A 111908-nucleotide genomic window follows, 5' to 3' on the forward strand; every position below is an offset into this window, starting at 1 on the left:
GAACGGAGACCATGAGCGACCCAGTCGTCGGCACGGCGCGCCTCAAGCGCCAGAACACCGCCAACGTGCTCGGCGAACTGCGCGCCCGGCCGGAACCGGTGCGCATCGTCGAGATCGCCGAGCGCACCGGGCTCACGCGGTCGACCGTCGCGACCATCATCGACGAGCTCGACGCCGACGGGTGGGTGCGACGTCACGACCCGGCAGAATCGCTCGGCCGCCCCGCCGCCCGCTTCACGATCGCGCCGTCGCGGTTCCACGTCGTCGGCGTCGACATCGGCCTGCATCGCGTCGTCAGCGAGGTCGCGGATGCCTCTGGCGACGTCATCGCCGCCGCGACCGTGCAGCACGAGCTGCACGACGGTCGCGAGTTGTTGCGGCTCGCCGCCACGACGATCGATCGCGCACTCGGCGACGCGGCGCTCACGCGGAAGGATGCGGCGGCCGTGTCGGTCGCGAGCGTCGGCATGGTCGACCATGCCTCCGGCCGAGTCCGCGTCATCCGCGGCCTCGACGCGTGGACCGAACTCGATCTGGCCGACGAACTCGGGCGAGGTTTCACGGGCGCGGTCGAACTCGACAACGACGCGAACCTCGCCGCACTCGCGGTGTCGCAGCTCGACGACTGCCCGCCCTCCTTCCTCACCGTGCAGTGGGGCGCACGTCTCGGTGCCGGGCTCGTGCTGGAGCGACGCGTCTACCGCGGACCGCTCGGCGCCGCCGGGGAGATCGGGGCCCTGAAGGTCGTCGACCCGTGGAGCGGCGATGCCGCCACCCTCGAGGCCGTCGTCGGCGCCGAGCGCATCGACGAGGTCGCCCGGCTCATGGCCGCCCGCGACCCGTACACGCGGCTCGCATCGGCGCTCGGCCCCGAAGCAGCCACTGCACAGGTCTTCGAGCGAGCCAATGACGGCGAGCGCGCCGCGACCGAGATCGTCGACCTGCTCGCCGAGGTCGCGGCGAACGCCCTCGCGCCGATCCTGCTCGTGCTCGACCTGCACCGCGTCTACATCACCGGCGGCATCGCCCGCGGCGGCGACGTGCTCACCGCTGCGCTCGAGCGACGGCTTGCAGCAGGCGGAGCGTCACCGGTGGAGGTGCGGGTCTCTCCGTTCGCCGAGAACACCGTGGTCCGCGGCGCGGTCGCTGCCGCGCTGCGCACGGCGTGGGGCACCGCACTCGACGGCGGTCTCGGCAGTGGCGACCGGATCAGGATGGAACCGGGCGCACGTCCCGGAAACTGACGTACCGGTCGCTATCCTCGGGGCATGGGCAGGATTGCTCGCAGCCTCGCCGTGATCGTCGGGGCGGTGATCGCGCTCAGCGGATGCGGGCTTGCCATACCCGCAGACCCTCACGGCACGCTCGATCAGGTGCGCGACGGAAGTCTGCGTGTCGGCGTCTCCGCCAACCCGCCCTGGACCGACACGCACGACGACCGAGAGCCCTCGGGCATCGAGCCCCGCCTCGTGCAACGGTTCGCCGACGAGCTGAACGCAGAAGTCGAATGGACCGAGGGCGGCGAGTCGACGCTCGTGTCCGCGCTTGAGCGCGGTGAACTCGACATCGTGATCGGCGGCATCCTCGACGACACCCCGTGGGTCGATCAGGCCGCCATGACCCTGCCGTACACCGATTCGACCAGCGAACACGGCGACCGAGAGCGCCACGTCATGCTGACCAGAATGGGAGAGAACGCCTTCCTCGTCGAACTCGAGCGGTTCCTGCTCGGAAACGGCGGCGTGACGTGACCGCGCGATTCGGCCGAACCGAGCTTCCCGATCGACAGGCACGCAGCCTGAAGCGAGCCGAGCGCTTCGAATGGCTCACGCTCGGATACCTGGCGATCAGCATCGTGCTCGTGTATTTCGTGATCGGCAGCTCTCAGGCCATGAAGGCGGCCTGGATCGAGGATCTCCTCTCGCTCGCCCCGCCGATCGCGTTCCTGGTGGCGATCCGGATCGTCAATCGGCGACCGACCGACAGGTATCCCTACGGTTTCCATCGCTCGATCGGTGTCGCACACCTCGTCGCCGGCGTCGCGCTCTTCGCCATGGGCACGTTCCTGATCGTCGACTCCGCCATCGGCCTGTTCAGGCTGGAGCATCCGCCTATCGGTTCGGTCCAGATCTTCGGTCAGACGATCTGGCTGGGCTGGCTCATGATGGCGGTCATGGCCCTGACGATCCCGCTGCCCATCTACTTCGGCCGGGTGAAGATGTCGCTTGCGAAGGAGCTGCACGACAAGGTGCTCTACGCCGACGCCGACATGAACAAGGCCGACTGGACGACCGCGGTCGGCACGATCGTCGGCGTCGCGGGCATCGGCATCGGCTGGTGGTGGGCGGATGCCGCGGCCGCGCTCTTCATCGCCGCCGGCATCCTCCGCGACGGCGTGAGGAACATGCGCTCCGCGATCACCGACCTGATGGACACCAGGGCGACGACCTTCGACGGCGACCGGCCCCACCCGGTGACGGCCGAGATCGATACCTACCTGCGTGCGCTGCCATGGGCGGCCGAGGTGGGGTCGCGGGTTCGAGACGAAGGCCATGTCTTCCACGTCGAGTCGTTCATCGTGCCGCGGCACGGTCGCACGCCGTCGTTGCGGAAGCTGCGGGAGGCACGCGACGGATGCATCGAGCTCGACTGGAAGGTGCAGGACATCGTGCTCGTGCTCGTCGATGAGCTCCCAGAGGAAGTGGGCGGGCCAGTCGGCGACCGGCAATCGGAACGGAACCGCTGAGACGTCAAGCGCGCTCCGGCCGTGCCGATCGCGCGCGCCACGCACTGAGCCCGGCGAGGGCGAGCAGGGCGAGCGATCACTCGGGCTCGCCGCTCAGGAGGCCCCGCAACCAGTCGCGGGCCTCGATGAAGATGCCGTCGTCGTACTTCGAGTGGTAGTCGACCGCCTGCTCGTCGGCCCGCGGGTACGACCCGAGGAAGATGACCTTCGGGCTCGTGCGACGCAGGCCGAGCAGCGCGTCGGCGACCCGCTCGTCGGAGATGTGACCGTCGACGTCGACGACGAAACGGTAGCGGCCGAGGGCGTCGCCGATCGGACGCGACTGGATGAGCGAGAGATTCACCCCTCGGGTCGAGAACTGCTCGAGCATCGCGAGCAGCGCACCCGGCTCGTCGTCGGGCAACTCGACGATGAGGCTCGTCTTGTCGGCGCCCGTGGGCGCCGACAGTGCCCGCGATCGGCTGACGAGCACGAAACGGGTGACGGCGTTGGCGTTGTCGCCGATGTCGCGCGCGAGCACGTCGACGTCGAGGTGGTCGGTGATGCCGGGAGGCGCAACGGCCGCATCGGCCTGACTGCCTTCGAAGAGGGATGCCGCGGCCGACACGTTGCTCGTCGCGGGAATGTGCCCGTGCTCGGGGAGCTCCCGCTCGAGCCAGCCGCGCGACTGCGCGTAGGCGACGGGGTGGGCGTTGACCACCCGCACGTCGGCGAGCGCCGTGCCGGGCCGGGCCACGAGCACGAAGTTCACCGGCACGAGGTACTCGCCGAGGATGCGGAGGCCCGGCACGGTGGCGAGCGCGTCTTGCGTGGCCGAGACGCCGCCGTCGATCGAGTTCTCGATCGCGATCATCGCGGCGATCGAGCGGCCGTTCGTGACATCCGCCAGCGCTTCGCCGACGTTGTTGACTGCGCGCCAGTGCGCTCCGGATGCCGCGGCGACCTGCTTGAGCGCCGCCTCGGTGAAGGTGCCCGCCGGCCCCAGGTAGGAGTAGGTCTCCTCGGGCGGTGTGGGCGCGGCATCCGTCATGCATGCCAGCCTATCCACCGCCCCGCCTCCCCTTCTCACCCAACTTTTCTCAGGAGTTTTCTGGCCGAACATCACGTTCTGCGGCGTGTTCTCCTGAGAAAGGGGCGGATATCGGGTGAACCTCCTGAAAACGGGATATGGGGATGGGACGGGGCGCGAGATGAGTGCGGTCGACACGGCTGATCGGCCGGCGCGCAGTGTGCCCACCGACGCCGAGCGGCTCGCGGCGCTGCGCCGCATGAAGCGCGTCGCGACGGGACTGCTCGTCGCAGCGGCGGTCGTCTTCGCCGTGTCGTTCGCCCTGCAGGACGAGGTGCCGTGGCTCGGCTACGTGCGCGCGGCCGCCGAGGGCGCGATGGTCGGCGCGATCGCGGACTGGTTCGCGGTGACGGCGCTGTTCCGGCATCCGCTCGGCATCCCCATTCCGCATACGGCGATCATCCCGAGGCGCAAGAACGAGATCGGCGCGACGCTCGGCGCCTTCGTCGAGCACGAGTTCCTCTCCGACGACGTCGTGCTCGGCAAGCTCCGCTCGATCGGCATCGCCCGCCGGCTCGGTGGCTGGCTCAGGGCGCCGGCCAATGCCGAGCGGGTGACGGCCGAGGCATCCGTCGCCGTTCGCGGCGTGCTGACGCTGCTCGGCGACGACGATGTCGAAGACGTGATCGAACGGCTCGCCCGCCGGCACCTGTTCGAGCCGGAGTGGGGCCCCGCGATCGGCCGCGTCGGCGCCCGACTCGTCGCCGCCGACCAGCAGCGCGCCGCCGTCGATGTCGTGCTCGAGAAGGCCGAGGCGTGGCTCGAGGCGCATCCCGAGGCCTTCGGCAGCATGGTCTCCGACCGCCTCCCCCGCTGGCTGCCCGGTTTCGTCGACCGGCTCGTCGACGATCGTGCGGCCCGCGAGGTGCTCGCGTTCATCCGGGCCGTGCGCGCCGATCAGGGGCATCCGCTACGCCTCGCGATCGATCGGTACCTCGCCGAGCTCGCCTGCGCCCTGCAGCACGACCCGGCGATGATCGCGAGGGTCGAGAAGCTCAAGGACGAGCTGCTCGAGAGCCCGCGCGTGCGCGAGTTCGCGGGCGAGGCGTGGGCCTCGGTGAAGACGACGCTCGAGGAGTCGCTCGCCGACCCGTCGAGCGAACTGCGGGCCGGGCTGACGTCTGCGGTCATCGAGGTGGGGGCGCGGCTCGTCGCCGACGAGGGGCTCGCCGCGAAGGTCGACGCCTGGCTGACGGATGCCGCTGCCTACGTCGTGCGCAACTACCGGCACGAGATCGCGGGGGTGATCACCGAGACGGTCGAGCGCTGGGATCCGCGGGAGACGACCGAGAAGCTCGAACTGCAGGTGGGGCGCGACTTGCAGTTCATCCGCATCAACGGCACGGTCGTCGGCGCGCTCGCGGGTCTCGCGATCTTCGGGGTCGCGACCGCCGTGCACGCCCTCGTCTGACCCGCAGCCCTCGGCTCCGCAACCCGCAGCCCGCAGCCCGCGCCGCGATTCCTGTTCTCAGGAACTTTTCCCGCCCGCACGTCTCCTGCACCGATTTTCTCCTGAGAAGGGCATCAGATCGGGAGTCACATCCTGAGAAAAGTCTTGAGAGACTGGGTGCATGCACGAGCGCGCAGGAACCCCGGCGACCGAATCCGACCTCATCGACGTGGAGGCCCTCGTCAGGGCGTACTACGAGCAGCATCCGGATGCCGCGGTGCCCGAGCAGCGCGTCGCGTTCGGCACCTCGGGCCACCGGGGGTCGTCGCTCACCTCGAGCTTCAACGAGGACCACATCCTCGCCATCACGCAGGCGATCGTCGAGTACCGCACGGCGCAGGGCGTCACGGGGCCGCTCTTCATCGGCGCCGACACGCACGCGCTCTCGGCCCCGGCGCAGACGACGGCACTCGACGTGCTCGTCGGCAACCAGGTGCGCGTGCTCGTCGACGAGTTCGACGACTACGTGCCGACGCCGGCGCTCAGCCACGCCATCCTGAAATGGAACAACGACCCCGCCACCCGCGCCGAAGGCGAGGCCGACGGCATCGTGATCACGCCATCGCACAACCCGCCGCACGACGGAGGGTTCAAGTACAACCCGCCGCACGGCGGCCCCGCCGACTCCGACGCGACGAGCTGGATCGCGAATCGCGCCAACGAACTCATCGAGGGCGGCCTGCGGGGCGTCCGGCAGGCCGAGCCGAGCGCCGTCGAGACCTACGACTTCCTCGGCAACTACGTCGACGACCTCGCGAACATCATCGACTTCGACGCCATCCGCCGCTCCGGCATCCGTATCGGCGCCGACCCGCTGGGCGGCGCATCCGTTCACTACTGGGCTGCGATCCGCGACCGCTACGAGCTCGACCTGACCGTCGTGAACGAACGCGTCGACCCCGCCTGGTCGTTCATGACGCTCGACTGGGACGGCAAGATCCGCATGGATCCGTCGTCGCCGAGCGCGATGGCGTCGGTGCTCGAGCACGGCACCAGTTACGACATCCTCACCGGCAACGACGCCGACGCCGACCGCCACGGCATCGTAACCCCCGACGGGGGTCTCATGAACCCCAACCACTACCTCGCGGTCGCGATCGAGTACCTGTTCGCGCACCGCCCGGAATGGCGAGCGGATGCCGCGATCGGCAAGACCCTCGTCTCGAGCTCGATGATCGACCGGGTCGCCGACGCGCTCGGCAGGCGACTCTGGGAGGTGCCGGTCGGGTTCAAGTGGTTCGTGCCCGGTCTCATCGACGGCTCGGTCGCCTTCGGCGGCGAAGAGAGCGCCGGCGCCTCATTCCTGCGCTTCGACGGCACCGTGTGGACGACCGACAAGGACGGCATCCTGCTGTGCCTGCTCGCGTCCGAGATCCGCGCGGTCACCGGGCGATCGCCCTCGGAACTCTATGCCGACCTCGTCGCTCGGTTCGGCGATCCGGCCTATGAGCGAACGGATGCCGCGGCATCCGCTGCCCAGAAGGCCGCTCTCGGCAAGCTCGACGGCGACGCCATCTCGGCGACCGAACTCGCCGGCCAGCCGATCACGGCGAAGCTCTCGCACGCGCCTGGCAACGGCGCGGCGATCGGCGGCGTGAAGGTCGAGACGGCGGGCGCCTGGTTCGCGGCGCGGCCGAGCGGCACCGAAGACGTCTACAAGATCTACGCCGAGTCGTTCACGGGGCCGGAACACCTGCGGCTCGTGCAGGCCGAGGCGAAGGCGATCGTCGACTCGGCACTCGCGCAGCCCGCGGGCTGACGCCGACTCGGGGTCGGCCCCGACCCCTACTTCAGGGAGAAGCATTACTTCAGGGAGAAGTAGGTGACGCTGCCGCCGCCGGTGGCGACGGCCTCGTCGACGTTCCAGTAGTCGGCGTCTTTCGTGTGGCCGCCGACCCAGACGCTCGTTCCGGTCGCCGAATGCTCGACCCGTGTGACGATCGCGGTGTGGTCGCGGTCGCCCGAGCCGTCCCAGTCGAACTGCGCGATGTCGCCGACCTTCACGAGCCCGCGCTGCGAGTCGTCGAGCGGGGTCGCGAGGTCGGGGCGGCTCGACAGCCAGTCCCGCATCGCGGTCGAGCTCGCCCAGCTCGACGACATCGCACCGGTCGCGTGGTCGTAGTTCCAACCGGCGTCCATCGTCCAGCCGCGGGCGATGAGCGACTGGCTCGCGAAGTTCGCGCAGTCGACACCGCTCAAGACGGTGTACTCGGCCGTGTTGTAACTGCTCCAGTGGGTGAGCACGTAGCCGAGCTGTGCGTCGATCGCGGGGTTCGAGGTGTACGTCAGCGTGAGTGACTTGGCTGCGGCCTGCGCGCCCTCGCCGCCCCTGCGCGGCGACGGAGGCCGTGGTGGCCGAATCGCCGTCAGCGGCGTCGACGTCGACGGGCGCGCCCGATGCATCCGTGAACGCCACCGCTACCTCGCCGAGCGCGGTGTCGGCGACGGCCGGCACCTGGAACGTCAGCTGCTCGGGGGTGGCGGCGACGATGGGGGCGGCGACGCCGCCGACCGCGACTGCGGCCACCTGGTCGAGCTGCTCGCCGGTCACGCTCACCTGGGTGCCGCCGGTGAAGGGAGCCGCAGCGGTCGAGAGCTCGCTCGTGACCGCCGGGCGCTTCGCGGCCGAGGCGGGCGCGATGATCACGTCGCGGGCGGCCGCCGCGATCGCCGAGGTACCGCCGGCAGCGCTGGCGGGAGCCTCGTTCTCGGCGGATGCCGCGGCCACGGCGCCGAACGCGCTGACACTCAGGATCGCGCCGGCGCAGCCGAGGGCCACGAACCGCCGGGGGGAACTGCTCGATTGCCGTCCCTTGCGCACCCGCTCGGCGCGGTGCCGCGCACGGCGCCGGGTCCGGCCCACGATCGCATCTGCGGGGGCCGCGGACGGGTCGACATGCGGGTCGATGCTCGATTCGGCGGGCGGTTCGATGTTCGATTCGGTGGACGGTTCGGCGGGCGTGGAGGCAGACGAGAAGAACGTGAGGGGCACAGGTGATTTCCGGGTGAATGAAGCGGTGGGGGGACATCACACCCCATCACGCGAGTTTGTGAGGAACCCTCGCAAACTCTGGGAGCGCCATGAGAGCGCCCATTCCGAGGCCACCGTGGCACCGCTCCGGGAGCTCGGCGCCTACTGCTCTGCGGCAGCGCGCTGCCACATCATCGCGCGCACCCCGGCGACGACGAGCGGCACGAGCACGAGCAGCGCGACGACGTTCACGCCCGCGAAGCCCGCGGCACCCAGCACGACGCCCGACAGCGCAGCGGATGCCGCGGCAGCGAGATTCATCGCAGCATCCGTCGCGCCCTGCAGCGGCACCCTGACCGACGGCTCGACCGCGGTCGTGAGCAGTGTCGATCCGCCGATGAGCCCGCACGACCAGCCGAGGCCGAGGAGGCCGAGCGCGAGCGGCACGAGCAGCATGTCGTCGGCGGGCGCCAGAATGCCGATGAGCGCCGAGACCGTGAGGATGCCGGCGCCGATCGCGATCACGCGCGGCGGGCCGATCTTGTCGACGAGCCAGCCGACGAGCGGGCTGGCGCCGTACATGCCGATGATGTGGATGCTGATCACGACGCCGACGAGCGAGAGCGACAGGCCGTGCGCGGTCATGTGCACCGGGGTCATCACCATCACGCCGACCATGACCGTGTGCGAACACACGATGGCGAGGATCGCGAAGAGGGCGCGCGGATCGCGGACGGCCGTGCGGAATGCCGCCCACGCCCCGATCGAACGTTCCTCGCCCGGCGACGGGGAGCCCGACTGCACAGGTGGCGCCGCTTCGGCCGGCTCGGCGAGCACCGCCGGCTCGGCGAGCACCGCCGGCTCGGCGAGCACCGCCGGCTCGGCGAGCACCGCCGGCTCAGCGGCATCCGTCGCCATCGTGCCGGGCTTCGGGAGCCGCAGGAGCGATGCCACGAGCAGCGTCGAGAGACCGAACGCCACCCCTGAGAAGAGGAATGGCCCGACGAGCGGCGGGAGGCCGAGCGCGACGCCCACTTCGTCACCCGTGGCCGCCAGCAGCGGGCCCGCCACCGACCCGATCGTCGTTGCCCACAGCACGATCGACATCGAACGCGCCTCGAATCCGGCAGCGGCCACCTCGGTCGCGGCGAACCTCGCCTGCAACCCCGCCGCGGCGCCCGCTCCGAACGCGGCGAGCCCGAGGAAGACGAGCGGCACCCAGCCCGTCGCGCTCGCCGCGATCACGAGCACCGCGCCGGTCATCGCGAGCGCGTAGCCCGTCGCGAGCGCGACGTGGCGCCCCGAACGGATCGCGAGCCGTGCGAGCGGGATCGCGACGATCGCGGCGCCGAGCACGCTCGCCGATTGCGCGAGGCCGGCGAGCGCCACGGCGCCGGTCAACTCCTCGACGAGGAGTGCCGCGACCGCGATGCCCGAGGCGACGCCGACACCGGCGAGCAATTGGTTGACGACGAGCACGGTGAGCGAGAGACCGCGCCGCGGGGTTCGCGTCTGTGCCGCGGGGGTCGGCATCGACGAACCCCGAAGGCGACGCTCGTTCATGGGGCCATCCTCTGCTACTCGTTCAGCGGCACGTGCGGCAGCCCGAAGAACTCCTCGAGCGTCGTGAACCCGGTCTCGTGCATCTCGGTCGCGAGCGGGGCCCCGATGTACCGGAAGTGCCACGCCTCGTGCGGGTATCCGGTCACGTCGACCTTGTCGGCGGGGTAGCGCAGCAGGAATCCGAATCGGTAGGCGTTCGCCCGCAGCCACTCCCCCTCGGGGCTCGTCTCGAGGCACTCGAAGGTGCAGCCGTTCTCGGCCCCGATGTCGATCGCGAGGCCGGTCTGGTGCTCGCTGGCCCCCGGCGGCGCGGTCGTCGGATCGCCCCCATCGCCGTAGAGGTCGACCTGGGTTGAGTAACTCCGGAACGCGCTGTTGGACGCGAGGGACAATCCGGCCTCGTCGGCCGCGGCCTCGAACATCGCGACGACGGCATCGGCGGCCTCGGGTCGCAGAAGCGGCTCCCACGTGTGCGCGACCGGCACCCCGACGAGGTCGGGCTCGTAGTCCTGCGGGTCCAGCGGGCGGAGCTTGTTCACGACGACCCAGATGCTGTTCGGGTCATCGATCGAGTGCGCGGTGCGATCGAAGGTGTCGACGACCGCCGGCGCAGGTACGACCCCTGGAGCCGGACGCGCGGTCGCCGTTTCGGTCGAGGCATCGGTCGAAGCGGATGCCCCTGCCCCCGTCGATCCGGCCGGCGAACCACCCGCGGCGGAACCCCCCGACACCGCGCCGATCACCACGACGGCGACCGCGACGAGGGCGAGGCTCAGCGCTCCGGCGATCACGAGTCGCCGACGCTGCCGAACCTCGGCGGAGGGCTCGTGGCGCTGACTCGATGACACCGTGAGAGTCTACGCCTGGCCGCATGAGGGCCGGCCGGGCATCGCGATCCGAGCCGTGAGAGCGCTCTCTTGACAGCGCGTTCTCCAGTGGATAACATCATGCCTGCAGCGTGAGAGCGCTCTCACGAACTCGGCCCGCGCTTCTCACCGCACGTTCCGATTCGCACACGCACGCACGCACATGCACGCACGCACACCCACGCACGCACGCACACCCACGCACACACGCACACAAAGGAGTGACCGTGAAGCTCTCACGCACCAAGGCGATCGCCGCAGTAACAGGCGCCGCATCCATCGCCCTCATCGCCACCGGTTGTTCACCGTCGACCGGCTCCGAAGGCGGAGGCGACGGCGGCGCGATCGAACTGACCGTCGCCACGTTCAACGACTTCGGCTACACCGACGAACTCCTGCAGGAGTACATGGACGACAACCCCGACATCACGGTCGTGCACAACAAGGCGGCGACGACGAATGAGGCCCGCGCCAACTACTTCCAGAAGCTCGGAAAGGGAGGGCTCGCCGACATCGAGGCGATCGAGGTCGATTGGCTGCCCGAGGTCATGCAGTACTCCGATCTGCTGGCCGAGGTCCCCGCCGACCTGAGCGACCGGTGGCTCGATTGGAAGGCCGGGGCCGCGACCGACACCGACGACCGGCTGATCGGGTACGGCACCGACATCGGCCCCGAGGCCGTGTGCTACCGCTCCGACCTCTTCGCCGCAGCCGGCCTGCCCACCGACCGCGAGTCGGTCGCGACATTGCTCGAGGGCGACTGGAACACGTACTTCGACGTCGGTGCGCAGTACTCCGCCGCGACCGGCAAGGCCTGGTTCGACTCGGCCGCCAGCAGCTACCAGGGCATGATCAACCAGGTCGAAGCGGCCTACGAAGACCCCGACTCCGGCGAGATCATCGCGACCGACAACGCTGAGGTCGAAGACATCTACAACCAGGTGCTCGAGGCGAGCGCCACGCAATCCGCCCATCTCGGGCAGTGGAGCGACGACTGGTTCGCCGGCCTCTCGAACGGCGCCTTCGCGACCATGCTCTGCCCCGGCTGGATGCTCGGCGTCATCTCGGGCAATGCCGAGGGCGTCACCGGATGGGACGTCGCGAACGTCTTCCCGAACGGCGGCGGCAACTGGGGCGGCTCCTACCTGACCGTGCCGGCCGACGGCGAACACGTCGAGGAGGCGCAGAAGCTCGCCGACTGGCTCACCGCGCCAGAGCAGCAGATCAAGGCGTTCGTGAACGCGGGCACCTTCCCGAGCCAGGTCGACGCGTACGAGGACGAGGCGCTGACCGGGTTCGTGAACGAGTACTTCAACGATGCACCGGTCGGTGAGCTCTTCATCGAGCGTGCGAACGCCGTCGAGGTCTCCCCGTTCAAGGGCGAGTTCTATTTCCAGATCAACGACGCGATGCAGAAGGCCCTGACCCGTGTCGAAGACGGCACGCAAGACCAGCAGGCCTCATGGGACCAGTGGGTCTCCGAAGTCGACGCCATCGGCTGATCTCAGGAGCCTCTCGGGCGTGTCGCGTCGCCAGCGGCGCGACACGCCGAGCGGAGAGACGTCCGTTCCTGAATACCGCACGCGTACGGAGGACCCCATGACCGCCACCGAGACGGATGCCCCGATCCGCACCGGCACGCCCGGCCCGGGCCGGGCCGGCCCCCCGCCCCGAGGCATCCGGCGCATCGCCTTCTCGCACCGCCTCAGCCGGTGGGATCTGAAGCTGTCGCCCTACCTCTACATCTCGCCGTTCTTCATCCTCTTCATCGTGACCGGGCTCTTCCCGATCGCGTACACCGCCGTGATCTCCTTCATGGACTGGGATCTCGTGCGCGGCACCGGCACCTTCATCGGGTTCGACCAGTACGCCTACGTGCTCGGGCAACCGAAGTTCTGGGTCGCCCTGCGCAACACCTTCAGCATCTTCCTGCTCTCGAGCGTGCCGCAGCTCGTGCTCGCGATCTTCATCGCCGCGATGCTCGACCAGAACATCCGCGCGAAGACGTTCTGGCGCATGGGCGTGCTCGTGCCCTACGTCATGGCGCCGGTCGCCGTGGCCCTCATCTTCAGCAACATGTTCGGCGACCAGTACGGTCTCGTGAACTCCGTGCTGAACGATCTCGGCTTCGCCTCCGTGCCGTGGCACAGCGACGCCTTCGCGAGCCACATCGCGATCGCGACGATGGTGAACTTCCGCTGGACCGGGTACAACACGCTGATCCTCCTCGCCGCGATGCAGGCGATCCCGCGCGACTACTACGAGGCCGCCGCCATCGACGGAGCCGGCCGGCTTCGCCAGTTCTTCGCCATCACGGTGCCGAGCCTCCGGCCGACCCTCATCTTCGTGATCATCACCTCGACGATCGGCGGCCTCCAGATCTTCGACGAGCCGCGCATGTACGACCAGTTCGGCACCGGCGGCGCCGATTCGCAGTGGCTGACGATCACCCTGTACCTCTACGACATCGGCTGGGGGCAGTGGAACTTCGGCCGCGCAGCTGCGCTCGCCTGGATCCTCTTCCTGATCATCCTCGCGATCGGCGTCATCAACTTGCTCGTCACCCGAAGACTCGTGCGCAACGAAGGGAGCAACAGATGAAGCGCCCCGGATGGTTCGTGTACGCGAGCCTCGCGGTCGTGCTCGGCGCCGCGCTGTTCCCCTTCTACTGGTCGATGCTCATCGGCTCCGGAGACGCGTCGACCATCCGCGACCCGAACATGTCGTGGTGGCCCGGCGGCAACTTCCTGGCGAACGCGGCATCCGTCATCAATGACCCGGCCGTGAACTTCTGGCGCGCGCTCTGGAATTCCGTCTACAGCTCGGCGCTCATCGCGGCATCCGTCGTCTTCTTCTCGACGCTCGCCGGCTGGGCGTTCGCGAAGCTGCGGTTCCGCGGCTCGAAGTGGCTGCTCGTGTTCGTGGTCGCGACCATGGCGGTGCCCACGCAGCTCGGCGTCGTGCCGCTCTACATCCTCTTCGCCGAACTCGGCTGGACGGGCAACATCGGTGCGATCATCATTCCCGCGCTCACGAGCGCATTCGGGGTGTTCTGGATGACCCAGTACCTGCAGCAGGCCGTTCCCGACGAGCTCATCGAGGCCGCGCGCGTCGACGGTGCGTCCTCGTTCCGCACGTTCCTCACGGTCGCGCTCCCGGCCGCGCGGCCCGCCGCCGCGATGCTCGGGCTCTTCACCTTCGTGTCGGCGTGGAACAACTTCTTCTGGCCGTTCATCGTGCTGGACCGGGGTGACCCGACCCTGCCCGTCGCGCTCTCGCTCCTGCAGTCGAACTACTTCGTCGATTACTCGATCGTGCTCGCCGGCGTGCTGCTGTCGACGATCCCCCTGCTCATCCTGTTCGCCTTCGCGGGCAAGCAGCTCGTGAGCGGCATCATGGCGGGAGCCGTGAAGGGATGACCATCGACCTGCGAAAGGACCTCACCACCGTGGCCGATGTCACTCCCCGACCGTTCCCGACCGACTTCCTGTTCGGCGCCGCGACCGCCGCCTTCCAGATCGAGGGCGCCGCCTTCGACGACGGCCGCACCGCCTCGATCTGGGACGCGTTCTGCCGCGTTCCCGGTGCGGTCGTCAACGGCGACGATGGGGATGTCGCGTGCGACCACTACCACCGCATGCCCCAGGATGTCGCGCTCATGCGTGAGCTGGGCCTGTCGAGCTACCGCTTCTCGAGTTCGTGGTCGCGGGTGCAACCCGACGGCGGCCCGGTGAATGCGAAGGGGCTCGACTTCTACTCCCGCCTCGTCGAGGAGTTGCTCGGCGCCGGCATCAAGCCCTGGCTCACGCTGTACCACTGGGATCTGCCGCAGACCCTCGAAGAAGCGGGCGGATGGGCGAACCGCGACACGGCGTTCCGCTTCCGCGACTATGCGCTCGCGATGCACGACGCGCTCGGCGACCGGCTCGACGTCTGGACGACGCTCAACGAGCCGTGGTGCTCGTCGTTCCTGAGCTACACCGCCGGGGCGCACGCGCCCGGGCGCCAGGACGTCGCGGCGGGACTCGCCGCGGGCCACCACCTGCTGCTCGCGCACGGGCTCGCGGTGCAGGCGTTGCGGGAGCGCGACGACGACCTCGAACTCGGCATCACGCTGAACCTCACCGTCGCCGAGCCGGTCGACCCGACGAACCCGGGCGATGTCGACGCTGCGCGTCGCATCGACGGCCAGTTCAACCGCTTCTTCCTCGATCCGATCTTCCGCGGCGAGTACGCCGACGACCTGCTCGCCGACGTCGGCCACCTCGGTCTCGACGCGGTCGTGCAGCCCGGCGACCTCGACGTGATCTCGGCCCCGATCGACACGCTCGGCGTGAACTACTACCACGGCGAGTACGTGAGTGAGCGGCCGGCGGAGCACCCCCTGCTCGTGCAGGCGCCGACCGATCGAGCCATCCGCTCGCCGTTCCCCGCCGCCGACGGCGTTTTCAACCACCCGCGCGGCCTTCCGCTCACCGCGATGGAATGGGAGGTGCAGCCCGATGGACTGCGCGATCTCCTCGTTCGGGTGCACGAGGACTACGCGGCATCCGCCGGTGTGCGCCTCTTCGTCACCGAGAACGGCGCCGCCTACGACGATGCACCGACGACCGACGCGTCGGGCGAGATGCGCGTGCACGATGCCGAGCGCACGGAGTTCCTCGAGGCCCACCTCGGCGCGATCCTCGACGCGATCGACGAAGGCGTGCCCGTGCACGGCTACTTCTACTGGTCGCTCATGGACAACTTCGAGTGGGCGTGGGGGTACGACAAGCGCTTCGGCCTGGTGCGCGTCGACTACGACACGCAGGTGCGAACCGTGAAGGACAGCGGGCTCGCCTACGCCGCGATCATTCGCGATCGGGCATTGGCCGGCCCCGGAACCGTGCGCTGAACCGTGCGCTGAACCGTGCCTGCTGTGGCGGCTCCGGCGGCACGAGTGCGGGCTGCACGGAAATAGAATGACGTCAGACAAGGGGGTGATCGAATGCGGTCTGCGGCACCGACGCTCGAAGCGGTCGCCCGAGAGGCGGATGTCTCGCGCGCGACCGTGAGCCGGGTCGTCAACGGATCCCTGAAGGTGAGCCCCGAGGTGGTCACTGCCGTGAACGCGGCGATCGCCAAGCTCAACTACGTGCCCAACCGCGCCGCTCGGTCGCTGGCGAGCCGCACGGCGGGGGCGATCGCGCTGATCGTGCCCGAAGACGTGACCCGCTTCTTCGGCGATCCCTACTTCGCCGCGATCGTGCAGGGCATCACGCGGCGTCTCGACGAGAGCGACTATCTGCTGAACCTCCTCGTCGCCTCGACCGACCCGGGCCACAAGACCATGCGATACCTCCGGTCGGGCATCGTCGACGGCGCGCTCGTCGTCTCGCACCACGAGGGCGACGAACTGCAGCACGACGCTGGGAAGACCGTGCCCCTCGTCTTCGGCGGTCGCCCGTCGTCGGAGTTCGATGAGCACCCCTTCGTCGACGTCGACAACGTCGAGGGCGGCAGGCTCGGCACAGCCCATCTCGTCGAGATCGGTCGCCGCCGCATCGGCACGATCACCGGCTCGCTCGACATGCCCGCCGGCATCGACCGGCTCACCGGGTTCCGGCTCGCGATGGAGGCCGCCGAGCTGCCTGCGGACGCGGAGGAGTCCGCCGACTTCACGGTCGCCGGGGCGATCGCGGCGACTCGGCGCCTGCTCGACCGGGTGCCCGATCTCGACGGCCTCTTCGTGGCGAGCGACCTCATGGCGACCGGCGCCCTCGCCGTGCTGCGCGAGCGCGGCCGCGCGGTGCCGGGCGATGTCGCCGTCGTCGGCTTCGACGACAGCCCTGCGGCGACCTCAGCGGCGATCCCGCTGACGACCGTGCATCAGCCGTCGGAGCAGATGGGCTTCGAGATGGCCGACCTGCTGCTGCGCCACCTGGCCGGCGACACCGACGTGCCACGCCGCAACATCATGCCGACCCGGCTCGTGCGGCGCGCCTCGGCGTAGGCGCGCGCCGCGCCGCGGCGCGCGCCGCCGCCGCTCCGCGTCGGAGGACGTTTGTCGCGTCGGAGGACGCCGAGCCGTTGCCTCCGACGAGTTCCACGTCCTCCGAGGCGTTTCGCGCGCGGGCGACTCGATGACCGGCGCCGAGGACGGGATGATTCACCGCCCTCGGCGCCGACTTTCCCAGAAGATGCGCGCTACCCCCCGGCCGGCATCTTCGGGTCTGCACCGGGGTGCCGCAGCATCCCGGAATCCTGGTCGGTATCGGCCGGCGCCAGTGCCTGTTCTGAGGCCAGGTGTGCCAGACGCCGGTGCGGTTCAGGGCCGTTGGCGCGTCGATGCACCAGCCAACTCATGGTGTCGGGTTCATCGAGCAGGCCGTACGGCACGTCCGTGCGCGGGGGCGCGGTCGCTTCCTGAACGGGGCCGGCAACCCGCCGCCGGAACGTGGTCGCGCGTTCGCCCGCACGTGAGGAGGCGCGGGCTCGTGCTGGTTTCGGCGGCGAAAGCGTCGTGCTCTTCATGTCGCCCCTCCCACATCACGTGGAACTCGACTGAGTTCCATCGATGCGCACTCCGAGGGCTAGAGAGAACGATCACCTGTGTTTCGAGCGTATGCGCGCACCCCCTGTCTCAGCAAGGGGTACCTGCCCGCGTCGGAGGACGATTGTCACGTCGGAGGACGCGGAGCCGTTGCCTCCGACGGGATGCGCGTCCTCCGACCTGTTCGGTGGATGCGCGTTCGGTGCCAGCGCGCGCGGGGTGGGTTTCGCGGGCGCGGTCGAAAGTTTCGCCGACTGGCTTTCAACTTCTGCCCGACGTATGCTGTGCTTCAGTAATCCACTGAGCGGTTTTGCCACTTTCGTCGACACATCACGACGAGACGACGCGAACCTCGCCCGCGAGGAGCACGCCACCGCCCTGTCACCGTCGACGGAGGAGCAGCAATGAAGCCGACCCCGGCGACCGCGCACGCGCTCACCTCCGCCCGCGAGACGAGCGAGCCGTCACTGGCCCCGCTCGTGGATGAGTTCGCTCGCCGGGCTCCTGCAGTCACCGCGGCCCAGTGGGACCGGGTGCACGCGCGGTGCGCCGCACTCGATCCGGCGGTCGCCGAACTCATCGCCGGCGCACGCGCGGCCGACGGCGGCAAGCACATGCGACCCAGGCTCGTGGCTGCGGCATTCCTCGGTCTGGGCGGCACCCACGATGCACTGCTCAGCGAGGTCGCCGGCGCCCAGCAGCTCCTGCACCTCGGCCTCTGCATGCACGACGACATCATCGACGGCGACCGGGTGCGCCACGGCGAGCCCAACCTCATCGCGCAGTACGCCGACGCCGGCCGGCGCGCGGGCCTCTCCGAACGCTCGGCCGAGCGTCAGGCGCTCACGGCAGGGGTGCTCGCCGGTGATCTCGCGATCAACGCCGCGATGCTCGCGCTGCTCGGAGCCCCGGCACCCGCGGCGGTGCAGCAGAGCCTCGCCGCCGAGGCATCCGCAGCACTCGAACTCACCATCGCGGGCGAGCTGCTCGACGTCAGGTCCGAGTTGCTGGCACCCGATGAGTCCGATCCGCTGCGCGTCGCCGAGCTCAAGACCGCCGCATACAGCGTCGCGCTGCCGCTCCGCCTCGGCGCGATCGCGAGCGGTGCGGCGACGACGACCCGGCTCGACTGCCTCGGGCAGATCGGCATCGCGTTCGGCATCGGCTACCAACTCGCCGACGACGAGCTCGGACTCTTCGGTTCGGCTGATGCGACCGGCAAGTCGGTGCTCTCCGACGTACGTCAGGGCAAGCGCACCGAGCACGTGCGCATCGCCTACCGTCAGGCCGACGCCGCCGACCGGGCGGTGCTCGATGCGACCCTCGGCGACCCCGCCGCGACCGAAGCAGACGCCGCCGCCGTGCGCGACATCGTGACCCGTACCGGCGCACGGGCCGAGGTCTCCCGCACGATCGACGAGCACGTCTCACGCGGCATCCGTCTCGCCGAGGCCGGACTGCCCGATGGACTCGCCGCCTACCTGACTGCTCTCGCCCGATCCCTGCGCGGGCGCACGAGTTGAACGACACGACACCGACCCGACACGACACGACCCGACACGACACCGACCCGACACGACACGACCCGACACGACACGGAGGAACGACATGACCAGCCCTGAAACTCCCTCGACGCCGACCACATCGACGACGACGACCTCGACGACGAACGACGACGACGCATGGCAGGGCGGCCGCGTCGGCATCTGGCTGATCGGGGCTCGCGGCTCGATCGGCACGGTCGTCGCCGTCGGCCTGCACGCGATGCTCGCCGAGCTCGCCCCGCCGACCGGTTGCACGACCGCCGGTGAGGCCTTCGCCGACGTTCCGCTGCCCGCCTTCGGCGACCTCGTCATCGGCGGACACGACGTCACCACGACCCCGCTGCGCGAGCGCGCGCAGTTGATGGTCGACTCCGGAATGCTCGCCCACCGCTACCTCGCCGGCACCGAGGAGGCGCTGGCACGGACCGACGCCGAGATCCGCCCCGGGTACGACCGCGCGCAGCACACGGGCACGCAGGCCGAGGCCGTGCGGCGCATGGCCGCCGACATCACGGAGTTCCGTGACCGGCACGACCTCAGCCGCGTCGTGGTCATCGACGTCTCCTCGACCGAGCCGATTCCCGAAGACCATGTCGAGTACCACGACACCGCCCTGCTCGCCGCCGCCCTCGACGACCCTGCGCGGCCGCTGCTTCCCTCCAGTTCGATCGCCGCTCTCGCCGCGATCGAGTCGGGCAGCGCCTACGCCTGCTTCACCCCATCGGCCGGAATGAGCGTGCCGGCGCTTCGCGCCCTGGCCGCCGAGCGCGGCATCGCCTTCGCCGGGCAGGACGGCAAGACCGGCGAGACGCTCCTGCGCACTGCACTGGCCCCGATGTTCGTCGCGCGCGGCATGCGCGTGCTCTCGTGGACAGGCTCCAACATCCTCGGCGGCGGCGACGGCGCGACCCTCGCCGACCCCGAGGCCGTGCGCAGCAAGCTCGCGACGAAGACCCGCGGTCTCGTGAGCCTCGTCGGCGACCACGTCGTGGCCCCACTGCACATCGACAACGTGCCCGACCTCGGCGATCTGAAGACGGCATGGGATCACATCCACGCCGAGGGCTTCCTCTCGTCGCGCATCACGATGCAGACGATCTGGTCGGCCTATGACTCGATGCTCGCCGCACCGCTCGTGCTCGACATCGCCCGGCTCCTGTCGCTCGCAGCTGCCGACGGCCACCGCGGGGTCGTGCCCGAGCTCGGCTTCTTCTTCAAGGACCCGTGGGGCAGCGACGTGCACGACCTGTCGCAACAGGCCGCCGCGCTCGACGACTGGGCGCACGCCGCCGGCGCACGCGTGCGCGCCGGGGCGCAGAGCCAGGTGACGCCGGTATGACCTCGCCCGCCGACATCCTCGATCTCGTGCGCGCGCCGGCCGCGCTGACGGTGATCGGCGACACGTTGGCGGGCGGACACGCCGGTGGCGCACGCTTCACCGGCCGCAGCTGGCTGCTGCCCGCGGCATCCGTGCTGCTCTACAGCGGCGGCATGGCGCTGAACGACTACGCCGATCGAGACCTCGACGCCGAGGAGCGGCCCGAGCGGCCGATTCCGTCGGGCCGGGTCTCGGCGCGAGGCGCGCTCGCGGTCGTGAGCGGATGCTTCGCGGCAGGTGTCGCGCTCGCGGCCGCGGGCGGCGGGCGACGGGGGCTCGGCGTCGCGGTTCCGCTCGTCGGGGCGATCGTGCTCTACAACACGGTGGCGAAGTCGACGCCGTTCGGGCCGCTGTCGATGGCCGCGTGCCGCGGACTCGACGTGATGCTGGGTGCCGGCGGGGCGAGCAGGGCGGTTCCCGCCGCCGCGACGCTCGCGCTGCACACGGCCGGCGTCACGCTGCAGTCGCGCGGCGAGGTGCACGGCGGATCGGTCGGCGTCGCGGGCGCGAGCCTCGCCGTCACCGCGCGAGCGCGCAGCGCTGCGCAGCCACCGGCGACCGCGGCGCCATCGATGCACGCCCGGCGGAGCGATCGACGGCGTGGCGGGTCGGCTCGACGCTCGCCACCATCGCGGCGAGCGCCGCCTACGTCGCCGCGACCGTGCCGACGCAGTTGCGCACGCTCGACGACCCGTCGGCGGGCAACGTGCGCACCGCGACGCGCGCGGGGCATCGGCGGGATGATCCCGCTCCAGGCCGCCCTCGTCGCCCGCACCGGAGCGCTCGGCTCGGCCGCGCTCCTCGCGGGCGCCGACCTCGCGCGACGGGCGCTCGGCTCGCGCCGCAAGCGGGGCGACGTCACATGACCGGCTTCAGCATCGGCTACGGCACCAATGGATTCGCCGACCACACCCTCGACGACACCCTCACCGTGCTCGAGGCCAACGGGTACGGCGCGCTGGCGTTGACACTCGGCCATCCGCATCTCGACCCATTCGCCCGCGATGCGTTCGAACGCGCCGCACACCTTCGCGAGCGCCTCGACGAACTCGGCTGGCCGGTCGTCGTCGAGACCGGCAGCCGCTACCTGCTCGACCCCTTCGTGAAGCATCGTCCGACGCTCGTCGATCGCGAAGCCGAGCCGCGGCTGCGATTCCTCGGCCGGGCCGTCGAGCTCGCGGCGGTGCTCCGCGCCGACTGCGTCTCGCTCTGGTCGGGGGTCGTGCCCGGCGACGTCGCGCCCGACGATGCCTGGTCGATGCTGACGGGGCGCATGCGCGAGGTGGTCGCCCTCGCCGACGGGGCAGGCGTGCGCCTCGGCTTCGAGCCCGAGCCCGGGATGCTCGTCGAGACGGTCGCCGACGCACTGCGGCTGCGCGACGAGCTCGGCCGGCCCGAGGCATTCGGGATCACCGTCGACCTCGGCCACTGCGTCGCGGTCGAGCCCGAAGGGGTCGTCGGCGCGCTCCGGGCCGCGGGCGCGCTGCTCGTGAACGTGCAGGTCGACGACATGATGCCCGGGGTGCACGAGCATCTCGAACTCGGCGAGGGGCGGCTCGACCTCACCGCGGCCCTCTCCACCCTGAACGAGATCGGATACCGGGGCGTGGCGGCCATCGAGCTGCCGCGCCACTCGCACGATGCGCCGGGCGCCGCAGCCCGAGGCATCCGTGCCATTCGCGACGCACTGGAGGAACGATGACCCACCCATGGACGATCAGCGCGGTCGGCACCGTGGCCGCCGAGCCGCAGCGCATCTCGGTGCTGTTCCCCGCTGCAGGGCGCTCGGTCGGGCGCGATCCGATCGAGCCCGAGCACGATCCGCTCGGCCTCGTGCACGGCACCGACGATGACCTGGCCCGCGCGGCACTCGTGCGGGCGCTCATCGACGCCGTCGACGCCGAGACCGCGGCCGGCACCGTCACCGAGCTCTACCGCCACGGCGACGACGCCGAGCGGCGCGGCGTGCTGTGCGGGCTGAATGCCGCGGTGCTGAATGCCGCAGCACTGAACACCGAGCCCGTGCCCGCGCTCGCAGCGCCGATCGTCGCAGCCGGCCGCGACCTCGTCGCCGATGCCCTCCGCACGAACGACCCGCGCCTCGTCGCCGCGGCGCTCGGCGACTTCGCGGCCCGGGAGCTCGACCAGCACGGCTGGCGTCACGGCGTGCTGAAGGCGCTCTTCATGGGAATCCCGCTCGAGGCCGTCTCGGGCATCGACGATCGAGCCGACGCCGAGCTCGCGCGCATGGCCGCTGCGCTCATCGCCGAGCGGCGCGCAGCCGGCCGCGACATCAGCGCCGACATGACCCGTCTCGCCACGATCCACACCACGCCGGGAGGCTGACCATGCGAATCTTCGACCCGCACATCCACATGAGCGCCCGCACCACGAACGACTACGCGGCGATGTACCAGGCGGGCGTGCGCGCCGTCGTCGAACCGGCCTTCTGGCTCGGGCAGCCCCGCACGAACGTCGGCAGCTTCACCGACTACTTCGACGGGTTGATCGGCTGGGAACGGTTCCGCGCGGCGCAGTACGGCATTCGTCATCACTGCACGATCGGCCTGAATCCGAAGGAGGCGAACGACCCGCGCTGCCGCGAGGTGCTGGGCGTGCTGCCGCGCTACCTCGCAAAAGACGGCGTCGTCGCGGTCGGCGAGCTCGGCTACGACTCGATGACTCCCGAAGAGGACGAGGTCTTCGTGGCCCAGCTCGCGCTCGCCCGCGAGTTCGAGCTGCCCGCGATGGTGCACACGCCGCACCGCGACAAGGCGGCGGGCACCCTGCGCACGCTCGACGTGATCCGCGACGCCGGCATCGCCCCTGAGCTGGTCGTCGTCGACCACCTCAACGAGACGACGGTGGCGGCGGTCGCCGACAGCGGCTGCTGGATGGGCTTCTCGATCTACCCCGACACGAAGATGGACGAGGCGCGCATGGTCGCGATCCTGCGCGAGCACGGCACCGAGCGGATGCTGGTGAACTCGGCCGCCGACTGGGGCAACTCCGACCCGCTCAAGACCCGCAAGACCGGGCAGGCCATGCTCGATGCCGGCTTCACCGACGACGAGGTCGACGTGGTGCTCTGGCAGAACCCGGTCGCCTTCTACGGGCAGAGCGGGCGGCTGCACCTCGACCCGGTGCCCGGCTTCGATGATGCGACGACGGATGTCTCGGGCGCGACCTTCGAGGGCAACTCCGTGCTGCGCGGGGCGAAGGCCTGATGGAACTGTCGTACTGCACCAACGTGCACCCGGCCGAAGACCTCGACGGCGTGCTCGAACAGCTCGACGCCTTCGCCGGGCCGGTGCGCGTGCAGGCCGGTCTCGACCGGCTCGGCGTCGGGCTGTGGCTGCCGGCCGAACTCGCCCGCCGGCTCGCATCGAGCGCAGCCGATCGGGCGCGGGTGCGCGAGCGGCTGGGCGCCAACGGGCTCGTGCTGCTCACCGTCAACGCCTTCCCCTACAGCGGGTTCCACGCCGACGTCGTGAAGCTCGACGTGTACCGACCCGACTGGACCGACCCGCGCCGCACGGCCTACACGCTCGACTGCGCGCGTGTGCTCGCCGAACTGCTGCCCGCCGGGGCATCCGGAAGCATCTCGACGCTGCCGCTCGGCTGGCGCGATCCGTGGACGCCCGACGACGACGCTCGCGCGACCGAAGCGCTCGTGCACGTCTCCCGCGAGCTCAGAGCGCTGCGCGAGGAGACCGGTCGCACCGTACGCCTCGCGATCGAACCCGAGCCCGGCTGCACGCTCGACACCGTCGACGACGTCGTGCGCTGGCTCGAACCGCGCCTGGCCGAGGGCATCGACCCCGAGTTCGTCGGCATCTGCCTCGACACCTGCCACCTGGCCGTCTCGTTCGCCGACCCTGCCGCCGCCGTGCGGCAGATCGCCGGCGCGGGCCTGCGCGTCGTGAAGGTGCAGGCCTCGGCCGCGCTGCATGTCGAGCGCCCCGGCGACCCTGCCGGCCGCGACGCCGTCGCCGCCTTCGTCGAGCAGCGCTACCTGCACCAGACCCGTGAGCTCACCGCCGACGGTTCGGTGCTCGCCGCCGACGACCTGTCTGAAGCACTCACCGATCTGCCGGCCGACGGGCCCTGGCGGGTGCACTTCCACGTGCCGCTGCATCTCGCGCCGAGCGCACCGATCTCCGCGACGACCGAGGTGCTGCGCGCCGCCGTCGAGGCCGTGCATGGCATCCCGCACGGCGCCGAGGCGCACCTCGACATCGAGACCTACACCTGGAGCGTGCTGCCGGGCGCCCCCCGCGACCTCGTCGCCGGCATCGCCGCCGAACTGCGCTGGGCGGCCGACGAGCTGCTCGCCGACCCGCCCCGTTCCGCTCCCGCTCGCTCGTTCTCGGAGGTTCGCTCGTGACATCCGTTCTGCTGCTCGACGTCGTCGGGCTGACGCCCCGCGCGCTCTCGCACATGCCCCGGCTCCGCGCCATGGCGGGCGCGGGCGCGCAGACCGGACTCGGCACCGTGCTGCCCGCCGTGACCTGCAGCGTGCAGTCGACGATGCTCACCGGGCTCGCCCCTGCGCAGCACGGCATCGTCGGCAACGGGTGGTACTTCCGCGACCAGGGCGAGGTGCACCTGTGGCGCCAGCACAACCGGCTCGTGCAGGGCGAGAAGGTCTGGGAGACGGCCCGGCGCACGCAGCCCGGGTTCACCGCCGCGAACATCGGCTGGTGGTACGCGATGGGGGCGACCACCGACATCACCGTCACCCCGCGCCCGATCTACCACGCCGACGGCCGCAAGTCGCCCGACGCCTACGTGCGGCCGCCGGCGCTGCACGACGAGCTCGTCGGCGCCCTCGGCGAGTTCCCGCTCTTCCAGTACTGGGGGCCGACCGCATCCATCGTGTCGACCCGGTGGATCGTCGAGGCCACGCGCAAGGTCATGCGCGAGCAGCGCTCCGACCTCGTGATGGCCTACCTGCCGCACCTCGACTACGACCTGCAGCGCTTCGGGCCCGACGCCCCCGAGGCCGACCGCGCCGCCGCGGAGCTCGACGCGGCGCTCGCCCCGCTGCTCGACGATGCGGCCGCGGCGGGCGTCACCGTGATCGCGGTCGCCGAGTACGGTATCGCCGGCGCGCGGCATCCGGTCGACATCAACCGGGCGCTGCGGCGCGAGGGGTTGCTGGAGGTCTACACGCAGGACGGCCGCGAACAGCTCGACCCGTGGACGTCGCGGGCCTTCGCCGTGGCCGACCATCAGGTCGCGCACGTCTACGTGCCCGATGACGCCGATCTCACCCGGGTCCGCGAGATCCTCCGCGCGCTTCCCGGCGTCGACGAAGTGCTCGACCGCGCCGAGCAGGCGCGCTACGGCATCGACCACGAGCGGTCGGGCGAACTCGTCGTCATCGCCGAACCGGGCGCCTGGTTCACGTACTACTACTGGCTCGACGACGACCGTGCACCCGAGTTCGCACGCGGCGTCGACATCCACCGCAAGCCGGGCTACGACCCGGCCGAGCTCTTCCTCGACCCCGCCGACCGGTTCGCGAAGGCGAAGGCGGGCCTCGGCCTCGTGCGCAAGAAGATCGGCCTGCGGTACGCGATGAACGTCGTGCCGCTCGACCCCTCGTGCGTGCGCGGCACGCACGGCCGGATTCCCGACGGCGTCGCCGAAACTCCGCTGCTGTTGTGCTCCGACGCGAACCTGCCGTTCTGGACGTCTGCGGGCGAGATCGTGCCGGCGGCGAACGTGCGCGACCTCGTGCTGCAGGCGTCGGGCGTCTCGACGGCATCGGGGGTGGCGCCGTGACCGCGGGTGACGCCGCGCGCGGCGGCGCGCTGAGCGGCGCGGCCGGTGGCTTGAGCGGCGCGCTGAGCGGCGTTGGCGGTGGCGCCGTGACCGCGGCATCCGAGCAGGTGGTGCTGCTCGACCCCGCGGGCGCACCGATCGGCGCGATGGATAAGGCCGCCGTGCACACCGCCGACACCCCGCTGCACCTCGCCTTCTCGTGCTACGGCTTCGACTCGGGCGGGCGGATGCTGCTGACCCGGCGTTCGCTGCACAAGCGCACCTGGCCCGGCGTCTGGACCAACACCGCCTGCGGGCACCCGGCGCCCGGCGAGCCCGGCGACGACGCGGTTCGCCGCCGGCTGCGCACCGAGCTCGGCGTGGAGCCCGTGTCGCTGCGGCTCGCTCTTCCGGGCTTCCGCTACCGCGCGATCGCGGCCGACGGGATCGTCGAGAACGAGGTCTGCCCGGTCTACGTGGCGGAGCTGACGGGCGATCCCTCACCGGCATCCGATGAGGTCATGGACTGGCACTGGGTCGATCCGTCGGCCTTCGCGCGCTCGATCGAGGAGGCCCCCTACCTGGTCAGCCCGTGGAGCGTGCTGCAGATGCGCGAGCTCGCGGCCGGGGGCTTCCTGCCCGGCGTCACGCCCCCGGCGCGGCAGCGCTGACCTCGCGTCGGAGGTCTCGAGTGCCGTCGGAGGCACTGGATCGGCGGCGCTGACTTCGCGTCGGAGGTCTCGAGTGCCGTCGGAGGCACTGGATCGGCGACCTCCGACGAGATTCAGTTCCTCCGACGAGATTCACGTCCCGGCGGCGACTCCGCCGGGGGTCGCGACGCCCTGCTCGAACTCGACGCCCGCGACATCCGTGAACCGGCCCTTCATGACGGCGATCGCCTCGGGATTCTCGTCGACGAGCACGAAGCGGCGGCCGAGCGTCGCGGCGACCGCGCCGGTGGTGCCGCTGCCCGCGAAGAAGTCGAGCACCCAGTCGCCCTCGCGCGTCGACGCCTGCACGATGCGGCGGAGGATGCCCTCGGGCTTCTGCGTCGGGTACCCCGTCTTCTCACGCCCGCCGGGCGAGACGATCGTGTGCCACCAGACGTCGGTCGGCAGCTTGCCCAGGGCCGCCTTCTCGGGCGTCACGAGCCCCGGCGCCATGTACGGCTCACGGTCGACGGCGGTCGAGTCGAACCAGTACTTCTTCGGGTTCTTCACGTACACGAGGATCGTGTCGTGCTTCGTCGGCCACTTGCGTTTCGTCTTCGCGCCGTAGTCGTAGGCCCAGATCAGCTCGTTGAGGAAGCACTCGCGCCCGAACAGCGCGTCGAGCAGCACCTTCGCGTAGTGCGCCTCGCGGTAGTCGAGGTGCAGGTAGAGCGTGCCGTCGTCGGCGAGCAGGCGCCAGGCCTCGACCAGGCGCGGCTCGAGGAACGCCCAGTAGTCGTCGAAGCGGTCGTCGTAGCGCAGCAGGTCGCCGCGGATGCGCTCGTAGCGCTTGCCTGCGAAACCGGTGATGGTGCCGGATGCGGCCGGCCCCGCGACATCCGCTGCGATCTCGTCGCCCGCCGCCCCGTCGGGAAGCCGCACGTGACGGGTCGACTGTCGCGCCTGCGCTCGGCCGGTGTTGAACGGCGGATCGAGGTAGACGAGCGTGAAGCGCCCGTCGGGGAGGGTCGGCAGCACGGCGAGGTTGTCCGCGTGGATGATGCGGTTCGGCTCGTCGGGGCTCACGCGCTCCAGTCTGTCAGCTGGCGCGCGTGTCGGCCTCGTGGACCGCGGCGCGCGCGGTCAGACGGACCGCGGCGCGAGCGGTCAGACGGACCCCGGCGCGCGCGGTCAGACGGACCGCGGCGCGCGCGGTCAGACGTCGAGGCGGATCGAGCCGCGGAAACGGTCTTCGGGCGCGGGCTCAGCGGCATCCGCGCCGTCGTCGGCGAAGGCGATGCCCTTATCGCCGTCGCCCGGCACCGGCGCTGGAACCGGGAGCCGGCTCTCCCGCTCGAGTTCGATCTGCGCCTCGTGCTTGCGCGGCGCGAAGACCTCGTCGCCGATCATCAGCACGCCGCCACCGCCGCCACCGCGCTTGGTCTTGTCGGAGAGGTCGATCCAGCCCCGCCGCACCGCGAATGCCACGAAGGCGAGCACGACGGCGGCGATCAGGAGCCACATCCACCAGTCCACCCGGCGAGTCTAACCGGGATCCCTGAGCCTTCCCCCGCCCCACCCCCACAGCTCTTCTCAGGAGATTTTCGTCGGGTTCGGCTGTCACAACCCGATTTCTCCTGAGAAGCGACCTGTTCAGGAGGGTGGTTCTTGAAAAAGGTGGAAGGGGCGGGCGAGGTCAGGGCACGCGGTAGAGCCACTCGCTCGTCGAGAACTTCGACTCGACGAGCGCCTCGGCCTCGGCGAGTTCGTCGGCGGTCACCGTGCCGGGCGTCGCCCCGTACAACGTCGCGAACGTCTGCTTCAGGCTCTCGATGATCGCCGCCCGTGACAGCCCCGTCTGCGAACGCAACGGGTCGACGCGCTTCGCCGCGCTGGCGATGCCCTTGTCGCTGATCTTCTCGCGCCCGATGCGCAGCACCTCGAGCATCTTCTCGTTGTCGAGGTCGTAGGCCATCGTCACGTGGTGCAGCACGCTGCCCGCGCCGAGCCGCTTCTGCGCGGCGCCGCCGATCTTGCCGGCGGGGCTCGCGATGTCGTTCAGCGGCTGGTAGGTCGCCTCGATGCCGAGCTCACGCAGCCCCTGGAGCACCCAGTCGTCGAGGAACGCGTAGGAGTCGGCGAAGCTCATGCCCTGCACGAGTTCGGCCGGCACGTAGAGCGAGTAGGTGACGACGTTGCCCTTCTCCATCATCATCGCGCCGCCCCCCGAGACGCGGCGCACGACCTCGAACCCGTGCTTCTCGGCGCCCTCGGGGTCGACCTCGTTCTTCACCGACTGGAAACTGCCGATGACGACGGCCGACTCGTCCCATTCCCAGAAGCGCAGCGTGGGCCTCCGGCGGCCCTCGCCGACCCTGGTCGCGAGCACCTCGTCGAGGGCGAGATGCGTGCGCGGCGGCACAGCCGCACCGTGCACGATCTCCCAGTCGTACGCGGCCCAGCTCGTGGCATCCGTCATCGCCCGGCGCACCGCAACCGCGACCGCCTCGGCAGAGAAGCCGAGCATGACCGCGTCGCCCCGAAGTCCGGTCGTGATCGCCGCGGTGATCTGCTTGGCATCGGATGCCGCGGGCAGCCCCTCGAGCGCCCGGTCGATGTCGCCCAGCGCCTCGTCGGGCTCGAGGAAGAAGTCGCCCGCGACACGCGGATTCGCGATCACGCCATCGACCACGTCGAAGTCGACGACGACGAGCTTGCCACCGGGCACCTTGTATTCACCGTGCATGCGGTACAGCCTACGGATGTCGGCACCGACCCGCCCGGAGAACGAGGCGGGCGCGTAGCATCGGTCGTAGGGGGCAGAGATGACGACGTTCTACCTGGCACGCCACGGTGAGACGATTTGGCACGCCGACCACAGGTACGCGGGCAACTCGGATGTCCCGCTGACGCGCCACGGTCTCGGCCAAGCTGCCGCACTCGGTGCGTGGGCGGTCGACGCCCGGCTCGACGCGATCGTGGCCTCACCGCTCAGCCGCGCACGGCGTTCGGCCGCGCCATCCGTCGAGACGACCGGGCTCTCCCTGCGCATCGACGACCGGCTCGTCGAGATCGACTTCGGCGACGGCGAAGGGCTCACCCCGGCGGAACTCGCCCGAGCGGTTCCCCGACGAGTGGGCCGCCTTCGGCGAGGCGCCGGCGTCGAACCCGCTGCCCGGCGGCGAGAGCGGCCGTGCCGGCATCGCCCGCGCGCTCCCGGTGTTCGATGAGCTCGTCGAGGAGTTCCCCGAGGGCCGCGTGCTCATCGTCGGGCACGCGACGCTCATCAGGCTGCTGTTCTGCGAGCTCGCCGGCATGGACCCCGACGGCTATCGCGACCTGCTGCCGGTGCTCGGCAACTGCTCGGTGACCACGATCGTCTACCCGTGGGCGACCGAGTCGCGGGCCGCCCACCACCCGCGCATCAGGCTGCTCGGTTTCGACGTGCCGCCGAGCCCGCGCAGCGATCTGACGTGTGGGTTCTCGCGTACCCTGTCGTCTTCTCGATGAGTTGTCGCGTACTTGGCGAATCGACGACGGGAGTCGGACGTTCTCAAGATCAGCTGGAATGCAGTCGGGGCAGACCCTCGCAGTAGTCGCCTCGTCATCGCGCCTCCTCGGAAACCAACGACATCAGATTGGACGCAGACCTCATGGACGACGAGGTTGGCAGCTGGCCGGGGGCGAGTTCGCGATTGCTTCGGCTTCACAATAAGTCGTCCGCCGGTTCCAGCCCACCTTCGTACTGTGATCAGAGAAGCGACAGGCTTGGGGCGAACGTGCGGTGAGGATCGTGCCGAGGCGATGGTCCTGAGGCCTGCTTGCCAGCGGATACCAATTCTTGGTACTGTTGCGGTATGGCTCATAATACCTCGATCAGCCTGGACGACCACTTCTCGGACTTCCTCTCGCGAGAGGTCTCGTCGGGGCGTTTCCGATCCAGCAGCGAGGTCGTCCGCGCCGGCCTCCGGCTGCTCGAGGATCAGGAGACGCAACTTGCCGCTCTGCGTGCTGCCCTCGTCGCCGGCGAGAATAGCGGCGAGCCAGAGGCGTTCGACTTCGACGCCTTCATCGCAGCGAAGAAGTCGTGAAGGGCTACCGGCTTACACCGGCGGCGCAACGAGACCTCTCCTCGATCTGGAACTTCACCCAGGAGCGCTGGGACGCCAATCAGGCGGAGACCTACGTGACTGAGATCAGAGCAGCGATCGAGCGCATCGCCGACGACCCCAGGCGCGGACGCAACTGCGATGAGATCCGCGAGGGATACCGTCGGTACAGCATCGGCAGCCACCTGCTGTTCTACGTCGAGAGCGCCGACGGCGTGGATGTAATCCGGATCCTGCATCAGCGCATGGATCCGACACGACACCTGTGAGACACCGCTGACGGATCCGTTTGCGGGCGGCGGTTGCGATCGCTGGATCTGATGGAGGCCGCTACGTTGCGGGGAGCCAGAGGGTCATCCGAAGGGTTTCATCGGGCAGGTGCAGCACCTCGTACTGGCGGGCGACCACTCCAGTGTCGGTGCGGATGTGTGTGACGGAGCCGCGTCGTCGTTCGACGACGTGTTCGCCCCACCATTCGGCGAACTGGGGGCTCCGGTCGCGGAGTTCGTGAACGATCGCTTGCAGATCAGGGTTGCGGAGGTCGTCGGAGTTCGCGGCTCGGAGCTGTGCGACGGCGCCACGCGCGATTGGTTCCCACTCGACGAAGACCTGGCGGGCTCGTGGATCCGTCAACAGGTACCGGCACGTGTTGCGGTCCTCGGGTGCGAGCTCGGCGAACCCGTCGTAGAGGGCAAGGCCCTCGGCGTTCACGGCGACCATGTTGCTCAGCCGATCGAGAACGTACGCAGGGTTCGGCGAGAGGGCGTCGACCATGGCGGACATCCGCGCGCCGAGCGGTGCGCTTTCGGCCCGTGCCGCGCGGCTCGACGGGCCGGCCCGGCGGAGGTGGAGTAGGTGCTCTCGTGCGTCGGGTGAGAGGTGGAGTGCTCGGGCGAGTGCGTTCACAACGGACTCGCTCGGGTTGCTCTCGCGACCCTGCTCGAGGCGCGTGTAGTAGTCGACGCTGATTCCTGCGGCGGTGGCTACCTCTTCGCGCCGCAGCCCCGGGAGGCGGCGCCGACCGGAGTCGTTCGCGTGCGCCGGCGCGAGACTCGCATCCGCCCGCCTCGCACGGAGGAAGTCCCCGAGTTCACTGGGCACGCGGCCTCCTTCGGCTCCGGGATGGGTAGGTGTGGCGCTCCTATGAACAGTACGGTCTTCCCAGTCGGCAGGATGCCGCGGAGGCTGGAGGCAACCGCACTCCAGTCCTGAGGAACCGCATGTCGACCTACACCCACGGCCACCACGAATCGGTGTTGCGCTCGCACCGCTCACGCACCGCGTTGAACTCGGCGGCGTATCTTCTCCCGCTGCTCAAGCCGACCGACCGGCTTCTGGATGTCGGCGCAGGCCCGGGCACGATCACCGTGGATCTCGCCGAGGTCGTCGATGCCGTGACCGCGACCGAGGTCGGGCTTGAGGAACTCCGACTCACCCGCGCGACCGTCGCAGAGCGGGGCGCTACGAATATCCACTTGCAGGTCGCCGACGTGCACGCTCTCGAGTTCCCGGATGCCTCGTTCGAGGTCACTCACGTGCACCAGGTGCTCCAGCACGTGGCCGACCCGGTACAGGCGCTCCGAGAACTGGCGCGCGTGACGGCACCCGGCGGCATCGTCGCAGCACGCGACAGCGACTACAGCGGCTTCTGCTGGTGGCCCCGCCTCCCCCTCCTCGACAAGTGGCTCGACCTGTACCGCACCGCCGCGCGCGCGAACGGCGGCGAGCCCGACGCCGGGCGCCGCCTTCTCTCCTGGGCACACGCAGCAGGACTCACCAACGTCACAGCGACCTCAAGCACCTGGTGCTACGCAACAGAGAAGGAACGAGCCTGGTGGGGCGGAATGTGGGCCGACCGTATCCTCGACTCAGCCATCGCGCGTCAGATCACCAGCACCGGGCTCGCGACTGCCGCTGAACTCCAGGAGATCAGCGAGGCATGGAAAGAGTGGGCCGACGACGAGGACGGTTGGTTCTCCATCCTCCACGGCGAGATCATCTGCCACGTGCCCTGACCCGCGCGCGGACCCCGCACCACCGACGTCGCAAATGCGATCAACCTGCGGACCTCGCTTGACGGTTACCGGGTGCCCGCCCGTTGGGCAATGATCGCTGCCTGCGGCCGCTGGCCCGTCGTCGTCCTGACGTGAGATTCGACCACATCGAAGCCGGCGGCGAGTAGTTCGTCGCTGAGATCTCCAACTGGCCAGCGGTATGCCGGGGTGACTGCGTGATCGAACCGCTCAACCACGGCACCCTCGAAGAACCCGATGAGCAGCGTGCCTCTCGGGCTGAGTGCGCGACGGAACTCCCTCAAAGGCTGGCGTATCGTGCCGGGGTCATGATGGATGAGGGAGTACCAAGAGAGGACGCCGCCAACCGTTTCCGTTTCGCAGTCGAGATTGTCGAGGTCGCCGACCTCGAATGGAACGCCTGGGTATTCGCGCCGGGCACGTTCGATGAATTCGCGCACCAAATCCACGCCGCTGGCAGTCAGCCCGAGTTCAGTGAGGAAGTTGGTCCATTGGCCAGGGCCGCAGCCGGCATCGATCACGCGACCTTCGATCCCTTGCGCCCAAGTCGATACAAGTTGACAATCTGAGGGATGAACGGGGCTCATCGAGCCGAAGAGAGCGGTGTACTCCACTGCCCGCCGGGAGTACGCGCAGCTGACCTTGCTGATCACACGCTCGCGTCTATGGAAACCGCCGACGCCGCCCGAAAGCCGATGGGTATCCGGGCATGTCTGGACGTTCAAATCCCCTGACATGATCGTCCAATGGACATCGCGAGAATGGGCCAAGAGGTCGAGGAAGTCTCGGCGTTCTATGCCGAGCGGCACAACATCGACCGAACAGACGACTGGCTGATGTTAAAGCTGAACGAGGAGGTCGGAGAGCTCACGCAGGCCTACCTCGCACGAGCAGGTCAGGCGCGTGACAAAGGACGAAGCGATCACGAACTCGATGCGGACTTCAGCGAAGAGTTGGCTGACGTACTCGCTCAGGTGCTCCTCATCGCGAATCGCTTCGGCGTTGACCTTGCCAGCCAGGTCGACCGAAAGTGGCTCGTCTGGAAGCCATCCCGATAGCCGATCGCTGAGCGCACATGGTGGTGCGCTGCAGTGGTTCCGGTGCCAGCGGCGAACTGCCGCTGCAGGCGCCGATCACGGTGTCCGGCGGCGGCGCCGGATGATCGCGATCCCGATCAGCACCAGCCCGTGAGGCGCTACGGACTCCGCTGCCCCCGCGCCCGACTTCTCTCAACGTTGTCGCGTGCGGGCGATGGCTTCCGCAGTATCGTCGCCCGTTTCGCCCGCGAACAGCTGGGTGGCGAGAGTCTCAGCGAGCCAGGTCTCGAAGCGGTCGACCGGCCAGCCTGAGCCCACCACCAGCTCCCCGTAGACTCCCGGCGCCGCGAACGCACGATAGACGGCCTGGGCGTCGTCGAGCGGCATTGAAAGGTGCACCTCGATCGACGCGATGAGCCGATCCATCACGCGGTTGCGGCCGCGCAGCTTCGCGCGAAGCAGATCGCGGGTCTCGGCATCCTCATCCATCGCCGCATCGAGGATGCGCACGACGTCGAAGTCAGTGGAGTACAGCTTCGTGAGCCACATCGCCGCCCCGCGGAGACGAAGAAGCGGGTCCGGCTCGTCGAGCACGGTTTGCGCCAGCGGCCGCGCGCTGGCCCGCTCGAGCCAGCGGTCGCAGATCACGTTGAGGATCTCGCGCTTGGTGCCGAATACCGCATAGACGGTGCGGTTTCCGACGCCGGCCTCCCGGGCGATCGCATCCATGCTCGTGGCGGAGTACCCGTGGGTCGCGAAGAGGTGCTGCGCGGCATCCGCGATGCGCAGCTTCGTCGCCTCGGCCTGTTCTTGCCGATACGCCGAGGTCGACCTCTTGACACGCGGCTCCATGGAGTTCAGAATATCCACTGTACTCAATGCATGCCTACTGCATCGGATACAGCATTACTGCAAGGAGGGCGAAATGAACACCAATCGCACGCCCGAGGTCCAGATGCTCGAGCGCATGCTCACGGAGGGCTTCGCCACCGGCGACACCGCGATCGTCGACGAACTCTGCGCGCCCGACTTGATCGAGCACCAGTTCGGGATGACGGGGGTCGGCGAAGACGCGATCCAGAAGGTGAAGCGCGGAATCGAGCAGGTGCACCAGGGTATGCCCGACATCAGCTTCACCGTCGAGGACTGGGCCCAGGTCGGAGACATCGTCTGGATGCGCGCGGAGGCCACCGGCACCAACACGGGTCCGTTCTTCGGTCCTCCCACCGGCCGCACGGTGCGACTCACCGTCATCGATATCGCGCGCGTGGTCGATGGCCGGATCGTCGAACATTGGGGTGTTCCCGACAGATTCGCCATCCTGGTCCAGAGCGGCCGCCTCGACGAGCTGTTGCCTCCGCGCAAGGAGCACGGGGCGACGACGGATGCCGCCGAGCAGCCAGTTCCCTTGGCGCCCGTCGTCGCCTGAACGGATCGGGATCCCAATCGGCGACCCGATGGATGCTTTGGACGACGACAACGATCCAGACGTGTGCGAGTCACGATCCGCTTGCGGTCGTTCAGGGCTTGCGGCCTCCGGTGCGCACGGGACTCCATGCCCTTCGGCGTGGAACCCACATGACTGCGCAGCCGCGACTCCCGCCGGCACGCAGCGTGCTCAGTCGACGGCGAAGCGCTCGTCGAGCCAGCTGATGAGGTCGGCGCGCACCTCGACGCGATTGGTCTCCTTGAAGACCTCGTGCCGGGCGCCCTCGTAGACGATGAGGTGCGCGTCGACGAGACCGCAGCGGCGCACGTAGTCACGCAGCAACGCGAGGGAGCTCCGTTCGCCCGCGACCGGGTCGTCGCCACCGACCATGATGAGCAGCGGCAGCTCGCTCGGGATGCGCTTCGACGGTCGGGTCATGAGCGTGAACGACTGCGGCCATCCGAACAGCTGTTGCAGTGTGCGATCCGTCGTGTACGGGTCGGCCATGAAGTCGCGAGCGACCTGCGGGTCGCGGCTCAGCCACTCGACCGGCGTGCCGTCGGGCCGAGCGAACCCCTTGTTGAGGTTGCCGAGGTTCGTGTAGCCGAGTTGCAACCACGCGGATCCGGTGAGCACGACGGCGTCGTATCGGTCGGGATGCCGGTTGACGACGTGCTGCGTCATGAACGAGCCCCACGAGTGCCCGAGGATCACGAGCGGCACGTCGTCGCCCTCTGCCTCGCGGATGACCTCGCCGAATCGCTCGACGCCGGCGATCGCCGCGCGCATGCCGCCCGGCCCGGGCCGGCCCATACGGGTGAGGTCGCCTCCGTGCTGCTCGAAGCCCGTCTGCCCGTGACCGCGATGGTCATCGGCCCAGACCGTGTAGCCCGCCGCGTTCAGCGCCGCGATGAGCTCCTGGTACCGGCCGATGTGCTCGCCGATGCCGTGCGCGAGCTGCACGACGGCATGCGGCTCGTCGACGCGCCACGACTCGTAGTGGATCCGGACCCCGTGCGCATCGGTGAAGGTCGCCATGCCGCCATTGAATCACGACTCATGTTCCGAAACCCCTTGACCGCGGCGACTCTGAAGTGATCAGATATGAGCGTTTCTCCCTGATTAACGTCATATGCAGTCAATGGTGAAAGTGAGCAATGATGGTCATCCACCGTACGACCCGAACACGCCGGGGCTCTCGAGCCCCGGCGATCGTCATGGGAACCGCCTTCGCAGTCCTGGCAACCGTCGGCATCAGCCCGGCCATGGCGGCCCCCGGGGCGCCGGCCGCTGAGCCCCCGGCCGCGCCGACCCAGGCCACGGCGACCCCGGCCGCGGCGCCCCAGGCCGCCACGGCCTCCGCGGCGACGACGCCGATCACCCCGAAGCCCGTGACCCCAGAGGTCGCCGTCGACCCAGCCGGCACCCCGGTGGGCGCGATCGGCGACGTGCAGCAGGATGGCGCGAGCGTCACGCTCACCGCTGCCGGCGGCGCGATGCGGGTGACCTTCCTCGACGAGGCGACCTTCCGTTTCGAGGCCGACCCGAGCGGCAGCTTCACCGACCCGGCGAACACGCCGCAGGGCGACCCGGAGCGCACGGCCGACATCGTCGTCGGCACCGACAGCTTCGAGGCCGCCGACGTCACCGTCACCGACGGCGACACGATCACCATCGCCACCGAGGCCGTCTCGGTGGTCGTCGACCGCGCCACCGGCCGATCGAGCGCGACTCGTGCCGACGGCTCCGTCATCTGGTCGGAGACCGCGCCCATCACCTTCGGCGCCTCGTCGGCGACCCAGCACCTGGCCGCAGTCGACGGCGAGCAGTTCCTCGGCGGCGGCATGCAGAACGGCCGCTCCATCCACACCGGCGCCACCATCAACATCGCCGCCAACTTCGACTGGGACGATGACGGCTACCCGAACGCCGTGCCGTACTACATGTCGTCCAACGGCTACGGCGCACTGCGCAACACCTTCGCGCGCGGCAGCTACGACTTCGCCGCACACACCACGACGCACCAGGAGCGGCGTTTCGACGCCTACTACTTCGTGGGCGACTACAAGCAGTCGCTCGACTCGTACACCCAGCTCACCGGGCGCCCGATGATGCCGCCCGTCTACGGGCTCGAGTACGGCGACGCCGACTGCTACAACCGCGGCAACCCGACGTACACGGCCTACAAGGATCCGGCGAAGCTGCGCACGCCGCAGGCGCTCGACTTCGCCAAGGGCTTCGTCGACAACGACATGCCCGCCGGCTGGATGCTCGTCAACGACGGGTACGGATGCGAGTACGAGGAGTTGCCCGCCACGGTCGACGCGATCGAAGCAGAAACGGGGCTGAAGACCGGCCTCTGGACCCAGCGCTCGCTCACGAACCAGGAGTTCGAGGTCGGCGAAGCCGGCGTGCGCCTGCGCAAGCTCGACGTAGCGTGGGTGGGCCAGGGCTACCGCCAGGCGCTCACCGGCTGCGAGTCCGCCCATGACGGCATCGAGCAGTACTCCGATGCGCGCGGCCAGGTGCTCATGGTCGAAGGCTGGGCAGGGTCGCAGCGCTGCGGCATGCAGTGGACCGGCGACCACTCGGGCAACCTCGACGCCGTGCGCTGGCAGGTCTCGGCGCTCACCGGCGCCGGCAACTCGGGCCTCGCGTTCACGACGGGCGACGTCGACGGCATCTTCGGCGGCTCGGCCGAGAGCTACGTGCGCGACCTGCAGTGGAAGGCCTTCGCTCCCGCGCTCTACTCCATGAGCGGCTGGGCGGCGACCGACAAGCGGCCGTGGCTCTACGGCGACGAGGCCACCGAGATCAACCGCGACTACCTGCAGCTCCGCCAGCGCCTGATGCCCTACATCTACACGCTCGCCGAGGAGTCGCACCGCACGGGCCTGTCGATGATGCGGTCGATCGCGATCGAGTACCCGAACGACCCCGGTGCCTACAGCGTCGAGGCGAACAACGAGTTCCTGCTCGGCGAGGACTTCCTCGTCGCGCCGGTGTTCACCGACTCCGACATCCGCAACGGCATCTACCTGCCCGCGGGCGATCGCTGGGTCGACTACTGGACCGGCACAGTTCACGAGGGCGGCAAGGTCATCAACGGCCACCCCGCTCCGCTCGACCGACTGCCGATCTTCGTGCGTGCCGGAGCACTGGTGCCGCAGGGCATCACCGCCCGCAACGCCTCCCTCGTGCCCGAGGACTCGCCCATCACGGTGACGGCGTACCCGCAGGGCGACTCCTCGTTCACGCTGTACGAAGACGACAAGGTCACGCAGGCTCACGCCGCCGGCGAGGCGAGCACGCAGCTCTTCGAGGTCAGCGCTCCGGCGGCCGCCGAAGAGGGCGACGTGACGATCGCGCTCGGCGAGCGCACGGGCGAGTACGACGGCAAGGCCGCCGAACGCGCCTACCGCCTCGAAGTGCACACCGGCTCCGAGCCGGCCGCGGCCTCGCTCGACGGCACCGCGCTCGAGCAGGTCGCCGACGCGGCGGAGCTCGACGGCCGCACCGGTTGGGCCTACGAGGGCGACCGCACGGGCGGCGTCGTGGTGGTCTCGACCGGCCGGCTCGCATCGGATGCCTCGGCGCAGGTCGTGCTCTCGGGCACGAGCGCCGTGGGCGGCCGCGATCAAGACGCCTCCGCGGCATCCGTCGATGTCACGCTCGAGGACCGCGTGTTCCAGGGCACGCAGACGACGGCGACCGCGACCTTCACGAACACCGGCTCGGCCGCGAAAGACGACGTGGTGCTCACTCCCGAGCTGCCCGAGGGCTGGAACCTCGTGTCGGCCACGGGCGAGTCGGCCGACCGGGTGGAGCCCGGCGCGTCGATGACCGCCGAGTTCGTGCTCGAGGTGACCGCCGAATCGGGCGCCGATCTGCAGACGGTCACCGTGACGGCGGCGTACACCTCGGCATCCGGTCAGCAGGTCGAGGTGTCGGGGGCGAACCAGCTCTACGTCGCCTACGGCTCGCTGCAGGGCGCGTTCAACGCGGTGTCGATCACCGATCTCGAGACGGCGACCGCCGGCAACTTCGACGGTGGCGGGGCATCCTTCTCGAAGGCGGCGCTCGAAGCGGCCGGCGTGACTCCCGGCGGCACCGTCACGGTGGGCACGGGCGATGCGGCGATCGAGTACACCTGGCCGACCCCGGTCGGCACGCCGAACTCGGTGACACCCACGGGGCAGACCATCGCCCTCTCGGGCCAGGGCACGCACCTCGCGATCCTCGCTTCGGCGGCCACCGGCGCCGGGGTGAACCCCGAGCTGACGATCAACTACACCGACGGCACGGTCGGGAAGCAGAACGTGTACATCCCGAACTGGTTGCTGCAGGCGTCTGGCCTGCAGGGCTCGACCGTCGCGATCACGTCGATGGGCCGCAACAGCGCCACGAACCCCGACGTGTACGAGTACCCGAACGGCAAGTACCAGGTGTACTCGAACCTCCTCCGCCTGAACCCGGGCAAGGAGGTCGCCTCGATCGTGCTGCCGAACGAGAGCCGCATGAAGATGTTCGACTGGCAGATCGTCGACCAGCCGCTGCCGGCGGTGCCGGCGGGCTCGGCCTGGGCCTCGGATCTCGACTGGCTGAGCGCCACCAACGGCTGGGGCGTCATCGGCAAGGATGTCGCGAACAAGGACGCGGCCTCGTCACCCGACCTGCCCCTGAAGATCAACTACACGGACCCCGACACCGGCACGTCGCCCGAGTACGAGAAGGGGCTCGGCGTTCACGCCCAGTCGAAGATCACCTACTACGTGGGCGGGTCGTGCTCGGCCTTCACCGCAGAGGTGGGACTCGAATCGGGCTTCGCCGGAAACGTGATCTTCAAGGTCGACACCGACGGCGTCAACCGGTATCAGTCGCGCACGTTCACGCCGGGCTTCGCCCCGGAGTCGGTGAACGTCGACCTGACCGGCGCGCAGTACGTCGACCTGATCGTCGAGGCGCCCGGCAGCATCAACGGCGCCCACGGCATCTGGGGCGACGCCCGGTTCACCTGCGACTCCGCGGGCCCCGAGGTGACGGTGACCGCCGACACCCGGTGCATCGCATCGAAGGCGTACTTGAGCGTCAAGGCGACCAACGAGGAGGACGCAGCCCTGGCCGTGAAGATGCAGTCGGAGTTCGGCGAGAAGTCGTTCGCGTCGGTCGCGGCCGGCAAGAACGCCGTACATGCGTTCTCGACCCGCACGGCGAACCTAGCGGCAGGTGAGGTCACCGTGACGGCGACCGCCTCCGATGGGGCGGTCACCACACGCACGGTGCCGTACGACGCGCGCAGCTGCGGCTAGCGGCCGACCTCTCCAGATGACGGATGCCCCGGGTCTCGGCCCGGGGCATCCGTCACTCTGCTCGGCCCGCGTCCGGCCTCCTGCCTCAGCGCGCCACGGTGCTCAGAGCGCCACGGTGCCGACGAGGTTGACCTGCACGCCGATGCGGTCGAGCATTGCGACCTTCGCCGTGAGGGCCCGGTCGGCGGTCTCGGCGTCGGGAGCGTAGACGAGCTGCACGTGGTTGGCCTTGTGACGGGCCATGAACTGGTCGCGGGTCACGTCGTGCAGCACGATGTGGGCGATCGGCCACTCGGGGTTGGTCGCCTGCTTTCGGCGCTCGGTCTCCGCTGCCGGAAGCTCGGCAACGGTACCGCGGAAGACGTCGGCCTGCAGGATGCCGTCGGCGATGAACACGCGCGAGAGCACGACCTCGCCGGGCTTCGACACCCCGTTGATCGTCGCGCCGCCCGCAGGGAAGAACACGGGGTCCTGGCGCCAGCCCTCCGCGTGCTGCCAGCCATCGAGGTGGGAGGCCGGCACCGAGCCCGAGATCTCGTACACCCAGACGAACTCGCCGTCGTACTCCTCGCCCCAGCGCACGTCGTGCAGGGTGTTGTCGGGCACGAGCCCCATCGCGCTCCAGACGCGATCGGTGATGAGCGCGTCGACGGCGACCCCTTCATCGGCCTCGTTGAAGTGGGGGAACGCGCGGCCGGCGTGGAGCTCGCGCGAACCGTCGCGCGAGAACACGGGGGGCCGCTCGGTGGAGTTCAGCACGCCCTCGGCGAGGTCTGATGCCGGCACGAGGTTCTTCAGCCCCTGCTGGTACTGGATGCCGACGGCGTCGAGGCCGAAGTCGTCGGCGATGCGTAGGGCCGCGATGTACATCTTCATCTGCCAGCGCACCTGCTCTGCCGTGAGCTCGGTCGCATCGTCGGTGCCGAAGCGGAAGGACATGCCGCGCCCGACGAGCCAGTCGCGAGCGGCATCGGCGTCGGCATCCGGCACGGTCAGCATCTCGGCGTAGAGCGCCGACTGCGAGAGCCGTTCCTTGTAGATGCCGAGCTGGTTCAGCAACTCGTCGTCGAACACCGCGTTGTACATGCCCATGCAGCCCTCGTCGAAGACGCCGATGATCGCCTTGTCGGCCAGCAGCTGGTCGCCGAGGGCACGGCCGAGGCGCACCTCGGGGGTGTCGGGCAGTTCGGGCAGCGCCCGCACGTGCGAGGCGTCGTGGGTGATGCGCCCGGTCTCGACCCATTCGCGGAGCCCGTCTCTGAACCACTCGTCGGTGAAGTCGACCGACCAGATCGTCGAGTACGGCGTGCCCATCTTCGTCAGCCCGGCGTTCAGGCCGAGGAGGCCGACGAGACCCGGCCAGTCGCCCACGAAGTTCGCGACGGTGAGGATGGGGCCGCGATGGGTGCGCAGACCCGCCAGCACATGGTGCGAGTACTGCCACACCGCCTCGGCGACGATGAGCGGGGGCATCGACCGGAATCGCCGTGAACACCTCGAGCCCCATGCGCTGGCTCGAGATGAACCCGTGCCCGGTGGCCGGATCGACGCCGTTCGCACGAACGACGCGCCAGCCGAGCTCTTCCATTGCGGCGGTCACATCGGCTTCCATCGCGGACTGGATCGCGCCCAGCCCGCGATGTTGGCGGGCTCGCGCAGATCGCCGCTCGCGATGAGGTAGGCGGTCTTGGGTGCCGCGACCGGCCGTTCGACCGGCGCGGGCAGGGTGTAGCTGGTCATCGTGTCTCCTGGTGTTCGTGGTCTGTCTCGGCGCGCACGGCGCGTTGGTCGCCGGCGGTCAGATGCATGGGGCCGGATGCCTCGCGCCCGCGCAGCACGACGCGGTCGACGTCGAGCACGCCGCCGTCGAGCTGCAGCGTGAGCTCGTCGCCGTCGATCTCGACGCGGCCCCACGCCGCACCGGTCGTGAAGAGGTATCGGCCATCGGCGGCCGGATCGAACGAGAGGGTGCGCGCCGGGGCATCCCACTGCGCGCCGCTGAACGCGAGCAGCAGCGCCCATGAGGCGAGCGAGCGAGCGTAGTGATTGCCGCACTCGATCTCGTTCCACGGGTTTCGCATGCTGCCGTCGTAGCGGGCTCGCAGCGTCCGCTCGACGAGCAGTGCGTCGTCGACGAGTCCCGCGTACACGAGGCTCGCCGCGACCTGGTGCTCGATGCCGGTCCAGATCTCGTCGGAGTAGACGAAGGGAATCGCGGGCCGACCGCCTCGCGGCCAGGAGGCGAGCAGCAGTCCGCCCTCGTCGTTCAGGGCGTAGACCCGCTGCGTGCTCTCGTGTTCGGTGAGGTCGCTGCGGTGGTTGTGACGCACGATCGCGCGGAGCGCGCTGCGCACGTGGTCGGGCGGAAGGATCTCGCCCAGTCCGTTGACCGAGGCGTGGAACTGGCCGAGCAGTTGGTCGGAGAGCACGCCGTCGCCGTACTGGTAGCGGTGCCCGTCGACGTCGTCGATGAGTTGCCGGTAGTACTCGCCGTTCCAGAGCGCCGCCTCCATGCCCGCGGCGCATCGCTCGGCGCGTTCCCGCCAGTCGGCCGCGAGACCCGTTTCGCCGAGATGGGCCGCCATGCGCGCGCCGGCGTGCAGCGCGGCCAGGAACATGCCGTTGGCGAGCGGTTCGACGCCGTGGAACTCGATGTCGTAGGTGTTGTGCAGTTCGCCGTCGAGCAGGCCGTCGCCGTCGCGGTCCCACTCGCGGATCGCGTAGTCGAGGGTGCGCACCGCCGCAGGCCACAGCTCGCGAAGGAAGTCGTCGTCGCCCGAGAACCGCCACTCGCGGTGCAGGCGCAGGAAGGTGCCGAGCTGCCCGTCGACGGCCGGGCCCATGAACCAGGAGGGGCCGCCGAAGACGCGGTTCGACCGGAACTTCTGGGCGCCCGCGTCATCCGTCTCGAGCAGGAACTCGACCCGGCGCGCACTGCGCTCGAGCGACGGGAACAGCCATGCGGCCGTCTGCGCGTACGACCAGACGTGCGTGCAGGTGCCCTCGCACGAGCCGCCGTGGTCGAACGACCCCTCCCATGCGGCGAACACCGGCGCGTCGCCGAGCTCGGGGTTCGGGTGTTCGACCACGAAACAGGTCGTCGAACGGAGGGTCGCGATGTTCGCCCCGACGGCGTCGGCGATCACGGGGTCGAGCGTGCCGCCGTAGAGCGCATCGACGAATGCGCGCGTCGAGGCCTCGAGGGTCGGCAGTTCGCGGTGCAGATGGGATGCCGCGGCCCACGCGTCGGGCCAGAGCGACGCGTAACGGTTGCGCACCACGGCGGCGGGGTCGGCATCGCCGAAGACGATGTGCCCGTACCACCCGCGCCGACGGTTCGGGAAACTCCACGCGAGCACGAACTCGAAGTCGCGGGACTGCCCTGGCGCCAGCTCGTGCACGATGCCGAGCGTGCCGGTGCGGAGCCTCGGGAGCTTCTCGAAGAGCGCCTCCTCGGTCATCGGTGCGCCGTCGTCGGAGTCGGCGAAGAGGCCGCGCGGGCGATCCTCGAGCGTCAGCCGCGCCTCGGGTTCGAGCAGTCCGTCGGCGGTGAGATCGCTCCAGAAGAGCCGCGGGCCGTCGGGCCAGAACCCGGTCACCCATTGGGGCTTCGCGGTCGTCGAGGCATCCGTCGTCGTGAGGCTCATCGTGCCGTACCCGAAGTCGTCGTCGGGCAGCCCGATGCCGAAATCGAGCCCGCGCACGGCGCCGTCATCGCGCCAGCGCACCGTCTGCGCGGCACGCATGCCGAACGGCCCGTCACCGCGCCCCGCGGTGTGGGTGAGCGAGCCGGCGACCGTGACCCTGACGGGCACCTCTGCAGGGTTCGTGACGCGGTAGCGCAGCACGGCGGCGGGAATGCCCGAGGCGTCGGCGTCGAGCGGCACGAGCGGCGTGAAGGCCGTGAGCGACACCTCGACCGGCAGCACCTCGTCGTCGAAGTCGATGTCGACGACGGGGTACTCGCCGTGCATCGTTGCGCCGGCCAGACGCGGCAGCCCGGCGAGCCGGTCGAAGCCGTACCCGGCATCCCAGTCGTGGCGCCCGGTGAGCCGCCCCTCGAGCACCCGGGTCACCGCCGTGCCGCCCAGGGGTGCCGCGTGGATGGCGAAGAAGGTGTTGGGGTTCAGGCGCCCCTTGTCGGGCAGGTTCTCGAGCTCCCAATCGCGCAGCTCGCCGCGGGCACCGAGCGAGACGTTGCCGGTGCCGATGCCTCCGAGCGGGAACGCCGCGCGCTCCGCGGTGTGCGGGATTCCTCGTGCTCGGCGGGTCATCGCGCGTCCTCCTGGCGGTCGTTGTCGTGGTCGTCGGCACTGTCGTGGTCGTGGGCGCTCTCGCCCGCCTCGCGCTGCACCTGGGCGAGTTCGTGCACGAGCCCCGCGGTCGCTGCGTACAGTCGCAGGTAGCGCTCGAAGAGCACGTCGTAATCGGCGGCGACCTCCGGCCGCGGCCGGATCGTCGAGGCGACGGGGTTCCAGTCGGCGATGCTCGGCGGTGCGACATCGGCGGTCGCGGTCGCCGCGAGGAATGCCGCCCCGTAGCTCGCCCCGATCGTCGTCTGCGGCACCTCCTGCTCGAGCCCCGTGACATCCGAGACGATCTGCAGCCACAGCACCCCCTGCGTGCCGCCGCCGACGGCGACGATCCGACGGATGTCGGCGCCTGCGGCGCGCATGGTCTCGACGTTGTGCCGCACGCCGAGGGCGGTCGCCTCGAGGGCGGCGCGATAGAGGTCGCCGCGGGTGTGGCTGAGGGTGAGCCCGGCGACCACGCCGCGGGCGTCGGGGTCGAGGATCGGGGTTCGTTCCCCGGCGAAGTACGGCAGCATCACGAGGCCGCGGGCGCCGACGCCGGACTCGGCGGCCTCGGCGAGCAGGGTCGGGTAGTCGGCGGCGGTGAGTCCTTTCAGCCACGCCGTGAGTGCGCCCGAGGTCGCGAGCCCGCCGGCGAGGTTGCGGGTGCCCTCGAACGCCCCGACCGTGGTCCACATCGACGGGGTGCGCAGCGTCTCGTCGCCCGTTGCGATGAGGAACATCGTCGTGCCGTACATGAGCATGAGGTCGCCCGAGCCGTGGGCGCCCACGCTGACGGCTTCGCTCCACGCGTCGATCGTGCCGGCGATGACGGGAGTGCCGGCCGGGATGCCGCACACGGCCGAAGCTTCATCGGTGACGGCGCCGACGATGTCGCCCGCCCACACGAGTCGCGGCGCCTCGATGCCGCCGGCGAATCGCCCCCACCACGGCTCGTGCCACGCCTCGGCCTCGATGTCGTAGAGCGGCGAGACCTGGCTGGCCGACTGATGGTCGAGCACGTAGGCGCCGGTCAGCTTGCGTGCCAGCCACGACGCCGGCATGAAGAGGCGGCGGGCCCGGGCGAACGCCTCGGGCTCCTCGTCGGCGACCCAGCGGATCTTCGGCCCGCCCGCCTGCGAGGTGAGCGTCGAGCCGCCGACCCTCGTGATCTCGTCGATGCCGAGTTGCTGCGACATCCACTCGATCTGCGCTGCCGCCCTCGTGTCGACCCCGTACAGGATCGCCGGGCGCACCGGTTCATCGTCGTCGTCGGCGAGGAGCACGCAGGGCCCCATGCCGCTGACGCCGACGCCCGCCAGCTCGACCTCGACGCCGAGAGCGGATGCCTCGGCGAGCAGCCGCCGCGAGAGCTCGGCGAACTCGTGCCACCAGATGCGGCCGTCCATCTCGACCATGCCGGCCTGCGGGCGCTGCACCTCATGCGCCACCGACGCGGTCGCGAGGATGGCTCCGTCTGCCGCGACGAGCACGCCCTTGCTGCTCGAGGTGCCGATATCGACACCGAGCGTGCACCGCTTCGGCATGGCGTTCCTCCTCGATCGCAGCCAAGTCCCCTCGTGCCGAAACTCTAGGCGAAATCGATTTCATGATCAACCGCGCCTCGCACGACGTGCGAGAGCAGGGCCCCCAGGGTCAGGCGCCCGGGCGCCCTCGGGCCGGCTGCACCTCGCCGCGCAGCACGACCGTGCGAGCCTGCTGGTCGTCGCCCGAGAGACGCTCGAGCAGCATCTTCGCCGCGGTCACGCCCATGTGGCGCGCCGGCAGCTTCACGACCGTGACGGCGCTCGGCGACAGCGTGGTGAACGGCAGCGAGCCGACGACCGCGACCCCGAACGCCGGCGGGGTGAGTCCGCGTTCGGTCAGCACCTGGATCGCGCCGACCCCGAGCAGGTTGTTGGCCGCGACGACCGCATCGGGCGGTTCGGGAAGCGCGAGAAGCTCCTCCACCGACTCACGGCCGCCGTCGACGCGGAAGGTCGAGTACCGCAGCAGTTCATCGGCGTCCACGCCGGGGCACTCGCGCGCCATGACCGCACGCCAGCCCGATGCGCGCTCGGCGGCCGTCTCGATGTGCTGCGGGCCCGTGATGCAGGCGATGCGACGGTACCCGGCCTGCACGAGATGCTCGGTCGCGGCCTGCCCGGCCGTGCGGTTGGCCATGACCACGCCGTCGATGTCGTAACCCGTGCTCCGGTCGACCGCGACGACCGGCCGCCCCGCAGCTCGGATGTCGTCGAGATTGGTCTGATCGGATGCCGCGGCGAGGATCACTCCCGCCATGTGCTCGGAGATCGCGATCTGGAGGTAGGTCGCCTCCTTGTCGACCTGGGCGTCGGTGTTGCAGAGCACGACCGAGAAGCCGGCCTTCTGCGCGACGTCTTCGACGCCACGGGCGAGTTCGGTGAAGTACGGGTTCTCGATGTCGGGGATGACGAGTGCGATGACCTCGGACTCCTGCTTTCGCAGGGTGCGGGCGGTGCGATTGGGGGTGAACCTGAGCTGCTTCGCGGCATCGCGCACCGCGGCCGACTTCTCGTCGGAGACCGTCACCCCGTTGAAGACACGCGAGACCGTCGCCGGGGAGACCCCGGCGAGTTTCGCCACCTCGTAGATCGTCGCCATGCGCCCTGCCCCTGCGCCGGCCCGCGTTGACATGCCGGTGAGGCAACCTTACAGTGTTGAAATCGATTCCAGCAGCGCGACGTCCGCCGTGCCGACACGAGGAAGTGGCCGATCGTGAACGCCCCTCACCCCCAGAACCCCGACCTCTCGTCGATCTCGGCGCTGCGGCGCCTGCAGACGCGCTCGATCTCGCCCGAGAACTTCGACGGCGCGGTCGGCGGCGGCGGTCGCGCGACCGAGGGCACCGGGGCATCCAATGCCCGCGATCTCGGCCCGGGATGGAAGATCTCGCCGAGCGTCGACATCAAGGCCGGTGACACCCTCGACCTCGCGACGATCGACGGCCCGGGCAAGATCACCCACATCTGGATCACGACCCACACCGACCACTGGCGCACCCTCGTGCTGCGCGCCTACTGGGACAGCGCGGAGGAGCCCGCGGTCGAGGTGCCCTACGGCGACTTCTTCTGCAACGGCTGGGGCGTGTTCGCACAGGTGAACTCGCAGGCGATCGCCGCCAACCCGCACGGCGGATTCAACTCGTACTGGCCGATGCCGTTCACGACCGGCGCCAGGCTCACCATCGAGAACACCTCGGTCGTCGACGTGCGCGTCTACTACCAGGTGACGTACGAGACCGGCGGCGACTACTCTGGCGACGGCTACTTCCACGCGCAATGGCGTCGCTCGAACCCGCTCGAAGAGCTCGTGCCCCACACGATCCTCGAGGGCATCGAGGGCCAGGGGCACTACGTCGGCACCTACCTCGCGTGGGGCGTGAACTCCAATGGCTGGTGGGGCGAGGGCGAGATCAAGTTCTACCTCGACGACGACACCGACTACCCGACGATCTGCGGCACCGGCACCGAGGACTACTTCGGCGGCGCCTGGAACTTCGACATTCCCGGCCAGGGCTACACCGAGTTCTCGACCCCGTATCTCGGCATGCCGCAGGTGATCCGCCCCGACGGCCTCTACGTCAGCCAGCAGCGCTTCGGCATGTACCGCTGGCACCTGCTCGACCCGATCTTCTTCGCGACCGGCATTCCGAAGGTCGACATCCAGGCGCTCGGCTGGCGCAGCGGATGGCGCTACCTCCCGCTGCGCGACGACATCGCCTCGACCGCGCTGTTCTACCTCGACCGGCCGACGGCCAGGCGCCCGAAGCCACCGGCGGCCGACGACTTGGAGGTGCACCTGGGGTCGGCACCGGTGCCCGACATCGGCGCCACGCCTCCGCGCGCGCCGGCGGAGTGACGCGGGACGTCTGCTACGAGTTCCCGCCGTCGGCGCTCCACGCCCGCCAGAGGTCGGCGTAGCTGCCACCGCGAGCGAGCAACTCATCGTGGGTGCCGAGTTCGGCCAGCTCCCCGGCATCGATCACCGCGATCCGGTCCGCGTCGTATGCGGTGGCCAACCGGTGCGCGATGGCGATCACCGTGCGCCCGTCCATGACGGCCGCGAATGCGGCCTCGAGATCGCGGGCGGCCGTCGGATCGATGGCCGACGTCGCCTCATCGAGGATCACGGTGTGCGGATCGGCCAGCACGACGCGGGCGAGGGCGAGCTGCTGCTCCTGGGCGCCGGTCAACGGGTGTCCAGCCGATCCGACCGTCGTGCCCCACCCATCGGGCAGTCGATCCACCCAGTCGGCTGCGCCAGTGGCCTGCAGGGCCCGCAGCACCTCATCGTCGCTCGCGCTCGACCGAGCGAGCCGCACGTTGTCGAAGACGCTTGCCGCGAAGATGTGGCTCTCCTGCGTCACGAGCAGCACTTCGCGGCGGCGGCGTTCGAGCGGAACCTCGCGCACGTCGACCCCGCCGATCGTCGCGCGACCCGCGGTCGGATCGTCGATTCCGGCGAGGAGCCGTGCGAGGGTCGACTTGCCGGCACCGGATGCGCCGACGATGGCGAGCCGCTCGCCGGGCACGATGCGCAGGGAGACGCCATGCAGCACCTCGTGACCGGTGCGGTAGGCGAAGCGCACGTCGCGTAGCTCGACATCGGTCGACGATGGCACCGCCTCGCCGCCCGGCCGCTCGCGTACCTCACCGACGCCGAGAATGCGAGCGAACGAGACGAGGCCCTTCTGCAGCTCGTCGGTCCACCCGATCAAGGCTTCGAGCGGGGCGACCAGCGCCGACGCGTAGAGCGTGACGGTGACCACGGTGCCGATGGAGACGTGACCTTGGATCGCGAGCCAGCCACCCCACGCGAGCGAGCTGAACACCGGTATCGCGAACGCGAGGTTCGACCACGGCAGCACCACCATGCGCAACTGGATCCGCCCGACTGCCGTAAGCCAATGGCGAGCGAGCACGTCGTCGATCGACCGGTTGCGAACCTCGGCGAGGCTCAGTGCCTCAACCGTGCGGGCGCCGTTCGCCGTCTCGGTGAGCGACGCGAAGAGCGGTCCGTAGCTGGCACCGAGACGCTCGTAGACGCCGACCGCGCGCTTCATGTACCACCGCATGACCACGATGAGCACGGGCACCGCCAGGAGGTAGGCCGGGGCGATGAGCGGCGACGTCAGCACAGCGGCCACGAGCGTGAGGATCACCGTCACCCCGGCGATGAGCGACTCGGGCAATGCCCGTCGCACCGTCTCGGAGACGGAGCTGATGTCCTGGGTCGTGCGCGTGACGAGTTCCCCGGTGCCCACCGATTCGACGAGCCCCATCGGCACGCGGAGCACATCGGACATGAACTGATCGCGCAGATGGGTGAACACGTCTTCGCCGAGCACCAGAGCCGCACGAATGGCCGTCATGACGAGCACGGCCTGCACCAGTACGCACGCCAGCATCGCCGCTCCGTACGCGGACGCCTCGGCCGGTCCGGCCCCCGCAGTGAGCCGGTCGATGAGCGCACCGACGAGACGTGGCGGGGCAAGTCCGGCGAGCGCGGATGCGCCGAACAGTGCGATGACGACGACGAATCCGACCCGATGCGTGCGCCAGATCGACCGGAGTTCGTTGCGAACCCGGTCGCGCCCGGCGCCCGGAAGTACCGTCTCGGTCATGACGTCTCCTCCGCCCGCAGCACGATGCCGCGGTAGTCGGCCTCGAGCTGCAGCAGCTCCTCGTGCGCCCCGTCGGCGACGAGCCTTCCGGCCCCGTCGATCAACGCCACTCGATCGCTCACGCCGAGCACGAGCGGGCTGGTACTGACGATCATCGTCGTGCGCCCGCGCCGATAGTCCCGCAAGCCCGCCGCGATGCGCTCCTCGGTCGACGCGTCGACCGAGGACGTCGGCTCGTGCAGCACGAGCAACTGCGGTTCGCAGAGCAGGCTCCGCGCGGCTCCCAGACGTTGCCGCTGCCCACCGGAGAACTCGACTCCGCGCTCGCCGACCACCGCGTCGAGCCGGCCGTCGACCGACTCGACGATGTCGATCGCGTCCACAGCGGCGACGGCACGCAGGATGATCTCGTCGTCGCGACGGCCCCGGGGATCGAGCAGTTCCCGCAGCGTGCCGCTGAACAGGAACGGCACCGGGTCCGAGACCACGATCCGGTCGCGAACCACATCGATGGGGATCTCTGCGATGTTCACCCCCTGCAGGCGCACGACGGCTTCGGGGTCGTCGGGCGCCAGGCGCCCGATCCGATCGACGAGCGCGCGCGCCTGAACGGAGTCTCCGACGGCGACGCCGAGCAACTCCCCCGCCCGTACGCGCAGACGGCTGCGCTCGTCGAACAGTTGTTCCCAGTCGAGTGCCGGATCCGCCCCGCCACCGTGGTGCTCTGCCGTCTGGGCGGCCTTCAGCGCTTCCGCGACGCCGGGCGCCCGGCCGTCGACCTCCCGTGGCCACAGCGGAGCCACCTCGAGCAGCCTCGTGATCTGCCGTGCCGCGATGAGCGCCCGCACCGCGACGGTCACCGCCTGGTTGAGCAGTGTGACGGGCAGCACCATGAAGCCGGCATAGCCGTAGAAGGACACCAGCTCACCGACGGTCAGTTCGCCCTGGGTGACGAGGAGGGCGCCGATCCAGGTCAGCCCGACCACGAGCGTGCCGGCGATCAGCACCTTGAGCGACTCAGCGATCGACATCGGCCTCGCGACCTTCTTGCCGGCATCGCGCGCCGCCGCCGACCGCTCCCGGAACCGGGCGAGGAACCATTCCTCGCCGCCGATGCCGCGAAGCACCCGCAGCCCGCGCGCGCTGTCCGTGGCGACGGTGTTCATTTCCGACGTCGCATCGCGCGCTTGCGTCTGGCGAGTGCGCAATGATCGCACGAGCAGGAACAGGAGCGCCGAGAAGGCCGGCACCCCCACGATGACGAGCCCGCCCAGCAGCAGTGAGTCACGCAGGAGAATCACGGCGACGGTTGCAAAGGAGATCAGCGCCGACACCAGCGATCCCACGTTGATCGCAACGAAGCTCAGCGCCCAGACATCGGAGGACGCCATGGTGACGACCGCACCGGGGTGCAGATCTCGCTCAGCGGCGACCGTGACGCGAGACGAGGCGCGAGCGATGATCTGGTCGACTCGCGACCATGATCGCTCGAAGTTGACCGATCCGGCGCGATCTCGCAAGCCCTGGATCAGGGAGTGTTGCAACTGCAGCAGCACCACGATGCCGAGCCACCGAAGGAACGCCCCGTAGTCGCCCGCCACCAGGCCCTCGTCGACCGCGCGACCGATCGCCCACGGCGTGAGTGCGAGACCCAGCAACCAGATGACATCGCAGACGGTGCCCTGTACGACCGTGGTCCACTGCCGGGCGACGAGCCACCGAAGCAATCCCCACGGGGTCACGCCGCGAGGGGGCGCGGCGAACGGCTCGGGGATGGCGCGCATCGGCAGGATCCCTCGAACCGCGCTACTTCAGGCCGGCCAGCTTGATGTTGCCGATGATCTGCCGCTGGAAGATCAGGAACAGGATGATCACCGGCGCAGCGGCGAGCACCGAGCCCGCCATCAGCAGGCCGAGTTCGGTCGAGCGTTCCGAGCGGAAGGTGGCGAGGTACTGCTGCACGACGTACTTGTCGGGGCTCGTGATCGTGAGGATCGGCCACACGTAGGAGTTCCAGTACAAGAGGAACGCGGTGATGCCCATCACGACGAACGGCGGCTTCGAGAGCGGGAGGAAGAGTCGGATGAAGATGGTGAATCGGTTGCAGCCGTCGAGCATCGCAGCCTCTTCGAGACTCGACGGGATGCTCAGGTAGAACTGGCGGATGAAGAACACCATGGCTGCACTCGCGGCACCCGGGAGAACCAGCACCGCGAGTGTGTCGAGCATCTGCAGGTTCGACACGACGATGAAACTCGTCAGCAGAATCGTCATGGCGGGGATGAACAGCGTGGTGATCACGATGACCCAGAGTGTCCGCTTGAACCGGAAGTCGAGGCGGGCGAATGCGTACGCGGCGAGCGAGTTCACGGTGAGGCTCAGCAGCGTGAACAGCACTGCGCCGAAGAAGGTCCACGCCATCGTGCGAAGGAAGCTGGGGTCGGCGAGGATCTGGACGTAGTTCTCCCATTTCCACACTTCGGGAAAGAACTGGAAGGGTGTCTTGATCACCTCGGTCTTCGACTTGAAACCGGCGATGAGCATCCAGGCCAGAGGAAAGAGCGCCGCGAGAATGTAGATCGTTCCGGCCACGCCCTTTCCGGTGGCGAAGAACCACCATCGGGCATCGCGCGTGGTGCGTCGGTGGGTGTCGAGTTCTGTGGTTCGGGCCACGTCAGTCCACGAGCCTTTCGGAATTGACGAAACGGAAGATGATCGCTGAGACGCTGCCGAGGACCGCGAACAGGAGCAGTGCGGCGGCGATCGAGTAGCCGACGTTGATGTCGTTGCGGAAGTGGGTGAAGATGAACAGGTTCGGCAGCATCGTGGCGTTGACCGGGCCACCGTTGGTCATGATGAGCGGCAGGTCGAGCTGCTGGATCGCAACGACGAATCCGGTGACCAGAAGGTAGAGCAGCACGTTCTTCATCTGCGGCAACGTGATGTACACCGTCTTCTGCCGCCAGTTCGCGCCTTCCATCGATGCTGCCTCGTAGTACTCGATCGGCACATCGATCATCGCCGCGACCATGATGAGCGACGTCAGTCCCATGCCGAGCCAGATCGCCGGCACCGCGATCGCGACGAGGGCCCAGGCCGGGTCGCCGATCCAGGCGGTCGGGGCGACGCCGAACTGGGCGAGGAACCAGTTGAGCAGCCCGCCCGAGTAGTCGTAGATCAGCACGAAGATGATCGAGGTGATCACCGTCGAGACGATGGTCGGCACATAGATGCTGACCTTCAGTACGCCGGCGAACCGGCGCGCGACGCTCACGACGAGGGACGCGAAGAAGAAGGCGAGCACGAGCATCGGCGGCACCGTGAGCAGCACGAAGATGAAGCCCCGAACGATCGCGTCGAGGAAGAGCGGGTCGGCCAGTACGTCGGCGTAGTTCTTCAGCCCGACGAACACAGGGGGCTTGTAGAAGCTCCAGTCCTGGAATGAGAGGAACGTGGCATAGATCGCCGGCCAGATGACGAAGATGCCGAGCAGCACCATCGCGGGCAGGATCAGCACGTACGCCAGCTTGCTGTCCCGGTAGCGATGGCGATCGTGCCGCCGACGTTGCTCCCGCTTGTCATCGGCATTGCTCGCGCCGCGTGCGTCGATGACGACGCTGTCGTGCACCGCCTGATGGACCATGATTCGTCCTGTCATTCCATTCGGGCTCGATCGGTCGGAGGCCGATGCGACAGGCCTCCGACCGATCGAATGCGTGTCAGTTCTTCGGCGCCTTGCTGGGCAGGTCGTTCTTCTCGATGACCTGCTGGATGGCGTCGGATGCGGTCTTCAACGCGTCGTCGACGGATGCCGCACCCTTCATGCCCGCCTCGATCGCGGTGCCGACCGCGAGTGAGACATCCCACGGGTAGGTCGGCTCGGAGATCGCGTCGGGTGCGATCTCGTCGACGATGATGCTCGACCAGGGGGCATCCGCCGCACCCTCGCTGCCGGCCACGGCCTCCTGCACCGAATCACGCACGGGCACCTTGGTGAACTGCGTGTCGACGAAGAACGGAACGAGGAGCTCGGGGTCGCCTGCAAGAGCCCACTCGAGGAACGCGCCGGCTGCTTCGGCGTTCTTCGTCTTCGCATCGATGACCCACTTGAAGTTGCCGAGGGTCGTGGTGGTGCGGTCGTCGGACCCGGCAGCAGACGGGAATGCGCCGATGCCGGTCTTCGGCAGCAGGTCGGGGTAATCGGAGCCGATCTCCGACATCATCCACGAGCCCGACACCTTGAACGCGGCCTTCTGCTCGCCGAAGTCCTTGCCTTCGACGTAGGCGGCGAGCGGCTGCTTGGGCATGTACCCGTTGTCCCAGAGCTGCTTGTAGTTGTCGATCAGAGACCGGTAGCCGTCGTCGTCGATGTTCGGTTCGGTCCAGTCATCGGTGAGCGCTGTGTGCCCGGCGAAGTTGTACTGCTGGCCGACCGACGACCACGCGAAGGTGATCGCGTCCTGCGCGGGCGAAATGCAGTACTGGCCGCTCTGCAGCGTCGGCTGGATCTTGGCGCACGCGGCGAGCAGGTCGTCCCAGGTCGCCGGCGCCTGTTCCGCGTCGACCCCGGCTGCCGCCAGCATGTCCTTGTTCCAGAACAGCACGGTCTGCGGCTCGAGCAGCAGCGGGTAGGCGTAGTACTTGCCGCCGAGTTCGGAGACGGGCTTGGCCGCATCGATGATCTCGTCGAGTTTGCTCTCGTCGACCACCTTGTTGAGCTCGTAGAGCTGGCCGGCGTTGACCGCTTCCTGGATGCTTCCGGGATGGGTGTAGATGTCGGGCGCCTTGCCGGCGGCCTGCGCTGACTTCATCTTCTGGTCCCACGCGTCGGCCGGTACTTCGGTGTCGACGACCTTGACCTCGTCTTGCGCGGCGTTGAACTGCTTCACGATGTCGGCGTACCACTCGTTCTCGACCGGCGTGAAGGTACGGTGCCAGAACTGGATCGTGGTCGTGCCGCCGGCATCATCCCCGCCACTTGCCGGTGTACACCCGGCCAACATGGCTGCGACAGCTGCGGCCGCGATACCGGCGGTGGCGAGCCTGGAGATTCTCTTGTGCATTCGTCCCTCCTCAAGGAACCCGACTCTTCGGTGAGTCGTTGCTGTGGCCGGTCAGGAAGCCCGGTCCGTTCGATCAGACCTGCGTGCCGCTCCTGCGAATCGCCGCTGATCCCGTCTCGGCGTCAGCGTACGCGAAATCGATTTCATGCGCAATGGCCCTCTCGTGCGGCACGAGCGCGCTCGGCACCCGATCAGTCCGCGCGTTCCAGGTCCACCGAGAACCAGTACACGTTGTAGGGCCCCCAGAGCGAGAGCGTGAAGTAGATGCGCCGCCCGTCGTCGGAGACGTACCGCGGATTCAGGTACGGCGAGTACAGACCCGGATACTCCGCCGCCGAGACCATCTCGATCGGCTCGCCCCACGGCCCCCACGGCGTGATGCCCTCGCGGATGTAGGCGTTGCCGGCGTCCGAGTAGGTCATGATCCAGCGATCGAGGTAGCCCGACCACATGACCGAGAGCTCGCCGATCGTGCCGTCGACGACCGTCGTCGCGGCGGCCATGTCGTCGCTCCACACGGGGTCGCCGTCACCGTCGACGCCCGCGAAGTACGTGTACGCCGCAGCATCCTCGACCGCCTCGACGGTGGCCGGCACGCGCATGAGCTGCACGGCCCCGAAACGCCCGGCGGGAATGGACCAGAAGTAGATGTGCTCGACGCCGTCTTCTTCAGCGGTCACGGCCGCGACCTGCACGAAGTTCGAGTCGCCCGGCCATCGCGGCGCGTCGAGGGCAGTCCAGCTCTCGCCCTCGTCGGTCGACTTCGCGAGACCCGCGAAGTTCGCGTCCCACGCACCGGGTTCGCCCCAGAACTTCACCGACATGTACGAGAGGTACAGCGTGTCCTCCACGGTGAATCCGTGGGTCGGGATCTTCGTCACCTCACCCGTGCCGTCGTTCACGTCATGGTCGCCCTCGACGAGCGCGCTCGCCCACCCGAAGTCGTCTGCGGGGGCCCAGCCGTCGAATGTCAGCCCGTCGCTCGGGTCGTCGTCGGTCGTCCACGCGGCGACGTTCGACCGCCAATTGCCGCCCTGCCCTCCGTAGGAGTCGGGGGCGCGGTCGCCGAAGGTGTCACCGAAGAGCAGGAAGGTCTTGTCGCCGAAGTTGACCATCGAGCCCAGGTCGGTGCCCGCAACGGCGGCCGCCTCGGTGTCGTTGATCGCGTCGGGCCCGGTGAGCTTCGCGATCTCGGTCAGACGGCTCACTCCGTCGAGCACGAACGGCTGGTCGGGGTCGGCATCGATGCTCACCGGCCCGCCGCCCCCGCCGCTCTGAGCGCCCTGGGCGCAGGCACCCAGCACGAGCATGACGGATGCCCCGAGCGCGAGACTCCACGGAACACGACTGTTGCAGCCATTGCGCATGATCCTCCTCGATCGTCACCGACACGATACGTTGCCAGGCCTGATTCTGAAACCGATTTCAGCATTCGGCGCCGCTCACGCATTCATTAGCGTGGCTAATTTGTTAGACTAAGCAATATGACGGATGGTGCGCGCTCTGCCTCGATCGAACGAACGACCCAGCCCGCGAGCACGAGCGCACCCGCTGCGCGTCGCCGCCCCCTCGCCGAGCAGAGCAACGAGCTGCGCGTCGCGGTCATGCGCCTCGCCCGACGCCTGAGGCAGGAGCGCACCGAGACCGAGCTCAGCGGCTCGCAGTTCTCGACCCTCGTGTGGATCGCGGCCGAGGGCCCCCTCACGATCGGCCGGCTCGCCGAGCTCGAGCGGGTCACCGCCCCCTCGATGAACCGCACCGTCAATTGCCTCGTCGACGCCGGATTCGCCACTCGCGGCCCCTCCCCCGACGACGGGCGCAAGGTGCTCGTCGCGGCCACCGAGACCGGCGAGACCGTCGTGCGCGACACGCGCCGCCGCCGCGACGCCTGGCTCGCCAAGCGGTTCGCCGTACTCACCCCCGCCGAACGCGAGACGCTCGCCGAGGCCACGACCATCCTCAGGAGGCTCACCGACCAGTGAGTGCCGTATTCCGCTCCCTCGCCGTACGCAACTACCGCATCTGGTTCATCGGCGCCCTCGTCTCGAACGTCGGCGCGTGGATGCAGGCAACCGCCCTGAACTGGGTCGTGCTCACCGAACTCACCGACAACGATGCGCTCTCGGTCGGCGTCACCATGGCCCTGCAGTTCGCGCCGCAGCTGCTGCTCGTGCCCATCACGGGCCTCATCGCCGACCGCTTCGACCGTCGCAAGATCCTGTTCGTGACGCAGTCATCGCTCATGCTGCTCGGATTCGCGCTCGGCCTCCTGCTCCTGCTCGGCCACGCCGAACTGTGGCACATGTACGTGTTCGCCCTGCTGTTCGGCATCGTCAACGCCGTCGACACCCCCGCGCGCCAGACCTTCGTCTCCGATCTCGTGGCGACGTCGCACATGTCGAACGCGGTGGCGCTGAACTCGGCGTCATTCAACGCCGCGCGCATGCTCGGACCGGCCGTCGCCGGGCTCCTCATCGTGCTGGTCGGGTCGGGCTGGGTATTCATGATCAACGCCGCCAGCTTCCTCGCGGTGCTTGGGGCGCTGGCGATGCTGAACAGCAGACAACTGCACCGCATCCCGCGGCCGGCGCGTTCCGGCGGGCAATTCATCGCGGGCTTCCGTTACGTCGCGAAGCGACCCGACCTGGTCGTCGTGTTCGTGATCGTCTTCCTCATCGGCGCGTTCGGCATGAACTTCTCGATCTTCTCGTCGACGATGGCCGTCGAGTTCGGACGCGGCGCCGGCGAGTACGGATTGCTCAACTCGATCCTCGCCATCGGTTCGCTGACGGGCGCGCTCCTGGCGGCGCGGCGCGAGCGAGCGCGAATCCGCATCATCATCATCGCGTCGGGCTTCTTCGGCGTCGCGCTGCTCGTCTCGGCGGTCATGCCCACCTTCTGGACCTTCGCCGCCTCGACCGTCCTGATCGGCTTCGGCGCGGTCTCCATCCTCACGACGGCGAACGGCTACGTGCAGACCACGACCGAGCCCGAGCTCCGCGGACGCGTGATGGCGCTGTACATGGCGATCCTCGTGGGCGGCACTCCGTTCGGCGCACCCATCGTGGGCGCGGTCGCCGATGCCTGGGGTCCGCGCTGGGCGCTCGTCGTCGGCGGCGTCGCCGCAGCCGTCGCCGCGCTCGTCGGCCTCGGCTGGCTCGTGTTCTCGCGGGGAATGCGGTTCGCCCGGCATCCCGAGTACGCCTGGCGCCCGGTCGTGCGATTCGCGGATGCCCCGACCGCGGCGATCGCGGCCATCACCACCGAGGCGGTGCCGACCCTGCGGATCGACCAGCTCGAGGACGAGATCGAGCGAGAACTCGGGCGAGGGCGCGCGACCGCGCCGTCGGCGCCACGCGACCGGCCCGAGCCGGCCGACTTCTCTGAGGAGATGGCGCTCACCTCGCCGATCCCGCTGCCGCGCGCGCGCCGCTGACTCCCGAGCGCGAGCCCGAGCGCGAGCTCAGCGCGAGCGGCGCGTCAGATGACGCCGAGGGCGAGCATCGCATCGGCGACGCGAGTGAACCCGGCGATGTTCGCACCGACCACGTAGTCTCCCGGCACGCCGTACTCCTCGGCGGTCGCCGCCGTGCGCTCGTGAATTCCCGCCATGATCTCGGCGAGCCGCTCCTCGGTGTGCTCGAATCCCCACGAGTCGCGCGACGCGTTCTGCTGCATCTCGAGCGCCGACGTCGCGACGCCTCCGGCATTCGCGGCCTTGCCGGGCCCGAAGAGCACGCCGGCGTCACGCAGCACCCGCAGCGCCCCGGGCGTCGTCGGCATGTTCGCGCCCTCGGCGACGGCGACGACGCCGGCCGAGACGAGCTTCGCGGCCTGCGCCTCGGAGAGTTCGTTCTGCGTCGCGCAGGGCAGGGCCACGTCGATGCGCTCGGTGCTCTCGATGTCCCACACGGATGCCCCCGGCAGGAACTTCACCCGCCCGCCGCGCTCGTCGGCGTAGACCGAGATGCGCTCGCGGCGCCGCTCCTTGATGTCGCGCAGCAGGTCGAGGTCGATGCCGTCGGGGTCGTGGATGGCGCCCGAGGAGTCGGACGCGCCGACGACGCGGCCGCCGAGGGCGTGCACCTTCTCGATCGCGTAGACGGCGACATTGCCCGAACCCGAGACGAGCACGCGCGCGCCGTCGAAGGAGCGGCCCCGCGTCGCGAGCATGTGCTCCGTGAAGTAGACGGCGCCGTAGCCGGTCGCCTCGGTGCGCACGAGCGAGCCGCCCCAGGTGACGCCCTTGCCGGTGAGCACACCCGACTCGTAGCGGTTCGTGATGCGCTTGTACTGGCCGAACAGGTAGCCGATCTCACGTGCACCGACGCCGATGTCGCCGGCCGGCACATCCGTGTACTCGCCGATGTGCCGGTAGGCCTCGGTCATGAACGACTGGCAGAACCGCATGATCTCGCCGTCACTGCGACCCTTCGGGTCGAAGTCGCTGCCGCCCTTGCCGCCGCCGATCGGCATGCCGGTCAGCGCGTTCTTGAAGACCTGCTCGAAGCCGAGGAACTTGACGGTGCCGAGCAGCACCGACGGGTGGAAGCGCAAGCCGCCCTTGTACGGGCCGAGTGCCGAGTTGAACTGCACGCGGAATCCGCGGTTGATGCGCACCTGGCCGGCATCGTCGACCCACGGCACCCGGAAGATGATCTGCCGCTCGGGCTCGCAGATGCGTTCCAGAATCGAGGCCTCGACGTACTGGGGGTTCTTGTCGAGCACGCGACCGAGTGAGTCGAAGACCTCGCGCACGGCCTGGTGGAACTCGACCTCGCCGGGATTTCGCCGCAGCGTGTCCGCGTAGATGTCTTCGATGGTGGTGCGGTTCTGCAACGCGCGCCCTTCTGCTGTCGACGGATGCCACGGGTGCGTGTCTCCCGCGCGGCCATCCCACACTACCCAGTGTTGAGGAAGCCTCCGCACGTGTGACGTGCCACGTGCCCGCCCACGACGCTCGCGACGCGCTGCGGCTCAGACGCGCGCCGGCACCGCCGATGCTCGCCCTCGTGCGTGCTCGGTGTCGCGCATGCCGAGGGTCGAGACGCCGATGCCGAAGGTGACGAAGTCACTCGTCGGCCGCACGCCGACGCCGATGAGCGCCCCGCGTTCGCCGTCGCTGAGCTCGAGCCCGTGCACGAGCGCGTCGTGCACGGGCCCCGGAAGCTCTGCGGCGGGCACGATCTCGGCGACGCCCGAGAACGTGATCGTCGCTGCGGGCACCTTGACCCGCGGTGCGAACGGGATGCGCTTCGGAATCGGCACCGTCACCGAGACACGGGGATCGGCCGCGATGTGGCGGGCCTTGAACTCCCGTTCGTTCGTCGTGAACCAGAGCCGGCCGTCGTCGACGACGTGCATGACGCCCGCGGTGCGCGCTTCGCCGCGCACGGACACCATGCCGACGACCATGAAGTTCACGCTGTTGATCGCCTTCCAGACGTCGGCGCTCGTGATGTCGACCATGTCATTCCTCCTCGAACTTTACAATGTCAAGTCCATCGTGAAGACCGACGTTACGCGCGCCGCTTGACGATGTCAAGTAGTCTGGTCGGCGAAGGGATGACAATGACCGAGACGATGCCGCAGCCCGCAGTTGCGCCCGGCGCACCCGCCACGCCCCGCGCCCCCGCCACGCCCGGCGCACCCGGTCGGGCGGCGCTGCTCCGGGCGATGGAGGAGCTTGCCCGCGAGCACGGCGTGAACAACGTGGGCCTTCGCGAAGTCGCCCGCCGCGCCGGGCTCTCGCACGCGGCGCCGACGCATTTCTTCGGCAGTCGTGAAGGCATGATCCGGGCCCTCGCCATCGAGGGGCTCACGCTGCTCGACGACGAGCTCTGCGCCGCGCAGGAGCTCGCGGCCCACCTGCCCGGTCGCGAACGACTCGTCGCCGATTCGGTCGAGTTCGTCGCCTTCGCGCTTCGGCACCCCGCCCACTTCGATGCGATGTTCCGCACGCCCTCGTCGGCGCAGGGCGACGACGCGCTCGACCGGGCGCGCATTGCGGCCCTCGACGGCCTGCGGGCGCTCGTCGTGCAGGTGCACGAGTCGGGCGAGATCGGCGGCGATGCCGAGACGACCTTTCTGCAGCTCTGCGCGATGAGCCACGGCGTCGCCTCGCTCGCCGTCGATGGCCTGCTGCACGGCTTCGGCGAGCTCGCCGCGGCAGACGACGTGGTCGAACGCATCATCCGCGCTCAGATCGCGCAGTTGCCGTAGCCGTCACCGCCCGAGACGCGCTCCGCCTGCATTCGGCCGGCGCGCCGCGGCATCCCCTCTGAAAGGATTGCGTCATGACGGACGCCCCGCTGCTCGTGACCGTGCCCGGCCGGACCCTGCTGAACGCGCTCGGCTCGCCGCCGCCCGGTGCCGAGGTGCAGATCTGGGACCTCACGGGCGCCCCGCCCGCCGCGCACATCGACCTCGTCGTTCCGCCGTACATGGGCGCGGCCGCGCGACTCGGAGCACTCGACGACGTGACGGCACAGCTCGTGCAGTCGCAGTCGATCGGCTACGACGACGTGCCAGACGCCCTGCCGGCCGGCCACGTCTTCGCCAACGCCGCGAGCGTGCACGAGACGTCGACCGCCGAGCTCACGCTCGCACTCATCCTCGCCTCGCAGCGCGGCATCCCCGATTTCGTACGCGCGGCCGGCGAGGGCCGCTGGGCGCCGGTGCGCAACGAGAGCCTCGCCGATCGGCGAGTGCTGCTCCTCGGCTACGGCGGCGTCGGGCGGGCGATCGAAGCGCGCCTCGCGCCCTTCGAGGTCGAGCTCACCAGGGTCGCCAGTCACGCCCGTTCCGACGAGCGGGGCTTCATCCGCGGCATCGACGAGCTGCCGACGCTGCTTCCGAACGCCGACGTCGTCATCGTCGCCGTGCCGCTGAACGAGTCGACGACGGGGCTCGTCGACGCCGCCTTCCTCGCCGCCCTGCCCGACGATGCCCTCGTCGTGAACATCGCGCGCGGCAAGGTCGCCGACACCGAGGCGATCCTCGCCGAGGCGAAGCCCGGCCGACTCCGCTTCGCGCTCGACGTCACCGATCCCGAGCCGTTGCCGACGGGGCATCCGCTCTTCGCACTGCCGAATGTGCTCGTGAGTCCGCACGTGGGCGGGGCCACGACCGCGATGATGCCCCGCATGGCGAGGCTGCTGCGAGAGCAGATCGAGCGGATGCTGCGCGGCGATGCGCCCCTCAACGTCGTGTACCGCAGCTGAGCTGCGAGGCACGGCTCACACCGACATGCGCATGCTTGTGCATGCCTGCGCATGCGCGTATCCTCGAGCCATGGCCACCCTCGACCGTCGCGTGCAGGTGCTCTTCGAGCCCGAGCAGTACGCCGCCCTCGAGGCCGAGGCGGCGGCGGCGCACATGAGTGTCGGTGCGCTCATCCGCGAGGCCGTCGATGAGCGCCTCGCGCGCCGCCGCCGTGACGCGCGCGCCGCACTCGATGCACTGTGGGCGAGGGCCGACGAGCAGCCGGCGCGTGGGCCGATCGACTGGGCCGCCGAGAAGGAATCGATGGAACGCCCGTTCTTGCGCGAGATCCCGTGAGCCCGACGGTCATGGAGCGCGCGGTGCTCATCGACTCCGCCGTCGTGATCTACGCGCTCGCTCCGGATGACCCGCGCAGCGCCCCCTGCCGGAGCCTCCTCACCGAAGTGATGGTCGGGCGCGGCCGCGGCTACGCGAGCGTCGAGATGATCCAAGAGGTCGTGCACCATCGCATGCGCCGCACGGCCGATCGGCGCCTCGCCATCGCCGACGGCCGCGATCTCATGACCGGGCTCATGGTCCTCGACTTCGACCGCGAGGTGCTCGACCTCTCGCTCGACCTGATCGCACGCGTTCCGACGATCCGCGGGCGCGACGCGGTGCACGCCGCGACCGCCCTCGCCTACGGCATCGATACCATCGCATCGCCCGATCGCGCTTTCGACGGCATTCCGGGGCTTCGGCGCCTCGATCCGCTGGCTGCGCCGTGACCACCGCGCCGTTCGGCCAGGGCATCGCGGCACGGGCGGCCCGCCGCCTGATCAGTTGCGCCGTCGGTACTCGGAACCGGGGCCGTAGATGATGATGCCTGCGACCGGGATCATGACGAACCAGATCCACGACCACGCGTAGCTTCCGAAATGCCCCGTGAGGAAGAACAGGCCCAGCGCGATGAACGGAACGAGCGCCATGATGGTCGCACCGATCGCGCCGCCGAGCGGTTGCGGACCCCGGCGTCCGCGCTCCTCAGGCGCAGACGCCGGCCCCGCCGAGACGGGTGACGTGTACGCCGGCGTGGGGGCCGGCGGTGGTGTGAGCGCGTCCGGCGGTGACGCGAACGCGGCAGACGGCGCCGCGCCGCGCCCGTCGGAGGGCAGATCGGCGAAGAGCGGTGCGAGGTCGCCGTACGTCACGGCGGCCCGGGCCGCAGATGCACGCTCGGCGTACTCCGATGGCGAGAAGCGCCCTTCGGCCTGCGCCTCCGCCAGTCGCGCCACTGCCGCGTCGCGCTCGGCATTGCTGAGCCGGAGTTCGGGCCTGGCGGGATTCGCGTAGTCGGTCATCCCCCCACTCTGGCGCAGAGGCATCCGCACTACCACCCCCGCATTCCGAACTCCCTCGGGCGTTCGCGCAGCCGTGAGGCATAGGGTCGAGGCATGGCCACTTCGGCAGAACCCCGCGTCGCCCTCTACTTCGACTTCGACAACATCATCATCTCGCGATACGACCAATTGCACGGCGACAACGCGTACCGCAAAGACACCTCGCGCGGCAAGGCGCCCGCCGCCGGAACGCAGACCGCGAAGAAGCTCACCGAGGCGACCGTCGACATCGACGCTGTGCTCGACTTCGCGGCGACGTTCGGCACGATCGCGATCGCACGCGCCTACGCCGACTGGTCGGGGCCGATCAACGCGAGCTATCGCGGCCAGCTCATCGACCGCGCGGTCGACCTCGTGCAGCTCTTCCCGCTGTCGGCGACGAAGAACGGCGCCGACATCCGCCTCGCCGTCGACGCGGTCGAAGACATGTTCCGCATCGACGATCTCTCGCACATCGTCATCGTCGCGGGCGACTCCGACTACGTCGCGCTCGCGCAGAAGGCCAAGCGCCTCGGCCGCTATGTCGTCGGCATCGGCGTTGCGGGCGGCACGAGCCGCGCGCTCACCGCGGCCTGCGACGAGTACGCCGACTACGACACGCTGCTTGCGACTGATTCGGCGGTCACCGATGAAGCAGCGGATGCCGCGCCGGACGCCGCCGCGTCGAGCACCACGTCGGGCCGCAGAACCCGAGCGAAGAAGTCGGAGACGGCCGCGACGACCGCCGGGCAGACGACCGAACCGGCCGCAGCACCGGTCGCAGAACCGGCGCCCGCCCGACGGCGCCGCGCCACGACGAAGACGGTCACGGATGCCGCCGCCGAGGTGCCGATCGAGACGACGGAGTCGCCCGAACCGCCCTCGAAGCGCACCTCGGCCAGGGCGCTGCAGTTCGTGGCGCCCGCCGAACCCGCGTCGGCCGACGATTCCGACGGCAGCCCGCGCAACCCCGGCCGGCTCCTCGTCAAGGCGCTCGAACTGCTCCACGCGAAGAACGACGAGGAGTGGCAGTCGTCGAGCACGGTGAAGAACCAGATGATGCGCATGGATCCGAGCTTCCAGGAGCGCCGCCTCGGCTTCGCCTCGTTCACCGACTTCCTGCGGTCGCGCGGCGGGGTCGTCGAGGTCGATGAGTCCGGTCGGGGCCGCGTGCGCATCCGGCCGAAGAAGGACTGAACTGCGGCGAAACCCCGATGGTTCGCCCGCCGGTTGCGAACCTGCGCTCGTGTGGTCTGACCACACGTGCTAGTGTGGTCTGACCACATGGCGGAGCGGGCGAAGGGCGGGCGCATGACGGGCGGCACGGGCGCTGAGGCATCCGACGCACCGCGCGCCTGGCGCACCGTGCTCGAGCACGTCGAGACACGGTTGCTCGATGGCGCACTGCGCCCCGGCGATCGCCTGCCCGGCGAGCGAGCCCTCTCGGCCGAACTCGGCGTCGGCCGCTCGAGCGTGCGCGAGGCGCTGCGCGTGCTCGAGGTGCTGGGGCTCATCCGCACGGCCGCGGGCTCCGGCCCGAGCTCCGGCGCCATCATCATCGCGACGCCCGGCGGCGGCATGTCTGCGCTCATGCGCCTGCAGGTCGCTGCGAGCGGATTCCCCGTCGCCGACATCGTGCGCATGCGCCTCATCCTCGAGACCTCGGTCGCGGGCGATCTCGCCGAGGCGTCCGACACGACCGCCACGACCGAGGCATCCGACCTGTCAGGTGCGACCGCGACCCCTCCCGACCTCGCCCCCGCCGAACTCCTGCTCGACGCCATGGACTCCCCCGACCTCGCGCCCACCGAGTTCCTCGCCCTCGACGCGGCCTTCCACCTGGCGCTCGCCGAGGCTTCCGGAAACCACGTGGTCACCGCGACGATGGCGGGCCTCCGCAGCGGCATCGAGGGATACGCCCTCGACGGCCTCGCCGTGATCACCGACTGGCACGCGACATCAACCCGGCTGCGCAGCGAGCACCGCGGCATCGTCGAGGCGATCAGACGAGCGGATGCCGCATCCGCTCGCGCCAGAACCCACGACCACATCTCGGGCTACTACGCCGAGACGTTCATCGACACCCACTGAAGCGACGAAAGCGAGCATCGCCACCATGGTCAAGCGCCAGTTCCCCAACCCGAAAGAACTCGCCGAGCTCATTCGCTTCAAGGCACCGACGCTGAACGCGAAGCGGCGCCGCCTCGACCGGGCGCTCACGATCCACGACCTGCGCGACATCGCGAAGCGCCGCACGCCGAAGGCCCCGTTCGACTACACCGAGGGTGCCGCCGAGGGTGAGATCTCGCTCGGGCGCGCCCGCCAGGCGTTCGAGGACATCGAGTTCCACCCGGCGATCCTGCGCAACGTGCCGGTGGTCGACATGAGTCGCGAGGTGCTCGGCGGCCCTTCCGCCCTGCCGTTCGGCATCGCCCCGACGGGCTTCACGCGCATGATGCAGACCGAGGGTGAGACCGCCGGCGCCGGCGCGGCGGGCGCTGCCGGCATCCCGTTCACCCTGTCGACCATGGGCACGACGTCGATCGAAGACGTGAAGTCGGCCAACCCGGACGGCCGCAACTGGTTCCAGCTCTACGTGATGCGCGACCGCGAGCGCTCCTACGAGCTCGTGCGGCGTGCGGCCGCCGCGGGCTTCGACACCCTCTTCTTCACCGTCGACACCCCGGTCTCCGGAGCGCGCCTGCGCGATGTGCGCAACGGCTTCTCGATCCCGCCGCAGCTCACGCCCGCGACCGTGATCAACGCGATCCCCCGCCCCGAATGGTGGGTCAACTTCCTCACGACCCCGAAGCTCGAGTTCGCCTCGCTCTCATCGACCGGGGGCACCGTCGGAGAGCTCATCGACGGCATGTTCGATCCCACCATCTCGTTCGACGACCTCGCCACGATTCGCGACCTGTGGCCGGGCAAGATCGTGGTGAAGGGCGTGCAGACCATCGAAGACGCGAAGCTCCTCGCGGGCAGGGGCGTCGACGGCATCGTGCTCTCGAACCACGGCGGCCGCCAGCTCGACCGGGCGCCGATCCCCTTCCATCTGCTGCCGCACGTCGTGCGCGAGGTCGGCTCCGACATGGAGGTGCACCTCGACACCGGCATCATGTCGGGCGCCGACATCGTCGCATCCATCGCCCTCGGCGCCCGCTTCACCCTCATCGGCCGCGCCTACCTCTACGGCCTCATGGCCGGTGGCCGCGAGGGCGTCGACAAGACGATCTCGATCCTCGGGGCGCAGATCGAGCGCACCATGAAGCTGCTCGAGGTGTCGACGCTCGATGAGCTCGGCCCGCAGCACGTCACGCAGTTGTCACGCTTCACGGCGCTGCCGAAACCGGCGACGGATGCCGCGGAGGCCGCGGTGTCATCCAAGGCCCGGGCCGTGCGCACGCCGCGACCAGCCTCGGCATCCACAGGAAACTCTCGAGCGAAGCTGCATCCGAGCACGTAGGCTCGTTGATCGTGTACCCCGTTCGGGTGCCATCTGAGACGTCCGCGGTCGCGGATGCGAACGTCGATGCAGGAGGGTGAAACGTATGGGGCGGCACAGCTATCGGGCATCGTGGCTGCCCGCGCGTCGCTGGTTGATCGGAGCCGGCGCCCTGCTTCTCGTCGGCGGCCTGTCGATCACCGGCGTCGTGCTCAGCGGGCCGGATATCCCCGCCGAGACGGCGGCCGACACGCTGACCGCCGGCTCCGAGCCGGCGCGGCACGACGCGGCGAAGCGCTCCGCGTCCGCCGTGGCGGAGTCCACGCCCACGTCGGCCGAGGTGCCCGCGCCCGAGGCCACCTCTCCGACTCAACCGGCCCCGGCGGCACCGGCCGACCCGCCCGTCGCCGCGCCTGCCCCCGCTCCCGCTCCCGCCCCGGCTCCGGCACCAGCTCCAGCTCCAGCGCCAGCGCCCGCCCCAGCCCCGGCTCCGGCGCCCGCCTCTGGAGCCACGCCCGTCGAGGCAGAGGTGCTCGCGATCGTCAATCACGAGCGTACGGCCGCGGGATGCGGACCCGTGGCCCACGACGCAGCGCTTGCGGGTGTCGCCCGAGCCCACTCCGCCGATATGGCCGCACGCGGATTCTTCGACCACACGAACCCCGACGGGCAGAGCCCGTGGGATCGCGCGGCCGCCGCCGGCATCTCGTACGCGGGCGGCGAGAACATCGCTCGCGGCCAGGCCGACGCGGCATCCGTCATGACGAGCTGGATGGACAGCCCCGGCCACCGCGCCAACATCCTCAACTGCTCGTTCACGACGCTCGGCGTCGGCGTGCACGAGGGCTCAGGCGGCCCGTGGTGGACCCAGCTGTTCGGGTACTGAGCCCCAGCCCTCAGTCGCCACCGCCCGACACTCGCCCGATATACCGCGGCACACGCTCGCGATACCGCGCATACTCGTCGCCGAACTCGCGTTCGAGGGCGCGCTCCTCGGCGAGCACGCCGCCGTGTTCGCCGAGCACCGCCGCTGGCAGGGTCGCCGTAACCCACGCCGAGGCGCGCAGCAGGCCCGCCCCGAGGTGGATGAGCCACCAGCCGACGTACATCGGGTGACGGCTGAAAGCGTGCGGGCCGGTCGTGACGAGTGACTGCGGTCGCTCGAGCTCGAACCCACCGTTCGTGTGGCGACGCCGCTCGGCGAGCGCCCAGACGGTCAACGCAGCGCCCGCCGTGAGCGCGACGGCTCCCGCTGCCCGTTGCGCAGCACGCGGACCGGGCAACGATGCCGGCCGCAGCCGCTCGAGCACCAGAACCGCGATGATCCCGACGGTCTGCCCTGGCGGAAACGGCAGGTTGCGCAGCAGGCTGATCAGACCTCTCACAGAGGACGTAATAGTCACGTCTTCGTGCGACGCTGCGCGCGCTTTGGAGCGTCGTCGTCGCCCGATGTCGAGACCGATGCACCGATCACATGCGCGGCGACGAACTTCGCCATCTTCTGCGACTGCTGGGCCTGCTTGCGGCGTTGCTTGATAGTCTTCGCCCTCGCCTTCGCACGCTCGTCAGCGCTGCTCCCGACGGCCGCCGACCCGCGCGCGCCGTCGGCCGCACCGATCGGGCGGGAAACCCGCTCGAGCTTCGCCGCTGCCCGCGCTGCGCGGCGGGCCGCACGTCTCGGGGAGTCACTGCGCTCGGCTGCCACCGACTTGCGCACGGACCGCGCGTCGGCAACGGCGTCGTCCAACCGTGCTCGCCGAGCCCCCTTCGGCAGTTCTTTCGCCAGCCCTCGCGCCTCGGACTCGGCTCGCTTCAGCCGCACGATGGCGCGCTTGGCCTCGGCGCGCGCAGTCCGGTTCGGAGCACCCACGGATCAGCCCTCGTCGATCAGGTCGAGGAGTCTCTTCGCGGCATCCCGGATCTCATCGTGGTCATACTGACCGGCGCGGCTCTCGAGCGAGATCACTGCACACCGATGCACCTTCCGGAAATCGCCGTAGGGAAAGGAGTACGCCTCTTTCGTCTCTTCGTTCGCATCGTCGTCGATGCCGAGATGCCAGTGCCGGAACTCCGTCCATCCCTCGCTTTCGATGAAGCCGTTCTCCTCGTCTGCCGTGGGTGCGTCCTCGCTCCAGGCATCGCGTTCGTCGTGCACCACGTCGCCGTCGCGCACGAGCGAGCGTGCGTGTCGCAGTGCCGTCTCGTTGAGCCGTATCGCCATCGGTGTCTCCTCCCTGCCGGTCACCTTCCGGTCTACGTGACCACGGATACCTCTGCAAGGGGTTGCGGAACCGGACTCGTGCGGCCCCATGATGTAGACTGCTGGTCTAACCAGCAGTCTCAGGATGGTGATGAACATGCGAGTGCTGATCGTCGGGGCGGGTATCGCGGGCACCACGCTGGCGTACTGGCTGCGCAGATCAGGGCATGAGCCCACGCTCATCGAACGGGCGCCCCGTCTTCGTGAGGGCGGCTACGTGGTGGACTTCTGGGGTTCCGGGTTCGAGGTCGCGGACCGGATGGGGATCGTCCCCCGGCTGAGGGAGCAGGGTTACCGGTTCCGCGAAGCGCGGGAGGTGTCCGGTTCCGGCCGTCGGATCGCTCACATGGACCCCCGTCAGGTCATCGACCGTGCCGGAGACCGCTATGTCACCATCGCGCGCTCCGATCTGGCCGCCGCGATCTACGCGGCGCTGGACGGCAAGGTGGAGACGGTCTTCGACGACACCGTGCACGTGCTCGACGACGTCGGCGGCCGGGTGCGCGTGGAGTTCGCGCGCGGCGGGCCACGGGAGTTCGACCTGGTGGTCGGGGCCGACGGCCTGCACTCGCGGGTGCGCACCCTCACGTTCGGGCCGGAGTCGGAGTTCGAGCGTTCCTTGGGGATCTGCGTGGCGGTGTTCGATGTTCCCGGGTACCGGCCGCGGGAGGAGCTGGTCGCGGTCACGCACACGCAGGTCGGAGCGCAGATTCTGCGGATCGCGTTGCACGACGATGTGACGATGTTCTGCCTCACCTTCCGCTACGACGGAGATGCGCCGGTCGATGATGTGGTCGCGCAGCAGCAACTGCTCCGCACCCGGCTGCGGGACGTGGGCTGGGAGGCTCCCGAGATCCTGGCGCGGATGCCGCAGGCCCGCACGTTCTACTTCGACCGAGCCAGCCAGATCCTGATGCCGTCATGGTCGCGCGGTCGCGTGGCGCTGATCGGGGATGCCGCGGCCTGCCCGTCACTGCTTGCGGGTCAAGGTTCCGCGTTGGCGATGGTGGAGGCCTACGTGCTGGCGGCCGAACTGCACCGGGCGGGCGGGGACCACGCTGCCGCGTTCGCCGCCTACGAGCGACGACTCGCGCGGGTGGTGCGCACGAAACAGGATGCCGCAGTCGGGCTCGGCGTGGCGTTCGCCCCACGCAATCGCGCGCAGGTGCTGCTGCGCAACACCGTGTTCGGACTGATGGGTATCCCTCTCGTGGCCAGGCTCGCGATGGGCCGCAGCCTCCTCGACCCGATCCGGCTCCCGCCGCCGCCTGCTTGACTGTCGGCATGCCCCGTCCCCGTTTCGACAAGCTCCCCGCCACGCAGCAGGCCGCGATCCTGAACGTCGCGCTGGCGGAGTTCGCGGCCCATGGGTACCGTGATGCATCGTTGAATCGGATCATCGAGACCGCCGCAACCTCCAAAGGTTCGATGTACTACTACTTCGACGGCAAGGAGGACCTGTACGCGCATGTGATCCTCGTGCAGTTGCAGGGCCTGCTCCAGGAGGGCGGGCTGTCGCGCATCCCCGACGCCCATGACCCCGACTCGTTCTGGGCGGCGCTCGAGGACTACTACCTGCGACTCATGCAAATGCTCACTGCCTCCCCGCGCGTCGCCGCGCTGCTTCGAGACTGGCTCACCGGTGGCGCCCCTTCGTTGTACGACGCACGACACGACGCCGAACTGCAGGTGATGCCCTGGCTCGCTCGCACGGTCGCGGCAGGACAGGACGTCGGCGCGGTGCGCACCGACATTCCGACCGACCTCATCCTCACCCTTGCGATGGGGATGGGCCAGGCCATGGATACCTGGCTGATCACGCGCACACCCGAAGCCATCGACGTGCCGAACGCAGTCCACATCCTCATCGACACCATGCGTCGAGCTCTCGGTCCGGTCGAATCATCACCCGCAAGGCCTGAGCGGATGCCCCGGGCCCCCGACGCGGCACGGGAATGATCCGACGCGAGACACGCTTGCACCACTCATGAGCGCGACCGACGCACCACCACGCCCGGGCACCGTCGCCGAGCGCAGCATCGACGCCGTGCTGGAGAGCTTGCACTGGAGCGTGCTCGAGTTCGGCCACCGCGAACTCGCGGCGGGCACCATGCGCCTCGATGTCGAGCGCGGCATCCGCTTCCACTATGTCGCGAATGGCGAAGTGGAACTGCGACGCGACGGCGACGAGATGCTCGGCATGCAGGGCGGCGATTTCGTGATGGTGCCGAGCGGCGACCGGGTCGAGCTTCACGCCGCCCGCGACACGCTCCTGCTCAGCGGCTCGCTCGCGCTCCACGGCTCCGACGCGATCGCTCCGCGCGTCATGCCGTCGGTGTTGTTCACCTGCGGCTTCCGGGTCGACGAGCCGATCTTCGCGGCGTTGCTCGAGACGATGCACCGCGAGGCGTCGAGCGGTCGGGCGGGGCGGGTCTCAGTCATCGAGAGGCTCGCCGATGTCGTGGCATCCGCCGCCGTGCGCATCTGGCTGGAACGCGGCTGCGGCAACGCGCTGGAGTGGCTCGCCGGCTCGCGCGACCCGCACCTCGGCCGGGCTCTCGATGCGATCCACGAGCGCCCCGGCTCCCCGTGGACCGTTGAGTCGCTCGCCCGACTGGCCAGCTCCTCACGGTCGCAGTTCGCCGAGCAGTTCAAAGACGCCGTCGGCGACACCCCCGCCCGCTACGTCACTCGCGTGCGCATGGAGCGGGCGGAGCGGATGCTGCGGGCGGGCATCCCCGGTCGCCGGCATCGCCTACCAGCTCGGCTACGAGAGCGAAGCGGGCTTCAGCCGCGCGTTCCGCCGCCATTCCGGGTTCGCGCCGAGCCTGTGGCGCCGCAGTGATGAGCTCGGCTCGGCCGCCCCACCCGCTACCGTCTCCGTGCAGAGGTGAGCACGCCGGCGCCGAGCACCGCCGCGATGCCGCCGGCGATGAGAGCCGTCTGCACGCCGACCGAGTCGACGAGGAGCCCGCCGACTGCGGCGCCGATCGTGATCGAGATCTGGAACGCGGCGACCACGAGGCCGCCGACGCTTTCGAGCCGGTCAGACGCGACGCGTGCGCTCCAGGTCTGCACCATGGTGGGCACCGCACCGAAGCCGGCGCCCCAGACGAACACCGTCACGAAGGTGAGCGCGAGGTTCGAGCCGGCGAGTGCGAGCAGCACCGTTCCCGCGCCGATCGCGACCGGCGCGGCGATCACCAGCACGGGCAGCCGCCGGTCGGCGAGCAGACCCGCGACGAGGTTGCCGACGAAGCTCGCGATGCCGTAGGCCATGAGGAGCATGGCGAGGAGTGCGGGGGTGAGTCCGTCGATCGTCTCGAATACCGGCCGCAGGTAGGTGAACCCCATGAAGTGGCCACCGGCGATCAGGACGATCGCGAGGATGCCGATGGCGACGATCGGCGAGCGCGCGGTCTGCACCAGCGTGCGGAAGCCGGGGGCTCCGCTCGGAGGGATCGACGGCAGCGTTGCGAGTTGCGCGACGAGTGTCAGCACACCGGCCGCAGCCGCGCCGAAGAACACGGCCCGCCACCCGAACAGCTCACCGAAATACGCGCCGGCCGGCACCGCGGCGATCGTCGCGAGCGAGACGCCCATGTTCACGACGGTCATCGCGCGGCCGAGACGGTCGGCCGGCACGAGCTGCGCCGTGACGGCCAGCGACATCGCCCAGAACCCCGAGAGTGCGATTCCGAGGAGCAGGCGCGACGCGAGCATGAGGCCGAACGCCGGCGAGATCGCGACGAGCACGTTCGAGACGATGGCGAGTATCGTCAGGCCCGCCATGACCCACCGGCGATCCACCCGGGGCAGCGCCGAGACGACGAGCGGTCCGCCGATGATGCCGATGACGCTCGTCGCGGTCACGAGCTGGCCGGCCGCGCCCTCGGTGATTCCGAGTCCGGCCGCGATCGGCGAGAGCAGGCTCGCCGGCAGGAACTCGCTCGCGACGAGAGTGAAGATCCCGAGGCCGAGCGAGACGACCGCGAGCCACGCGGCCGGTCGACCGACCTGCGTCGCCGGTTCAGTCGCGGCATCCGGTGACTGCGACGGCGTCGTCAGTGTGTTCGTGGGCATGGCACTCCTTCGAGGTCGACCACCAGCCTCCCGCGGCGCGGCGCAGCGCACCCGACCGATCGTCGCCTCGACCCGACCGTTGCTCCGGAATACGACCGGCGCGCCCGTCAGGCGCGAGAACGCCGTGCGGTCGACCCGCCGCGGGCGGGCTGCGGCGCGGGGTGCCGCCGGAACCGGCTCCGGATGCCCCATCCGGTGACCCGCAACATCGCCTCGATCACGATCGCGGGACTCATCTTCGAGCGCCCCTTGACCCGCTCGACGAAAGTCACCGGCACCTCCACGACGACGAGACCTGCCTCGCGCGCGTGCCACAGCATGTCGACCTGGAATCCGTAGCCGCGGGTGTGCACATCGTCGAGCCGGATGCGGCGCAGCGCGTCGGCGCGGAACGCCCGGTAGCCCGCCGTGACATCCCGGGTCGGCAGACGGAGCACCCAACGCGCGTAGGCGCTGCCGCCGCGGGAGAGCCATTGACGGTGGCGCGGCCAGTTCTCGATCGAGCCGCCGTCGATCCAGCGGGAGCCGATGACGAGGTCGACCAGCGGGGTGGCACGGGCTGTCTCCGGCGCATCGACGCCGAGAGCCCCCGGCGCCCCGAGGGCGTCGAGCAGGGTCGGCAGCTGCTCGGGCAGGTGCGAGCCGTCGGCGTCCATCTGCACGATCGGGTCGAAGCCCTCGGCGAGCGCCCACCCGAACGCATCGAGGTACGCCGCCCCGAGACCGTTCTTCTCGGTGCGATGCAGCACCTGCACCGAGGCATCCGTCGCCGCCAACTCGTCGGCGATGCGGCCCGTGCCGTCGGGCGAGGAGTCGTCGACGATCAGCACGGAGGCCTCTGGCACGGCTACGCGCACGCGTTCGACGATCATCGCGATGTTCTCACGCTCGTTGTAGGTGGGAATCACCACCAGGGCTCGGGTCACCCCTCCGAATCTAGTCGCCCCCTCCCCCATCACCGTTCTCAGGAGATTTTGGGGCTCGGATGCCTCGGAGGGGGGATTTCTCCTGAGAAGAGGTTGATTTCGGAGTGTGGTTCCTGAAAAGAGCGACTTCGGGTGTGAAGAGAGTGGCTGCGGGTAGGAGAAGGGGCGGAGGAGGCGGTCAGCGCACGCCAGACATGAGCTTCAGCACACCGCGGCTGCCGACCGCGAGTGCGATGCCGAGCACGATCGCGATGGCCCCGAGCACGCCGAAGTAGACGACCTCGGTGTCGGAGGAGTAGAACGTGGCGAGCTGGCCCGAGATCGCCGTGCCGAGCGAGACCGACAGGAAGAACAGCGCCACCATCTGCGTGTGGAACACCTTCGGTGCGAGCTTGGTCGTGACCGAGAGGCCGACCGGCGACAGCAGCAGTTCGGCGACGGTGAACACGAAGAGGATGCCGATGATCGCCAGCAGCGGCGTCGAATTCGCCGCGCCGCCGGCGAACGGGATGAACAACAGGAAGGCGACGCCCATGATCGCGGTGCCGAGCGCGAACTTGATCGGCGTCGACGGCTGCCGGTCGCCGAGCTTCGTCCAGATCGCCGCGAAGACACCCGACAGGATGATGATGAAGATCGGGTTGATCGACTGCACCCACGAGACCGGCATCTCCCAACCGAACAGGTCGCGGTTGAGCTGCTTGTCGGAGTAGATCGTGAGCACCGTGAACTGCTGCTGGTAGAGCGACCAGAACGCGACGCTCGCGATGAAGAGCGGAATGAACCCGAACACGCGGCTGCGCTCGATCGAGGTGATGCGCGAACTCGTGAGAATGACCACGAAGTACCCGACAGCGGCCACGATCACCGCGCCGACCACCCAGGTGACGAGGTTCGTCGCGTTCACGAGGCCCGTGAGCACGAGCACGACGATGACCACGACGGATGCCGCGGCGCACCCGATGACGAGGCCGATGCGGTCGCGGGGCAGCGGGTTCGGCACGACGGATGCCTCCGGCGGGAGGCGCTTGCGCCCGAACGAGTACTGGATGAGCCCGATCGCCATGCCGACGGCCGCGAGCCCGAAGCCCCAGTGGAACCCGAGCGTCGACGCGAGCAACCCCGTCAGAATCGGCCCGAAGAAGGCGCCGAGGTTGATGCCGAGGTAGAAGATCGAGAACCCGGCGTCGCGGCGAGGATCGTGTTCGGAGTAGAGCGTGCCGACCACGCTCGTGGCGTTGGCCTTCAGCCCGCCCGAGCCGAGCGCCACGAGGATCAGGCCGACGCCGACACCGAAGAATCCCGGCAGGAGCGCCAGGGCGATGTGCCCGGCCATGATCACGATGGCGCTGTAGAAGAGCACCCGCTCGCTGCCGAGCAGGCGGTCGGCGATCCATGCGCCGAGGATCGTGGAGAGGTAGACCGCGCCGCCATAGGCGCCGACGATGCCGGCCGCGGCAGTCTCCTCCATGCCGAGTCCGCCCTCGGCCACCGAGTAGTACAGGTAGATGAGGAGGATGCCCTGCATGCCGTAGAAGCTGAACCGCTCCCACATCTCGACGCCGAAGACGTTCGCCAGCGACCGCGGCTGCCCGAAGAAGCCGTGGTCGCCCCGGGTATCGCGCGACGAGTCGCCTTCGCCGGTTCCCCTCGGCTCGGGCGGCCCGTACTCCCCCGGAGCAGGTTCGGTGACACTGCCCATGACGGCAACCATACTCCCGCTTGCGGGCCCCCGAACACGATGATGGACTGAAGAGGCGCGCGCACCGCGACATCCGTCAGCCGAACCGGAGGGCCAGCATGGCGACCATCACCGTCGGAACCGAGAACAGCACCCCGATCGAACTGCACGTCGAAGACCACGGCAGCGGCCGGCCCGTCGTGCTGATCCACGGCTACCCGCTCAACGGCCGCTCGTGGGAGAAGCAGTCGGCCGCACTCCTCGACGCCGGCTATCGCGTCATCACCTACGACCGACGCGGCTTCGGCCTCTCGAGCCAGCCGACCGTCGGGTACGACTACGACACCTTCGCCGCCGACCTGCACACGATCCTCGAGTCGCTCGACGTGCACGACGCCGTGCTCGTCGGCTTCTCGATGGGCACCGGCGAGGTCGCCCGTTACCTCAGCACCTACGGCAGCGGGCGGGTGGCGAAAGCGGCGTTCCTCGCCTCGCTCGAGCCGTTCCTGCTGCAGACCGACGACAACCCGGCCGGAGTGCCGCGCGAGGTGTTCGACGACATCGAACAGGCCGCGACGGCCGACCGCTACGCCTGGTTCGACGACTTCTTCCAGAACTTCTACAACCTCGACGAGAACCTCGGAACGCGAATCGGCGAGGCCGCGGTGCGCGCCAGCTGGAACGTCGCGGCGGGCGCATCCTGGTTCGCCTCCTCGGCGGTCGTGCAGTCGTGGCTGACCGACTTCCGGGGCGACATCGAGCAGATCGACGTGCCAGCACTGATCCTGCACGGCACCGCCGACCGCATCCTGCCGATCGACGCGACCGCGCGCGAGTTCACGAAGCGGCTGTCCGCCGCCGACTACATCGAGATCGAGGGGGCCCCGCACGGCCTGCTCTGGACGCACGGCACCGAGGTCAACGAGGCGCTCCTCACGTTCCTCTCGGCGTAGGGGGGCATGCCGCGAACTCGGGGGCATGCCCCCGTGCGCGGGCGTCGCAGATCTCGGTAGCGTCGCAGGCGGCGGGGGAAATCCGCCAGAGGGAGGAATCATGACCCGCACGTCACGCACGATCGCGATCGGTGCCGTCATCGCGGCGGCGGCATTCCTGCTGAGCGGATGCGGCATGTTCACGCCACCCGAACGGTTCAGCGACGAGACGACCCTCGACGAGCTGGTGCAGACGATCGAGATCGACCAGCCCGCGGGCAGCGTGACCGTGCGCGGTGACGCCGCCGCCACAGGGGTCGAGGTCTCGCGCACCGTCTCGTACCGCGGCGACCGCGAAGTCGGAACGACGTTCGAGGTCGACGGCGACGTGCTCGTGCTCAGCGGGTGCGGCCGGCACTGCACGGTCGACTACTCGATCTCACTTCCGGCCGGCGCCGACGTGCGCGGCGAGACCTCGAACGGCTCGATCGAGCTCGAAGGGGTCAACGAGGTCGACGTCGAGACGACCAACGGCAAGATCGAACTCGACGATGTCGCCGGCGCGGTCGAGGCCGAGACGAGCAACGGTCGCATCGAGGGGCGGGGCCTCGCCGGCACCGGCGTGCTCGCGACCACGTCGAACGGCGGCATCGACCTGCGGCTCTCGGCGGCGCAGGATGTCGAGGCCCGATCGTCGAACGGCGCGATCGACCTCGTGGTGCCGACCGAGGGCGCCGGCTACCGCGTCACGACCGATACCTCCAACGGCTCGGTCGACATCGGCATCGACGAGGACTCCGACGGCGAGTTCACGCTCGACCTCGCGACCTCGAACGGCTCGATCACGGTCACCGGCCGCTGATGGTCACCGGCCGCTGACGGCGAACTCGTCGAGCACCGCCGTGAGCTGATCGACGGCCCAGTCGAGATCCGCCTGCTCGACGACGATCGGCGGCGCCAGGCGGATCGTCGAGCCGTGCGTGTCTTTCGCGAGCACGCCGCGGCGCATGAGCGCCTCGCACGCCTCGCGGCCGGTCGCGAGCGCAGGGTCGATGTCGATGCCGGCCCAGAGGCCTGCGCCTCGCACCGCAACGACGCCGTGCCCGACGAGTGCGCGCAACCGCTCGTGCAGGTGCGCGCCGAGGGCACGCGCCCGTTCCTGCGGCTCACCGGTCGCGAGCATGCGCACGACCTCGAGACCGACGGATGCCGCGAGCGGATTGCCCCCGAAGGTCGACCCGTGCTCGCCAGGGCGCAGCACCCCGAGCACCTCCCGGTCGCCGACGACCGCCGAGACCGGCACGATGCCGCCGCCGAGGGCCTTGCCGAGCAGGTACAGGTCGGGCACGACGTCGACGAGGTCGCACGCGAATGTCGCGCCCACCCGGCCGAGCCCCGACTGGATCTCGTCGGCGATGAGCAGCACCCGGCGCTCGGTGCAGAGCGCGCGGAGCGCAGGCAGGAACTCGGCCGGCGGCAGGACGACGCCGGCCTCCCCCTGGATCGGTTCGACGAGCACCGCGACCGTGTTCTCGTCGATCGCTGCGGCGACCGCGCCGGCGTCGCCGTAGGGCACCGTGCGGAAGCCCGGCGTGTAGGGCCCGAAGTCGACGCGCGCATCGGGGTCGTCGCTGAACGAGATGATGGTCGTCGTGCGTCCGTGGAAGTTGCCGGCCATCACGACGATGTTCGCGGCATCCGGCGCCACGCCCTTCACCCGGTAGCCCCAGGCGCGTGCCACCTTGATGGCCGACTCGACGGCCTCGGCGCCCGTGTTCATGGCCAGCACCATGTCTGTGCCGCAGAGCGCGGCGAGTTCGGTGACGAAGAGGCCGAGCCGGTCGTGGTGGAACGCGCGGCTCGTGAGCGTGATGCGATCGAGCTGTTCGCGCGCCGCCGCGACGAGCCGCGGGTTGCCGTGCCCGAAGTTCACGGCCGAGTACGCGGCGAGACAGTCGAGGTAGCGACGCCCCTCGACATCCGTCACCCAGGCGCCCTCGCCCGAGGCGACGACGACGGGCAGCGGGTGGTAGTTGTGCGCGGCGTGCTCTTCTTCGAGCGCGATCGCCTCGGCGGTGCGGTCGGTCATCGCGGTCATCGTCGCAGCTCCAGGGTGGCGCACTTGACGCCGCCGCCGCCGAGCAGCAGCTCGGAGAGGTCGACGCCGATCGGGTGGTAGCCGTGGTCGAGCAGTTGTCGTTCGAAGTCCCTCGCGCGCGACGCGATCACGACGTTGTACCCGTCGCTGAACGAGTTGAGGCCGAGCACCGCGGCATCCGCCTCGTTCACGATGACGGCGTCGGGAAAGCGGGCCTGCAAGACGGCGACGGATGCCTCGTCGAACGCACTCGGCAGGTAGGCGATGTGCTCACGACCGGGTGTGTCGTCGAGCACCGCGACCGCCGTGTCGAGGTGGTAGAAGCTCGGGTTCACGAGCCGCAGGGTCACGACCTCGCGGCCGAAGATCGCGGCGAGTTCTTCATGCGAGCGAGAGTCGCTGCGAAACCCGGTGCCGGCGAGGATCGCATCGCCGACGAGCAGGAAGTCGCCCTCGCCCTCGTTGATCTCCGCCGGCACTCGCACGTCGAGACCCGCCTCGCGGAACCACCGCATGTAGGCCGGGCCCTCGGCTTGACGCTCGGGGTGGGTGAATCGCGCGCCGTAGGCGATGCCGTCGATCACGAAGCCGCCGTTCGCCGCGTAGACCATGTCGGGCAGGCCGGCGATCGGCTCGATGAGCTGCACGTCGTAGCCGAGGCCGACATAGGTGTCGTAGAGCACCTGCCACTGCGCGAGGGCGCGACCGGTGTCGGTCGGCTGGGCCGGATTCATCCACGGATTGATGCGGTACACGACCGTGAAGTACTCGGGTCGGCACATCAGCACACTGCGGCCGGTGGGGCGACGCTCGGGCCGCGTGGCGGGCTGCTCGTCGGTTCGGATCATGCTCGACATCTCATCTCCTCGAAAGCGGCGGATGGCGGACCGGGTCGCTCACAACGAGCCTCGGCGATGACCTCCAGGTTGCGCCGCCGTCGAGACGCCACTCCCAGTGTGGCCCGATCGGCGCCGAACATTCCGGGCGTGACGCGCAATTTCGCTGCCCGTTCGATGCGGTTGCGGCGAATCGCTGCGTGGAAACACGGTCGGATGCCGCGACACGCGCGTCTCGACCGGCCATTGCCGTCGTACTCCGTGTGTTGCATCCTTGAAGAAGCCGGATGCCCCATCCGACGGGCCAATGGGAGACCGAATGCCCGAACCCACCGACGACGAGCGCGTGCGACGTCTACAGCGAACGGCCTTCGGCGCCGGGGCGGGCGATGACGAGCGCGCCGCCGCCGTGGCCGAGCTCGAAGCCTTGCGACGCGTGGGCGACGGCGAGCGCGACGGCGGGTCATCCGCCGACCCGGCGGATGCCTCGTCCCGAGCGCCAGCCGACCGCGCACACCTGATGCCGGTGCCGCCGCCGAGCGCGCCCGGCCACGTCGCTGCGCGGGGTGAATCGCGCGTCCGCGGACTCGACGCAGCATCGGCCCGCAGGTTCCGGTTGGCGATCGGAGCGGTCACCGTCACGCTGCTCGTCGGCGTGACGGTCGGCTGGCAGTTCGGTGCTCGCACCGCGCATCCGCCCGCCGAGAACGCGGCGCCGACGGCGGGCGCGCCATTCGAGGCCGAGGTCGCCGATGCGCAGACGTTGTACGAGTACGTCGCCTCCCGTCCGTTCGCCAGCGAGACTCCCGCGGCCGGCGTCTTCAGCCGCCCGGTGACCGCCGCCGATGCGCCTCCCGCGGGGGCGGCCGCACAACTGGGCGTCGGGGAGCTCGACTTCCGGCTGCTCGAGGCGCACGACGAGGGCCTGCGCCTCTACGCGGTGCGCGACAACATCGATGTGTGCCTCTTCGCCGCGTTCGCCACCGGTGCCATGGCGTCGGCGTGCACGGCGGAGGGGCGGTTCCCCACCGAGGGAATCACCCTGAAGATCGGCGCGCCCGACATCCGCGACCGCGTCGATGCGACCTGGCTCCCCGACGGCACGCTTGAACTGCGCGACGGTTCGAACTGAATGTTCGGCCGCCGCTCAACCGTTCTTCCGGTCTCGCCATGCCCGGTACTGCCGGGCGACCGAGAGGTCGTACTCGGGCCCGCTGACCCCCAACGTGAACAGCCGCACGCCAGCGTCGTACAGCGCGTCGGCGTCGTCGAGGTCTGCGTGGTGGCGCACGAGCTCGTTCGAGACGGTGATCTCCGAGACATCCCGCCCCACCTTCTCGCCCCAGCGGGCGAGCACGTCGAGCTTGTGCGGCAGTTCGTCGGGCGCAACGAATGAATGCCAGATGTCAGCGTGCCGGGCGACGATGCGCAGCGTCTTCTGCTCGCCCTTGCCGCCGATCATGACCGGGATCCGGCGCGTCGGGCCCGGGTTCAGCTTCGCCCACCGGGCTTCGATGCGCGGCAGGGCGTCGGCGAGCGCGTTCAGGCGCGAGCCACGCGTGCCGAACTCGTAGCCGTACTCGTCGTAGTCGCGCTCGAACCACCCGGCGCCGGTGCCGAAGATGAACCGGCCGGTGCCGCCCTTCGCGCTGATGTGGTCGAGGGTGCGTGCCATGTCGGCCTGCAGGTCGGCGCCGCGGTACGAGTTGCAGTTGACGAGCGTGCCGAACTCGATGCGCTCGGTCTGCTCGGCCCAGGCGCCGAGCATCGACCATGCCTCGAAGTGCAGGCCCTCGGGATCTCCGGTGAGCGGAAAGAAGTGATCCCAGTTGAAGACGGCGTCGACGCCGAGTTCCTCGAGGCGCATGACCGTGTCGCGGATGGCCTGATACTCGGCATGCTGCGGCTGCACCTGAACGGCCAGACGAGCCGGGGAATCGAGGGACATCCTGCAAGCCTAGGCGGGATCCCCCGTGAGGCGCATGAAATGTGCGCCGAGCCCTGTGCGAACGCAACGGATCGACATACAATCCGAGCATGGACAACCTGGATCGCGCCATCCTCGACCTGCTCCGGCAGAACTCCCGGGCGGGGTACGGCGACATCGGATCGTCGGTCGGTCTCTCGGCATCGGCCGTCAAGCGGCGTGTCGACCGCCTCGTCGCCGACGGTGTCATCCGCTCGTTCACCATCCAGGTCGACCCGACCGTCGACGGCATGTCGACCGAGGCCTACGTCGAACTGTTCTGCCGCGGCACGGTCGCGCCCGACGAGTTGCAGCGCATCCTGCAGGGGGTGCCCGAGATCGTCTACGCCGGCACCGTGACCGGCAGCGCCGACGCGATCGTGCAGATGCGCGCCCGTGACATCGCGTCGCTCGAAGACGCGCTCGAACGCGTGCGCATCGCTCCGAACGTCGACCACACCCGCAGTGCGATCGTGCTGTCGCGACTGGTCAACCGCAGCCGGGACTGACGCCGCGCCCTCGGCCGCTTGACGATTTCTGTTTGTAGTAATACATTCGGAGCATGTCCCTCGACTGGCCCGAATGGTTCATGCTCGGCTGGCTGGCCCTGGTCGGGGTCATCGCGACACTTGCGCCGTCCTGGATGCCACGACCACGCTCGATCGGCAGGTTCGCCCGAACGGTCGGCCTCCCGCTCGACGGTGACCTGGAACTCGAACGGGCGATCGGCGATCGGCTCCGGCTGCGGGTGAGATGGGGTTCGCTCGGCTCTCTCGTCGGTGCCGCCGCCGGCGTGCCGATCGTGCTGAGCGGCGCGCTGACGACATCCAACGAGTGGGGTACGAACATCGCACCCTTCGCGTCGATCGTGCTGCTCGGCCCACTCGTCATCGGTCGCGGCATCGGAGTGGCGATCTCGATCCTCCCTGCGCCACCCGAGGTGCGGCACATCGGCCCGCGCATTGCGCGAGTTCCGCGCCCGGCCGTCGCCGACTACGTTGCGCCGATCGAACGGATCGGCGCCAGGATCCTGATCGCCATTGGCGTCGTGTTCGCCGCCGCCGTCGGCCTGATGCCGGTCGCTGTCGGGCCGCGCGTCCTCGTTGGCGCAGCGGCGCTCGCCGCGCTCGCGGCGCTTGTCATCGTCGAACTGGTCTCGGCCGCACTAGTGGCCCGGCCGCAACCCGCGGTCAGCGAGCAGCTCCTCCGGTGGGACGATGCACTCCGTGCTCAGACCTTCCGCGATCTCGTGTCGATACCACTCATGTTCGGTGCACTCGCGTTGTTCGCCTCGCTCATGGCCGGCCTCGGCTCGGCGGCATCGCTGGGCGACACCGGCATGATCCTCGCGAACGTGGCCGCGAATGCCATGTTCTTCGCGATGCTCGTCGTGCTCGCGATCTCGCTCGCAGTGAAGCCGGCCCGCTACTACCTCAAGCGGCTCTGGCCGGCGCAGTACGCCGAGACGCGACAGCCCGCCTACGGATCGGTGCCGGCGGCCGCACCCGAAGGCACGTGATGCTGCTCGAGATCGACGCCGAGTCCTCCGTTCCGCCGTTCGAACAGTTGCGCCGCGCGGTCATCGACGGCGTACGCGACGGCAGGCTCGTGCCGGGAACGCGGCTTCCGCCGGTGCGCACCCTCGCCGCGGAACTCGGCCTCGCCGCCAACACGGTGGCCCGCGCCTATCGCGAGCTCGAGCGCGACCGCGTCATCGAGACGCGCGGACGCAACGGTTCCTTCATCTCGGCGACCGGCGACCCGACCGAGCAACAGGCGCAGCTCGCGGCATCCGTCTATGCCGATCGCATCACCCAGCTCGGTCTCGACACCGACCGGGCGCTCGAGATCGTCCGCGCGGCGCTCCGCAGCGGCGACTGAAGGCGCGCACTCGCAGACTGCAGGCGATTCCGCCGCAGAGGCTCCGCACGGCACGCACGACCCGGAATCACCTGCAATCTGCAGCGGATGCCGCCAGCGCCGCCGCCCGCCTGCCTCACTCCTCGGGGATCGGCCGCTTCGGGAGCTTGCGCACCTTCGACCGGCGGCGGCGACGCTCGGGAATCATCGAGCGCATCTCCTCGAGCTTGCCGAAGCAGAGCAGGCGGTCTTCGCCCTCGAGCACCACGCCCTTGCGCGGATTCGGGATGACGGTCGTGCCTCGGTGCAGCGTGAGCACCGTGATGTCGCGCTCCCAGAGGCCCGACTCGCCGAGCGTCGTGCCCACGAGGTCGGCCCCGCCGTGCACCAGGAGTTCGGCCACGCCGTAGCCGGTCGAGACGGTGAGGCGCTGGCGCACGTCGATCTCTGGGAACGCGACCTGGTTCGCGATGTAGTCGATGACCGCGCCGGCGACATCGAGCTTCGTCGCCGTCTCGATGCCCTCGAGGCCGGGCGACGAATTGACCTCCATCACGAGTGGACCGTCGTCGCCCTCGAGCATGTCGACGCCCGCGACGCGCAGCCCCATGATCTGCGCCGAGCGCACGGCGGCCTGCTCGTACTCGGGTGCCAGGTCGACGGCCTCGACGGTGCCGCCGCGGTGCACGTTCGAGCGGAACTCATCGCCGCTCGCGCTGCGCCGCATGGCCGCGACCACACGGTCGCCGACGACGAGGGCGCGGATGTCGCGGCCCCTGCTCTCCTTGATGAAGCGCTGGATCAGCACGTTCTGCTTCGTCGAGTGCAGCGTCTCGATGATCGCCTCGGCGACCTTGACCTCGGGCGCGAGGATGACGCCGATCCCCTGCGTGCCCTCGAGCAGCTTGATCACGACCGGCGCTCCGCCGACCCGTTCGATCGCGGGCCGCACGTCGGCGCGGTTGCGCACGAACGCCGTCGCGGGCATGCCGATGTTGTGCCGAGAGAGGATCTGGTTGGCCCGCAGCTTGTCGCGCGAGTTCGTGATGCCGTTCGCGGTGTTGGGCGTGTAGACATCCATCTGCTCGAACTGACGCACCACGGCGGTGCCGAAGTACGTCACCGAGTTGCCGATGCGCGGCAGCACCGCGTCGTAGTCGGAGAGGCGACGCCCGCGATACTGCAGGTCAGGTTCGGGGCCCGAGAGGTCGATCGCGAAGCGCAGCGTGTCGAGCACCTTCACCTCGTGACCGCGCTGCTGTGCGGCCGTGCGGAGTCGCTGCGTGGAGTACGCCTGCGGGGCGCGCGAGAGGATCGCCAGTTTCATCGTGTTGCCCCTGCGAAGATGGTCGGGTGAGCGAGTCCGTCCATTCAAACACCATCGCGGGATGGCGCGAATGGGTGAACCTGCCGGGAGCCGAGGTGCCGTGGATCAAGGCGAAGCTCGACACCGGTGCGCGCACCTCCTCGCTGCACGCGTTCGACCTCGAGGAGGCGCGACGCGACGACCAATCGCTCGTGCGATTCGGGGTGCACCCGTGGCAGAACTCCGATGAAGACGCCGTCATCGTCGAGCTCCCCGTGCACGACCGCCGTTCGGTGCGCAGCTCGTCGGGTCACACCGAGGAGCGCATCGTGGTGCTCCTCGACGTCGTGCTGATGGGTCGCACGATGACGGCCGAGGTGACGCTCACCAACCGCGACGAGATGGGCTTCCGCATGCTCATCGGGCGTGAGGCGCTTCGGCAGGGCTTCATCGTCGACTCGGCGCGCAGCTTCGTCGGGGGGCGCGCGCCTCGAGGCATCCGTCGCCGCAATCGCGGCCGCGACTCAACCCGCGCCTGACCGCCCGACCCGTGCGAACCCGCGACCTCCGGCCGCCGGCCCCGCCCGACCCGCGACCCCGCGACCACCGTTCTCAGGAACACCCCCTCCGAAACCACCACTTCTCAGGAGTTTTCAGCCAGTTTCAGCTGCCAGCGACTGAAAACTCCTGAGAAAAGTGGTGGTGGGGGGAGGGTCAGATCACGTCGTCGGAGATCGCCGTCGGGTTGCCGAAGCGGTGGTTCGTGATCGAGATCGCCTGCTCGTGCAGGAACGGCAGCAGCTCGACCCGGCCGGAGGGCGTGACGGGGTGCGACCACACCGCGACATCCGGAGTGCCGCCGAGCGCGTCGGCCAGAGCGGATGCCCCGCCGCCGACGAGCCGCACCCGAGGCGTCGAGACGCCCTGCTTCGCGGCACGGGCGAGCCAGCTCGCGTCGCCCTCGCGCACCACCCGGAAGTCACGCGCCGAGAGCAGGGTGTGCACACCCTTCGGCAGCTCGACCGCGGTCGAGACCGTGAGGGCCGACTTCGCGAGCAGGCCGGCCGCGATGACGCGGAGCCCCTCGGCGAGGCTCGCCTGCTCGCCGATGCGCACCGTCACCGGCAGCGGCCGGTAGCGGAACAGGTTGCGCTCGGCGCCCACGCCCGAGACGTCCTTCACGACGCCGTACTCCTCGGCCCAGGCGAGCTCGTCGGAGAGCGCCGAGCGGCGCAGCACGTCGAACGACTCGTAGTCGAGCGCCGACTGCGAGGCCTCGATGAGTTCGGTGACGCGCTTCTCGAGTCCGCGAAGGTGCAGCGTGCTCGACGAGGTGCCGTGCTTCGGCAACCACTCGCCGAGCCCGAACAGGTAGTTCGGGCCGCCGGCCTTGGCGCCCGCGCCCACGGCCGAACGCTTCCAGCCGCCGAACGGCTGACGCTGCACGATCGCGCCCGTGATGCCGCGGTTGACGTAGAGGTTGCCGGCCTCGACGCGGTCGAGCCACGTGGCGAGCTCGTCGGGGTCGAGCGAGTGCAGGCCCGCGGTCAGGCCGTAGTCGACCGCGTTCTGCAGGCGGATCGCCTCGTCGAGGTCGCGGGCGTGCATGATGCCGAGCACGGGGCCGAAGAACTCGGTAAGGTGGAAGTACGAGCCCGACGCGACGCCCGTGCGAATGCCGGGCGACCACAGCCGGCCGGTGTCGTCGAGCTGCTGCGGCTCGACGAGCCACTCCTCGCCGATGCCGAGTTGGGTGAGCGCGTGCAGCAGCTTGCCGTTCGCGGGTTCGACGAGCGGGCCCATCTGGCTCGTCGCCCGCTCGGGCCAGCCGACCTGCAGCGAGCGGGTCGCGTCGACGAGCTGGCGGTGGAAGCGCTCGGACTTCGCGGCAGAGCCGACGAGGATCACGAGCGAGGCAGCAGAGCACTTCTGGCCTGCGTGCCCGAAGGCGCTCTTGACGACATCGGATGCCGCGAGGTCGAGGTCGGCCGACGGCGTCACGATGATCGCGTTCTTGCCGCTCGTCTCGGCGAGCAGCGGCAGATCGTTGCGGAACGAGCGGAAGAGCTGCGCCGTCTCGTAGGCCCCGGTGAGGATGACCCGCTCGACCGCGGGGTGCGAGACGAGCTGCCTGCCGAGCTCACGCTCGCCGAGGTCGACGAGGGTGAGGAGTTCGCGCGGGATGCCGGCCTCCCACAGCGCCTCGACCATGACCGCGCCCGAGCGCTGGGCGAGCTTCGCCGGCTTGATGATGACGCCGGAGCCCGCGGCGAGCGCGGAGAGCACGCCGCCCGCGGGGATCGCGACGGGGAAGTTCCACGGCGGAGTGACGACGGTCAGGTGCGACGGCACGAAGACGGCGCCCTGCACGCGATCGAGTTCCCGGGCGCGCTCGGCGTAGTAGTGCGCGAAGTCGATCGCCTCGCTGATCTCGGGGTCGGCCTCGGCGATGGTCTTGCCGGTCTCTGCGGCCATGATCTCGATCAGGCGGTCGCGGTTCGCGGCGAGCGCGTAGCCGGCGCGGTGCAGCACGGCGGCGCGTTCGGCGCCGGGCAGCTCGCCCCAGGCGCGGCCGCGGGCGGCCACGGTCTGGATGACCCGCCCGAGGGTCGCCGCGTCGTCGATGCGGCCGGCCGCGATCGTGTCGATGCCGAGCGTCGAGCCGGGCACCCGCTCGAGGATCCGGCGCCCCCACTCGCGATTCGGCGCGAGGGCGGGGTCGGTGTCCGGCTCGTTGCGGAATCCGGGAGTCACGCCGGAGCCGGCCGGGGCAGCGGATGCCGCGGCATCCGTCAGCTCCGAGCCGTCGGACCCGTCGGAGCCCCGGGTGATGCCGAGCACCACACTCGTCAGCGAGCGGTCGTCACCGTGCTGGGCGCCGGGCGCCGGGGCATCCGGAACCGTCATCGCGGCCGCGAGGCTCTCGTCGGTCCACTCGGTGCGGCGGTTCTGCGTGCGGTTCGGCGTGGGCGCCGGCCCGCTCGAGGGCTCGAGTGCTGCGAGCGAGGCGAGGTAGCGCGCCTCTTCGCGCTGGAAGAGCGACTCGGTCGACGCGAGCTCGAACACCGCAGACATGAAGTTGTCGTGGCTCGCGTTCTCTTCGAGCCGGCGGATCAGGTACGCGATGGCGACATCGAACTCGCTCGGGTTCACGACGGGCGTGTAGAGCAGCAGGTTGCCGACGTCGCGGCGCACGGCCTCGGCCTGCCCCGTCGCCATGCCGAGCAGCATCTCGAAGTCGACGCGCGATTCGACCCCGCGCTCGCGGGCGGTGAGCCAGGCGTGGGCGACGTCGAACAGGTTGTGGCCGGCGATGCCGAGCTTCACGGCGTCGGCGCGCTCCGGCGTCATCGACCAGTCGAGCACGCGCTTGTAGTTGGTGTCGGAGTCCTGCTTCGAGTCGTAGGTCGCGAGCGGCCAGCCGTGCACGGCGGAGTCGACGTGCTCCATCGCGAGGTTCGCGCCCTTGACGACGCGCACCTTGATGGGGGCGCCGCCTGCTGCGCGCCGGGTCTTCGCCCAGGCCGTGAGTTCCTGCATCGCGCCGAGCGCGTCGGGGAGGTACGTCTGCAGCACGATGCCGGCCTCGAGGCCCTGCAGCTGCGGCTGGTCGAGCAGGTTCGTGAAGACCGCGATCGTCAGGTCGAGGTCGCGGTACTCCTCCATGTCGAGGTTGATGAACTTGCCGCCGGTCGCGCCCGTCGAGCCCGTCGAGCCCGTCGAGCCCGTCGAAGCCTGCGCCGCGAGTTCGTAAAGCGGCGTGAGCTTCGCGACGATCTTCGCGACGGCCTCGTCGAACGACCACATCGAGAGCTGGCTGACGACGCTCGAGACCTTGATCGACACGTAGTCGACGTCATCGCGCGCGAGGAAGTCGTAGGTGCCCTGCAAGCGCCGATCGGCCTCCGCCTCGCCCAGCACGGCCTCGCCGAGGAGGTTCAGGTTCAGCCCGTTGCCCGTCTCGCGCAGGGTCGCGATGGCCGGGCCGAGCTTGTCGGGCGTCGCGTCGAGCACGAGGTGGCCGACCATGGCGCGCAGCACCCGGCGCGCGATCGGGATGACGACCCACGGCAGCACGGGGGCGACGACGCCGCCGACGCGGATCGCGGCCCTGAGATACCAGGGCAGGAACTTCGGCGTGAGCTTCGCGACCTGCTCGAGGTTGCGGCCCGCGACGCCGAGGTCTTCGGGGCGCATGACGCCGTCGACGAAGCCGACCGTGAAGTCGAGCCCGCGGGGGTCCTTCAGCACGCCGGCGAGGCGCTCGGCGGCGGGATCGACGGGGTGCTCGGCGCTCTCGGCGAGCCAGCGGCGCACGAGGGCGACGACGTGGTCGGTGTTCGGCCGGGCATCCGTGGCGGCGTTCGACATGGTCACGAGGGTAGTGTCCTTTGCTGGATCCAGAGGGGTGCGGAGGACGGGCGCGCCGGGGCCGGCGAGCCTGTCGGTTCAGTATGCGCCGCGACATCCATTCGGTACAGCGAATGAATCTGAAAGATAATGTTCAGAAGAACCGAATGATCAGCGGATGCCCCGGAGGTGCCCATGCTCGACGTGCGACGCCTGCGCCTGCTCGTGGAGCTCAGCGACCGCGGCACGCTCTCGGCGGTCGCCGAGGCCTTGTCATACAGCCCCTCCTCGGTGTCGCAGCAGCTCAGCCAGCTCGAACGCGAAGCCGGCGTGCCGCTCCTCGTGCAGGTGGGGCGCCGCGTGCAGCTGACAGCGCAGGCCCAGGTGCTCGTGGGGCATGCCCGCGCCGTGCTCGACCGGCTCGAGGAGGCCGAGTCCGAGGTCGCCCGCTCGCTCACCGCAGTCGGCGGCACGGTGCGCATCGCCGTGTTCCAGTCGGCCGCGCACGCCGTGGTGCCGCAGGCGCTCACCCTGCTGCGCACCGAGCACCCCGCACTGCGCGTCGAGGTCACCGAGCGCGAGCCCGACGTCGGGCTCTTCGAGGTGTCGGCGCGCGACTTCGACCTCGTGATCGCCGAGCAGTACCCGGGCCACACGCGCGCGCACCGCGAGGAGCTCGACCGCGTGCACCTCGTCGCCGACACGATCCGGCTCGCACTGCCGCCCCACCCGGCGTCGCGTGGCGTCGCGGCAGCCGATCACTCGCTGCGCGCCGCGGCATCCGCGATGCCCTGGGTGCTCGAGCCTGCGGGCACGGCCTCGCGCGACTGGGCCGAGCAGCTCTGCCGCGACGCCGGCTTCGAGCCCGACGTGCGGTTCGAGACGGCCGACCTGATGGCGCACATCCGCCTGATCCGTTCGGGCAACGCCGTCGGGCTCCTGCCCGACCTCGTGTGGGCGGGCCAGGCGCCGAGCGTGACGCTCGTCGACCTGCCGGGGCAACCCGAGCGCGAGGTGTTCACCTCGACCCGCCATGCCGCGGCGACGCGGCCGGCAGTGGCGGCCTGTCGTGACGCGCTCGCCCGTGCGGCGCACGCCACGGCGACGCCGTCAGCCCGGTGACGGCTTCAGCCCCGCGACGGCTTCAGCCCCGCGACGGCTTCAGCCCAGTGACCGTCGATACGCTGTGGCCATGTCACGAACGCTGCAGCGACTCGCCCTGTCCGGCACGATTCTGCTTGCGGCGACGGTGCTGACCGCCTGCGCAAGCGGCGCCGACCGGGCGGCCGAGACCGTCGACCCCGTCAACCCGGTCGGCACCTGGGGTGACGCCGCCGCGACAGGCGAGCCCTCGCTCGCGCTCGCCGAGGACGGCTCTCTGACCGGCACCGACGGCTGCAACCGGCTCATCGGCACGTGGACCGCCGAGACCGACACGGTCACCTTCGTCGACGTCGCCTCGACGCGCATGTTCTGCGAGGGCGTCGACACGTGGCTCTCGGCGCTCGCGACCGGCACGGTCGACGGCGGCACCCTCACCGTCCTCGACGAGTCGGGCGCCGAGATCGGCACGCTTGCGCGGTCGAGCGACGAGGTGCCGACTTCCGAACCCTCGATCGAGCCGATCGCCGACGCCCTCTTCACCGGCACGTGGGGCACCGAGTCGGCCGGAACCGCCTCGGGCGAGCCGTTCATCATCATCGCGGCCGACGGCACCGCGAGCGGCAGCGACGGGTGCAACACCTTCGGCGACTCCACCTGGACACTCGACGGCGACACGATCACCTTCGACGGCGGCTTCAGCACCCTCATGGCTTGCGAGGGCGTCGACCAGTGGCTGAACCAGCGGGCCACCGCGACGGTCGACGCCGACACGATGACCTTCTTCGACGAGTCGGGCGCCGAGATCGGCTCCCTGCCGCGCACGGCGTAGCGGGCCCCGGCGTAGCGGGTCCGGCGTAGCGGGCGGCGAGTCGGGAGTCGGCCCAGACATTTCGCTCGCGGCCGAAATGTTGTCGTTCTAGTCTCGTCACATGAAAGCCCACACCTACACCACAGACCTGGTCTGGTCGGGAAGCACCGGCGCGGGCTACCGCGCATACGATCGGGCACACGACCTCGCGATCGGTGACAGCGCACGGCTGGCGGTGAGCGCCGATCCCGCGTTCCGCGGCGACGCGACGCTCGCCAACCCCGAGCAGCTGCTGCTGGGCGCCGCCAGTTCCTGCCAACTGCTCTCGTTCCTGGCGGTCGCGGCGCTCACGCATGTCGACGTCGTCCGATACTCCGATTCGGCGACAGCCGTCATGCCGCCCGACGCGCGGCCGATGCGGATCACCGAGATCTCGCTGAACCCGGTCATCTCCGTGCGCGGCGCGGATGCCGCGACGGTGCAGGAACTGGTGCGCCAGGCGCACGAGCAGTGCTACATCGGCAACACCCTGAACGCCCGGGTCAGCGTCGCCGCGACCGTGGAGGTCATCGATGGATGACATCCGGGTTCCGGTCACCGAAGGAGCAGCAGGCCTCGCGCGGATCGGCGCCATCCTCGGCGAGGCGCGCGTGTCGCTGGAAGGCGGCGGAATGTGGTCGGGCATCGCCCACTACCTCGTGCACGACGGACGGAGAGCAGCAGACGTCCTCACCTCGGCCGACGTCCGCGGAGTCGAGGTCCGCGAGGCGGTGGTGATGCCCCTGGCCGCAGACGTGCCCGGCGAGCTGGGCAGAATGATGGCGCGGCTCGCCGACGCCGGCGTCCGCCTCGACGCGCAGTACAGCGACCACGACAATCGGAAGGTGTTCGTGGTCGACGATCCGATGACGGCGAGGGCGGTTCTCGAGTGAATGACCGAGCGCGCCCACCGCTCGCGGAGATCGGGCCCGTCATCGGCGAGCCGGCGCGGCTCCGGATCCTGCACGAGCTCCTCGGAGGTGTCGTCCTGCCGGCCGGCGCGCTCGCCGCTCGCGTCGGCCTGGCGGCATCCACGACGAGCGCCCACCTCGCAAGGCTCCACGCTGCCGGGCTGATCGAGATCGAACAGCAGGGTCGGGCTCGGTTGGCGCGGCTCTCTGACCCACTGGTCGCTGAAGCCGTGGAAGCCCTGTTACGCCTGACCGGCGAGGCGCCCGTGGGCACACTCACTTCGTTCGACCGACGCGCAGCGATGCGAGAGGCACGTTCGTGTTACGACCACCTCGCGGGGCGGCTGGGAGTCGCGTTCACCGACCTCGCGTTCACCCGCGGTTGGGTGAACGACCACGACGGCATCTGGTCGATGCCAGACGACGCTCCGGTCGCCCTCGAACACGCGACGGGACTGAACCTCGCCTGGCCCGCATCGTCGCGGCCGCCCGTGCGCCCGTGCTTCGACTGGACGGAGCGAAGACCGCACCTCGCCGGCAAGCTCGGAAAGGCGCTGCTCGACGGAATGCTGGCGAACGGATGGCTCCGGCGCCGTCGCTCCGACCGGGCCCTCACCGTCACCGAGGCGGGCGAAGAACAATTCGCGGCGGTCGGCATCGTGTGAGGTCACCCCAGTTCGCGGAGCGGACTGGTCATCTCACCGCCGGCATCCCCGGTGTTCACGGTGCCCTTGGGCTCGGCAGGTGCGTCAACCTGCGAACAGCCGAGACCTGGTAGTAGTTCTCAATCAGGGTGGGGTGAACGCTCGAGCCGGTCACTCCCGAGCGGATGCCTCCGCGAAGCGCTGCGCCTGCATCGCGAGGAAGTCGAGCACCTCGGGCGCCCCCTCGACCCGGTACCGCACGCCGCGCGGCATCCACATGAGGGCCATCGACAGGCTCTCGACCGACTCGGACTCGAGCGGCCACGCGCAGTGCTCGGCGTCGATCGCGACGACGTCGCGCCCGTACCAGCCGAGATGTTCGACGAGATCCGCTTGCGTCATCTCGGCGACGACCCGGGCCTTCACGCTCCGGTCGCGCCAGCGCACCGCCGCCTCGACCCTCGCCCGCGCGGCGTCGTCGCTCATCGGCCGGGGCTCGAACCGCACTCGCGTCGGGAACACGTCGCTCATGCGATCGAGCCGGAACGTGCGCCAGTCCTCGCGCTGACGATCCCACGCGAGCAGGTACCAGCGCCGGGCGACGGGCACGAGCCGGTAGGGCTCGACCACTCGCGATGACGCCTCACCCGCGGCATCCGTGTAGGTGAAGCGCAGCCGCTCGGAATCACGGCAGCCGAGCGCGAGGAGCCCGAGCAGTTCGGCGTCGACCTCAGGCGTCGGCCGACCCGAGCGAGTCGAACCGGGGCCGCCCGAACCCGCCGCCGCGTGCGACTGCAGTGCCTCGATGCGGCGGCGCAGCGCGGGCGGCAGCACCTGTTCGATCTTGGCGAGCGCGCTGAGCGTCGTGTGCTCGGCGCCGCGCAGCCCCGCCGTCGCCTGGGAGCGGAGGCCGACCGCGATCGCGACTCCCTCGTCGTCGCTGAGCAGCAGCGGCGGCAGCCCGGTGCCGGCCTCGAGCCGGTAGCCGCCGGTCGAGCCCCGCGCCGAATCGATGCCGTAGCCGAGTTCGCGCAGCCGGTCGACATCGCGGCGGAGGGTGCGGTCGGAGACGCCGAGCCGGTCGACGAGTTCGCGCGCCGACCAGTGTCGATGACTCTGCAGCAGCGAGAGCAGTTCGAGGGTTCGCGAGGTGGTTGCGGCCATGCTCCAAGTTTCCCATTGATGCGGACAGAAACTGGCCGGATGCCTCGGAAGACTGCAGACATGACGAATCAGATGATCTCCGCTCAGGGCCTCACGAAGACGTTCCCCGCCAAGGGGAAGGTCGTCGAGGCCGTCCGTTCCGTCGACCTCTCGGTCGACGCCGGCGAGCTCGTCGCCTTCCTCGGCCCGAACGGTGCCGGCAAGTCGACGACGCTTCGCATGCTCACCACGCTGCTGCCGCCGACGAGCGGCGAGGCGATCGTCGCCGGCTCCGACATCCGCCGCGACCCGGCCGCAGTGCGGCGCCGCATCGGCTACGTCGGGCAGGGCAACTCGGGCGGGCACACTCAGCGCGTGCGCGACGAGCTGCACGCGCAGGGCGCCTTCTACGGCATGGGCCGCCGCGAGACCCGGGCCCGCGCCGCCGAGCTGATCGACTCGCTCGAGCTCGGCCAGGTCGCCGGCCGTCAGGTGCAATCGCTCTCCGGCGGCCAGAAGCGCCGGCTCGACATCGCGCTCGGCCTCATCCACCGGCCCGAGCTGCTCTTCCTCGACGAGCCGTCGACGGGCCTCGACCCGCACAGCCGCGCGAACCTCTGGGAGCACATCGTCGACCTGCGCCGCGAGACCGGCACGACGATCTTCCTCACGACGCACTACCTCGAGGAGGCCGATCAGCTCGCCGAGCGCGTCATGGTGATGGATCACGGCCAGGTCATCGCCGACGACACGGCATGGGCACTGAAGGCGTCGCTCGCGGGCGACCGCGTGAGCCTCACCTTCGAAACGGCAGCGGATGCCGCGGCAGCCGCGGCGCGCATCGGCGGCGAGGCCGCGGGGCAGGTCGTCACGGTGACCGCTCCCGGCGGCGACCGTGCGCTGCCCCGATACATCCGCTCGCTCGACGAAGCCGGGCTCGACGTCGTCGCGGCGACGCACCGGCAGCCGACCCTCGACGACGTCTTCCTCGCCCTCACCGGCCGCACCCTCCGCGAGGAGGCGGCGCACGCCGGCGCAGACGCAGAAGCCCCCGTCCCCGCCTGACCACATCGACCTGAACCTGACGACACCGACCTGAAGGAGCACCATCATGACCACCATCGACACCACCGCTCGGCCCACCGGCTTCATCCGCGACACCGCGGCGGTCTTCGTGCGCGAATCCCGGCCACTCGTGCGCGACCCGTTCAGCGTGATGTTCTCGCTCGTGCAGCCGCTCATCTTCCTCGGGCTGTTCGGTCCGCTGCTGATCGGCGCCGCCGGCGGCGATGCGGCGGGCACCCTGCAGTGGTTCGTGCCCGGCATCCTCGTGATGGTGGCGCTGTTCGGCACGGCCTCGACGGGCGCGAACCTGCTCTTCGAGATGCAGACCGGTTCGCACGAGCGCACCCTGGTCGCGCCGCTCTCGCGCAGCGCGCTGCTCGTGGGTCGCGCGCTCAAAGAGGTCGTGCCGCTCGTCGTCCAGGGCACGATCGTCGTGCTTGTCGCCGTGCCGTTCGGCTTCACGCTCAATGTGCCCGGGCTCGTCGTCGGCCTCGCGGTGCTCGCGGTCTTCGGCATCGGCTTCGGCGCGCTGAGCTATAGCCTCGCGCTCGCCTGCCGGACTCGCGACTGGATGTTCTGGATGGTGCACCAGACCCTGCTCTTCCCGCTCATGATCCTCTCGGGCATGCTGCTGCCGCTCGAAGACGGCCCGGCCTGGATGCAGGTCGCCGCCGCGATCAACCCGCTGAGCTACCTCGTGGGCGCCGAGCGGGCGCTGCTCGCGGGCGACTTCGGTGCAACGGCCGTCATCGGCGGCGTGATCGCGGCCGCAGCGACGTGCGCGATCGGCGTCGTCGTGGGTGTGCGGGCCATGCGCCGCGCGTAGACTCCTGCCATACCGTCTGTGACGAGGTGAAGCATGGCTGCCGGCGACGAAAGAGTTGCAGCGTTCCATCGGCTGCATTCCCACGGATGCTTCGTGATGCCGAACCCGTGGGACGTGGGGAGCGCGCGGGCCCTGGCCCAGATGGGCTTCCCCGCCCTGGCAACGACCAGTGCCGGGTTCGCCTGGACGCTGGGGCGCCCCGACAACGGGGTGGCGCTCGACGAGGCTCTCGCTCACCTTCGAGCGATCGCGGGCGCTGTCGACGTGCCGGTGAACGCAGACTTCGAGGGCGGGTACGCAGTCGAGCCCGACGGAGTCGCGGCGAATGTGATGGCTGCGGTGAGCACGGGCATCGCGGGTCTCTCGATCGAGGACTCGTCGGGTGATGCAGACGAGCCGCTCTTCGACTTCGACCTGGCGGTGGCACGCATCCGTGCCGCTCGCCAGGCGATCGACGAGAGCGGCACCGGGGTGCTGCTCACGGGTCGTTCAGAGGGATTCGTGGTCGGCCGGCCAGATCTCGACGAAACGATCCGCCGCCTGCGCGCATACGCCGACGCCGGCGCCGACTGCCTCTACGCTCCCCGCATCGGGTCGGTCGATCAGATCGAGGCCATCGTCGCCGCAGTGCACCCCAAACCCGTGAACCTGCTCATCAACGCCCCGTTCACCACCGTCGGCGAGGCCGCGGGGCTCGGGGTGCGCCGCATCAGCGTGGGCGGCACGCTCGCCCGCACCGCATGGGACGGATTCCTTCAGGCGGCCCGCGAGATCGCCGACGACGGAACCTTCTCGCGGTTCACGGCGCTGCCCGACGTCGACGGACTGCTCGGCCGTTGACCGGCCTTCACGCCGACGTGACGATTACGCTCGAGGAATGCCTCAGCTGCGCCACGACGTCGTGATCATCGGCGGCGGCCACAACGGCCTCACCGCCGCCGCCTACCTCGCCCGCGCCGGCAAGCGGGTGCTGCTGCTCGAGCGCAGCGACCACCTCGGCGGGGCCGCCGTCTCGGCGCAGGCGTTCGCGGGCGTCGACGCGTGGCTGTCGCGCTACTCGTACCTCGTGAGCCTGCTCCCGCAGCGCATCATCGACGAGCTCGGGCTCGATATTCGGCTCGTGCGGCGCCGCTACTCGTCGTACACGCCCGACCCGGCCGACCCCGCACGCGGGTTGCTCATCGACACCGAGGCCGGGCCCGAGGCATCCGCCGCTGCGTTCGCCCGTGTCGATGCCGCCGACGACGCCGGGGCATGGCCCGCGTTCTCCGCCGACACCGCACTGCTCGCCGAGCGGCTCTTCCCGACGCTCACCGAGCCCCTGCCCACTCGCGACGAGGCGCGCGCGCTGATCGACGACGACCGGGTGTGGCGAGCGTTCGTCGAACGCCCGCTCGGCGAGGCGATCGATGCCCGGTTCACGAGCGATCTCGTGCGCGGCGTCGTCGCGACCGACGGGATCATCGGCACCTTCACCTCGCTCGACGACCCGGCACTCGACGCGAACCGGTGCTTCCTCTACCACGTGATCGGCGGCGGCACCGGTGATTGGGACGTGCCGGTCGGCGGCATGGGCGCCGTCACCGGCGAGCTCGCGCGGTGCGCCCGCGAGGCCGGCGCCGAGCTCGTGACGGGTGCGGAGGTCATCTCGGTCGACCCTTCGGGAGCGGTGCGCTGGCAGCAGGGCGGCGAGCGGATGTCGCAGGCCGACGTCGTGCTCGCGAACGTCGCACCCGCGGTGCTCGACCGGCTGCTCGCGGCGGGCGAGGCAGCGGTGGGAACGGCATCGGTGGGCGCCTCGTCCGGTGCTGCCCGGGCTGCGTCGGGCGGCGTGCCGGCCGTCGTGCGTGAGCGGTTGCGTGAACTGCACGCCCCAGAGGGCGCGCAGGTGAAGGTCAACCTGCTGCTCACCCGGCTCCCGCGTCTTCTCGACACGGCCGTCACCCCAGAGGCCGCATTCGCGGGCACCTTCCACGTCAACGAGCTCGGGTCGCAGCTCGAGACGGCCTACGCCGAGGCCGCTCGCGGGCGCATCCCCTCGCCGCTGCCGTGCGAGATCTACTGCCACACCCTGAGCGACCCGTCGATCCTCTCGCCCGAGCTCGCGGCATCCGGCATGCACACCCTGACGGTCTTCGGACTGCACGTGCCGCACCGGCTGCTCGAGCGTTTCGGCAACGACGAGTTGCGCGAGCAGTTGCAGGCCGCGGTGCTCGCCTCGCTGAACTCGGTGCTCGCCGAGCCGATCGAGGGCGTCATCGCGACGGATGCCTCGGGCCGCCCCTGCATCGAGACGAAGACGACCCTCGACCTCGAGCAGGCACTCGCGATGCCGGGCGGCAACATCTTCCACGGGTCGCTCTCGTGGCCGTGGGCCGAGCCTGGTGCGTCACTCGCGACCCCGGCCGAGCGGTGGGGCGTCGCGACGGCGCACCCGCGCATCCTGCTGTGCGGAGCGGGCGCGGTGCGCGGCGGCGCGGTGAGCGCCATCGGCGGCCACAATGCGGCGATGGCCGTGCTCGAGGCATCCGTCGCCTGATCGGCGAATCGACCGGTCGCGAGCTAGAAGACGAAGAGCTGCCCGAGCACCATGATGGCGATCACGAACAGCGCGATGACCGCACCCACGATCGTCAGCGACTTCACCGAGAGCTTCGCGACCCCGAAGCCGACGAGGAACGGCAGCGCGAGGAGGAAGATCGTGACGATCCACCAGAAGAACTGGTAGCCGCCGGTCGTCGCGTCGGAGAGCCGACCGGCGAAGAGCTGCTGCGTGTGCGGGTGCGTCGCGAATGAGAACGCGGCCGACAGCGGAATGGCGATGAGTGCGAAGACGATCAGTCCGGCGAGCGCGCCCCACAGCCCGCTCTTGCCATCGGTGACGTTCATCGTCTGCGACTTCGCTGAACCCTTGGAATTCATGCGCTCACTCTAGTGGCGCGGCGGCGATCCGCTGGTAGTTCCGCATCGACGGGATTAGCCTGAGGAGACGAGCGAACGGGGGCCGATGATGACCGCGAGACCGACCGGGCACTACGTGCTGAAAGACGACGGCCTGTACCTGCAGTTCGACCGCCTGTTCCATGCCCCCATCGAAGATGTCTGGTTCAGCCTCACGAACCCGAACGCCATGCGCGCGTGGATCGGCACCTACACCGGCAGCCCCGCGACGGGCGGGGTTCGGTTCCGCATGGAGACCGAGGGCGAAGGCGAGTGGCAGAACGTCTCGATCCTGGAATGCGCGCCGCCGCACCGCTTCGTGGCCGACTCGGGTTCGGGCCCGACCGGCATCCGGCTCTTCTGCCACCTGCTCGAGGGCGGCGGCATGACGACGCTCACGCTCGGCCAGCGACTGCACGACCCGTCGGAGGCCGCCGACATGGGGCCCGGCTGGGACTTCTACCTCGATCGGCTCGCGGCTGCTCGCGCGGGAACGCCGCAGCCGGCCTGGGAGACCTACTACCCCGCGTTCGCGCCGCACTATCGTGAACTCCACGTCCCCGACGAGGCGCGCTCGCACCCCTAGACTGGCGCCGTGAAGAGCATCGAGCGTCGAGCCCGCGCGGAGTCACCCGGCTGGCGCGCGCGCCAGTCCGACCTCATGACGAACCGGCCCTTCCAATGGGCGTTCATCGCGACCCTCGGTGTCGTGCTCGCGTTCGGCATCGCGGCCGCGTTCGCCAGCATGTCGAACGTCGTCTTCTCGGTGCTCGCGGCGGCATTCATCACGCTCGGGCTCGACCCGCTCGTGCGGTGGTTCCAGCGCCGCGGCATGAAGCGCGGAGTGGCGATCGTCACCGTCATCATCCTGTTCATCCTCGTGATCGCCGGCATGCTCTGGCTGGTGCTGCCCCTCGTCATCACGCAGGCGGCGGCGTTCGTCAACGGCCTCCCGGCCATGTACCAGGAGATGCAGAAGCAGGACTGGTTCATCGACATGCAGAGCGGGTCGGGCGGAGTGCTCGGGGCGGTCTACTCGTGGATCGTCGACACCGTCAGCGACCCGAACTTCTGGGCGACCGTCGGCGGCGGGGCCCTGAACGTCGGCGTCGCGATCCTCGGCGGCCTCTCGAGCGCGTTCTTCATCTTCATCCTCACGATCTACTTCACGGCCACCCTCGACACCTCGAAGCGGGCGATCTACACGCTCATCTCCGCCTCGCACCGCGAGCGCGTCGTCGGCTACGCCGAACGCATCATGCAGAACGTCGGCCGCTACCTCAGCGGCATGGTCGTACTCGCATTCTTCAACGCCCTGTACAGCTTCATCCTGCTGACGCTCGTGGGGGTGCCGTTCGCACTCGTGATCTCGGTCGCGGCGTTCTTCATCACGCTCATCCCCCTGATCGGTACCGTGCTGACCACCGCGGTGATGACGGTGCTCACGCTGTTCGTCTCGCCCGTTTCGGCGCTCATCGTGCTCATCGCGATGCTCATCTACATGCAGGTCGAGGCATACATCCTCACCCCCAAGGTGATGAGCAAGGCCGTGCAGGTGCCCGGCTCGATCGTGCTCATCGCCGCCCTCGCGGGCGGCACGCTCGGCGGGCTGCCGGGAGCGCTCGTCGCGATCCCGGTCGCCGCCGGCATCCTCCTCCTCATCAAAGAGGTCGTCGTGCCGAAGAAGGCCCGCTCCTAGCGGTCAGTTCCAGATCGACGGTGCCGCAGCGCGCGTCGCGGGCAGCGCGACATCCGTGCCCCATCGTGCCATCCAGTCGGGGATCTCGTCGGCGTCCGAGACGCCGAGCGCCTCGACGATCTCGGCCATCGGCACCGTGCCCCCGGCCTTCCTGAGAAACCGGGCGCGGATGAATCCCACGGCGTAGATCTCGGGTTCGCCGCCTGCACCGGGCCGCACGTACCGCTGCTCCATGTAGACCGCCTTGTCGTCGTGGCCGACGAGCCGCGACTCGATCGTGAAGCGCTGCCAGGGCTGCAGGGACTTCCGGAACGTGATCGTCTCGCTCGCGACGACGGGGTACCAGCCCTTCTCGCGCATCATCGCCCAGACCCCATTGCGCACGAGCATGTCGAAGCGCGCGACATCCATGATCGAGAAGTAGACGCCGTTGTTCATGTGCCGATTGATGTCGAGATCGGTCGGCAGCGTGACGAACCGCGTTCGGGCCACGTCCCAGTGCCCGAGGTCGGGCTTTCGACGCGACAGGAACAGCACGTGGAGCAGTGTGCGGAAGAGCATGTGCATAGTCCACGACTGTACGGCGGAATCGTCGTCGATCCTCCATCACTTGGCGAGTGGCCACAGACGGGCTCCGGATGCCGCGGCGCCCGGTTGTACGGAGCGCACCGCTACGGCAGGACCCTCGGGGTTCCGGCGCTCGATCTCACCAGGGTCGGCGAACCGTCATTCGCGGCGTAGCCCGCGAGCGACGACGTGACCTCGACCCGGATGACCCTGTTCAGGTCTGCAGGGGTGAGGGTGTAGCTCGGCCCCGTCGCGTCGGGAATGGGTGAACCGGCACGGAGCCAGCGGTACCCGATCTGCACGCCCGCCGGCCCCCACGTGCCGATGTCGGCGGTCAGTTCCTGCCCGACCTGCGCAGTGCCGACGATCACCGGCTTGGTTCCCGTGAGCCGGCCCGGCACGACGACCGCAGCCGCCGCGACCGAGCGAACCTGGCTGGCGTAGCCGGCCTTCGAGCCCGTGATCTCGACCGAGAGCAGGGCGCCCAGGTCGGCCGGGACCGGCGTGTACCCGGCCGACGTTGCACCGTCGATCGGTGCGCCGTCGCGCAGCCACTGGTAGGCGAAGTCGACCGGCACAGGGCGCCAGGTGGTCGGGTTCGCCGTGAGCGCGGTGCCGACCCTCGGGGCGTTTCCGCCGGTGATTCTCGGGGTGCCGGGCGTGAGCACGCCCTCGGTCACCGGGCCGAGTTCGGCGCTCACCCGCACCGTCGTCGCGTACCCCGCCTTCGAGCCGACGACCTGCACGGCGATGTTCGCACCGACGTCGTCGGCCGTCAGCGTGTAGGCGTTGGCGGTGGCGCCGTCGATCGGCACGCCGCCCCGCAACCACTGGCGATCCTTCACGACGGCGCCGGGCCCCCACGTGCCGACGGTCGCGGTGAGGCGTTGCCCGACCTCTGCCGCGCCCGTGATGGTCGGATCGGGCGCCGGGTTCAGGGGCACGAGCGTCGACGGCCCGACCGCAACGGTCGGGAGCGTGGCGTCGTGCTGCGGGTACCAGCCGTAGATGCCGTACCAGTCGAATTCGGCGCTGAGCTGCTTGCCTTCGAGCGTCGGCCCGATCACGAGGCCGGCCCCATGCGTACCGGGGATCGGCTCGCCGTCGGCGAACCAGTCGACGGTGCCGAACTGCAGGTCGTTCTCGATCAGCCAGGCGTCGAGCACCGGGTCGTCCCAGGAATTCGGCAGCTGCGGAACGAGCCGCACGGTCTCGTCGACGGCGAGCGTTCCCTCGATCACCGCGAGCGTGCCGGGCTCGTCGGCCGCGGGCGGTTCGGCGAGATTGCCGGTGATGCCGACCCAGTGGCCCCCGCCCGCCGGAACGGTCACGGTCTTCGCGAACGCCCGGTCCTCCTGCATCGGCCACCACTGCGAGACCGTCTCCTCGAACGGTTCGCCCACCTCGGGCGTCACCGTTCGCGTTCCCGTGAGCCTGACCTGGTAGTCGCCGGGTGCGAGGTCGCCGAGAAGCATCACCCGGTGCTCAGCGGTCGCGGCGGCCGAGGCGATGGGAGCCGCCCCGCCGACCGGGAAGACCTCCATCATGCCGTCTTCATCGAAGTCGAGGATGTCGCCCTCGTGGTCGAACACCGCGCCGAGCAACGAGTTCGGTTGCGGATGCACCGCGACGAGGCCCTGCCCGAGGCTCGAGTCGCCGGCCGCGTCGAAGTGAACGGTCGTCGCATCCGTGAAGCCGGCCGCCGTGCGGAAGCCGGAGTGCATGAACTCCTCGAGCATCAGGTCATCGCTCGTCAGGCGGTCGACGAGCCATCCGGATGCCCCTCCGTCGACGATCGCCCGCACCTTGTAGTCGCCCTCGGGAAGGTCGACCGGGAACCCGGGATCGAAGGGGTCGGCGGTCGCCATCACCCCCGCGTCGATCGTCTGCATGGGCGCCGCGTCGTCGCTTGCATCGTAGATCTCGATCGAAACCTGATGCTCGGCATCGGTGAACAGCTCCTGATCGCCGACGACGACCGCGACACGAAGGTCGGAGGCGGGATCAGCGACCGCCGGTGTCACGCCGACCGCGAGGGTGAGAGCACCGACGGATGCCGCTGCGACGAGGAGACGGATGGAGCGCGACATGGCGACCTCCGATGAGGTCTCGGCCAAGCGTCGGGTCCGCGTAGGCCGCTACCGAGAGAATACCTCGCGATCATCGCCCGCGAGGCCCCCCGGACTGGGGTCAAACGCTGCGTGGGCGCTGCCGCGCGGGCGCTGCCGTGCCGGTTCAGCCCTTCGCCGGCACGTGCCGTTCGTCGACGCCGTTGTAGACCGACAACGGGCGGATGAGTGCGTTCGACGCCGCCTGCTCCATGATGTGCGCGGTCCAGCCCGTGATGCGGCTGGCCACGAAGAGCGGGGTGAAGGTGAGGGTGTCGAAGCCCATCAGGTGATAGGTCGGGCCGGCCGGGTAGTCGAGGTTCGGCTTGATGCCCTTGCGATCGGCCATCGCCGCCTCGAGCCCGGTGTAGAGCTCGAGCAGCTCGGGTCGCTCGGAGTACTCGACCATGCGCTCCAGCGCGTCGCGCATCGTCGGCACCCGGGAGTCGCCGTTCTTGTAGACGCGGTGCCCGAAGCCCATGATCTTGCGCTTCTCGGCGAGCGCGGTGTCGAGCCAGGCAGCGGCGCGCTCGGCGCTGCCCGGGCCCGTGCCGATCTCCTCGAAGGTGTGCATGACGGCCTCGTTCGCACCGCCGTGCAGCGAGCCCTTGAGCGCACCGATCGCACCGGTGACCGCCGAGTAGAGGTCGGCGAGGGTGCTCGTGATCACTCTGGCGGTGAAGGTCGACGCATTGAACGAGTGCTCGGCGTAGAGGATCATCGACACGTCGAAAGCGCTCACCACCGGCAGCTCGGGCAGCTCGCCGAACGTCTGCCAGAGGAAGTTCGCCGAGAACCCCAGGTCTTCTCGCGGCTCGACGAACTCGAGCTCGTGGCGACGGCGCTGGTCGTAGGAGACGATCGAGGGCAGCTTCGCGAGCAGGCGGATCGACTTGTCGAGGTTCGCCTCGACGCTGTCGTCGGGGGTCGTCGGGTCGCTCGCGCCGATGACCGAGACGGCGGTGCGCACGACGTCCATCGGGTGCGCGGTGAGCGGCAGCTCGTCGATGATGCGCTTCACCTCGTGGTCGAGGCCGCGCAGTGATCGTTCGCGTTCCTCGAATGCCGCCAGCTGCGTGTCATCCGGCAGCTCGCCGTGCCAGAGCAGGTACGCGACCTCTTCGAACGTCGCGGAGGCGGCGAGTTCCTGCACCGGGTAACCGCGGTAGAGCAGCGAGTTCGACTCGGGATTGACCTTCGAGATGGCGGTGTAGTCGACCGGCACCCCGGCCAGACCCTTGTAGATGGCCGGGGCTGCGCCCTGCTGCTCGCTCATCGTGCTCCCTCGCGGCTCGGTGCGGGCGCAGCAGCGCGACCGCTCCCCCAGCCTAGAGGGCGATACGGGGTCAGCGGGTGACGGCGAAGTTGAAGATATCCGTATCGAAGTGGTTGTAGCCCTCGTAATCGATGAGGTCGTAGAGATCGGCGCGGTGCTGCATCTCGTCGAGCCTGCCGGTGAGCGCACCGGCATCCGCCAGCTCATCGAGACCGCGCACGGCCGCACCCATCGCGAGACGCAGTAGCGACACCGGCCAGATGACGATGTTCATGCCGACGTCCGCGAGCTGGCTCACGGTGAAGAGCTCGCTCTTGCCGAACTCCGTCATGTTCGCGAGCAGGGGCACGTCGACGGCGGCACGCACGGCTTCGAACTCGGCGAGCGAACGCATCGCCTCGGGGAAGATCGCGTCGGCGCCCGCATCGACGAGCGCCTTCGCGCGATCGACCGCGGCCGCGAGCCCGTCGACCGCGGCGATGTCGGTGCGAGCCATGACGAGGAAGTTCGGGTCTCGGCGCGCGTCGACGGCGGCACGGATGCGCTGCAGCGCCGTCGACTCGTCGACGACCTGCTTGCCGTCGAGGTGCCCGCAGCGCTTCGGGTTGATCTGGTCTTCGATGTGGAGGCCGGCGAGTCCCGCATCCTCCATCTCCTGCACGGTGCGTGCGACGTTCATCGGCTCGCCGAACCCGGTGTCGGCGTCGATGATCGCCGGCAGCTCGGTCATGCGGGTGATCTGCCGACCGCGACCCGCGACCTCGGTGAGGGTCGTCAGGCCGATGTCGGGCAGGCCGAGGTCGGCCGAGAGCACGGCGCCCGAGATGTAGACGCCCTCGAAGCCCTTCTGCTCGATGAGCCTCGCCGAGAGCGGGTTGAACGCGCCCGGGAAGCGCATGATCTCGCCGCTCGCGAGCCGCTCCCGGAAGAGCCGGCGCTTCTCGGCGGGAGTCGTCGTCGCGTAGAGCATCAGAACAGCCCCTCGGGCACCTCGACGCCGACGAGCGCGCCGGGCGCCACGGTGAACGTGAGGCCGCCGAGTTCGTCGGGGTCGAGTTCTGGCAGACGCTGCGCGACGTCGAGGAAGCGCTCGATCTCGTCTGGCGTCAGCGCCCATTCGGCGAGCGTGCGGAACTTCTGCACGTACTGCTCGCGGGCGAACGGGCGGGCGCCGAGCGGATGCGCGTCGGCCACGGCGATCTCGTCGACGATCTCGCCGCCGTCGGCCAGCTTGATCACCACGCGACCGCCGAACGCCTTCTCGGCGATGTCGTTCGAATGGTAGCGGCGCGTCCACTCCTCGTCTTCGACGGTCGACACCTTCTTCCACAGCTCGACGGTGTCGGGGCGGTGGGCGCGCTCGGGCGAGTACGACTCGGCGTGATCCCACGCGCCGTCCTGCAGGGCGACGGTGAAGATGTACGGGATCGAATGGTCGAGGGTCTCGCGCGAGGCATCCGGATCGTGCTTCTGCGGGTCGTTCGCCCCCGAGCCGATCACGTAGTGCGTGTGGTGCGAGGTGTGCAGGGTGATCGACTCGATGCGCCCCGGGTCGTCGAGGATCAGCGGGTACTCCGCGTGAAGCCTGCGGGCGAGGTCGATCCACGCCTGGGCCTGGTACTCGGCCGAGTGCTCCTTCGTGTACGAGTCGAGGATGGCGCGCTTGGCCTCCCCCACCTCGGGCAGCGGCACCTCGTACGAGGCATCCGGGCCGTCGAGGAGCCACGCGATGACGCCGTCTTCACCCTCGTAGATCGGCACGGGGCTCGTCTGGCCGCGCATCGCACGGTCGACCGCCTCGACCGCCATCTTGCCGGCGAACGCCGGGGCGTGCGCCTTCCACGTCGAGATCTCGCCCTTGCGGGACTGCCGGGTCGCGGTCGTCGTGTGCAGCGCCTGGCCGATGGCCTGGAAGATCGTCTCCTGGTCGAGGCCGAGCAGGGTGCCGATGCCGGCCGCGGCCGACGGGCCGAGGTGGGCGACGTGGTCGATCTTGTGCTTGTGGAGCGAGATCGCCTTCACGAGGTCGATCTGGATCTCGTAGCCGGTCGCGAGGCCGCGCACGACGTCGCGCCCGGTGAGCCCGCGGTTCGCCGCGAGGTGCTGGGCGACGGCGACGATCGGCGGGATGTTGTCGCCCGGGTGCGAGTACTCGGCCGCGAGGAAGGTGTCGTGGAAGTCGAGTTCGCGCACCGCCACGCCGTTGGCCCACGCGGCCCACTCGGGGCTCGTGCGGCGCGCGGCATCTGCACCGAAGACGGTGGAGCCGTCGCCGCCGATCGAGACCGGGTGGGCGAGTGCCTGGCTGCGCGCCGAGACGACCGGCCCGCGAGCGATCGAGGCCGCCGCGACGGCCGCGTTGTCGATGACGCGGTTGACCACCATGTCGACGACGTCGTCGTCGAGCTCGACCGGGTCGGTCGCGACGCTCGCGAGTTTCCAGGCGAGCTGCCCCTCACGGGCGAGATTCTCGTCGCTGCGGTGGGTGCGCAGGTGGTGGAGGTGCATGGGGTGAACCTTTCTGAACTGTTCCATCGGTCAGGCTACGCGGTGCCCGCCCGGCTGACGAGCCTCGATCGAGGCGAGTGCGTGACGAAGACTCATGTGCAGGTGCACGTGGGTGGCGTGGGCGGCGAGCGACGCGTCGCCGGCGATGATCGCCTCGACGATCAAGAGGTGCTCGGATGCCGCGGCGCGGAGCCGCTCGGGATTGTGACGGGCCAGGCGCCGAACCCGGGCCGAGTGCAGTCGGGCGCTTCGGAGCGCCGCCACGAGCATCGGGTTCGCCGTCGCCGTGTCGATCTCCTGGTCGAGTGCATCGACGGCGTCGTAGTACGAGCGCAGGCCCGCTTCGCCGTCGTCGAGCAGGGTCGGCGCTGCGGCGAGGCGATCGTGGAGCTCGGCGAACCGTGCGGGGTCGCGCCGCGTCGCCGCGAGCCGGGCCGCCTGCTCTTCGAGCGCCTCGCGAAGTTCGTAGAGCGCCGAGATGCTCGCCGGTGAGAGTTCACTGACCTGCAGCAGCCGCGCGGACGCGGCCGTCGCCAGACCGTCGGCCTCGAGCCGGGCGAGCGCTTCGCGCACCGGGGTGCGCGAGACGCCGAGCCGGTTCGCCTGTTCGACCTCGGCGAGCACGGCGCCTGGAGCGAGCACGCCGTCGAGGATCTCCTCGCGCAGCGCGTGGTACGCGCGTTCGCTTGCTCGCATGATCACCTCGCCTCGCTTATGTATACACTATCACCGTACGGTTCACAATCTGTGTCGTCGAGGGCTGTGGGTGTATACAAACGTCAACTTGGCCAGACCGGCTCATCCACCGGGGTGCCCAGCACTCGCGCGGCGAGCCCGGCCTCGACCTCGTCCAGCGTCGCCGGGTTCCAGCGGGGGTTGCGGTCTTTGTCGATGACCTGGGCACGGATGCCCTCGCGCAGGTCGTGCTGCTCGATGAACCACGAGACGAGCCGGAACTCCTGCTCGAGGGCGTCTTCGAGGCTGCGCAGCGTACGAGCGCGACGCACGGACTCGAGCGTCATGGTGAGGGCCGTCGGCGAAAGAGTCTCGAGCTCGTCGGCGGCGGCGGCTGCGTGGGCGATGGCGCCCGGGTCGAACGGATGCAGCGGGAACGGGCTCGACGACGGATCGCGGAGGCGGCCGATGATCTCGCCGACGGTAGGGGCGGAGTAGCAGGCGTCGACCCAGTCGCGGGCGAGCGCGAGCGACGACGGACCGGGCGTCTCGTCGAAGAGCATGACGATCTCAGCCGGGGTGCCGGGGTCCGCGCGCTCGGCGAGCGCCTGCATGAGGTGCGGCAGGCGATCGGAGGGCACGAAGAAGTCGGCGAATCCCGCGTGCATCGCGTCGGCGGCGTCCATCGTGCGCGCGTTCAGGGCGAGGTGCACGCCGAGCTCGCCGGGCGCCGTGGCGAGCAGCCAGCTCCCGCCGACATCCGGAGTGAACCCGATGCGGGTCTCCGGCATCGCGACGCGCGATCGCTCCGTGACGACCCTGATCGAGGCGTGGCCCGCGAGCCCGATGCCGCCGCCCATCGTGATGCCGTCCATGATCGCGACGACCGGCTTCGGGTAGCGCGCGATCATCGCGTCGAGTCGGTACTCCGCACGGAAGAACCGCCGCGCCTCCGCGTGGTCGTCGGCGGCAGCGTACCCGTAGAGCTCGCGGACGTCGCCGCCCGCACAGAACCCGCGGTTGCCGGCACCGTCGAGCACGACGAGACCGACCTCGGAGTCGCTCCGCCAGAGTTCGAAGATGGCGGTGAGCTCACGGATCATCTCGTAGCTCAGCGCATTCAGCGCCTGCGGACGGTCGAGCGTGACGTGGCCGACGCCGTCGGCGACGCTCGCAGAGATGTGCTCGCTCACGTCTGCCACCGTAGCCGCATCCGGTGCGAACACCGTGGTCACCGCCGTGACCCGCCTGTGGAGAGCCGCATCGCCGCCCGCTTCCCGCTCGATACGCTGCCGCGATGATGCATCCGTTCGAGATCGTCGCCGAGCCCGTCCGGCGGAGGATCATCGAGGTGCTCGCCGTCGGCGAGCATTCGGTGGGAGTCCTCAACGACGTCATCGCAATGGAGTTCTCCATCTCGCGATCGGCCGTCTCGCATCATCTGCGGATCCTCCGAGACGAAGGCGTCGTCGACGTGGCGCCCGATCAGGGGTTGCCGCAATCGAGGCTCTACGTGGTGAGGGTCGAGTACCTCGAACGTCTCGATGCGGCTGTCGGCGAGCTCTTCGGGCTGTGGGAACAGCGCTACGGCACGGGGGTTCGGCGAGCGCCGCAGTTCCCGGCGCACCCCACTCCGGCGGTGCGGCAGCCACACGCGCATCGCGCCGGCCGACGGGGGCAGCGAGGGCGCCGTCCGGGCTGGTTCGGCGACTGACCGGGCACAACTGGCGACTCGCACTCCGCACTCCGCACTCCGCTCTCCGCACTCCGCACTCCGCTCTCCGCACTCCGCACTCCGCACTCCGCAGATTCTCATCCGAGCTCCGCAGAGAAGGGCGCCATCTCACCGAAGAATTCCCTCACCGGAGAATCCCTGACCGGAGAATCCCTCACCGGAGAATCCCTCGTCGGAAAGTTCCCTCACCGGAAGTTTCCTCACCGGAGAATTCCGTGTCGATTCCGTATGCCAGTTCCCCCTCATCGCTGAGGAGTGAAGTCGATGAGGGGGAACTGGCATACCAGAACGGAGACACTCGAGCCGAACAGGATCCGACCACACCCACGCACTGAGGGGAACCGGCATACCAGAACGGAGACACTCGAGCCGAACAGGATCCGACCACACCCACGCACTGAGGGGAACCGGCATACCAGAACGGAGACACTCGAGCCGAACAGGATCCGACCACACCCACGCACTGAGGGGAACCGGCATACCAGAACGGAGACACTCGAGCCGAACAGGATCCGACCACACCCACGCACTGAGGGGAACCGGCATACCAGAACGGAGACACTCGAGCCGAACAGGATCCGACCACACCCGCGCACTGAGGGGGAACCGGCATACCAGAACGGAGACACTCAAGCCGAACAGGATCGGGCGCTGCCTCGCAGACGGCACCGAGCGCGCGCCCGTATGATCTCGGGGTGGCCCTCGCCAAGATCCTCCTCTACTACGCCTTCACTCCGCTCGCAGACCCCGACGCCGTGCGACTGTGGCAGCGCGACCTCGCCGAGTCGCTCGGGCTGCGCGGCCGCATCCTGATCTCCGAACACGGCATCAACGGCACGCTCGGCGGCGAGATGGGCTCGCTCAAGCGCTACGTGCGCAAGACCCGGGAGTACCCGGCCTTCAAGCACATCGACTTCAAGTGGAGCGAGGGCACGGGCCTCGACGAGCACGGTGCGAGCGCCGACTTCCCGAAGCTCAGCGTGAAGGTGCGCGATGAGATCGTCTCGTTCGGGGCGCCCGGCGAGCTCGCCGTCGACCGACGGGGGGTCGTCGGCGGCGGCACGAAGCTGAGCCCCGAGGCGCTGCACGAACTCGTGGCCGAGCGCGGCGACGACGTCGTATTCTTCGACGGGCGCAATGCGCTCGAGGCGTCGATCGGCCGCTTCGCGGGCGCCGTCCTGCCCGATGTCGAGACCACGCGCGATTTCGTCGACGAACTCGAGTCGGGCAAGTACGACGAGCTCAAGGGCAGGCCCGTCGTCACGTACTGCACGGGCGGCATCCGTTGCGAAGTGCTCTCGAGCCTCATGACGAGCCGCGGGTTCGGCGAGGTCTACCAGCTCGACGGCGGCATCGTGCGCTACGGCGAGCGGTTCGGCGACGACGGGTACTGGCAGGGATCGCTCTACGTGTTCGACAAGCGCGGCTCGATCGACTTCAGCGACCACGCCGCCGTCATCGGCGCGTGCGAAGGATGCGGCGCACCCACGAACCGCACCGCCAATTGCACGGATGCCGCATGCCACACCGAGCTCGTCACCTGCGAGTCCTGCGACGCCGTCACGTGCGCGGCGCACGACCTCGCGGACGGCGCGCGTAGGCACGGGCCGCACGACTCGAGAGTGCGAGCATGACGAGGATGTCGAGCGCGAGGGTGAGCAGTGTCGTGCGGATCGTGATCTCCTCGACGCCGGCGAAGTAGTCGATCGCCGCAGCCGTGATGCTGAGGGTTCCGAAGATCATCACGGTCACGCGCGCCGCATTGCTGCCGAAGTAGACGAGCACCGCGAGGGCCAGCATGATCGTGAGGTAGACGGCACCGGCCACCAGGATGACGATGAGCACCGCATTCGCAGCCTCCACGTCGGCAGCGTCGTCGATGTCGATCTGGAGTTCGTCGCGGAGAATCGCGTCCCACTGAGCGGCCAGCGCCACCAACCAGATGACGCCCGCGATCACGCGAAGCACCGCGAGGAGGGCGCCGAAGACCGTCGCCATGGGGCGGCGCATGTCAGGCGGCGGTGCGAGCGGCTCCACGAGCACCGCGGCCGATTCGA

The 111908-nt window shown here is 69.6% G+C and carries 106 protein-coding genes and 2 pseudogenes (1 of these 108 cut by a window edge); 60 read left to right on the forward strand and 48 right to left on the reverse strand.

Translation table 11 applies throughout. The annotated features are described in order from the left end of the window. Positions 1-11: 11 nt before the first annotated feature. The 3 genes from FHG54_RS00580 to FHG54_RS00590 are packed head-to-tail and all read left to right on the forward strand — an operon-like array spanning position 12 to position 2746. Positions 12-1244, forward strand: a complete 1233-nt coding sequence (locus FHG54_RS00580) for an ROK family transcriptional regulator (protein ID WP_139415426.1) — start codon at positions 12-14, stop codon at positions 1242-1244. A 24-nt stretch (positions 1245-1268) separates the two neighbouring features. After that, positions 1269-1751, forward strand: a complete 483-nt coding sequence (locus tag FHG54_RS00585) for a transporter substrate-binding domain-containing protein (protein ID WP_139415427.1) — start codon at positions 1269-1271, stop codon at positions 1749-1751. Then, entirely contained in the window at positions 1748-2746 is a 999-nt protein-coding gene (locus FHG54_RS00590) for a cation efflux transmembrane domain-containing protein (RefSeq protein ID WP_139415428.1), read from the forward strand. The genes FHG54_RS00585 and FHG54_RS00590 overlap by 4 nt, the downstream gene beginning before the upstream one ends. A 76-nt stretch (positions 2747-2822) precedes the next feature. Here FHG54_RS00590 and pheA read toward each other — a convergent pair whose 3' ends face one another. Further along, the gene (gene pheA, locus FHG54_RS00595; RefSeq protein ID WP_139415429.1) at positions 2823-3776 is read right to left on the reverse strand and encodes a prephenate dehydratase; all 954 of its coding nucleotides are present in this window, start codon (positions 3774-3776) and stop codon (positions 2823-2825) included. 160 nt (positions 3777-3936) lie between these two features. On the opposite strand from pheA, the gene FHG54_RS00600 reads away from it, so the two are divergent. Both FHG54_RS00600 and pgm read left to right on the forward strand, forming a co-directional pair. Next, positions 3937-5226, forward strand: a complete 1290-nt coding sequence (locus FHG54_RS00600) for a DUF445 domain-containing protein (protein ID WP_139415430.1) — start codon at positions 3937-3939, stop codon at positions 5224-5226. 160 nt (positions 5227-5386) lie between these two features. Beyond that, positions 5387-7024 (forward strand): phosphoglucomutase (alpha-D-glucose-1,6-bisphosphate-dependent), encoded by a 1638-nt coding sequence (pgm, locus tag FHG54_RS00605; protein WP_139415431.1) that lies wholly within the window; start codon positions 5387-5389, stop codon positions 7022-7024. Positions 7025-7068: 44 nt separating this feature from the next. Here the strand turns inward: pgm and FHG54_RS00610 are convergent, their stop codons facing one another. The 4 genes and pseudogenes from FHG54_RS00610 to FHG54_RS00625 all read right to left on the reverse strand — a co-directional run bounded on the left by FHG54_RS00610 (position 7069) and on the right by FHG54_RS00625 (position 10647). Then, positions 7069-7668 carry an amidase domain-containing protein gene (locus tag FHG54_RS00610; protein ID WP_139415432.1) on the reverse strand — a complete coding sequence of 200 codons (600 nt, stop codon included), beginning with the start codon at positions 7666-7668 and terminating at the stop codon, positions 7069-7071. Between the two features lie 70 nt (positions 7669-7738). Continuing rightward, positions 7739-8257: pseudogene (locus tag FHG54_RS17060) on the reverse strand (hypothetical protein); the annotation flags it as partial. 141 nt (positions 8258-8398) lie between these two features. Beyond that, entirely contained in the window at positions 8399-9799 is a 1401-nt protein-coding gene (locus FHG54_RS00620; protein WP_139415433.1) for an MFS transporter, read from the reverse strand. Between the two features lie 14 nt (positions 9800-9813). Next, positions 9814-10647 carry a M15 family metallopeptidase gene (locus FHG54_RS00625; RefSeq protein WP_232331348.1) on the reverse strand — a complete coding sequence of 278 codons (834 nt, stop codon included), beginning with the start codon at positions 10645-10647 and terminating at the stop codon, positions 9814-9816. A 239-nt stretch (positions 10648-10886) separates the two neighbouring features. Here FHG54_RS00625 and FHG54_RS00630 point away from each other — a divergent pair, with 239 nt between their 5' ends. The 5 genes from FHG54_RS00630 to FHG54_RS00650 all read left to right on the forward strand — a co-directional run bounded on the left by FHG54_RS00630 (position 10887) and on the right by FHG54_RS00650 (position 16657). After that, positions 10887-12167 (forward strand): ABC transporter substrate-binding protein, encoded by a 1281-nt coding sequence (locus FHG54_RS00630; protein WP_420837420.1) that lies wholly within the window; start codon positions 10887-10889, stop codon positions 12165-12167. A gap of 97 nt (positions 12168-12264) precedes the next feature. Next, positions 12265-13266 (forward strand): carbohydrate ABC transporter permease, encoded by a 1002-nt coding sequence (locus FHG54_RS00635; protein ID WP_139415435.1) that lies wholly within the window; start codon positions 12265-12267, stop codon positions 13264-13266. Further along, positions 13263-14084: a carbohydrate ABC transporter permease gene (locus tag FHG54_RS00640; RefSeq protein ID WP_139415436.1), complete on the forward strand. Its 822-nt coding sequence runs from the start codon at positions 13263-13265 to the stop codon at positions 14082-14084. Before FHG54_RS00635 ends, FHG54_RS00640 begins: the two co-directional genes overlap by 4 nt. Further along, a complete protein-coding gene (locus FHG54_RS00645; protein ID WP_139415437.1) occupies positions 14081-15559 on the forward strand; it encodes a GH1 family beta-glucosidase in 1479 nt (492 codons plus the stop codon). The genes FHG54_RS00640 and FHG54_RS00645 overlap by 4 nt, the downstream gene beginning before the upstream one ends. 93 nt (positions 15560-15652) lie before the next feature. Continuing rightward, on the forward strand, positions 15653-16657 hold the full coding sequence (locus FHG54_RS00650; protein WP_139415438.1) for a LacI family DNA-binding transcriptional regulator: 1005 nt from the start codon (positions 15653-15655) through the stop codon (positions 16655-16657). A 194-nt stretch (positions 16658-16851) separates the two neighbouring features. Here the strand turns inward: FHG54_RS00650 and FHG54_RS00655 are convergent, their stop codons facing one another. Continuing rightward, positions 16852-17178, reverse strand: a complete 327-nt coding sequence (locus tag FHG54_RS00655) for a hypothetical protein (protein WP_139415439.1) — start codon at positions 17176-17178, stop codon at positions 16852-16854. Between the two features lie 423 nt (positions 17179-17601). On the opposite strand from FHG54_RS00655, the gene FHG54_RS00660 reads away from it, so the two are divergent. The 9 genes from FHG54_RS00660 to idi all read left to right on the forward strand — a co-directional run bounded on the left by FHG54_RS00660 (position 17602) and on the right by idi (position 26559). Further along, positions 17602-18720 (forward strand): polyprenyl synthetase family protein, encoded by a 1119-nt coding sequence (locus FHG54_RS00660; protein ID WP_139415440.1) that lies wholly within the window; start codon positions 17602-17604, stop codon positions 18718-18720. 85 nt (positions 18721-18805) lie between these two features. Then, positions 18806-20080 (forward strand): inositol-3-phosphate synthase, encoded by a 1275-nt coding sequence (locus tag FHG54_RS00665; RefSeq protein ID WP_139415441.1) that lies wholly within the window; start codon positions 18806-18808, stop codon positions 20078-20080. Further along, on the forward strand, positions 20077-20985 hold the full coding sequence (locus FHG54_RS00670; RefSeq protein ID WP_210415447.1) for an SCO3242 family prenyltransferase: 909 nt from the start codon (positions 20077-20079) through the stop codon (positions 20983-20985). Before FHG54_RS00665 ends, FHG54_RS00670 begins: the two co-directional genes overlap by 4 nt. Continuing rightward, a complete protein-coding gene (locus FHG54_RS16445; protein WP_210415448.1) occupies positions 20982-21821 on the forward strand; it encodes a sugar phosphate isomerase/epimerase family protein in 840 nt (279 codons plus the stop codon). The genes FHG54_RS00670 and FHG54_RS16445 overlap by 4 nt, the downstream gene beginning before the upstream one ends. Further along, positions 21818-22465 carry an EboA domain-containing protein gene (locus tag FHG54_RS16450; RefSeq protein ID WP_210415449.1) on the forward strand — a complete coding sequence of 216 codons (648 nt, stop codon included), beginning with the start codon at positions 21818-21820 and terminating at the stop codon, positions 22463-22465. Before FHG54_RS16445 ends, FHG54_RS16450 begins: the two co-directional genes overlap by 4 nt. A 2-nt stretch (positions 22466-22467) precedes the next feature. Beyond that, on the forward strand, positions 22468-23346 hold the full coding sequence (locus FHG54_RS00680; protein WP_139415442.1) for a TatD family hydrolase: 879 nt from the start codon (positions 22468-22470) through the stop codon (positions 23344-23346). Continuing rightward, positions 23346-24506: a metabolite traffic protein EboE gene (eboE, locus tag FHG54_RS00685; RefSeq protein ID WP_139415443.1), complete on the forward strand. Its 1161-nt coding sequence runs from the start codon at positions 23346-23348 to the stop codon at positions 24504-24506. The genes FHG54_RS00680 and eboE overlap by 1 nt, the downstream gene beginning before the upstream one ends. After that, positions 24503-25909, forward strand: a complete 1407-nt coding sequence (locus FHG54_RS00690; protein ID WP_139415444.1) for an alkaline phosphatase family protein — start codon at positions 24503-24505, stop codon at positions 25907-25909. The genes eboE and FHG54_RS00690 overlap by 4 nt, the downstream gene beginning before the upstream one ends. Before the next feature lie 146 nt (positions 25910-26055). After that, positions 26056-26559, forward strand: coding sequence for an isopentenyl-diphosphate Delta-isomerase (gene idi, locus FHG54_RS00695; protein ID WP_233437922.1), 504 nt, complete (start codon positions 26056-26058; stop codon positions 26557-26559). Between the two features lie 132 nt (positions 26560-26691). Here idi and FHG54_RS00700 read toward each other — a convergent pair whose 3' ends face one another. The 3 genes from FHG54_RS00700 to FHG54_RS00710 form a co-directional block, all read right to left on the reverse strand. Further along, the gene (locus tag FHG54_RS00700) at positions 26692-27624 is read right to left on the reverse strand and encodes a DNA-methyltransferase (protein ID WP_415858787.1); all 933 of its coding nucleotides are present in this window, start codon (positions 27622-27624) and stop codon (positions 26692-26694) included. 129 nt (positions 27625-27753) lie between these two features. Then, positions 27754-28074: a hypothetical protein gene (locus FHG54_RS00705; RefSeq protein ID WP_139415446.1), complete on the reverse strand. Its 321-nt coding sequence runs from the start codon at positions 28072-28074 to the stop codon at positions 27754-27756. A 160-nt stretch (positions 28075-28234) separates the two neighbouring features. Then, the gene (locus tag FHG54_RS00710) at positions 28235-29284 is read right to left on the reverse strand and encodes a lipoate-protein ligase LplAB (protein ID WP_139415447.1); all 1050 of its coding nucleotides are present in this window, start codon (positions 29282-29284) and stop codon (positions 28235-28237) included. Positions 29285-29363: 79 nt separating this feature from the next. On the opposite strand from FHG54_RS00710, the pseudogene FHG54_RS16565 reads away from it, so the two are divergent. The 3 genes and pseudogenes from FHG54_RS16565 (at position 29364) to FHG54_RS00725 (ending at position 30916) form a co-directional block, all read left to right on the forward strand. Further along, positions 29364-30048 (forward strand): annotated as a pseudogene (locus FHG54_RS16565) (histidine phosphatase family protein). Positions 30049-30395: 347 nt separating this feature from the next. Continuing rightward, entirely contained in the window at positions 30396-30629 is a 234-nt protein-coding gene (locus tag FHG54_RS00720) for a type II toxin-antitoxin system ParD family antitoxin (RefSeq protein WP_139415448.1), read from the forward strand. Next, the gene (locus tag FHG54_RS00725; RefSeq protein WP_139415449.1) at positions 30626-30916 is read left to right on the forward strand and encodes a type II toxin-antitoxin system RelE/ParE family toxin; all 291 of its coding nucleotides are present in this window, start codon (positions 30626-30628) and stop codon (positions 30914-30916) included. Before FHG54_RS00720 ends, FHG54_RS00725 begins: the two co-directional genes overlap by 4 nt. 61 nt (positions 30917-30977) lie before the next feature. Here FHG54_RS00725 and FHG54_RS00730 read toward each other — a convergent pair whose 3' ends face one another. Beyond that, a complete protein-coding gene (locus FHG54_RS00730; RefSeq protein WP_168197046.1) occupies positions 30978-31748 on the reverse strand; it encodes a helix-turn-helix transcriptional regulator in 771 nt (256 codons plus the stop codon). 119 nt (positions 31749-31867) lie between these two features. Here FHG54_RS00730 and FHG54_RS00735 point away from each other — a divergent pair, with 119 nt between their 5' ends. Then, positions 31868-32662: a class I SAM-dependent methyltransferase gene (locus FHG54_RS00735; protein ID WP_139415451.1), complete on the forward strand. Its 795-nt coding sequence runs from the start codon at positions 31868-31870 to the stop codon at positions 32660-32662. A gap of 65 nt (positions 32663-32727) precedes the next feature. On the opposite strand, the gene FHG54_RS00740 is transcribed toward FHG54_RS00735, so the two are convergent. Next, a complete protein-coding gene (locus tag FHG54_RS00740; protein ID WP_210415451.1) occupies positions 32728-33333 on the reverse strand; it encodes a class I SAM-dependent methyltransferase in 606 nt (201 codons plus the stop codon). A gap of 93 nt (positions 33334-33426) precedes the next feature. Here FHG54_RS00740 and FHG54_RS00745 point away from each other — a divergent pair, with 93 nt between their 5' ends. Beyond that, positions 33427-33738, forward strand: coding sequence for a MazG nucleotide pyrophosphohydrolase domain-containing protein (locus FHG54_RS00745; protein WP_139415453.1), 312 nt, complete (start codon positions 33427-33429; stop codon positions 33736-33738). A gap of 171 nt (positions 33739-33909) precedes the next feature. Here the strand turns inward: FHG54_RS00745 and FHG54_RS00750 are convergent, their stop codons facing one another. After that, positions 33910-34446: a TetR/AcrR family transcriptional regulator gene (locus tag FHG54_RS00750; protein WP_233437819.1), complete on the reverse strand. Its 537-nt coding sequence runs from the start codon at positions 34444-34446 to the stop codon at positions 33910-33912. A gap of 52 nt (positions 34447-34498) precedes the next feature. Here FHG54_RS00750 and FHG54_RS00755 point away from each other — a divergent pair, with 52 nt between their 5' ends. Beyond that, positions 34499-35146, forward strand: a complete 648-nt coding sequence (locus FHG54_RS00755) for an ester cyclase (protein WP_233437820.1) — start codon at positions 34499-34501, stop codon at positions 35144-35146. 189 nt (positions 35147-35335) lie between these two features. Here FHG54_RS00755 and FHG54_RS00760 read toward each other — a convergent pair whose 3' ends face one another. After that, a complete protein-coding gene (locus FHG54_RS00760) occupies positions 35336-36184 on the reverse strand; it encodes an alpha/beta fold hydrolase (protein WP_139415455.1) in 849 nt (282 codons plus the stop codon). 179 nt (positions 36185-36363) lie between these two features. On the opposite strand from FHG54_RS00760, the gene FHG54_RS00765 reads away from it, so the two are divergent. After that, positions 36364-40455, forward strand: a complete 4092-nt coding sequence (locus FHG54_RS00765; protein ID WP_168197047.1) for an NPCBM/NEW2 domain-containing protein — start codon at positions 36364-36366, stop codon at positions 40453-40455. Between the two features lie 102 nt (positions 40456-40557). Here FHG54_RS00765 and FHG54_RS00770 read toward each other — a convergent pair whose 3' ends face one another. From FHG54_RS00770 to FHG54_RS00785, 5 genes are all read right to left on the reverse strand, one after another. Beyond that, positions 40558-41928: a fucose isomerase gene (locus FHG54_RS00770; RefSeq protein ID WP_233437821.1), complete on the reverse strand. Its 1371-nt coding sequence runs from the start codon at positions 41926-41928 to the stop codon at positions 40558-40560. Between the two features lie 123 nt (positions 41929-42051). Further along, on the reverse strand, positions 42052-42195 hold the full coding sequence (locus FHG54_RS16570) for a hypothetical protein (RefSeq protein ID WP_233437822.1): 144 nt from the start codon (positions 42193-42195) through the stop codon (positions 42052-42054). Further along, the gene (locus FHG54_RS00775; protein ID WP_139415456.1) at positions 42192-44729 is read right to left on the reverse strand and encodes a GH116 family glycosyl hydrolase; all 2538 of its coding nucleotides are present in this window, start codon (positions 44727-44729) and stop codon (positions 42192-42194) included. Before FHG54_RS00775 ends, FHG54_RS16570 begins: the two co-directional genes overlap by 4 nt. Then, positions 44726-46294: an FGGY-family carbohydrate kinase gene (locus FHG54_RS00780; protein ID WP_139415457.1), complete on the reverse strand. Its 1569-nt coding sequence runs from the start codon at positions 46292-46294 to the stop codon at positions 44726-44728. The genes FHG54_RS00775 and FHG54_RS00780 overlap by 4 nt, the downstream gene beginning before the upstream one ends. A gap of 109 nt (positions 46295-46403) precedes the next feature. Continuing rightward, a complete protein-coding gene (locus FHG54_RS00785; protein ID WP_232333585.1) occupies positions 46404-47426 on the reverse strand; it encodes a LacI family DNA-binding transcriptional regulator in 1023 nt (340 codons plus the stop codon). Positions 47427-47507: 81 nt separating this feature from the next. Between FHG54_RS00785 and FHG54_RS00790 the strand changes: the two genes are divergently transcribed. Then, a complete protein-coding gene (locus FHG54_RS00790) occupies positions 47508-48650 on the forward strand; it encodes a glycoside hydrolase family 172 protein (protein WP_210415452.1) in 1143 nt (380 codons plus the stop codon). Positions 48651-48663: 13 nt separating this feature from the next. On the opposite strand, the gene FHG54_RS00795 is transcribed toward FHG54_RS00790, so the two are convergent. The 6 genes from FHG54_RS00795 to FHG54_RS00820 form a co-directional block, all read right to left on the reverse strand. Beyond that, positions 48664-50415, reverse strand: coding sequence for an ABC transporter ATP-binding protein (locus tag FHG54_RS00795; protein ID WP_139415458.1), 1752 nt, complete (start codon positions 50413-50415; stop codon positions 48664-48666). Continuing rightward, complete coding sequence (locus tag FHG54_RS00800) at positions 50412-52199, reverse strand: ABC transporter ATP-binding protein (RefSeq protein WP_139415459.1); 1788 nt, start codon at positions 52197-52199, stop codon at positions 50412-50414. The genes FHG54_RS00795 and FHG54_RS00800 overlap by 4 nt, the downstream gene beginning before the upstream one ends. Positions 52200-52221: 22 nt before the next feature. Further along, a complete protein-coding gene (locus FHG54_RS00805; protein WP_139415460.1) occupies positions 52222-53088 on the reverse strand; it encodes a carbohydrate ABC transporter permease in 867 nt (288 codons plus the stop codon). A 1-nt stretch (position 53089) separates the two neighbouring features. After that, positions 53090-54073: a carbohydrate ABC transporter permease gene (locus FHG54_RS00810; RefSeq protein WP_233437823.1), complete on the reverse strand. Its 984-nt coding sequence runs from the start codon at positions 54071-54073 to the stop codon at positions 53090-53092. Positions 54074-54134: 61 nt separating this feature from the next. Continuing rightward, the gene (locus FHG54_RS00815; protein WP_139415461.1) at positions 54135-55478 is read right to left on the reverse strand and encodes an ABC transporter substrate-binding protein; all 1344 of its coding nucleotides are present in this window, start codon (positions 55476-55478) and stop codon (positions 54135-54137) included. A gap of 191 nt (positions 55479-55669) precedes the next feature. After that, the gene (locus FHG54_RS00820) at positions 55670-56845 is read right to left on the reverse strand and encodes a DUF4185 domain-containing protein (protein WP_139415462.1); all 1176 of its coding nucleotides are present in this window, start codon (positions 56843-56845) and stop codon (positions 55670-55672) included. A 117-nt stretch (positions 56846-56962) separates the two neighbouring features. Between FHG54_RS00820 and FHG54_RS00825 the strand changes: the two genes are divergently transcribed. After that, the gene (locus FHG54_RS00825; RefSeq protein ID WP_139415463.1) at positions 56963-57460 is read left to right on the forward strand and encodes a MarR family winged helix-turn-helix transcriptional regulator; all 498 of its coding nucleotides are present in this window, start codon (positions 56963-56965) and stop codon (positions 57458-57460) included. After that, complete coding sequence (locus FHG54_RS00830; RefSeq protein WP_139415464.1) at positions 57457-58914, forward strand: MFS transporter; 1458 nt, start codon at positions 57457-57459, stop codon at positions 58912-58914. Before FHG54_RS00825 ends, FHG54_RS00830 begins: the two co-directional genes overlap by 4 nt. Before the next feature lie 44 nt (positions 58915-58958). Here FHG54_RS00830 and gdhA read toward each other — a convergent pair whose 3' ends face one another. Both gdhA and FHG54_RS00840 read right to left on the reverse strand, forming a co-directional pair. Further along, positions 58959-60317 (reverse strand): NADP-specific glutamate dehydrogenase, encoded by a 1359-nt coding sequence (gene gdhA / locus FHG54_RS00835; RefSeq protein ID WP_139415465.1) that lies wholly within the window; start codon positions 60315-60317, stop codon positions 58959-58961. A 138-nt stretch (positions 60318-60455) separates the two neighbouring features. Then, positions 60456-60947 (reverse strand): pyridoxamine 5'-phosphate oxidase family protein, encoded by a 492-nt coding sequence (locus tag FHG54_RS00840; protein ID WP_139415466.1) that lies wholly within the window; start codon positions 60945-60947, stop codon positions 60456-60458. 102 nt (positions 60948-61049) lie between these two features. Here FHG54_RS00840 and FHG54_RS00845 point away from each other — a divergent pair, with 102 nt between their 5' ends. From FHG54_RS00845 to FHG54_RS00860, 4 genes are all read left to right on the forward strand, one after another. Beyond that, the gene (locus tag FHG54_RS00845; protein WP_168197048.1) at positions 61050-61700 is read left to right on the forward strand and encodes a TetR/AcrR family transcriptional regulator; all 651 of its coding nucleotides are present in this window, start codon (positions 61050-61052) and stop codon (positions 61698-61700) included. Positions 61701-61774: 74 nt separating this feature from the next. Next, the gene (locus FHG54_RS00850) at positions 61775-62701 is read left to right on the forward strand and encodes a 2-hydroxyacid dehydrogenase (protein ID WP_139415468.1); all 927 of its coding nucleotides are present in this window, start codon (positions 61775-61777) and stop codon (positions 62699-62701) included. A gap of 70 nt (positions 62702-62771) precedes the next feature. Continuing rightward, on the forward strand, positions 62772-63038 hold the full coding sequence (locus FHG54_RS00855; protein WP_168197049.1) for a ribbon-helix-helix protein, CopG family: 267 nt from the start codon (positions 62772-62774) through the stop codon (positions 63036-63038). Next, positions 63035-63469, forward strand: a complete 435-nt coding sequence (locus tag FHG54_RS00860) for a type II toxin-antitoxin system VapC family toxin (protein ID WP_139415470.1) — start codon at positions 63035-63037, stop codon at positions 63467-63469. Before FHG54_RS00855 ends, FHG54_RS00860 begins: the two co-directional genes overlap by 4 nt. 51 nt (positions 63470-63520) lie before the next feature. Here the strand turns inward: FHG54_RS00860 and FHG54_RS00865 are convergent, their stop codons facing one another. Beyond that, positions 63521-64042, reverse strand: a complete 522-nt coding sequence (locus FHG54_RS00865; protein WP_168197050.1) for a DUF1707 SHOCT-like domain-containing protein — start codon at positions 64040-64042, stop codon at positions 63521-63523. Between the two features lie 93 nt (positions 64043-64135). Between FHG54_RS00865 and FHG54_RS00870 the strand changes: the two genes are divergently transcribed. The 4 genes from FHG54_RS00870 to FHG54_RS00885 all read left to right on the forward strand — a co-directional run bounded on the left by FHG54_RS00870 (position 64136) and on the right by FHG54_RS00885 (position 68391). Further along, positions 64136-65257, forward strand: coding sequence for an NYN domain-containing protein (locus FHG54_RS00870; RefSeq protein ID WP_139415472.1), 1122 nt, complete (start codon positions 64136-64138; stop codon positions 65255-65257). 87 nt (positions 65258-65344) lie between these two features. Further along, a complete protein-coding gene (locus FHG54_RS00875) occupies positions 65345-66151 on the forward strand; it encodes a FadR/GntR family transcriptional regulator (protein ID WP_233437824.1) in 807 nt (268 codons plus the stop codon). A gap of 25 nt (positions 66152-66176) precedes the next feature. Further along, positions 66177-67526: an alpha-hydroxy acid oxidase gene (locus FHG54_RS00880; protein ID WP_139415473.1), complete on the forward strand. Its 1350-nt coding sequence runs from the start codon at positions 66177-66179 to the stop codon at positions 67524-67526. 85 nt (positions 67527-67611) lie between these two features. Beyond that, positions 67612-68391, forward strand: coding sequence for a CAP domain-containing protein (locus FHG54_RS00885; protein ID WP_139415474.1), 780 nt, complete (start codon positions 67612-67614; stop codon positions 68389-68391). A gap of 10 nt (positions 68392-68401) precedes the next feature. On the opposite strand, the gene FHG54_RS00890 is transcribed toward FHG54_RS00885, so the two are convergent. The 3 genes from FHG54_RS00890 to FHG54_RS00900 are packed head-to-tail and all read right to left on the reverse strand — an operon-like array spanning position 68402 to position 69726. After that, entirely contained in the window at positions 68402-68890 is a 489-nt protein-coding gene (locus FHG54_RS00890; RefSeq protein ID WP_233437825.1) for a methyltransferase family protein, read from the reverse strand. 14 nt (positions 68891-68904) lie between these two features. Further along, entirely contained in the window at positions 68905-69375 is a 471-nt protein-coding gene (locus tag FHG54_RS00895) for a hypothetical protein (protein ID WP_139415476.1), read from the reverse strand. Between the two features lie 3 nt (positions 69376-69378). Beyond that, complete coding sequence (locus FHG54_RS00900) at positions 69379-69726, reverse strand: hypothetical protein (RefSeq protein ID WP_139418225.1); 348 nt, start codon at positions 69724-69726, stop codon at positions 69379-69381. A gap of 136 nt (positions 69727-69862) precedes the next feature. Between FHG54_RS00900 and FHG54_RS00905 the strand changes: the two genes are divergently transcribed. From FHG54_RS00905 to FHG54_RS00915, 3 genes are read left to right on the forward strand one after another with little or no spacing between them, the layout of a single operon-like run. Then, the gene (locus FHG54_RS00905) at positions 69863-71041 is read left to right on the forward strand and encodes an FAD-binding domain (protein WP_139418226.1); all 1179 of its coding nucleotides are present in this window, start codon (positions 69863-69865) and stop codon (positions 71039-71041) included. Positions 71042-71049: 8 nt separating this feature from the next. Continuing rightward, a complete protein-coding gene (locus FHG54_RS00910) occupies positions 71050-71724 on the forward strand; it encodes a TetR/AcrR family transcriptional regulator (RefSeq protein WP_139415477.1) in 675 nt (224 codons plus the stop codon). 28 nt (positions 71725-71752) lie between these two features. Further along, positions 71753-72610 carry a cupin domain-containing protein gene (locus FHG54_RS00915; protein ID WP_139415478.1) on the forward strand — a complete coding sequence of 286 codons (858 nt, stop codon included), beginning with the start codon at positions 71753-71755 and terminating at the stop codon, positions 72608-72610. A 26-nt stretch (positions 72611-72636) separates the two neighbouring features. Here the strand turns inward: FHG54_RS00915 and FHG54_RS00920 are convergent, their stop codons facing one another. The 3 genes from FHG54_RS00920 to FHG54_RS00930 form a co-directional block, all read right to left on the reverse strand. After that, positions 72637-73848, reverse strand: a complete 1212-nt coding sequence (locus tag FHG54_RS00920) for an MFS transporter (protein ID WP_168197051.1) — start codon at positions 73846-73848, stop codon at positions 72637-72639. A 107-nt stretch (positions 73849-73955) separates the two neighbouring features. Beyond that, entirely contained in the window at positions 73956-74774 is an 819-nt protein-coding gene (locus tag FHG54_RS00925; protein WP_233437826.1) for a polyprenol monophosphomannose synthase, read from the reverse strand. A gap of 178 nt (positions 74775-74952) precedes the next feature. Then, a complete protein-coding gene (locus FHG54_RS00930; protein ID WP_415858786.1) occupies positions 74953-76476 on the reverse strand; it encodes a peptide MFS transporter in 1524 nt (507 codons plus the stop codon). Positions 76477-76574: 98 nt separating this feature from the next. Here FHG54_RS00930 and FHG54_RS00935 point away from each other — a divergent pair, with 98 nt between their 5' ends. Together FHG54_RS00935 and FHG54_RS00940 are read left to right on the forward strand one after the other, a co-directional pair. Beyond that, complete coding sequence (locus tag FHG54_RS00935; RefSeq protein WP_139415482.1) at positions 76575-77408, forward strand: alpha/beta fold hydrolase; 834 nt, start codon at positions 76575-76577, stop codon at positions 77406-77408. Positions 77409-77508: 100 nt separating this feature from the next. Continuing rightward, positions 77509-78249: a DUF4097 family beta strand repeat-containing protein gene (locus FHG54_RS00940; protein WP_139415483.1), complete on the forward strand. Its 741-nt coding sequence runs from the start codon at positions 77509-77511 to the stop codon at positions 78247-78249. 3 nt (positions 78250-78252) lie between these two features. Here FHG54_RS00940 and rocD read toward each other — a convergent pair whose 3' ends face one another. Both rocD and ddaH read right to left on the reverse strand, forming a co-directional pair. Next, positions 78253-79485 carry an ornithine--oxo-acid transaminase gene (rocD, locus tag FHG54_RS00945; RefSeq protein WP_139415484.1) on the reverse strand — a complete coding sequence of 411 codons (1233 nt, stop codon included), beginning with the start codon at positions 79483-79485 and terminating at the stop codon, positions 78253-78255. Then, positions 79482-80333: a dimethylargininase gene (gene ddaH, locus FHG54_RS00950; RefSeq protein ID WP_139415485.1), complete on the reverse strand. Its 852-nt coding sequence runs from the start codon at positions 80331-80333 to the stop codon at positions 79482-79484. The genes rocD and ddaH overlap by 4 nt, the downstream gene beginning before the upstream one ends. A 307-nt stretch (positions 80334-80640) precedes the next feature. Here ddaH and FHG54_RS00955 point away from each other — a divergent pair, with 307 nt between their 5' ends. Next, a complete protein-coding gene (locus FHG54_RS00955; RefSeq protein ID WP_139415486.1) occupies positions 80641-81453 on the forward strand; it encodes a hypothetical protein in 813 nt (270 codons plus the stop codon). A gap of 15 nt (positions 81454-81468) precedes the next feature. On the opposite strand, the gene FHG54_RS00960 is transcribed toward FHG54_RS00955, so the two are convergent. Further along, the gene (locus FHG54_RS00960) at positions 81469-82269 is read right to left on the reverse strand and encodes an LLM class F420-dependent oxidoreductase (protein WP_139415487.1); all 801 of its coding nucleotides are present in this window, start codon (positions 82267-82269) and stop codon (positions 81469-81471) included. 89 nt (positions 82270-82358) lie between these two features. On the opposite strand from FHG54_RS00960, the gene FHG54_RS00965 reads away from it, so the two are divergent. The 3 genes from FHG54_RS00965 to FHG54_RS00975 are packed head-to-tail and all read left to right on the forward strand — an operon-like array spanning position 82359 to position 84168. Next, positions 82359-82796 (forward strand): Lrp/AsnC family transcriptional regulator, encoded by a 438-nt coding sequence (locus tag FHG54_RS00965; protein WP_139415488.1) that lies wholly within the window; start codon positions 82359-82361, stop codon positions 82794-82796. A gap of 53 nt (positions 82797-82849) precedes the next feature. Next, positions 82850-83806, forward strand: a complete 957-nt coding sequence (locus FHG54_RS00970; protein ID WP_139415489.1) for a hypothetical protein — start codon at positions 82850-82852, stop codon at positions 83804-83806. Next, positions 83806-84168, forward strand: coding sequence for a GntR family transcriptional regulator (locus FHG54_RS00975; protein ID WP_168197052.1), 363 nt, complete (start codon positions 83806-83808; stop codon positions 84166-84168). The genes FHG54_RS00970 and FHG54_RS00975 overlap by 1 nt, the downstream gene beginning before the upstream one ends. Before the next feature lie 115 nt (positions 84169-84283). On the opposite strand, the gene rimK is transcribed toward FHG54_RS00975, so the two are convergent. Next, a complete protein-coding gene (gene rimK, locus FHG54_RS00980; RefSeq protein ID WP_139415491.1) occupies positions 84284-85474 on the reverse strand; it encodes a 30S ribosomal protein S6--L-glutamate ligase in 1191 nt (396 codons plus the stop codon). A 26-nt stretch (positions 85475-85500) separates the two neighbouring features. On the opposite strand from rimK, the gene FHG54_RS00985 reads away from it, so the two are divergent. Continuing rightward, a complete protein-coding gene (locus FHG54_RS00985) occupies positions 85501-85992 on the forward strand; it encodes an ATP-dependent zinc protease family protein (protein WP_139415492.1) in 492 nt (163 codons plus the stop codon). A 175-nt stretch (positions 85993-86167) separates the two neighbouring features. Here the strand turns inward: FHG54_RS00985 and FHG54_RS00990 are convergent, their stop codons facing one another. Then, positions 86168-89824 (reverse strand): proline dehydrogenase family protein, encoded by a 3657-nt coding sequence (locus tag FHG54_RS00990; protein WP_139415493.1) that lies wholly within the window; start codon positions 89822-89824, stop codon positions 86168-86170. Between the two features lie 174 nt (positions 89825-89998). On the opposite strand from FHG54_RS00990, the gene FHG54_RS00995 reads away from it, so the two are divergent. The 5 genes from FHG54_RS00995 (at position 89999) to FHG54_RS01015 (ending at position 93330) form a co-directional block, all read left to right on the forward strand. Further along, on the forward strand, positions 89999-90925 hold the full coding sequence (locus FHG54_RS00995; RefSeq protein WP_139415494.1) for a LysR family transcriptional regulator: 927 nt from the start codon (positions 89999-90001) through the stop codon (positions 90923-90925). Positions 90926-90995: 70 nt separating this feature from the next. Continuing rightward, positions 90996-91736: an META domain-containing protein gene (locus tag FHG54_RS16205; protein WP_168197053.1), complete on the forward strand. Its 741-nt coding sequence runs from the start codon at positions 90996-90998 to the stop codon at positions 91734-91736. A gap of 100 nt (positions 91737-91836) precedes the next feature. After that, positions 91837-92295 (forward strand): OsmC family protein, encoded by a 459-nt coding sequence (locus FHG54_RS01005; RefSeq protein WP_139415495.1) that lies wholly within the window; start codon positions 91837-91839, stop codon positions 92293-92295. After that, on the forward strand, positions 92288-92647 hold the full coding sequence (locus tag FHG54_RS01010; protein ID WP_139415496.1) for an amino acid-binding ACT domain-containing protein: 360 nt from the start codon (positions 92288-92290) through the stop codon (positions 92645-92647). The genes FHG54_RS01005 and FHG54_RS01010 overlap by 8 nt, the downstream gene beginning before the upstream one ends. Further along, positions 92644-93330 carry an ArsR/SmtB family transcription factor gene (locus tag FHG54_RS01015; RefSeq protein ID WP_139415497.1) on the forward strand — a complete coding sequence of 229 codons (687 nt, stop codon included), beginning with the start codon at positions 92644-92646 and terminating at the stop codon, positions 93328-93330. The genes FHG54_RS01010 and FHG54_RS01015 overlap by 4 nt, the downstream gene beginning before the upstream one ends. A 150-nt stretch (positions 93331-93480) precedes the next feature. Here the strand turns inward: FHG54_RS01015 and FHG54_RS01025 are convergent, their stop codons facing one another. Next, a complete protein-coding gene (locus FHG54_RS01025; RefSeq protein ID WP_139415498.1) occupies positions 93481-94473 on the reverse strand; it encodes a helix-turn-helix transcriptional regulator in 993 nt (330 codons plus the stop codon). Positions 94474-94533: 60 nt separating this feature from the next. On the opposite strand from FHG54_RS01025, the gene FHG54_RS01030 reads away from it, so the two are divergent. From FHG54_RS01030 to FHG54_RS01045, 4 genes are all read left to right on the forward strand, one after another. Continuing rightward, positions 94534-95517 (forward strand): ATP-binding cassette domain-containing protein, encoded by a 984-nt coding sequence (locus tag FHG54_RS01030; RefSeq protein ID WP_198165742.1) that lies wholly within the window; start codon positions 94534-94536, stop codon positions 95515-95517. 46 nt (positions 95518-95563) lie between these two features. Next, positions 95564-96343, forward strand: a complete 780-nt coding sequence (locus FHG54_RS01035; RefSeq protein ID WP_139415499.1) for an ABC transporter permease — start codon at positions 95564-95566, stop codon at positions 96341-96343. 96 nt (positions 96344-96439) lie between these two features. Beyond that, positions 96440-97183, forward strand: a complete 744-nt coding sequence (locus FHG54_RS01040) for an isocitrate lyase/PEP mutase family protein (protein WP_198165740.1) — start codon at positions 96440-96442, stop codon at positions 97181-97183. A gap of 37 nt (positions 97184-97220) precedes the next feature. Then, positions 97221-98882: a phytoene desaturase family protein gene (locus FHG54_RS01045; RefSeq protein ID WP_139415501.1), complete on the forward strand. Its 1662-nt coding sequence runs from the start codon at positions 97221-97223 to the stop codon at positions 98880-98882. 23 nt (positions 98883-98905) lie between these two features. Here FHG54_RS01045 and FHG54_RS01050 read toward each other — a convergent pair whose 3' ends face one another. Further along, positions 98906-99265: a hypothetical protein gene (locus FHG54_RS01050; RefSeq protein ID WP_139415502.1), complete on the reverse strand. Its 360-nt coding sequence runs from the start codon at positions 99263-99265 to the stop codon at positions 98906-98908. Between the two features lie 88 nt (positions 99266-99353). Here FHG54_RS01050 and FHG54_RS01055 point away from each other — a divergent pair, with 88 nt between their 5' ends. Both FHG54_RS01055 and FHG54_RS01060 read left to right on the forward strand, forming a co-directional pair. Continuing rightward, a complete protein-coding gene (locus FHG54_RS01055; RefSeq protein ID WP_168197054.1) occupies positions 99354-99869 on the forward strand; it encodes an SRPBCC family protein in 516 nt (171 codons plus the stop codon). Positions 99870-99878: 9 nt separating this feature from the next. Next, entirely contained in the window at positions 99879-100982 is a 1104-nt protein-coding gene (locus FHG54_RS01060; RefSeq protein WP_139415504.1) for an AI-2E family transporter, read from the forward strand. Between the two features lie 3 nt (positions 100983-100985). Here FHG54_RS01060 and FHG54_RS01065 read toward each other — a convergent pair whose 3' ends face one another. The 7 genes from FHG54_RS01065 to FHG54_RS01095 all read right to left on the reverse strand — a co-directional run bounded on the left by FHG54_RS01065 (position 100986) and on the right by FHG54_RS01095 (position 109309). Beyond that, positions 100986-101549, reverse strand: coding sequence for an acyl-CoA thioesterase (locus FHG54_RS01065; RefSeq protein WP_139415505.1), 564 nt, complete (start codon positions 101547-101549; stop codon positions 100986-100988). A 104-nt stretch (positions 101550-101653) separates the two neighbouring features. Then, positions 101654-103639, reverse strand: coding sequence for a hypothetical protein (locus FHG54_RS01070; RefSeq protein WP_139415506.1), 1986 nt, complete (start codon positions 103637-103639; stop codon positions 101654-101656). Positions 103640-103784: 145 nt separating this feature from the next. After that, complete coding sequence (locus FHG54_RS01075; protein WP_139415507.1) at positions 103785-104933, reverse strand: bifunctional 2-methylcitrate synthase/citrate synthase; 1149 nt, start codon at positions 104931-104933, stop codon at positions 103785-103787. Positions 104934-105003: 70 nt separating this feature from the next. After that, positions 105004-105903, reverse strand: a complete 900-nt coding sequence (gene prpB, locus FHG54_RS01080; protein WP_139415508.1) for a methylisocitrate lyase — start codon at positions 105901-105903, stop codon at positions 105004-105006. Beyond that, positions 105903-107441: an MmgE/PrpD family protein gene (locus FHG54_RS01085; protein ID WP_139415509.1), complete on the reverse strand. Its 1539-nt coding sequence runs from the start codon at positions 107439-107441 to the stop codon at positions 105903-105905. Before FHG54_RS01085 ends, prpB begins: the two co-directional genes overlap by 1 nt. Positions 107442-107471: 30 nt before the next feature. Beyond that, positions 107472-108137, reverse strand: a complete 666-nt coding sequence (locus FHG54_RS01090; protein ID WP_139415510.1) for a GntR family transcriptional regulator — start codon at positions 108135-108137, stop codon at positions 107472-107474. A gap of 83 nt (positions 108138-108220) precedes the next feature. Further along, a complete protein-coding gene (locus tag FHG54_RS01095) occupies positions 108221-109309 on the reverse strand; it encodes an enoyl-CoA hydratase/isomerase family protein (protein WP_139415511.1) in 1089 nt (362 codons plus the stop codon). A gap of 104 nt (positions 109310-109413) precedes the next feature. Between FHG54_RS01095 and FHG54_RS01100 the strand changes: the two genes are divergently transcribed. Beyond that, on the forward strand, positions 109414-109830 hold the full coding sequence (locus tag FHG54_RS01100) for an ArsR/SmtB family transcription factor (RefSeq protein WP_210415453.1): 417 nt from the start codon (positions 109414-109416) through the stop codon (positions 109828-109830). A gap of 716 nt (positions 109831-110546) precedes the next feature. Then, the gene (gene trhO / locus FHG54_RS01105; protein ID WP_139415512.1) at positions 110547-111485 is read left to right on the forward strand and encodes an oxygen-dependent tRNA uridine(34) hydroxylase TrhO; all 939 of its coding nucleotides are present in this window, start codon (positions 110547-110549) and stop codon (positions 111483-111485) included. Here the strand turns inward: trhO and FHG54_RS01110 are convergent. Continuing rightward, positions 111412-111908, reverse strand: partial view of a hypothetical protein gene (locus FHG54_RS01110; RefSeq protein WP_139415513.1) — the 3' portion only. It continues 25 nt past the right edge of the window; the window shows 497 of its 522 coding nt (coding positions 26-522); its start codon lies off the right edge, out of view; it ends in the stop codon at positions 111412-111414. The genes trhO and FHG54_RS01110 overlap by 74 nt on opposite strands.

This window comes from Agromyces laixinhei (genome assembly GCF_006337065.1).
Lineage (GTDB): Bacteria > Actinomycetota > Actinomycetes > Actinomycetales > Microbacteriaceae > Agromyces > Agromyces laixinhei.

Excerpts from the sequence above, each read along its gene's own strand:
- FHG54_RS00915 (WP_139415478.1), top strand. The coding sequence starts at position 71,753 with ATGAGCGCGACCGACGCACCACCACGCCCGGGCACCGTCGCCGAGCGC.
- FHG54_RS00645 (WP_139415437.1), top strand. The coding sequence starts at position 14,081 with ATGACCATCGACCTGCGAAAGGACCTCACCACCGTGGCCGATGTCACT.
- FHG54_RS00865 (WP_168197050.1), bottom strand. The coding sequence starts at position 64,042 with ATGACCGACTACGCGAATCCCGCCAGGCCCGAACTCCGGCTCAGCAAT.
- pgm (WP_139415431.1), top strand. The coding sequence starts at position 5,387 with ATGCACGAGCGCGCAGGAACCCCGGCGACCGAATCCGACCTCATCGAC.
- FHG54_RS01005 (WP_139415495.1), top strand. The coding sequence starts at position 91,837 with ATGAAAGCCCACACCTACACCACAGACCTGGTCTGGTCGGGAAGCACC.
- FHG54_RS00640 (WP_139415436.1), top strand. The coding sequence starts at position 13,263 with ATGAAGCGCCCCGGATGGTTCGTGTACGCGAGCCTCGCGGTCGTGCTC.
- FHG54_RS16570 (WP_233437822.1), bottom strand. The coding sequence starts at position 42,195 with ATGACCAGCTACACCCTGCCCGCGCCGGTCGAACGGCCGGTCGCGGCA.
- FHG54_RS00650 (WP_139415438.1), top strand. The coding sequence starts at position 15,653 with ATGCGGTCTGCGGCACCGACGCTCGAAGCGGTCGCCCGAGAGGCGGAT.
- FHG54_RS00775 (WP_139415456.1), bottom strand. The coding sequence starts at position 44,729 with ATGACCCGCCGAGCACGAGGAATCCCGCACACCGCGGAGCGCGCGGCG.
- FHG54_RS00905 (WP_139418226.1), top strand. The coding sequence starts at position 69,863 with ATGCGAGTGCTGATCGTCGGGGCGGGTATCGCGGGCACCACGCTGGCG.
- FHG54_RS01030 (WP_198165742.1), top strand. The coding sequence starts at position 94,534 with ATGACGAATCAGATGATCTCCGCTCAGGGCCTCACGAAGACGTTCCCC.
- idi (WP_233437922.1), top strand. The coding sequence starts at position 26,056 with ATGGATAAGGCCGCCGTGCACACCGCCGACACCCCGCTGCACCTCGCC.
- FHG54_RS00800 (WP_139415459.1), bottom strand. The coding sequence starts at position 52,199 with ATGCGCGCCATCCCCGAGCCGTTCGCCGCGCCCCCTCGCGGCGTGACC.
- FHG54_RS00770 (WP_233437821.1), bottom strand. The coding sequence starts at position 41,928 with ATGCCCCCGCTCATCGTCGCCGAGGCGGTGTGGCAGTACTCGCACCAT.
- FHG54_RS00870 (WP_139415472.1), top strand. The coding sequence starts at position 64,136 with ATGGCCACTTCGGCAGAACCCCGCGTCGCCCTCTACTTCGACTTCGAC.
- FHG54_RS00990 (WP_139415493.1), bottom strand. The coding sequence starts at position 89,824 with ATGTCGAACGCCGCCACGGATGCCCGGCCGAACACCGACCACGTCGTC.
- FHG54_RS00655 (WP_139415439.1), bottom strand. The coding sequence starts at position 17,178 with ATGAAGAGCACGACGCTTTCGCCGCCGAAACCAGCACGAGCCCGCGCC.
- FHG54_RS01100 (WP_210415453.1), top strand. The coding sequence starts at position 109,414 with ATGATGCATCCGTTCGAGATCGTCGCCGAGCCCGTCCGGCGGAGGATC.
- FHG54_RS16450 (WP_210415449.1), top strand. The coding sequence starts at position 21,818 with ATGACCCACCCATGGACGATCAGCGCGGTCGGCACCGTGGCCGCCGAG.
- FHG54_RS00875 (WP_233437824.1), top strand. The coding sequence starts at position 65,345 with ATGGCGGAGCGGGCGAAGGGCGGGCGCATGACGGGCGGCACGGGCGCT.
- rocD (WP_139415484.1), bottom strand. The coding sequence starts at position 79,485 with ATGACCGCGATGACCGACCGCACCGCCGAGGCGATCGCGCTCGAAGAA.
- FHG54_RS01065 (WP_139415505.1), bottom strand. The coding sequence starts at position 101,549 with ATGCACATGCTCTTCCGCACACTGCTCCACGTGCTGTTCCTGTCGCGT.
- FHG54_RS00965 (WP_139415488.1), top strand. The coding sequence starts at position 82,359 with ATGGACAACCTGGATCGCGCCATCCTCGACCTGCTCCGGCAGAACTCC.
- FHG54_RS00585 (WP_139415427.1), top strand. The coding sequence starts at position 1,269 with ATGGGCAGGATTGCTCGCAGCCTCGCCGTGATCGTCGGGGCGGTGATC.
- FHG54_RS00620 (WP_139415433.1), bottom strand. The coding sequence starts at position 9,799 with ATGAACGAGCGTCGCCTTCGGGGTTCGTCGATGCCGACCCCCGCGGCA.
- FHG54_RS00755 (WP_233437820.1), top strand. The coding sequence starts at position 34,499 with ATGCGCAGCTTCGTCGCCTCGGCCTGTTCTTGCCGATACGCCGAGGTC.
- FHG54_RS00610 (WP_139415432.1), bottom strand. The coding sequence starts at position 7,668 with ATGCATCGGGCGCGCCCGTCGACGTCGACGCCGCTGACGGCGATTCGG.
- FHG54_RS01045 (WP_139415501.1), top strand. The coding sequence starts at position 97,221 with ATGCCTCAGCTGCGCCACGACGTCGTGATCATCGGCGGCGGCCACAAC.
- FHG54_RS00760 (WP_139415455.1), bottom strand. The coding sequence starts at position 36,184 with ATGGCGACCTTCACCGATGCGCACGGGGTCCGGATCCACTACGAGTCG.
- FHG54_RS00845 (WP_168197048.1), top strand. The coding sequence starts at position 61,050 with ATGACCGAGACGATGCCGCAGCCCGCAGTTGCGCCCGGCGCACCCGCC.
- FHG54_RS00670 (WP_210415447.1), top strand. The coding sequence starts at position 20,077 with ATGACCTCGCCCGCCGACATCCTCGATCTCGTGCGCGCGCCGGCCGCG.
- FHG54_RS00880 (WP_139415473.1), top strand. The coding sequence starts at position 66,177 with ATGGTCAAGCGCCAGTTCCCCAACCCGAAAGAACTCGCCGAGCTCATT.
- FHG54_RS00600 (WP_139415430.1), top strand. The coding sequence starts at position 3,937 with ATGAGTGCGGTCGACACGGCTGATCGGCCGGCGCGCAGTGTGCCCACC.
- FHG54_RS00780 (WP_139415457.1), bottom strand. The coding sequence starts at position 46,294 with ATGCCGAAGCGGTGCACGCTCGGTGTCGATATCGGCACCTCGAGCAGC.
- FHG54_RS00855 (WP_168197049.1), top strand. The coding sequence starts at position 62,772 with ATGGCCACCCTCGACCGTCGCGTGCAGGTGCTCTTCGAGCCCGAGCAG.
- eboE (WP_139415443.1), top strand. The coding sequence starts at position 23,346 with ATGGAACTGTCGTACTGCACCAACGTGCACCCGGCCGAAGACCTCGAC.
- FHG54_RS01075 (WP_139415507.1), bottom strand. The coding sequence starts at position 104,933 with ATGAGCGAGCAGCAGGGCGCAGCCCCGGCCATCTACAAGGGTCTGGCC.
- FHG54_RS00940 (WP_139415483.1), top strand. The coding sequence starts at position 77,509 with ATGACCCGCACGTCACGCACGATCGCGATCGGTGCCGTCATCGCGGCG.
- FHG54_RS00680 (WP_139415442.1), top strand. The coding sequence starts at position 22,468 with ATGCGAATCTTCGACCCGCACATCCACATGAGCGCCCGCACCACGAAC.
- FHG54_RS00785 (WP_232333585.1), bottom strand. The coding sequence starts at position 47,426 with ATGTCAACGCGGGCCGGCGCAGGGGCAGGGCGCATGGCGACGATCTAC.
- FHG54_RS01010 (WP_139415496.1), top strand. The coding sequence starts at position 92,288 with ATGGATGACATCCGGGTTCCGGTCACCGAAGGAGCAGCAGGCCTCGCG.
- FHG54_RS16445 (WP_210415448.1), top strand. The coding sequence starts at position 20,982 with ATGACCGGCTTCAGCATCGGCTACGGCACCAATGGATTCGCCGACCAC.
- pheA (WP_139415429.1), bottom strand. The coding sequence starts at position 3,776 with ATGACGGATGCCGCGCCCACACCGCCCGAGGAGACCTACTCCTACCTG.
- FHG54_RS01090 (WP_139415510.1), bottom strand. The coding sequence starts at position 108,137 with ATGCGAGCAAGCGAACGCGCGTACCACGCGCTGCGCGAGGAGATCCTC.
- FHG54_RS00970 (WP_139415489.1), top strand. The coding sequence starts at position 82,850 with ATGTCCCTCGACTGGCCCGAATGGTTCATGCTCGGCTGGCTGGCCCTG.
- FHG54_RS00910 (WP_139415477.1), top strand. The coding sequence starts at position 71,050 with ATGCCCCGTCCCCGTTTCGACAAGCTCCCCGCCACGCAGCAGGCCGCG.
- FHG54_RS00955 (WP_139415486.1), top strand. The coding sequence starts at position 80,641 with ATGCCCGAACCCACCGACGACGAGCGCGTGCGACGTCTACAGCGAACG.
- FHG54_RS16205 (WP_168197053.1), top strand. The coding sequence starts at position 90,996 with ATGTCACGAACGCTGCAGCGACTCGCCCTGTCCGGCACGATTCTGCTT.
- FHG54_RS01055 (WP_168197054.1), top strand. The coding sequence starts at position 99,354 with ATGACCGCGAGACCGACCGGGCACTACGTGCTGAAAGACGACGGCCTG.
- FHG54_RS00900 (WP_139418225.1), bottom strand. The coding sequence starts at position 69,726 with ATGGCGATACGGCTCAACGAGACGGCACTGCGACACGCACGCTCGCTC.
- FHG54_RS00660 (WP_139415440.1), top strand. The coding sequence starts at position 17,602 with ATGAAGCCGACCCCGGCGACCGCGCACGCGCTCACCTCCGCCCGCGAG.
- FHG54_RS00935 (WP_139415482.1), top strand. The coding sequence starts at position 76,575 with ATGGCGACCATCACCGTCGGAACCGAGAACAGCACCCCGATCGAACTG.
- FHG54_RS00995 (WP_139415494.1), top strand. The coding sequence starts at position 89,999 with ATGCTCGACGTGCGACGCCTGCGCCTGCTCGTGGAGCTCAGCGACCGC.
- FHG54_RS01040 (WP_198165740.1), top strand. The coding sequence starts at position 96,440 with ATGCCGAACCCGTGGGACGTGGGGAGCGCGCGGGCCCTGGCCCAGATG.
- ddaH (WP_139415485.1), bottom strand. The coding sequence starts at position 80,333 with ATGATCCGAACCGACGAGCAGCCCGCCACGCGGCCCGAGCGTCGCCCC.
- rimK (WP_139415491.1), bottom strand. The coding sequence starts at position 85,474 with ATGAAACTGGCGATCCTCTCGCGCGCCCCGCAGGCGTACTCCACGCAG.
- FHG54_RS00665 (WP_139415441.1), top strand. The coding sequence starts at position 18,806 with ATGACCAGCCCTGAAACTCCCTCGACGCCGACCACATCGACGACGACG.
- FHG54_RS01025 (WP_139415498.1), bottom strand. The coding sequence starts at position 94,473 with ATGGCCGCAACCACCTCGCGAACCCTCGAACTGCTCTCGCTGCTGCAG.
- FHG54_RS01035 (WP_139415499.1), top strand. The coding sequence starts at position 95,564 with ATGACCACCATCGACACCACCGCTCGGCCCACCGGCTTCATCCGCGAC.
- FHG54_RS01085 (WP_139415509.1), bottom strand. The coding sequence starts at position 107,441 with ATGCACCTCCACCACCTGCGCACCCACCGCAGCGACGAGAATCTCGCC.
- FHG54_RS00745 (WP_139415453.1), top strand. The coding sequence starts at position 33,427 with ATGGACATCGCGAGAATGGGCCAAGAGGTCGAGGAAGTCTCGGCGTTC.
- prpB (WP_139415508.1), bottom strand. The coding sequence starts at position 105,903 with ATGCTCTACGCGACGACGACTCCCGCCGAGAAGCGCCGGCTCTTCCGG.
- FHG54_RS00735 (WP_139415451.1), top strand. The coding sequence starts at position 31,868 with ATGTCGACCTACACCCACGGCCACCACGAATCGGTGTTGCGCTCGCAC.
- FHG54_RS00960 (WP_139415487.1), bottom strand. The coding sequence starts at position 82,269 with ATGTCCCTCGATTCCCCGGCTCGTCTGGCCGTTCAGGTGCAGCCGCAG.
- FHG54_RS01050 (WP_139415502.1), bottom strand. The coding sequence starts at position 99,265 with ATGAATTCCAAGGGTTCAGCGAAGTCGCAGACGATGAACGTCACCGAT.
- FHG54_RS00840 (WP_139415466.1), bottom strand. The coding sequence starts at position 60,947 with ATGGTCGACATCACGAGCGCCGACGTCTGGAAGGCGATCAACAGCGTG.
- FHG54_RS00975 (WP_168197052.1), top strand. The coding sequence starts at position 83,806 with ATGCTGCTCGAGATCGACGCCGAGTCCTCCGTTCCGCCGTTCGAACAG.
- FHG54_RS00825 (WP_139415463.1), top strand. The coding sequence starts at position 56,963 with ATGACGGATGGTGCGCGCTCTGCCTCGATCGAACGAACGACCCAGCCC.
- FHG54_RS00750 (WP_233437819.1), bottom strand. The coding sequence starts at position 34,446 with ATGGATGCGATCGCCCGGGAGGCCGGCGTCGGAAACCGCACCGTCTAT.
- FHG54_RS00810 (WP_233437823.1), bottom strand. The coding sequence starts at position 54,073 with ATGACAGGACGAATCATGGTCCATCAGGCGGTGCACGACAGCGTCGTC.
- FHG54_RS00710 (WP_139415447.1), bottom strand. The coding sequence starts at position 29,284 with ATGCACGGTGAATACAAGGTGCCCGGTGGCAAGCTCGTCGTCGTCGAC.
- FHG54_RS00795 (WP_139415458.1), bottom strand. The coding sequence starts at position 50,415 with ATGACCGAGACGGTACTTCCGGGCGCCGGGCGCGACCGGGTTCGCAAC.
- FHG54_RS00820 (WP_139415462.1), bottom strand. The coding sequence starts at position 56,845 with ATGCGCAATGGCTGCAACAGTCGTGTTCCGTGGAGTCTCGCGCTCGGG.
- FHG54_RS01070 (WP_139415506.1), bottom strand. The coding sequence starts at position 103,639 with ATGTCGCGCTCCATCCGTCTCCTCGTCGCAGCGGCATCCGTCGGTGCT.
- FHG54_RS00920 (WP_168197051.1), bottom strand. The coding sequence starts at position 73,848 with ATGCCCACGAACACACTGACGACGCCGTCGCAGTCACCGGATGCCGCG.
- FHG54_RS00580 (WP_139415426.1), top strand. The coding sequence starts at position 12 with ATGAGCGACCCAGTCGTCGGCACGGCGCGCCTCAAGCGCCAGAACACC.
- FHG54_RS00765 (WP_168197047.1), top strand. The coding sequence starts at position 36,364 with ATGGGAACCGCCTTCGCAGTCCTGGCAACCGTCGGCATCAGCCCGGCC.
- FHG54_RS00930 (WP_415858786.1), bottom strand. The coding sequence starts at position 76,476 with ATGGGCAGTGTCACCGAACCTGCTCCGGGGGAGTACGGGCCGCCCGAG.
- FHG54_RS00815 (WP_139415461.1), bottom strand. The coding sequence starts at position 55,478 with ATGCACAAGAGAATCTCCAGGCTCGCCACCGCCGGTATCGCGGCCGCA.
- FHG54_RS00720 (WP_139415448.1), top strand. The coding sequence starts at position 30,396 with ATGGCTCATAATACCTCGATCAGCCTGGACGACCACTTCTCGGACTTC.
- FHG54_RS00885 (WP_139415474.1), top strand. The coding sequence starts at position 67,612 with ATGGGGCGGCACAGCTATCGGGCATCGTGGCTGCCCGCGCGTCGCTGG.
- FHG54_RS00850 (WP_139415468.1), top strand. The coding sequence starts at position 61,775 with ATGACGGACGCCCCGCTGCTCGTGACCGTGCCCGGCCGGACCCTGCTG.
- FHG54_RS00635 (WP_139415435.1), top strand. The coding sequence starts at position 12,265 with ATGACCGCCACCGAGACGGATGCCCCGATCCGCACCGGCACGCCCGGC.